Here is an 87285-nt window from a genome sequence, read left to right on the forward strand (position 1 = left end):
GTGCAACCACGGACCCGGACGGGTGCCATGTCTGCACGCTAGTCCTTGCGGGGCCGAATGTCAGCCAGGAGATCCGCCAAACGATCACCGTCTGTGATGTTGTAACGGTCCCCCACTCCGCCGAAGATGATCACCCGACGATGGAATCCCCGCGCGCGGCGCGCTCCTTCCTCCTGGTGAGCTGGCTGGATCTCGAAAGAAGGTCACACAGGTGTGGCCAGGTGGTCAGCATGAGAATTGGCCAACCTTTACTCTCCGTTACAAAGAGAGACTTGACGATCCCGGCGTGTCGCCGTTCGACCCCGCCGTCGGCTCGTCGCCGGATGCGGTGCAAGCGCGGCCGCCCGACGGGGCGCGTCAACGCCGCGGCGCCGCCGTACGAGCGGCTCCCGGCGGGGCGGACCAACCCGGTCGCGCCGCCGTACGAGCGGTTCCCGGCGGGAGCCCGCCGGCCTGTGGGTAGATCGCCGACCGGCGGGGCGTCGCGGCGACCGTGATCGCCAGAGCGGAGGGAACCCCGGCGGCCCCGAGCGCCCGCGCGGCCTCTGCCAGTGTGGCGCCCGTCGTGACGACGTCGTCGACCAGCACGACGCGAGCGTGCCCGATCAGGCCGGAGCCCCCGTCCGCGACGCCGTAGGCTCCCGACAGATTCCGGGCACGCTGGGCGGAGCCGAGCCCCGCCTGATCGGCCACCCGCCTCTCCTGCCGCAGCACCGGCGCGGAGGTCGCCTGGATCCCCTGTTCGCGGAGCCGGACCGCGGCCGCCGAGGCGAGCGCCCTCACCGGGTCGTGCCCGCGCCTGCGTGAGGCCGCACGCGCGCTCGGGACCGGCACCAGCACCAACGGGCCCCTCCGGCCGCCGAGGGCCTCCAGGGCCGCTACGGCCACGGCGGCGAGGCTCGCCCCGAGCACGTGGGCGAGAGCCGTACGGCCGCGCTCCTTGTAGGCGAGCACCATGCGCCGGGCCGCGCCGTCGTAGCCCGTCGCCGACCAGCACTCCGGCAGCCCGGGCGGCGCCGGCGAGGGAGGGCGGGACGCGGGCGCCCTGACCAGCTCAGCGGCGCACGAACGGCACGCCATGGATCCCGGCTCGCCGCAGCCGGCGCAGCGAGCAGGAAGGATCAGGTCGAGGAGCGCCGCGAGCACGGGGCAACCCTGCCAGCCGCCACCGACAACCAGCGGGCGGCCTCACCCCGGCCGGCCTCACCGGGCCCACTCAGCCGAGAGGGTAGACCGGGTTGGCTGCGCCGTCCTTCGCGATGGCGATCCACGCCTTCTTGTCGACGTTGTAGGTGCGCACCTCGCCGTCGGAGTCGGCGAGCACGTGGTCGGGCGGCGCGCCGACGATAGACCCGATCGCGGCCTGCGCGTCCAGCTTGATCGCGGCGTCGGGGACCTCCATCCCCTCCATGACCGACCATGTGGACAACTCCTGGCCGGCGTTCCCCTTGGAGAGCACGAGGAGGCTGGCCGCGTCCTGCCAGGCGATGTCCACGATGTCCTGGCCGGTGCGCGGGTCGAGCCGCTGGACGTTGGTGATCGCGGCGTCCTCTCCGGTCCTGACGATCGTCCCGATCTCGACCGCCTGACCCGCGCCGTCCTCGGTGATCATCGCCACCCGGGCCCCGTCACGGGACACCCGGAGCGCGAGGACGCGGCTGTCCTCCAGGTCCTTGCCGATGTTCACGCGACGGGCCTGGCCCGCCAGCGCCCGCCAGACCCGCGTCTCGTGGTCGCCGACCCGCTCCGCCGTCCATACGGCGCCGTAACGATCCCACGAAGGCGGAGTCAGGTTCTTGGTCCTGCCCGCGATCCATCGTTGCCACTGGCCGTCGAGCACGGTGGTCGTCACCCAGACCCCCTCGTCGCCGACGAGCGCGGCGACCCGGGGCGAGGGCTCGCCGGAGATCGCGGGGTCGGAGAACTTCGCGTCCGCGGTGCCCGCGGCACCGTACACGAGCTCGCCGCCCTTCTCGCCCTTCGCCCGATACAGCTTCCCGTCCTGCATGTAGTACGACTGCGGCTGGGAGGGCAGCACGTTGGGATCGAACTGCGAGTAGTCCCGGGGGTTGAAGCGCAGACCCGTCCCCCCCCGGAAGGCCTCCCCGTCGACCCGGATCTCGACGGTCCTGCCCGTCACCAGGTCGCCCAGTGTCCAGGAGAGCTGCGCCTTCATCGCGTCGATGCGGTCGGCGGCGACCGACTCCACCGGGGAGGTGAAGTCGACCACGACCGTGTCGCCCTCCACGGTGATCTGGTTGAGATCGGTCCCGTCGGGGAAGGCGGTGCTGACCGAGTTCCTGATCGACGCCGTGGGGCCGGCGAGCAGCCTGCGGACCACCGTCTCCGGCACCCCGGTGCTGGGGTTGATCGGCACCCACACGCGGTCGACGACCAGGCCCTCCGAGTGGGTGGCCGGCGGGTAGTAGAGGTCGACCTGCCGGTAGTCCCGCTTGAGGTCGTCGGTCGACAGCAGGCGGGCGTCGGGCGGGGCGTCGATACGCCACTGCGCGCCGTCCCCCCGGGCCAGGGTGAACTGCTGAGCCACCGACCCCGAGGCCGGCGTGTAGCGCCCCTCGGAGTCGATGGTCGCGACCGCCGTGCCCTTGAGGGTGACCGTGGTGTCCTTGGCGTCCTGGAGGTTCTGGCCCGAAGGTCCCTCGGGCACGAGCTTGCTCTCGAAGACCGTCGTCTGCCGCCAGGGGTCCCACTTCCGCGCCGCCGTCTCGGTGAGGTACTGCCGCGCGACGGCGAGCGTCGGATCGTCGAAGCTGGCCATCGCGGCCTGGAAGCCCTTGACGATCTCCTCCGGCGAAGCGTCCTTCAGCGGCGGCGTCGCGATCATACGGACATACGGCTGGTTGAGCGTGTCCCTGCTGTTGTCCTCCTCCGCCGCGCGCGGGCTGCCTGTCGTGGGCACGACGGCGCACGCGCCGGCCATGGCCACCAGGGCGAGCGTCATCGCCGCGAAGACCGCGGCGCGGCCGGCCACGAGACGACCGCGCCGTCCTCCCGATCCGGGGCCGTCAGTCCACATCGAAACCGCCCGCGTCGGCGTTCTCCAGCGACCGCGCGCCGACCTCCGCGACGGCCGGGGCCATGACCGGAGTGGCGTGGCCGCGCCAGGCGCGCCGGATCTCGACCTCGGGCGGCACCAGCGGAAGCGGCGAGCCTCGCAGCTCGGTCCCGGCCAGGCGGGGCAGGGACAGCCGGAACTGCGTGCCCTCTCCCGGCGACCCCCAGGCCTGGAGCCAACCGCCGTGCAGCATCGCGTCCTCGCGGGAGATCGCCAGGCCGAGGCCGGTGCCGCCGATCGTGCGCGCGCGTGACGGGTCGCCTCGCCAGAAGCGGTCGAAGACCAGGTTCTCCTCCCCCGGTTTCAGCCCGACGCCGTGGTCGCGGACGGCCACGGCCACCGCGTCGCGGTCGGCGCCGAGGGTGACGACGATGTCCCTGCCCTCACCGTGCTCGATGGCGTTGAACAGGAGGTTGCGCAGGATTCGCTCGACCCTGCGGCTGTCCACCTCGGCCATGCAGTGCTCACTGGGGAGCCTGAGCTCGAACCTGGTGGCCTGGCGCTCGGCGAGCGCCTCGGAGTCCCCGACCGCGCGCAGGACGACGTCGCGCATGTCGACGGACTCGACGTCGAGGGTGGCCGCGCCCGCGTCGTACCTGCTGATCTCGAGCAGGTCGGCGAGCATCGACTCGAACCGCTCGAGCTGGTTCTGCATGAGCTCGGCGGACCTGGCCGCGGCGGGATCGAAGTCCTCCCTGCTCTCGTAGAGCAGGTCGGCGGCCATCCGCACGGTGGTCAGCGGGGTGCGCAGCTCGTGGGACACGTCGGAGACGAACTGCCGCTGGACCTGCGACAACTCCTCGAGCTGATGGATCTTCACGGCCAGGTTGGAGGCCATCTCGTTGAACGAGGTGGCCAGCCGGGCGAGGTCGTCCTCGCCCCGGACCTTGAGCCGCTCCTCCAGCCGTCCGGCCGCCAGCCGTTCCGCGGCCTGGCGCGCGAGCCGTACGGGGGTGACCACCTGGCGGGTGACCAGGTAGGCGATCGCGGCGAGGAGCAGGACCAGCGCGACGCCGACGCCGATCAGCACCCGCTGCACGGCGAGCAGCGTCGTCTCCTCCGAGTTGAGCGGGAACAGATGGTAGATCTCGTAGGAGTCGTTGACCTTGCCACCGATGGCGAGGCCGCTCTCGGGCGCCTTGGTGCCCAGGTAGCGCAGGGTCACCGGCTGGGTGTAGAGGACACCCTCCTCGCTCGCCTTGACCTTGTCCCGCAACCGCGCGGGGATGCTCGCGTAGTCGATCTTTCCTGAGGCCCGCCCGTCGCCGATGCCGTCCTCGTTGAAGACGACCACGTCGTAGCGGCCGCCCGACCGCTCCGTGAGCGCCGAGACGGCGGAGTCGACGGGATTGGCGGCCTGTCCGCCCGACCCGCCCTCCGGTGACGCGTCGGCCACCTCGGCGGTCTGGGGGGCGAGATATCCGCTCGCCGTGGCGATGTTGGCCCGCGACTCCTCTACCGCCGCCAGCTCGCGGCTCTTGAGCACCGACGTCGCGATCGACTGCATGAGGAAGACGCCGAGCACGGCCACCACGGCCATCGAGATCACCAGCGTGCTGGTGACCACCCTCAGCTGGAGCGAGCGCCGCCAGATCCGCCGCACCCTTCCGGCGGCGCGCCGGGCACGCCTGCGGACTCCCCGCGCTATCTGACGCGGGGTCCTGCGGCGAGGCTTCTTCTTCGCCGGGGCGGCAGCGGGCATCGTCGGCGCCCTGGCGTCAGGCCGGCCCGGCCTTGTAGCCCACGCCGCGGACCGTCACCACGATCTCCGGGTGCTCGGGGTCCTTCTCGATCTTGGCGCGGAGCCGCTGGACGTGCACGTTGACCAGCCGGGTGTCGGCGGCGTGCCGGTAACCCCAGACCTGCTCGAGGAGCACCTCACGGGTGAACACCTGGCGCGGCTTGCGGGCCAGGGCGACCAGCAGGTCGAACTCGAGCGGCGTGAGGTTGATCGTCTCGTCGGCGCGCTTCACCGAGTGGCCCGCGACGTCGATGGTGATGTCGCCGATCTGGAGAATCTCGGGCGTCGGCTCGTCCGTACGGCGAAGCCGGGCGCGGACCCGGGCGACGAGTTCCTTGGGCTTGAACGGCTTGACGATGTAGTCGTCGGCGCCGGACTCCAGGCCGAGCACCACGTCGATGGTGTCGCTCTTCGCGGTCAGCATGACGATCGGCACGCCCGACTCCGCGCGGATCCTGCGGCACACGTCGATGCCGTCGGCGCCGGGCAGCATGAGATCGAGGAGCACCAGGTCGGGCCGGGTGTCGCGGAACGCGTCAAGAGCCTTGTCCCCGTCCGCCACGAACGACGGCTCGAACCCCTCCCCGCGCAAGACGATGCCGAGCATCTCGGCGAGAGCGGCGTCGTCGTCGACGACCAGCACACGACCTTTCATGGGCCCTCATTCGTTTTGCACTACCGGGAGATTTGGGCGTTTGTCACGGGTTCATCCGAAGGTTACCGGTGGCTGCCACTTACGTGTTACACGACCATGACAAAGGATGCAGTTTAAGGGGCCGGGGAAGAACGCGCGATGATCTGACCAGATGCGGCCACAACGGTGGGGATCGCTTCAGAGATGACACGTTCCAAGTCTGCGCCCGGAGAGGTCGTTTCTGCCATCCCCGTAACCGGCTGATCACCGCCCGGACACGCCGCCCCGATCGGCCGGGGGCCACTCAGGCGATCACCGTGCCATCAGTCCGTACATCATGCCAGGATTGGGACATGACAGACGGCCCTGGCCCCACCCCCGACGTGCCACCCGGCTGGGCTTCCGAGCAGCCGCCACCGTACGGACAAACCGACGGGGCCTGGACCGCTCCCGGAGCCTCCGGCGGACCCCACGCCCAGGGACAGCCCGGGCAAGCCGCGCCGCCGCCCTCCGACCCGCAGTACGGCGGCCAGCAGTACGGCAGCGGCCAGTACGGCGGGCAGCAATACGGAAGCAAGCAGTACGGCGGGCAGCAGTATGGAGGGCAGCCTTCCGGCCAGCAGTACGGCGGGCAACAGGGATACGGGCCGGCGGGGCCCTACGGCGCCTATCCGCCCGCACCGTACGGCTATCGCCCGCAGGCGCCGCGCCCGGGCATCATCCCGCTGCGCCCGCTCGGCCTCGGGGACATCCTCGACGGCGCCATCAAGCTGATCCGGTCGAACCCCCGGGCCACGCTCGGCCTGTCGGCCATCATCGCGGCGATCGCCATCGTTCCCCGGACGATCGGGCAGGCCGTCTACTTCCAGTCGTTCAACGGTCTGATGTCCGATCCGGACAGCCTGGACACTCAGTCGATGATGACCGGTCTCTTCGCACAACTCGCCGGTGCGGTCCTCTCTCTCGTCATCTCCTACGTCGCCACGACCATCCTCACCGGCATCCTGATGCGGGTGCTCGGCAGGGCCGTCTTCGGCGGGCGCATCACGGTCGGCGAGGCCTGGCGGCTGGCGAGGTCGCGGATTCCGGCCCTGCTCGGGCTGGTGCTGCTGCAGACGCTCATCATCGTGGGGCCGCTGCTCGTGGTGATCGGGGTGTTCGTCATCGTCGGCCAGTCGGGGGGATTCGACGGTCTCGCGGACGGATCCGGCGTGGGGGCCTTCATCGGGCTCATACTGCTGCTCTTCATCGCCTGGATGGTCTACGCCGTTTTCTTCACCACCAAGTTCGCGCTGTCCGCCCCCGCCGTGGTGCTCGAGCAACGCGGGGTCACCGACGGGTTGCGCCGCTCCTGGGGACTGGTGAAGGGCGACTCGTGGCGTGTGCTCGGCATCCTGGCTCTCACCGGATTGCTCGCAGGCATCGCCGGCGCGGTGCTGTCGGTGCCGTTCACGATCGCCAGCTCGATCCTCGGGGTGGTCAGCCTGGGATCCGGCGGCGGTGCAGCAATCGGCGCGGCCGTCATCTCGTCAATCGGCGGCGTGCTCAGCGCGATGATCGTTTATCCGTTCCAGGCGGGCGTGAGCGGGCTGCTTTACGCCGACCGGCGGATGCGGGCCGAGGCGTTCGACCTCGTGCTGCAGACGGCGGCCGGGCGGAACCAGCAGCAGGGCTGGGTGCACGAGAGCGTCGACGACTACTGGCACCCCTCCTACGCGGCGTCGGAGTCCGGCGTCCAGTACGGCACGGGCACGTACGGGACGGGCGCCTACGGCGCGAGCGGGCCGCTTCCGCAGTACGGAGCGCAGCACGGAACGGGCACCACGCACCCCTACGGCACTCCGGGAACCACTCCCTACGCGGCCCCGGGCACACCTGCTCCGCCGACCACGCCCTACGAGTCTCCGGGGACGCCGTCTTCGGGGAGCGCGGCCGGGCCCGCCCCCGGAGATCCCGGGACGCCGCAGCAGGGCTCCACGGAGACCCCTCCACACGAGCCGCGGCCGTGACCCTCTTCCTTTCGTCGTCCCTCGTGCTGCTCGGGGCTCCCGTCGACATCGGGCGTGACCAGGCGCAGCAGGAGGCGGCGAGGGAACTGCTCAAGCCCGGCTACCAGCAAGAGGGCTTCTTCGATCGGATCTACCGGGTCGTCAACCAGTTCATCGGCGACCTCCTGAGCGTCCGCGGGGGCGGGGCCGGCAGCGTGGTCTCTCTCGTCGTCATCGTCGTGATCCTGGCGGTCCTGGTGGCCCTCCTGGTGTGGGCGATGCGCCGCATGTCCCGTGGCCGCCGGGTCGCCGGCACGGTGTTCGGCGCCCAGGAGCGGACGGCCGAGCAACATCGAGCGGAAGCGGAGCGGCTCGCGTCGGAGGGCGACTGGACCGGAGCCGTCCAGGAACGCCTCCGGGCGATCGCCCGAGGGCTCGAAGAGCGCGCCATCGTCAGCCCGCTGCCCGGCCGCACCGCCCTCGAACTGGCCGAGAGCGCGGGACAGGCCCTGCCGTCCCACGCCTCCGACCTGCGAGCGGCCGCCCGGGTGTTCGACGACGTGACCTACGGCGAGGTGGCGGGGACGCCGGAGGCCTACGCCGTTCTCAAGGACCTCGACGAGAGCCTGATGGCCGCCCGCGTCGTGCTGGAGGCCTCCGCATGACGCTCCAGACGGCCGAGCGGTCCTTCTCCGTCTCGCCCACGGCCCGCGGCATCTGGCGGCGGGGACGTGCGATCGTGCTGGTCGGCGTGATCGTCGTGATCGCGGCGGTCGTGCCGGTGCTGCTGCCGTCCGGGTCGTCCGGTGGCGGCGCCCTGCTCGACCCCGGCGACTCCTCCCTCGTCGGCAGCCGGGCTCTGGCCCAGGTGCTCGGCGCGCACGGAGTCGAGGTCCAGCGGGTGGACGACGTCGCGACGGCGCTCGCCGCGGCCGGCCCCGACAGCCAGTTCCTCATCACCGAGTCGGCGCTCCTTACGGAGCAACAGGCCGCCCGCATCGCCGCCGCGCCCGCCGACAGGCTGATCGTCGGGGACGTCCGGCACTTGGACGTGCTGGCCGGCGGCCTCACCGCTGAGATCGGCGGCACCCCCTCCCGCTCGCGATCGCCAGAGTGCGCGCTGCGCGAGGCGACGCTGGCAGGCGACGCCTACATGGGCGGCTCGGCGTTCACCGCACCCGCGGGATCGACCGGCTGCTACCCCTCGGGAGGCAAGCCGACCCTCGTCCGCTACGTGGCCGACGGCCGTACGGTGACCGTGGTGGGCGACGGCCAGTTCATGACGAACCTCCGGCTGGCCGAGGACGGCAACGCCGCTCTGGCCATGAACCTCGCGGGCGCGAAGCACCGGCTCATCTGGCTGGTGCCGCCGGCCCAATCCGACGAGACCTCCGAGCCGGGCGGGTCGGGCGGGTCGGGCGGGTCGGCTTCCGAACCGAAGACCATCGGCGACCTGATCCCCCAGGGAGTGGGCTGGGCGGTCCTCGAACTCGTCATCGCGGTGGGCCTGGTCGCCCTGTGGCGCGGGCGGCGGCTCGGCCCGGTCGTCGCAGAGCGCCTCCCGGTGGTGGTGCGGGCGGCCGAGACCGTGGAGGGCAGAGGACGCCTGTACCGGGCGCGCCGCGCACGGGACCGGGCGGCCCTCGCGCTGCGCGCCGCGACGATCGACCGCATCGCCCCGCGCCTCGGGCTTCCCCGCACGGCCACGCCCGACGAGATCGTCACGGCGGTGGCCGCGCGAACCGGAGAGGATCCGGAGCAGATACGGCCAGCGCTGTTCGGCGGCGCTCCCGCCGACGACTCCGGGCTCGTCGCCCTGGCCGGATACCTCGACACACTCGAAAGGCAGGTACAAGACTCGTGACGACACCTGGATCCGGGGCCTTCGCAGCCGGAGCCCCGCAGCCGTCCACGCCGGGGGCCGACGCGGCGCGGGAGGCGCTCGCCACGTTGCGGGCCGAGGTCGGCAAGGCCGTGGTGGGGCAGGACTCCATCGTCACCGGCCTCGTGATCGCCCTGCTGTGCCGTGGGCACGTGCTGCTCGAAGGCGTCCCCGGCGTCGCCAAGACGCTCATGGTCCGCGCGCTCTCCTCCACCCTGTCGCTCGATTTCAAGCGGGTGCAGTTCACCCCCGACCTGATGCCCGGCGACGTGACCGGCTCGCTGGTCTACGACGCCAAGTCGTCGGAGTTCGAGTTCCGCGAGGGGCCGGTCTTCACGAACCTGCTGCTCGCCGACGAGATCAACCGCACGCCGCCGAAGACCCAAGCCGCTCTGCTCGAGGCCATGGAGGAGCGCCAGATCAGCGTCGAGGGATCGGCCCGCGTGCTCCCCGACCCGTTCATCGTGGCGGCGACCCAGAACCCCATCGAGTACGAGGGCACCTACCAGCTCCCGGAAGCCCAGCTGGACCGGTTCCTGCTCAAGCTGACCGTGCCGCTGCCTCCCCGGGATCAGGAGATCGCGGTGCTCGAACGCCATGCGCTGGGCTTCGACCCCCGTGACCTGACACACCTCAAGCCCGTGGCGACCGCCGCCGACCTGGAAGCCGGGCGGCAGGCCGTCAAGCAGGTACACGTGGCCCCGGAGGTGCTCGGCTACATCGTCGACCTCGCCCGGGCGACGCGGCAGTCTCCGTCGCTGCAGCTCGGCGTCTCGCCTCGAGGCGCGACGGCCCTGCTCGCCGCCGCCCGGGCGTGGGGCTGGCTGTCCGGCCGTACGTACGTCACCCCCGACGATGTGAAGGCCCTGGCCAGGCCGGCGCTGCGGCACCGTGTCCAGCTGCGGCCGGAGGCGGAGCTCGAGGGCGCCACTCCTGACGGCGTCCTGGACGGCATCCTGGCCTCGGTCCCCGTCCCCCGCTGACCTTCTGGCGTGATCATGCACAGGCTCGCGAACAGGCCGCCTGACCTGGCATCACTCCGGGCGTGATCATGCACAAGTTCGCGATCAAGTGGGCTGACCTGGGAAGATGGAGTTCGTGATCATGCACAGTGTGGCGGGAGCCGTACGAGAAGGAAGGGCGGCACCATGGCGCTGACGGGACGCGCGGGACTGCTCGCGGCCCTCGGCGCCCTCGTGGTGCTCTTCGCGCCGCGGCCGGGGCTCGCGGTGCTGGGCGTCGTGCTGCTCCTCGCCTGCCTGATCGTGGTCGACCTGATCTTCGCGGGCGGGATTCGCCCCTTGCGCTTCAGCCGTGAGGGCGAGCGGCTGGTACGGCTCGGCCAGTCGGTCACCGTCGGGCTGATTGTGGAGAACCCCGGCCCGCGCCGGGTCCGCGGCGTGCTGCGTGACGCCTGGCCGCCCTCGGCGGGAGCCGCACCCCGGCGACTCGGCGTCGACGTGCCGCCGGGAGAGCGGCGGCGCCTCACCGTCACCCTCACCCCCACCCGGAGAGGCGACCGGGAGGCGGTCACCGTGACCGTCCGCTCGCTGGGGCCGCTCGGCCTGGCCGGACGTCAGGGGACGCATCGGGTCCCGTGGTCGGTGCGGGTGTTGCCGCCGTTCCTGAGCCGCAAGCATCTGCCCGCCAAGCTGGCCCGCCTCAGGGAGCTGGACGGCCAGCACCCCGCTCTCGTGCGCGGCCAGGGCACCGAGTTCGACTCGCTTCGCGAGTACGTCGTCGGCGACGACGTGCGGTCCATCGACTGGCGCGCCAGCGCGAGGCGGCGCGACGTCGTCGTGCGCACGTGGCGTCCGGAACGTGACCGCCGGGTCCTCATCGTGCTGGACACCGGCCGCACCTCGGCGGGCCGCGTCGGCACGGCTCCGATCCCCCTGGCGTCCGAACCGCCCGAGGGCGACCGCCGGGACCGGGGAGACGCCGCGCGGCGTCCGGCTCCCGGATGGCCCCGCCTGGACTGGTCGATGGACGCCGCGTTGCTGCTGGCCGCCCTCGCCGCACGCGCCGGCGACCGTGTCGACTTCCTCGCCTACGACCGCGCGGTACGCGCCTGGCTCTCGGGGCAGGCGCGGACCGAGTTGTTGTCGTCCCTGGTCAACGTGATGGCGCCGATCGAGGCGGAGCTCGTCGAGGCGGACTCGCCCGGCATGGTGGCGGCCGTCCTCGCCAGGGCGAAGCGCCGCTGCCTGGTGGTGCTGCTGACCGACCTCAACGCGACCGCGATGGAGGAGGGTCTCCTGCCCCTGCTCCCGCAGCTGTCCTCGCGGCATCTGGTGCTGGTGGCCGCGGTCGCCGATCCGCGCGTCGCGGCCATGGCCTCTGGACGGGGTACGGCGGAGCAGGTCTACGACGCGGCGGCGGCCGAGCAACTGCGGGGCGAGCGGCGGCGGATCACGTCTCTGCTGCGCCGTCACGGCGTCGAGGTCGTGGACGCCCTCCCGGAGGACATCGCCTCCGCGCTGGCGGACGCCTATCTCGCGCTGAAGGCGGCGGGCCGTCTCTGACGCGTGCGTCAGCTGGTGGGAGCCAGATCCGGGGCGAACTCGATGTCGCCCGTCTCGTTCCGCCGCACGGCCCTGCGCCCGAAGACGATCACGTAGGTGAGGAAGAGGATCTCGGCCAGTGCGCCGATACCGATTCGCGCCCAGGTGGGCAGCCCGGACGGCGTGACACCGGCTTCGATGAGCCCCGAGACGAACAGCACGGCGACGAGACCCAGCGCGACGCTCATCACGGCCCGCCCCTGCTCGGCGAGGGCCTCACCGCGCCTCCGCGGCCCGGGGTCGATGACCGTCCAGCCGAGGCGCATCCCGGCCCCGGCCGCGAGGAAGACGGCGGTGAGCTCCAGCAGCCCGTGAGGGAGGATCAGTCCCCAGAAGATATCGGCCTTCCCGTTCGCCGCCATCAGGCCGCCGAGGAGGCCGCCGTTCGCCGCGTTCTGGACGAGGATGTACGGAATCGGCAGGCCCAGCAGGACCGCGGACGCGATGACCTGCATGCTCACGTACGCGTTGTTGATCCACACCTGTCCGGCGAACGACGCCGCCGGATTCTCGGAGTAGTAGTCGGCGAAGTCGTGGTCCACCAGCTGCTTGATGTCCTCGGGGGTCCCGATCGCGGCCTGGACGTCGGGGTTCTTGGCAATCCACACGCCGATGACCCACGCGACGACCAGCGAGGCGAGCGTCGCCCCCAGCCACCATCTGCGCGCCCGGTAGGCGACAACGGGGAACGACACCGTGAAGAACCGGACGACCTCGCGCCAGGCCGGGCTGTGCGCCCCCGTGACGGCGGAGCGGGCCCGCGCGACCAGCGAGGAGAGACGGCCGACCAGGATGGCGTCCCGGGAACCGGACCGGACGATGGACAGGTGCGTCGAGGCCCGCTGGTACAGCTCGACCAGCTCGTCGACCTCCGCGCCGTTCAGCGATCGACGCCTCCGCACCAGGTCTTCAAGCCGGTCCCAGCTCGGCTTGCTGGCCGCGACAAAGGCATCGATGTCCACAGATCAAACCCTATCGACCGGCGCACAGTAGGGTGCGAGTGTGTCAGAAGTCGTGACGGGTGATGCCGTCGTCGTCGAGGTACGGATCGCCCAGCTGCCCAGCCGTGCCGGGGCCTTCATCATCGACTGGCTGGTGCAGACGGCAGCCCTGATCGTGATCTCCCTGCTGCTGGCCAACGCCTCCTTCATCACCGACGACGCGTTGTCCGCCGGACTGACGATCCTGTTGACCGCGCTCGTTCTGGTCGGCTACCCGGTGATCTTCGAGACGGTCAGCAGGGGACGCAGCCTGGGCAAGCTCGCGCTCGGGCTCAGGGTCGTGAGCGAGGACGGCGGGCCCGAGCGGTTCCGCCAGGCGCTGTTTCGCGGGCTGGCCGGACTGGTGGAGTTCTGGGCGTTGTTCGGCGCTCCCGCGCTCATCACGTCGCTGATCAACCAGAAGGGCAAGCGGCTCGGCGACATCTTCGCCGGCACGATCGTCATCGGCGAGCGCGCGCCGCGACAGGCGCCGCCGCCCCCGATGCCGCCCCAGCTCGCCGGCTGGGCCTCCACGCTGGAGCTGTCTCAACTCCCCGACGAGCTGGCCAACACCGCCCGGCAGTACCTCTCACGCTGGCACCAGCTGTCCCCGTACGCGCAGCACGACATGGGGATGCGGATCGCGGGCCAGGTGAGCGCCTGTGTCGCGCCCCCGCCCCCGCCGGGCGTCCCGCCGCACGCCTACCTCGCCGCCGTGCTCGCCGAGCGCCGTCATCGTGAGCAGGTGCGGCTCGCGCAGACCCGGCGACCCGCCGCGCCGTACGGCCAGGCTCCCCAGTGGGCCGCGCCGCCATATGACGGCGCGCCGGGGTCACCCGCCTCGCCGTACGGTGGAGCGGCTCCGTACGGCGGGCACTCTCCGTACAGCGGAGCGATGCCGGGAGCCGGTGGGGAGGCGGCGCCTCCCGCCCCGAACCCGCCGTCACCTCCGGCGGAACCCTCCGGCCCGACCTCGGGAGGATTTGTCCCCCCCATGTGAGGTGTAGAGCCCGATTAGGGGGGCATGGGTTCCGAGGCAGGTCATGGGGCCATGCCTGCTAATGGGGTTGAGGTGAGGCACGACCATGTGCGGAGGAGAGGCCGCACGGGTCGTGCCCACCGTCCTTTATGAGCCTTTTCAAGCGCCCTTCCTCGACGCCGAGGAGCTCAGGAGCCGACCCGCCAGGAGTGCAGGTAGTCCTCCTGCTCGGAGGTGAGAGCGTCGATCTCGATGCCCGTCGCCCCCAGTTTCAGCCTCGCCACCTGGACGTCGACCTCCGCCGGAACGTCGTAGACGCCGGGAGTGAGCCCGGCCGCCTCCTGGGCGAGCCACGCGACCGCGAGGGCCTGGGCGGAGAAGGACATGTCCATCACGGCCGCCGGGTGCCCCTCGGCGGCGCTCAGGTTGACCAGGCGGCCCTCGGCGAGCAGGAGCAGCCGCCTGCCGTTGTCCAGGACGTACTCATCCGTGTTCGGGCGTATCCCGAAATGCACGGTCTGGGCCATCTCTTCCAGGGCCCGGACGTCGATCTCGACGTCGAAATGACCGGCGTTGGCGAGGACCGCGCCGTCCTTCATGACGGCCAGGTGCTCGGCCCGGATCACGTCGCGGTTGCCGGTGACCGTCACGAACACGTCGCCGATCTCCGCGGCCCGCCCCATCGGCTGGACGTCGTATCCCTGGAGCGCGGCGTCGAGAGCCTTCACGGGGTCGATCTCGGTGACGACGACGCGTGCGCCCAGGCCCTTGGCCCGCTCCGCGACGCCGCGGCCGCAGAACCCGAAGCCGGCGACGACGACCGTACGTCCGGCCAGCAGGAGGTTCGTGGCCCGCATGATGCCGTCGAGGGTGGACTGGCCCGTGCCGTACCTGTTGTCGAACATCCGCTTCGTACGGGTGTCGTTGACCGCGACCATGGGAAACCTGAGCGCGTTCTCGGCGGCCATCTGGCGGAGCCGGATGATGCCCGTCGTGGTCTCCTCGCAGCCGCCGGCGACCTCGTCGAGCAGTTCGACCCGTTCCGTGTGCAGGATGTTGACCAGGTCGCAGCCGTCGTCGAGCACGAGGTTCGGCGTGATGTCCAGCGCCTGGTGGATGTGCCGGTAGTAGGTGTCCCTGTCCACACCGGCTCTGGCGTGCACGGCGATGCCGTACGTGGACAGCGCCGCGGCGACGTCGTCCTGAGTGGACAACGGGTTGGAGGCGGCCAGGGCGATCTCGGCGCCTCCCGCCTTGAGCGCGCCCATGACCACCGCGGTCTCCGCGGTCACGTGCAGGCAGGCGGCGATGCGCAACCCTTCCAACGGCCGGTCCTGGGCGAACCTCGCCCCGATGGCCTCGAGCACGGGCATGGACCTGGCGGCCCAGCCGATCCGCCGCTCCCCCGCCTCCGCCATCCCGCCGTGATCATGCACAGATTCCTCGATTCCCGCCGCCACCTGCGCCGACAACCCGCGTGATCATGCACGCATTCGGCGGCATCCGCAATGACCTGGCCCTTCACTGAACGTGATCATGCACAGATTCGGCGGCGACCCTCCTGAGCTGCGGCGGGAGAGTTCGTGATCATGCACCGCTGTGGCCGCACCCAGTACGGCCGTACGGCACTGCATGATCACGAACCTCATAACCCCGGCTCACGCACCACTTTCACGAATGTGCGCACGATCACGATCGATGATGTGGCTGCTCAGCGGCCACTCACCCGAGGGGGTGCATGATCACCCGCAAAGGGTCAGTAGCGGTAGTGGTCGGGCTTGTAGGGGCCCTCGACGTGCACGCCGATGTACTCGGCCTGCTTCTTCGTCAGCTTGGTCAGCTTGACCCCGAGCGCGTCGAGGTGCAGGCGGGCGACCTTCTCGTCCAGGTGCTTGGGCAGCACATAGACGCCGACCGGGTACTCCTCGGTCTTGGTGAAGAGCTCGATCTGGGCGATCACCTGGTTGGTGAACGAGTTCGACATCACGAACGAGGGGTGGCCGGTGGCGCAGCCCAGGTTCATCAGACGGCCCTCGGCCAGCACGAGGATGGAGTGCCCGTCAGGGAAGATCCACTCGTCGACCTGCGGCTTGATGTTGTTCTTCACGATGCCGGGGATGCGGCCCAGGCCGGCCATGTCGATCTCGTTGTCGAAGTGGCCGATGTTGGACACGATCGCCTGGTGCTTCATCTGCGACATGTGCTCGGCGGTGATGATGCCGAAGTTGCCGGTCGTCGTGACGAAGATGTCGGCGATGCCGACGACGTCCTCCAGCGTGGTGACCTGGAAGCCGTCCATGGCCGCCTGCAGCGCGCAGATCGGGTCGATCTCGGTCACGATCACGCGGGCGCCCTGGCCGCGCAGCGCGTCGGCGCAGCCCTTGCCGACGTCGCCGTAGCCGCAGATCACCGCGACCTTGCCGCCGATGAGCACGTCGGTGGCCCGGTTGAGACCGTCGATCACCGAGTGGCGGCAGCCGTACTTGTTGTCGAACTTCGACTTCGTCACCGAGTCGTTGACGTTGATCGCCGGGAAGAGCAACTGGCCCGACTTGTGCATCTCGTAGAGCCGGTGCACGCCGGTGGTCGTCTCCTCGGTGACGCCCTTGATCTCCTGGGCGATGGCGCTCCAGCGCTTCTCGTCCGTGACCGTACGGCGGAGCGTGTCGAGGATGATCGCCCACTCCTCCGGGTCGTCCTCACCGGCGACCGGGACGGCTCCCGCCTTCTCGAACTCGGCGCCCTTGTGGACGAGGAGCGTGGCGTCGCCGCCGTCATCGAGGATCATGTTCGGGCCGGAGCCGTCGGGCCACGCGAGCGCCTGCTCGGTGCACCACCAGTACTCCTCCAGCGTCTCGCCCTTCCACGCGAAGACCGGCACGCCGGAGGGGTTGTCGGCGGTGCCCTCGGGGCCGACGACGACCGCGGCCGCGGCGTGGTCCTGCGTGGAGAAGATGTTGCAGCTCACCCAGCGGACATCGGCGCCGAGCGCGACCAGCGTCTCGATGAGCACCGCGGTCTGGATCGTCATGTGCAGCGAGCCCATGATCTTCGCGCCCCTGAGCGGCTGCGAGGCGGCGTACTCCCTACGGGTCGCCATCAGGCCCGGCATCTCGTGCTCGGCGAGGCGGATCTCCTTGCGGCCGAACTCCGCAAGTGCAAGGTCGGCGACCTTGAAGTCCATTTTCGTGTCCCTCCATTGTCCGTCGCAGCGAGTCTAGGCCGCTCGTACGGCACGGCGCACGCCCGGGAGGCCGAACTTGACACGAGAATGTGAGAATTGGCCGCAAGGGGCTGCCAAAGGGCCTCCTGACTGTCTAGCGTGGGCGCAGACGGGGCGTGAAAGGGGCAGGGATGCGGATAACGGAAGCCGCGCGACGACTAGGTGTGTCGCCGCGGATGTTGCGCTATCGCGAGTCCCTCGGCCTCCTCCCGCCTGTGCGCGACCGGGGCTCGCACCGCAGGTTCGGCCCCGACGAGCTCGCCGCCGTCAGCCAGGCCATGGATCTGGAGCGCCGTTTCGACATCTCCCCCGCCGAGCTGGCGTTCGCCCTGCGGGCGCTGTCCGACCCGGCCGTGGCCCAGGCCGTACGCGATCTGGGCGTCAGGATCGGCCGCATCCAGGCGCCGCGCCGGGCGCTCGACTTCGAGAAGGAGAAGGCCCTGCGGCTTCTGCGGCCCCGGTGATCCCAGCAACCCCGGTGATCCCAGCAACCCCGGTGATCCAGCGGTGGACCCCGGTGATCCAACGGTCGCGCGATCCAGACGTCGCTCTCGGGAGTGACGACACCTCACTCACGGTCGGCGGACAATTCTCGGCGTGAACCTGACGACAGGAATCGACCAGGTCGAGCGGAGCCTGGGCTCCTTCGACCTCCGCAGGGCCCTGAGCTCCCGGGTGGACCTCCTGCTGGGCGCGGCGCTCACGGTCCTCGCGCTTCTCGGCACCGCCGGCACGACCTCGGCGCCGCTGGATCTGGTGGGCGTGCTCCTGGCCACCGCGCCGCATGTGATGCGCCGCGCCTACCCGTGGCTGACCGTGACGCTCACCCTCGTCGGCGCCGCCCTCATCATGATGTCCCCGCCACGGCCGGGCGCCTGGGCGATCCCGGTGCTCGCGTCGGCGGCGCTGTCGTTCTACACCGTCCAGCGCCTGCTCGAGCGCAGGGCGGCCTGGATCTTCACGGGCGGCATCGGCGCGTTGCTCGCGGGCGTCGCAGGCCTCGTCTATCTGGCTCCGGGACCGATCAGTTTGTCCCAGATCGCAGTGGCCTGCATGGTCGCGGGTGCCCTCCTGGTGGGGATCACCATGGTGGCCGACGTCCGGCGGAGCCGTACGGAGGTCAGGGAGGTGCGGGCGGACAACCTGGAGACCCTGCGGGAGCAGGCGGCCATGGCCGAGCGCGCCAGGATCGCCAGGGAGATGCACGACGTCGTGGCCCATTCCATCTCCATGGTCGCGGTGCAGGCCGAGACGGCGCCGTACACCATCAAGGATCTGAACGACGCGGCCCGGCAGGAGTTCGCGGAGATCGCCACGGCGGCCCGCGCAACGCTGACCGAGATGCGGCGGCTGCTCGGCGTGCTGCGCGCGGACGTCCCTCCGGAGACGGCGCCGCAGCCGGGGCTGGGGCAACTGCCCGAACTGCTCGAACATCACGGCGGCGACGTGGACCTCGACATCGTCGGGGAGGAGAAGGAGTTGCCGCAGGCCGTGGACGTGTCGGCCTACCGGATCATCCAGGAGTCCCTGACCAACTCCAGGACGCACGCCCCCGGAGCCCGGGTCTCCATCGAGATCACATACCGGCCTACCCTCCTCGCTCTCCGGATCGCCGACGACGGCCCGGGACCCACGGCGCCGGGGGACGCCCCGGGCGGACCCGGCGAGGCTCCCGGGCACGGGCTGATCGGCATGCGCGAGCGGGCGGTCGCCTTGGGCGGCTGGTTCGTCGCCGGTCCCGGTCCGGCCGGAGGGTTCCTCGTCCAGGCAGGGCTTCCACTCGAATGATCAAGGTTCTCGTGGCCGACGACCAGCCGGTGGTGCTCAGGGGCTTCACCGCCGTGCTCGCCGCCCAGCCGGACATCGCCGTCGTGGGAGCCGCCTCCGACGGTGGAGAGGCGGTACGGCTCGCGCACGCCGAGCGGCCCGACGTCGCCCTGCTCGACATCCGCATGCCGGTCATGAACGGCATCGACGTGGCCCGGGCCGTCACCGACCTGGGCGTCAAGGCCCTCATGATCACGACCTTCGACCTGGACGAGTACGTCTACGAAGCGCTCCTCGCGGGGGCGAGCGGCTTCCTTCTGAAGGACATCCGGGCCGAGGAACTGGCGGAATCAGTGCGAATCGTCGCGCGTGGGGACGCGCTGCTCGCACCGAAGGTGACCAGACGGCTGATCGCCGAGTTCACCGGGCGACGGCGTGCCACGGCGGCCACGCTGCTCACACCCCGGGAGTCGGAGGTCCTTCAGCTGATCGCCCGAGGGTTGTCCAACTCCGAGATCGCGGCGGAACTGGTCGTGACCGAGCACACGGTGAAGACCCATGTGGCCCGCCTGTTGTCGAAGCTCGGCCTCCGCGACCGCACGCAGGCGGTGATCCACGCCTACGAGACCGGCCTCGTCCGGGCCGGCGGCCGCGACCCGGCCTGATCACCCGGTGGTCAGGGCGCGACGACCAGCCGCAGGCCCTCCGTCTGGAGGGAGTCGGCCGTGACGTACGGCCGCTCGCTCACGATGTCGGTCATGGTCAGTGGAAGATCGAGCCTCGGCACCAGCTTCAACGCCCTGACCAGGACGTTCGGGTTCTCCGCCGTGAACTCCTGGCGCAGGCCGAGGAGCGTGCCGGTCATCTTGGTCGTGTAGATGTCGACGTTCCCGGTGAAGGTGAAGGTGCTCCCGGTCAGGGTGGCGCGCCCCATCGTCTGCCGCGGTCCGGACAACACCGCCCGGTCCATGGTGAACCACAACATCTTGACCATCCCGGTCGCGCTGGGCAGTTCCACGACGCCGTGGAACTTCATCCCCGTCATGGTCAGCGAGGGAGCGCTCACGGACGCCGCCTCGGCCGCCACCACCGGGGCCTGGGACGCGCCGGCCGCGTGCAGGGCGGCTCCCGACATGAGGATCATCGGCAGCGCGGCGATCGCGAGCGCCCGTCCGCCGGGGCCCGGCTTCTCGTCGGGTCCGGCGCTCGAACCGCCGCCGGAACCCGGTGTCGCAGGTTCGCCGTCACCGTCCGGCCTGTCCTTGACCCGCCCGATCCACACGCCGGACGCGCCGCCCTTGGGCTCGTCCGGCGAGGCGGGCGGGGTGTTCGCGAGTTCGTCGCCGCTGACGACACGCCGCCGCGAGAACGTCAGGCCCGTCGCCGGCGGCGGGCCCTGCGCGTCGTCCGGCCCGTCCGCGCCGGACTCGGGCGTCCAGGCGGCCGCGAGGGCCCCTCCGACGAGGCCCAGCATCATGCCCAGGACGAATCCGCCCAGGTTCGCGTAGACGAACGACGCGAGCGACACGAGCACGGCCACCACGCCCAGGAAGATCCGCTGGCTGGGCTGCCACCACAACAGCAGGCCGACGGCGATCAGCACCAGCGCGATCAGATAGCTCGCGCCGACCGTGCCCGACTGGACGACCAGGGGCAGCGCCTGTGAGGCGAACGGGATGCTCAGCAACTCCACGCCGCCGAGCAGGACCAGCAGGCCGCCCCAGAAGGGCCGGGTCCTGCGCCACGGCGTCGTCTCGCTCACGGACGCCTGCCAGACGTGGCCGGAGCCGCCCAGGAGGCCGGCATCAGAAGCACTCGTGCTTGCCGGGCTCGACGGTCAGCTTGAGACCGGGCAGCTTGAAGGTCGCCGCGTTGACGGCCCAGGAGACCTGCTTGAAGCCGGTGATCGAGACGGCACTGGCCTGCTGGCCGAACATCCCCGAGGAGCCCGCTCCGCCGGAGACCGGGACCGCGTCGAGGGTCGCGGCGTCCCTGCCCACCTGGATGCGCGTGAAGACGGCGTTGCCCTGAAGCTGGGACGCGTCGACGATCATGTTCTCCGCGACCACCGGATTCTTGCCCGTTCCCGCGGTCAGCTTGATGGTCACCGCACCCACCGGCGAGTCGACCAGCACGGTCTGGCACATGTTCGTGAGCGTGGCGTGCCGGATGCCCGACACCGCAACGGGGATCTTCTGCCCCTTCTTGTTCTGGACCAGGCTGCCGTACTGGACGAACCCCTGCCCCGTGAGCTTGTCGGCGGAGACCTTGAACGTGTCGCCCGAGACCACGAACGACGCTCCGATCGCGCCTTCGGCGGTTGCTCCGATGAGCACCGACGCGACCGCGAGCGCGGGCACGAAGACCAGCGCGAAGCGCTTCCACCGCACGCGTCCCTGCTTGACCATGGGCACCTCCCGCGAGGTCAAATGGGTAAAGCCCAAGTTACCCACGAGTACAAGCAGGTAAAGGAAACACGCATCACATTTTCGTCACGCCGTCACCCGCCGCGCCGTGCGGCCATCGCGTACGACCGGCCGTGATCCGCCGAGATCAGGCGAATCCAGGAAGAAGGCCACCGCCCCCGGCGGAGCGCCGAGGACGGCCGGTCACCGCGCCGACGAGGACGCCTGCTCGGCCCGGTCGAGGTCGGGCTCAAGGTAGATCACCCTGGCTATCGGCACCGCGGCCCGGATGCGCTGCTCGGCCTCGTCGATGCCCCGGGCGACCTCGGCCGCCGTGTCGTCGTGCGCGACCGCGATCTTCGCCGCCACGAGGAGCTCCTCCGGGCCCAGGTGCAGCGTGCGGAGGTGGATCACCTTGGTGACCTCGGGGGCGCCTTCGAGCGCCGCGCAGATCTGGTCCTCGACCTCAGGCGCCGCGCTCTCCCCGATCAGGAGCGACTTGGTCTCCAGCGCGAGGACGATCGCGATGACGGCGAGCAGCACCCCGATCATGATCGTCCCGATGCCGTCCCAGACGGCGTCGCCGGTGACCACGGCCATCGTCACGCCGAACAGGGCGAAGATGAGGCCCAGCAGCGCGCCGAGGTCCTCCAGCAGCACGACGGGCAGCTCGGGCGCCTTGGCCCGGCGGATGAACCTCACCCACGACGCGTTGCCCTTGTGGGGCAGCGACTCCTTGATGGCGGTCCTGAACGAGAAGCCCTCGGCGATGATCGCGAAGATCAGCACGCTGAAGGCCCAGATCGGCGACTCGACGGGGTGCGGGTCAGCGATCTTGTGCCAGCCCTCGTAGATCGAGAACAGCGCGCCGATGCTGAACAGCACCAGGGCGACGACGAAGGCGTAGAAGTACCGCTCACGGCCGTACCCGAACGGGTGGGTGCGGGTCCGTGCCCGCTCCGCCCGCTTGCCGCCGAGGAGCAGCAGGGCCTGGTTCCCGGAGTCGGCCACCGAGTGGACGGACTCCGCGAGCATCGACGACGATCCCGTGAAGACGAACGCCACGAATTTCGCCGCCGCGATCGCCAGGTTGGCGCTCAGCGCTGCGATGATCGCCTTGGATCCGCCACTCGCACTCACAAGAACTCCTCAGGATTCGGCCAAAAAGATCCTAGAGCGAAATTCAGGCCCTGAGTTCCGTGACGTCCGAAAACGACTCCGGGTCAATGCCATAGCCCAGCGCGGCGTAGACGGCCGCGTAGTCGCTCAGACCGGTGAGCGTCGCGACCCGCTCCAGCGGATGGACGCCCTCGGCCACGACCTCGGAGATGGGGACGCCCCTGTCCTCCGCCAGTGCGACGGCCGCCGTACGGTGCCTGACGACCTGCTCGGGCTCCTCCGTGTCGCGCAGCAGCACGAGACGCAGCCTGGCGCCCTCGCCTCCCGGCTCGTCGGCGAAGGGGTCGGCGAAGATGTCCCGCCCGGCGAGAGGGCCGGTGAACGCCGCGAGCTGGTGGCGGCTCTCCGGGATCTCTCCCCAGATGGCCGGGTATCTGGCGATCTCGTTGAGCCGGAACGCCAGCCATCGGGCCGCGGCCGCGGCCAGGGGCGAGGTGCCCCAGATCATCGGGATGCTGCCTGCGAGCTCGGCCGCGAGGGTCTTCCCGGGGTTGATGAACGACTCGCTGGACGGCCGGCAGCGGTGGGCGATGTCCTCCAGTCGCACGGCGGCGGCCTCGAACGCGTCCTCGCGGGCCTCCACCAGGCCGAGCGCCGAGGCGGCGACGACCAGCGGGACGGCGATCTCCCACAACGTCCCGCCCGCTTGCCCGGGCTCGGTTCCGAACGGCACGTACGGCCCGCCCGCCCGCGTCACCACGGGCTCGAGCGGAGAGCGGGCGGGTCCGACGCCCATGATCGAGGAGCCGCGCCGCGCGGCCTCGGCGGCCGGGGCGAACGTCTCCTCCGCGTCACCGGGACGCGAGACCGCCATGACGATGTCGGCGGCGCCGACCCAGCCCGGCAGCCGGTTGCCGCGGACGGTGACGATCGGCAACGGCGCGCCGTACCCGATGACGGCGTCGAGCACGTCGCCCGCCACGGCGCAGCCGCCCGAGCCCACCACCACGATCGCCCGGGGACGGCCGAACCGCGCCAGCGAGCCGACCTCCGCCTCGACGGAGGCCCGATACGCGGTGCGCACCCGAGCGGCGGAGGACGCCACGGTGCGCAACACCCCCGAGGGGTCGCCCCCCACCAGATGTGCCTGGTCGTCGAGGCGATCCGGATCGAACACCGTGCCGGGAGCCCCTCCGGCATCGGTCATGCCTTGCGGGCCTCGTCGACCAGGAGGACCGGGATGTCGTCGCGGACCGGGTAGACCAGCCCGCACTCCGAGGACGTGCAGGCGAGCTCGTCGGTCTCGCTCTCCACGCGCAGGGGGGACTTGCACGCCGGACAGGCCAGAATGTCCAGCAGCCAGTCGTCGATCTTCAACTCGGGTCAGCTCCTTACCACAGCGAGCACTTCGTCGCGCACGGTGGCCATCGTGTTCTCGTCGGTCGCCTCGGCGTTGAGCCGCAACAGCGGCTCGGTGTTGGACGGGCGCAGGTTGAACCACCAGCCGGGGCCGGTCACGGTGAGACCGTCCAGCTCGTCGAACCTAACACCCTCTCGCCCTGAGAACGTCGCCCGAACCCTGTCGACCGCCGCACCCTGGTCGGAGACCGTGCTGTTCAGCTCGCCGGACGCCGAATACCGCGCGTAGCGCGACAACGTCTTCGACAGCGGCCTGTCCTGTTCGCCGAGGGCGGCCAGCACGTGCAGCGCGGCCAGCATGCCGGAGTCGGCGAACCAGAAGTCGCGGAAGTAGTAGTGGGCCGAGTGCTCGCCCCCGAAGACGGCGCCGGTGCGGGCCATCTCGGCCTTGATGAACGAGTGCCCCACCCTCGTGCGCACGGGGACGCCGCCGTGCTCGGCGACGATCTCCGGGACGCCCAGGGAAGTGATCAGATTGTGGATGACCGTGGCGCCGGGGTGCCGGGCCAGCTCCCGCACCGCGACCAGCGCCGTGATCGTGGACGGGGAGACCGACTCGCCGTTCTCGTCGATCACCCAGCACCGGTCGGCGTCGCCGTCGAAGGCGAGCCCGATGTCGGCCCCCCGGTCGACGACCGCCTTCTGCAGGTCGCGCAGGTTCGCCGGCTCGAGCGGGTTCGCCTCGTGGTTGGGGAAGGTCCCGTCGAGCTCGAAGTAGAGCGCGGTCAGCTCGATCGGCAGCCCCTGGAAGACCGAGGGGACCGTGTGCCCGCCCATGCCGTTGCCGGCGTCGACCACCACCTTGAGCGGCCGGATGCCCGACAGGTCGACCAGCGACCTGAGGTGCCCGGCGTAGTCCGCCAGCAGGTCCCGCCGCGTCACCTCGCCCTTGCCCGGGACGCCGCCCAGGCCGGAGGCCAGCAACTCGGCCGCGCGGTCGCGGATCTCGACGAGCCCCGTGTCCGCGCCCACCGGCACCGCGCCGGCCCGGCACATCTTCATGCCGTTGTACCGCGCGGGGTTGTGGCTGGCGGTGAACATGACCCCGGGGAGCCCGAGGGCGCCGCTGGCGTAGTAGAGGAGGTCCGTCGAGCCGAGACCGGCGTTCACGACGTCCGCGCCGCGTGAGGTCGCCCCACGCGCGAAGGCCGCGGCCAGCGGGACCGACGAGGGCCGCATGTCGTACGCGATCACCAGTGACGAGGCGTCCGTCACCTCGGCGAACGCCGCTCCGACGGCCTCGGCGGCCTCCTCGTCGAGCTCGTCCGGCACGACGCCTCGCACGTCGTACGCCTTGAAAATCCTGCTGAGATCGGCCACGACTGTTCCCGGACTCCTTGATGTCTTGCAAATGAGCCTATAGCGCCTGATCGTTGCGTACGGCGGGGCGAGATCGCGGTGCCGTACGAGGAGGTCACCGCTCCCGGTTGGGCTGGGCCGACTTCAGGACCCGCAGATGCCCCCGCCGGCCCACCTCGACCGCCTGGCCGATGGGCTCCCCCGCAGCGGGCGCGGGGCGGGCGGCCTCGCGGACCGCGTTGGCGAGCGCCTCGAGATCGTCTCCACTGGGCGATCCGGCCTCCGACGGAAGGCGGACGACCTCCCATCCCCGCGGCGCGGTGAGCCGTTCCGCATGCTCGGCGCACAGGTCGTAACAGTGCGGCTCGACGTACGTCGCCAGGGGCCCGAGGACGGCGGTCGAGTCGGCGTAGACATACGTGAGTGTGAAGACGGCAGGCTGCCTGCAGGCGGTACGGGAACAGCTGCGGACGGGGCTCACGGAGGGACCGTATCCGGTCCGCGTGCACATTGCCACCACCCCGAAGCTCTTATCGAGCGTGTCGCCACAATTCGGACAGCAGCGATACGGCCCGTCGCGCGTCACGGGCGGCGCTTTAAGCTGACTCCGTGACAGAGCCGAGCGAACGCGGCGACATGCCGCAGCCGAAGCGACGCGTGCGCCGACGTGATCGGCACGGCCGCGGGATGCGCGGCCCACTGGCCCCGTCGCACGTCCCCCTAGCCAAGTCCCGCGGGGAGCGCTTCGACGATCTCGTGCTCGAGGCGGTCGAGCGGCTCAAACCGCGCTGGGGCGCCCAGCTGGCCACCGTGGAGTTCGCCGTCGAGGAGGTTCCTCCGGCACACGAGCTGATCGACGGGCCCGCGAGGCTGTCCTCCGACCCCATCCCCTTCGGCAGGGCCGATTCCGCTGGCGGCGGGGACCCGGCCGCGGTGGTCATCTACCGCCGCCCCCTCGAAGCGCGTGCCCGCGACCGGGATCAGCTGGGCACGCTCGTCTTCGACGTCGTGGTGGAGCAGGTCGCCAGCCTCCTGGGCCAGACCCCCGAGACGATCGACCCCGGATACGACGACCGTCACTAAGGGAGTCTCACGCCCCTCGCGTCACGGCAGGACGGCGCTCGGCGAGTCGGCTGTGGGCGGGACCAGCGCCCAGATGGTCGCCGGCGCGAGAGGCTGGACCGTGACCAGCTGCCCGCCGGGAGTGTCCTCGACGAGCGCCCGCCCGCCGTACACGGGACCGGACCCGGGCTGCGGCTGAAGAACGACGCTGAACCCCGACTCGCCTCCGGGCGGCGCGGCCAGCTTGATCTCCTTGGTCCGGGCCGCGGGGACCTTGACCTCGACCGGCTCCGGCGCGGCGCCTCTCTTGGGCACCAGCTGGAGCTTGAGCGTGGCCGCCGCGAAGGGGGCCGAAAGGACCAGGCGGGACTCCTGCTTGCGCGCGACCCGGTTGTCCGCCACGACGCTGCCCAGATCGATCGGCGACGCCCCCGCGGCGAAGGCGACGTCCTGGCTCAGGCCCGTCCCGGTGATCTTCATCCCCGCGATGATCGGGACGTCGGAGGTCAGAACGAGGGCGGCGGGCTGGCCGCCGATTCCCGTGGACAGGTCGAAGGTGCTCGTCGAACCCGCCAGGACGTCCACGGTCTCCTTGTTCTTGAGAGCGTACGAACCGTCCTTGAGCACGGCCTTCACCTGGACGACGGTGTCCTGCTCGCCCGGCGCCGTCACGTAGAGCTCTCTGAGCCCGGCCATGCCCGGGATGCCGGGGACCACGACCTGGGTGGCCGGGGGCGCGGCGGCGGGCAGCCAGTCGACGCCCTTGTCCTTGCCGAGCACCGCCTTGATCGCCGCGGCCACGCGGCCGCCGCTGGTGCTGACCTCCACGGCCATCACCAGCGGGGAGGGGGCGAGGTCGCTCAGCTTGACCGTACGGTGCTCACCCGGCTGGAGGACCATGCCGCTGCCCCGGTCACTGAGCACCGGCCCCTCACCGGCATAGATCATGACCTCCACGTTGGCGGGCGCGGAGTCGGCGTTGGTGAGGTAGAGCGTCATCGCGGCAGCGGCGGGGCCGGGCCCCACGAACCAGGCGTCGGACCCCGGCTCGGCGCAGCGCACGGACGCTAGGCCCCGCTGGGTCCCCGCGTCCAACCGCGCCGTCTGCGCGGCCTCCAGTCCGGCCGCCATCGAGCCCGCGCCCGCGACGACCAGTGGAGCGGTGCCCGCCTTCACGTCCTGCTGCCACAGGACGCCGGGCTGCTCGAGCCGCGTGGGCTCGTCCGCCGCGCCCTTCTTCGGTGCGCCCTTCTTCTGGGCGTCCTTGTTCGCCGCGTCCCCGCCCGAGGCGTCCCCGCCCGAGGCGTCCGCGCCCGAGGCGTCCTCGTCGGCGGCCGGGGCCCGCGTGACCTCGCCCACGGTGGCGCTCCCCTTGCCCTGGGCGCCAGGCGGCGTCACCACGCTCACCCTGCTGCCGCCAGGAGACGGGCAGACGGTCGTCAGCGACTCCATGAGGGCCCGGACGGGCTTGGACGGCGTGTGCGCCACCGGCGCGGGTCGGCTCGCGTAGGCGACGCCGTACAGGGCGCCCAGCGCCACCAGCACCAGCACGAGCAGGCCGAAGCGGTTCTCGATCAGACTTTTCACACCGGCACCCGATCCTCACCAGCCCGGCGGCGTCCCCGGGGTTCCTCCAGGGGGGCGTCGGCGTACCGCTCCTCAGCCTCGGCCGCGCGGGCGCCCGGCGAGGCCAGGATCACCACGACGATCAGGAGGGTCGCCTGCGCCCACAACCAGATCCTGTGCGCTGAATCGCCGCCCGGAGGAGGCGGAGGCGCCGGGGCGGGCTGGGCCAGCTTCCACAACCCTCCGCCCGCCGACAGGCTCATCCGCACCAGGGCGGGCTCGGAGTCCAGCGTGCGGTGCAGCGAGGCGTCGACGGGGCCGGGCACGCTGATGAACTGCACGCCGTACTGGGCGAGCGTCTGGGCGTAGGTGCCGCCGCGGCCGGAGGCGAGGCCGGCCACGGCCGTGCCGAACCGCTTGGTCGCGTCCGCCGGCGGCTCTAGATCGGACTCCCCGATCAGTGGGGCCCTGCCGCGAAGGACGCTGTAGGTGACGACGCCGTCTCTCGGGCGCAGCACCAGGGTGCCCTGCCCCTTCGCCGATCCGACTGCGGCGAGCACCGGCATGGGGTCGCGCACGCCCCGGCGAAGCGGGTCCTCGGCGCCGGACTTGATCCACATCGCCGCCGCCGCGAGAGGCGTGGCGAAGGCGACGACGAGGATCAGCCCCGCCGCGGCGCGGCGGAGAATCCCGGTGGCGGCGAACTCCCCGATCCAGCGGGCCGGGCGGGCGGCCGCGACGAGCAGTCCGGTGGCGGCGAAGGCCAGGGGGACCCCCGGCCAGGCGGGGACGCCGTGGACCGTCAGGCGGCCGACGACGATCGCCACCAGGACGCCGAAGACCATGACTCCCCAGCCGATCGCCACGACCATCTGGTGACGGCGTACGAGCAGGGCCGCCAGCGCGACGGCGACCAGGCCCGCGGTCACCCAGACCGGCGGCGTGCCTGGCCCGCCGGGGCTCAGCATCAGCAGGTTCTCCGCCCCCAGCCGGGCGTCGGAGAGCGCGATGTCGTGCAGGCCCGACTCGAGCAGGATCCGCCCGGGATCCCCGACGAGTCCGGCGAGCCACGGGAACAGCAGCACGAGCGGGGTGCCGAGGCCGATCGCGAGCGCCACGCCCACTCCCCTGCGCACACCGGCGAACGACACCGCCGCCAGCCCGCCCAGGATGGCCACCAGCACGTACAGGAGCGGGACGAAGGCCGTGCCGACCGCGAGGAGCAGGCCGAACCCCCACGCCGCGCGGCGCGAGCCCGCGACGATCCTGGTCGCGAGCGCCGCGTAGACGGGGAGCAGCACGAACACGATCGCGGTGCCCAGCCGCCCGCTCGCGATCGCCCCCGTCGCGACCGGCAGCAGGGCGTAGGTGGCGGCGAGCCACACCCTCGCGGGCGTGTAGGAGATCATCTTCTTGGTCGCCGCGAACGCGGAGAAGCCGGCCAGCGGAACGCAGCCGAGGAGCAGGACGGAGACCGCCAGCCACGTCTTGCCCAGGAAGATCGTGGAGACCAGGGCCAGCAGCGCGACGTACGGCGGGGCCCAGGTGTCCGAGCCGAGGCCCGTCACGTGGTGGCTCTCGGTGTAGAGCCGCCACAGGTCGGAGGCGCCGCCGGTGATCGGCACCAGCGAGCCGCCGCCGAGGAGGCCGCCGTACACCAGGGATCGCTCGGCCGCCACGGTGACGGCCAGGAGAGCGAGGCAGAGCAGGACGCCGGGGCTCGTGAACAGCCGCTGCATCAGCCCGGAGTCGCTGAGCAACTCCTCGCCGTCCTCCTCGCCCGGTTCGGCGGCCGCGTGGTGCCGGCCGGCCGAGTCGACCGGCCCGGCGCCCGCGATGAAGCTCTGCACCATGTCGGCAAGCCGCCGGAACGCCGCTCCCGAGGGGGTGAGCAGGCGCGCGACGGCGGGATATCCCTGCTTGCGCCCCTGTCTGCGCCGCCTGCGCGCTCGTCTCAGCCGTCCGGGACGGCCGATGAGGGAGCCCAGCGCGACGACCTCGTCGAGGGCGTTCGCGGGTTGCTTGGCGACGAGGAACAGGACGGTCCGGAGCAGCGATCCCAGGATGTTGCGGAAGACCGACCGGATCAGCGCCGCGAACGGCAGGTTCGCCATGATGACCAGCAGCGCGTTGCGCCGGTCGAGCCTGCGGGGGTGCTCGTCGGTCACCGCGAGGCGCCTGCGGCGGCGGCTCGCGGCCTCGGCGTGCCAGGCCACGGCCTCCGGCACGTTGAGCACCCGGTGGCCCGCGGCCCGTGCGCGCCAGCACAGGTCGAGATCGTCGCGGAACAGCGGGAGTTCCGGGTCGAGGCCGGACAACTGCTCCCAGACGTCCCGCCGGATCAGCATGCCCGCCGTGGAGACCGACAGCACGTCGAGGAGGCCCTCGCCGTCGTGCTGGCCCTGGTCGTACTCCCTCGGCTCGAGGCCGGTGTCCCGCATCCCCGAACGGCTGACGGTGACGCCCATCTCCAGCAGCACGCGCCTGTCGAGCCAGTCGAGGAGCTTGGGCCCGAGGATCGCGGCGCCCGGATCGTGCTCCGCGGCCCACAACAGCGTCTGCAGCGCCCGGGCGTCCGGGGCGCAGTCGTCATGGAGCAGCCACACCCACTCGTCGGCGCGCGGATCGTGGGGAAGCCTGCCCAGCACCTCGTGGACGGCCTCGCCGAAGCCGGTGGATCTCGGCATGGTCAGCACGTTGGCGCCGCCGAAGGCCTCGGCGAGCAGTTGTCCGCTGCCGTCGCGGCTGCCGTTGTCGACGCCGACGACGCGGTCAAGCGGCCGGGTCTGGCGGCGGACCGCAGCCAGCGTCTCCTTGAGCCAGCGTGCGCCGTCGTGAGCGACGACGATCGCGGTGACCGATTGCACGTCAGGTCCTTGGGGGTCGTTCGGCTGAGCGCCGACCACGATACGGCAACCCCAGGACGGCCGATCACACGTGCGCCGAACCGTTAGATCGGCGCAACCCCGTCCAGAACCGGCTGATCACTCGGGTGAAGCACTGGGCGGGGGTCACGCGTTCCGGTTCGGAACGTGTGGCCCCCGCCCAGTGTTCACATCGTGGTTCTCAAGATGGTTCAAACAGCCTGACGCTTGATCCTGCGCCTTTCCCGCTCGGAGAGCCCACCCCAGATGCCGAAGCGCTCATCGTGCTCGAGCGCGTATTCCAGGCACTCCGCTCGCACCTCGCACGAACGGCACACCTTCTTGGCTTCTCTGGTGGAGCCACCCTTCTCGGGAAAGAACGCCTCGGGGTCGGTCTGAGCGCACAAGGCGCGCTCCTGCCACCCAAGATCCTCACCATCGAGCGCCTGTGCCATGACCGGATCGGCCATTGCACACCTCCCTGTCGCTCGCCCGCCCACTATGGAGCCCCCCAAAACGCCTCCCCCGTACCCACCCTCGGGGAGGCGTAACAACACGTCTGTAATTACACGCGCGTGCCGCGTGTGGCGTCAAGCGGCATAACGATACCCGGGGAAAGACGCGCTTGCCCCGGTTCGTACGCCCAGTTGTTCGGTCCTATCAGCGTTCGGAACCATACCAATGGGGGCTGGTGTCGCCGCTGTGCCCTGCCTGATCAGTGCCGGAACCTTCCTCATACTTTGCCTGGGCCCGTTCGGGGGCGTAGATGGCCGTCGGGTCGAGGGGTTCCTCCCTCCTGCCGGGGCCGCTGAGCGCGTCTCCCTGGTAGGCGGGCGGGTCGAGGCGGGTGGTCTGCTGGTCGGAGGGCGCGGCGGCGGGGGCCGTGTAGGACTCCTGCTGAGGGTGGCCCAGCGGGTTGCCGAAGTAGTCCGCCGCCGGGGGCGCGGCGGGTGTGGGGGGGTAGTCGGTCGGCGTCCCGAGCTGCTGGTAGCTCTGCGCCTGCTGGTAGGCCTGGGCGAGCTGCTGCTCCCGGGGGTCGGCGGCCTGCTCGTAGGGGGGCTGGGACTGCGTGTCGGCGCCGGCCGCGAACTGCGGGCCCGAGTAGCCCGAGAACGGCGACCCGCCCTGCTGGCCGTACTGCTGGGCGGGGTCGCCCTGGGCGGGAGCGGCGGCGTGCGATCCGGACTGGCCGAAGCCGGAGTCCTGGTAGGCGCCCTGGGCGAACCCGTGGCCCTCGGTTCCCTGCGCCTGGGGGAAGCCGCCACTGCCCTGCTGGCCTCCGACCGGCTGCTGCGAGTAGCCGCCGGCCTGCGGCTGCGGCTGGGTGCCGTAGCCGTACTGGTCGTAACCCTGGGGCTGGGAGTAGCCCTCGTACGACTGGCCGGAGGCCGTGGAGTCGGGCTGCTGCCCGTAGGGGTCGGCGCCGGGCGCGTTCGTGCCGAACCCCTGGCCGGAGGCGGACGCCTGTCCACCGGACTGGTCCTGCTGCTGGTAGCCCGCACCGTACGGGTCCACGAAGTGCGCGCCCGTCTGGAAGTCCTGCTGCTGCGGTTGCGCGGGCGTTCCCTGCGGGGTGGCCGACTGCGAATACGCCGCCTGCGCGCCGTACCCGTCCGCCTGTCCGGCAGGCGTGCCGTAGCCCTCCTGCGCGGGGGCGTACAGCGACCCGTAGGGGTCCTGGGCGGCGTACTGCGGGTCGACCGGAGCGGACAACTGGCCGTACTGCGCCGCGCCGTCGGAGGCCGCCGGCTGCCCCTGGGGCGCCTGTGCGTATCCGTGACCGCCGGCGGCGTACGGGTCCTGGGGATAGCCGCCGCCCTGAGCGCCGTAGAAGCCCTCCCCGCCGCTCATGCCCGGGCGGGCGGCCGCAGGGACCCCCGCGGTCGAATTGGTCACGAAGACCAGGGCGAGGAACACCAGGCCGGCCGACGGGAGGCCGATGATCAGGTTCTCGAACTTGTCCCTGAACGTCAGGACGTCACCGAACAGCACGCCCAGCACGGTGACGAAGCTGAACAGGAGGCACAGACCCAAGGTTCCGGCGGCGATGCGACCGACCAGTTGAGCCCGCGGCGTCCGGTCACCGAACCTGGTCACGAGCAGGACCGCGATCACGATGAGGGCAATGAAAGTGGGCGAAGCGAAGATCTTCAGTGCGGTGGCGGAGCGAAGCCCGAAGGAGTTCGCCGACGCCCCGGACCCGACGGGGATCAGCAGCCGCGCGAGGTTGTTGAGGATGTTCGTGATCGCGACCACAAGCATGAGCAAGGCGGCCGGCTCACGCAGCCGCCCGGTTTCGACCTTGAGCACAACTACCCCCATCGGTCCAAAAGGCAACCAGGGCAGTTTCCCACATGCCAGACATTGGTGTCGGCTGACCCAAGAACCTCATTCTGCCCGGAAGACGATATAACCACATTTGCCACACAAATCCGGGGGTGGGTGTTCGCGATCCGCTGAACCGCCGGTGGAAGACTGTCGGCATGCGCATCGTGTCCCTGGCAGGAGGAATCGGCGGCGCCCGCTTCCTCCGCGGCCTCAAGGCTGCGGCCCCCGGCTCCGACATCACCGTCATCGGGAACACCGGTGACGACATCACCCTCTTCGGCCTCCGGGTCTGCCCTGACCTGGACACCGTCATGTACACCCTCGGCGGCGGGATCGACGAGGGGCAGGGCTGGGGCAGAGCGGGTGAGAGCCACGTCGTCAAGGAGGAACTGGCGGCCTACGGCATGGAGCCGCAGTGGTTCGGCCTCGGCGACCGCGACTTCGCCACCCACATCGTGCGGAGCCAGATGCTCGCGGCGGGCTATCCGCTCTCGCAGGTGACCGAGGCGTTGTGCGACCGCTGGCAGCCGGGTGTGCGGCTCCTCCCGATGTCCGACGACCGGACCGAGACCCATGTGGTCGTCTCCGACGAGAACGGCCGGCGGGCCGTCCACTTCCAGGAGTGGTGGGTCAGGCTGCGGGCGTCGGTCCCGGCCGAGCAGATCAGCCTGGTGGGCGCGGACGAGGCCACCCCGGCCCCCGGCGTCCTCGAGGCGATCGAGGAAGCCGACCTGGTGATCCTGCCCCCGTCGAATCCTGTGGTCAGCATCGGCACCATCCTCCAGATCCCGGGCATCCGGCCGGCGCTGGAGGACAAGACGGTCGTCGGCGTCTCCCCGATCATCGGCGGCGCGCCGGTGCGCGGCATGGCCGACGCCTGCCTGACCGCGATCGGCGTCGAGACCAGCGCGCAGGCGGTGCTCGAGTTGTACGGCTCCCGCCTCATCGACGGGTGGCTGGTGGCCGAGGAGGACAAGGGCGTCGCCCTGGACGGCGTGACCGTCGAGGCCAGGCCCCTTCTCATGGACTCCCCCGAGGCCACCAAGGAGATCGCCGCCGCGGCCCTCTCCCTCGCCCACACCCTCCGCACGTGATCATGAACAGGTTCGGAGATCAGCCTCCCCACCTGCGAAAACCCCGATCATGATCATGCACGTTTTCGGTGGCGGGCCCACCCGCCAGCGAAAACGCATTTCGTGATCATGCAGAGAAGACCCTCTGCCGAGAACATGCTCTGAGAGGAACCCGTGGCCATCACCATCACCGGCATTTCCGGACTGCCCGAGGTCCAGGCCGGGGACGACATCGCCCGTCTCGTTGCGCGAGCCGTCCCCGCTCTCGAGGACGGCGACATCCTCGTCGTCACCTCGAAGATCGTGAGCAAGGCCGAGGGCCGCGTCCGCGAGGGCGACAGCCGTACGGCGGCGATCGAGGAGGAGACCGTCCGCGTCGTGGCGCGACGCGGCGAGACGGTCATCGCGCAGACCAGGCATGGTTTCGTCATGGCCGCGGCCGGCGTCGACGCCTCGAACACCTCGCCGGGCACGGTCCTGCTGCTGCCCGAGGACCCCGACGGCTCCGCCCGGCGGATCAGGGACGGGCTGCGCGAGACGCTGGGCGTCGAGGTCGGCGTGATCGTCTCGGACACCTTCGGACGGCCGTGGCGGCACGGCCTGACCGACGTGGCGATCGGCGCCGCGGGAGTGCGCCCTCTCGACGACCTCCGCGGCCGGACCGACTCCTACGGCAACCCGCTCAACGCGACCGTCACCGCGCTGGCGGACGAGATCGCCGCGGCCGGCGAACTGGTGAAGGGCAAGCTCGGCGGTGTCCCCGTCGCGATCGTGCGTGGCCTCGCCGAACTGGTCACCGCCGACGACGGTCCCGGCGCCCGCGTCCTCATCAGGCCCGCCGACGAGGACATGTTCCGGTACGGCTCGGCCGACGTCGTCTTCGCCCGCCGCACGATTCGGGAGTTCTCCCAGCAGGAGGTCGATCCGGCGGCCGTACGGCGGGCGGTCGCCGCCGCCGTGGCCGCGCCCGCCCCGCATCACACGACGCCGTGGCGTTTCGTGCTGCTGGAGACCTCGGGGGCCCGTACGGAGTTGCTCGACGCGATGCGGGCGGCCTGGATCGACGACCTGCGCTCCGACGGCTTCAGCGAGGAGTCGATCGCCCGGCGGGTCAAGCGGGGTGACGTGCTGAGGAACGCGCCCTACCTCGTGGTCCCCTGCCTGGTCATGGAGGGTTCGCACACCTACCGCGACGAGCGCAGGAACGCGTCCGAGCGGGAGATGTTCGTGGTGGCCACGGGCGCGGGCGTGCAGAACCTGCTCGTTCAGCTCGCGGTGGAAGGCCTCGGCTCCGCATGGGTGTCGTCCACGATGTTCTGCCGCGATGTCGTACGCAAGGTGCTCGATCTGCCGCAGAACTGGGATCCCATGGGAGCCGTCGCCGTCGGCCATCCGGCCGGGCCGCCCCGGGAGCGCCCCAGCAGAGAGGCGGGCGACTTCATCGCCACCCGCTGACGTGACCTCCCCGAAGTGCACCGGCAAGACCCGCGAGTCTTCGCATCTGCGAGATTCGGGACCGCGGACACGGTCCCGCTCGTACGTTTCTATGCCCGGCGGGCCAAGCGACTGCTGCCCGCCGCCGGCGTCGTCCTGGTGGTCACCGGTTAGGCGACGGATGACCACCACTCTGCGGCCCCCTCACTTGGGGCGGCGTGTCAGGCCCCAAGCGGTGACGCGCCAGAGCGCCTCGATGACGATCGCCCGGCTCATCTTGCTGACCCCGTGCTCGCGTTCGACGAACGTGATCGGCACCTCCATCACGCGGAACCCGCCGCCGACCGCGCGCCGTGCCAGGTCCACCTGGAAGCAGTAGCCCTGCGACTGCACCTCGTCCAGGCGCAGGCCGGTCAGTGTTGCGGCCCGGAAGGCCCGGTAGCCGCCCGTAACATCGCGGATCGGCAACCGGAGGATGAAGCGCGAGTACGCGCTGCCGGCGCGTGAGAGCCACTCCCGGGACTTCGGCCAGTTGACCACCCGGCCGCCCGCCACCCAACGCGACCCCAGAACGAGGTCGGCCCCCTCCAGCGCGGTCAGCAGCCGCGGCAGCTCCTCCGGACGGTGCGAGCCGTCCGCGTCCATCTCCACCAGCACGTCATAGCCGTGCTCGATACCCCAGCGGAAACCCGCCAGGTAGGCCGCGCCCAGCCCCTGCTTGCCCGGGCGGTGCATGACATGGATGTGCTCGTCCTCCCCAGCCATCTCGTCGGCGATCTTCCCGGTGCCGTCCGGGCTGTTGTCATCGGCTATCAGCAGATGCGCCTCCGGAACCGAGGCGCGCAGCCGGGAGGCCACGACTGTGATGTTGTCCGCTTCGTTGTACGTAGGGACGATCACCAGGATGCGACCCAGGGGGCTGTCGCTACTCATATGGGCATGGCCTTTTCTTCCGTTCTACGGAACTTCGCGGCCCCTTATTACTACAAAGTTGTAGGGGCCTCCAAGCCCGGGGTGCCCCGAGCCGTGACCTGTATCCGACGTGCCCAGGCGGACGGGTGCGGTGCCGCGGGAGGCCGCAACGCGATGCGTACCTCTGACAGCACCGCACAGGACGGTTGGGGAAAGTCGCCACTCACCAGGCTCAGGTTACGGACAGTAGCCATATCACCGAAATTCGGCACATTGCGAGGTGCCTCAATAAGCCGCGATAATCCCGTAAACCACTCAAGTCGCCCATGCGTCACTTGTCGGTGTGTTAGCCCAGCGGCGTAGAGCACCCTTGATGGAGATAGAGCACCCTTGATGGAGCCTGAGATCACAACCCCAGCCTTCGGCACCGGACACACCCCCTTGCAGCGGGTCGGGCTCGAACCCCAGGTGAGCCGCTCGTCGGTCCAGGAGGCCCCGCGCGTGCCGGAGAGCCTGGGGGCCGCGCTCGACGACACACCTGCCTCCGTCGTCCCTGAGGTCGACCGGGCCGGTCACCGACGCGCCTGGGTGTACCGAGCTGTCCTCGCCCTCATCATGGTGGTGCAGGCACTGCTGTCGGTGCGACTGAACAACACCGCCTTCATGGACGAGGCGTTGTACATCTACGCCGGCCACGAGGAGTTCGCCCACATCTTCCACGGGGCTTGGATAACCACCACGTACAGCAGCAACTTCTCGGGTTCACCCGCGCTGTATCCCGTACTCGCCGGGGCCATGGACTCTCTCCACGGCCTGACCGGGGCACGCGCCCTGAGCCTGTTCTTCATGCTCGCCTGCACAGGCTTCCTCTATTTGCTGACCCGGCGCCTCTTCAACGAGCGCGCGGGCCTGTTCGCAGCCGTCCTCTTCGCAGCCTCCCAGTCGACGATCATCCTGGGCTGGTTCGCGACCTTCGACTCCGCGGCCCTGTTCCTGTTGGCCTTCGCCGCGTGGGTCGTGGTGCGCACCGACCGCGCCAATCCGTTCGCGGTCCTGTTCGCCGCACCGATCCTGGTCCTCGCCTTCTTCACCAAGTACGCCGCCGGACTCTTCATCCCCACGGTCGTCGTCCTGGCCGTCATCGTCGCCTGGCCGCATCGGGGCGCCCGCGCGCTCTGGCGCGGGGTGCTGCTGTCAGCCGGCGTGGGAGCCATCGGCGGCACGGTGCTGTACGGCAGTTCCATCATGGAGGGCCTCCAGCACACCACCACCTCCCGGGCTCACGGCACCAACTCCATGAGCGAGCTGATCGGCTTGTCCGCCGACTGGATAGGGTTGGCCCTCGCCGTGGCGTGCCTGGGGGCACTGTCGTACGTGTGGCTCGGCCGGCTCAGCGATGTCACCTCCGCGGCCCAGACGACCACTGGCAAAGAGCCCGGCAGGATCTGGCGCACGATGTTGTGCCTCCTGCTCTGCGGGACGGGTCTGCTGGCCTCGGCCTACCAGATTCACTTGTCAACCGGCGTGTCCCTCTACAAGCACGTCGGGTTCGGCCTCTTCTTCTTCGCACCGCTGGCCGGGCTGGGTCTGTCCAGGATCGTCGGCCCGCATTTCCGCCGCACCGCGATCGCCCAGCGTTTCCGCGTCGCCGCGATCGGTCTGATGATCGTCCGCGCCGCGATCGGCCTGCTGATCATCGTGTTCGCGTTCTCCTCGGGCATAACGGAGTCCGATTACCGCTACGCGACCTGGCCGAACTCGACGCAGCTCGTCAACGTGCTCCGTCCACACGTGAACAGCAAGGGCTCGTACCTCTCGGACGTCGCACAGGTCCCCACTTACTATTTCCACAACGTCACCAATTCGAAGCAGTGGCAAGGCACCTACCACCTCGCCTACACCGACCCCAAGGGCGTCAAGCACAGCGGTACGGATGCCTTCACCGCGGCCATCGATGACGCCCGCTACAACCTTGTAGTGCTGCAGAAGCCCGGAGGCTCGGCGATTCAGCAGGCCATCGCGAAGGCCCTGCCGAGTAGCGGCAAGTACCGCCTTTACGCGGACCTGCCATTCACCAGCACCTTCGGGGATGGCTCCTACCAGGTCTGGATGAGGACATCGGCGTCGCGTTGAGCGTCAGGTGATCAGCGTGGAGGGGCACGTCATGCTGGAATCAAAGTGATCGCGCTCAATCCATACTGACAGCGATGAACCACACCAACGATCACGGCGACGGCCGACAGGTCGGGTGGCACAGGCGCCGGGCCAGGGCGGAGACGAACACGTCGATGATCTGGCCCGGCTCCCGCGCGACGTAGAGCTGGCCGTTGGTCACCGAGACGATCTCGTTCAGCGCCCCCTGGTCGGCGCCCTCGCCGAACGCGACCACGATGACCTGGACGGGCCGGTCCGGATTCCACTCCTCTCGCAGCGTCTCGACGAGCCGCTCGCGGGAGACTCCCTTCCCGTCGTCGTGGCCGGCGGTCAGCAGGAGCAGCGAGTTGTTCATCAGCGGGTCGTAACCCTCGGACACCGAGCGGAAGCCCTGGAGGATCGCGTCGTAGAGCGAGCTCGACCTGTGGGCCGAGGCCGTGGTCGCCTGGACCCTTCGCAGCAGCTCGGTCCGCCGGATCTCCTGGCCGCTCGCCGGCTCCGTGATCGGGCCGAGGCTGACGAGTTCACGCTCGTCCCTGTCACCGTCGAGGTCCCTGGCGAACTCCCACAGCCCGAGATCGGTCCCGTCGGGGAACAACTGCAACCCGACCGTGGCGGCCTCCACCGCGACGTCGTGCCGTGTGCTGCCGCCCTCCCGGATGGGTTCCGCGGTCTCCTTGGACGCGTCGGTGAGGACGAGGATCCGGCTCGGCGGGGCCAGGCGGCTCCAGGCGTCCAGCGCCTCGTCGATGACCTCGGGCGTGATCGACGGCCGGGGCTTGGGCTGCTCCACCGGGATGTCGGTGCCCGGCCAGTACGGAGGCTCCTGCCCGTCCGCGGTCCGGAAGCCGTCGTGCCGCATCTCCTCCTGGACGGCGGGCGTGCGCAACCACTGTGCGAAGAGCCGGGAACCCTCGGCCCTGTCGCCGTCCGCCGCCGTCACCACGTACGGGTAGTCGAGGTCGATCGTGCCCTCGGTGGGCTGGAGGGCGGCCACGGGTTCGATCGTGACGTCACGGTTGTGCGCCCAGACCGTCTGCTCGGGGACGATCGCGACGGGTCGGCTCCACAGGCCCGAGTCGCCCACCGCGGCCAGCGTGCTCCTGTAGTCCGGAGCCGACCCGGCCTGGGCCATCCGGACGAAGGCGGTGAGGTCCTTGTCCGCCTGCTCCCCCGTCCCCACGAGGTCGCGGGCGGCGGCGACGGTCGCGATGCCGGCCCCGGACGTCGACGGATCGGGGATCCGCACGATGTCCGGCTCGTCCTCGGTCGGCTGCAACCGCCCGTGGACGGTGGCCGGGAAGACCATGTTCCAGCTCATCGCCGTACGGCCCGCCGCGAACTTCCTGGCGAGCGCCCGCGTGGTCGCGAACACCAGCGGCGAGGTGGCGACGACGGTCTCCCCGTCCGCGAGGTCCCTGGCCCCCTGCTTGCGGGCGAGCCGCACCCAGGCGGACGAGTCGGCGACCCAGCCGTCCGGCCGACTGGAGAGCACGCCGGCGCGCTCGCCGATGAGCGTCCGCAGGACCGGCGCGGGGGGCTGCTCGGCCACCTGGACCCGCACGCAACGGCCGTCCACTCCCGCGTTCGACGCGTTGAACCCGTCAGCGGCCTCCATCACGGGGGGTGCGACGTCGACCGCCGACGCCACGCTGACGATGATCGGATCCCGTGCGGAGCACGCTCCCCCCGACTTGTCCACGACGGCGTAGACCGCTCCCGCCAGGACGGCCACGACCGCGACACTCGACACGGAGCCCCGCCACATGGCCTGCCGGCGGCGCCGTTCGGCGGTGAAGCCGGTGCGGTGACGACCGGATCGCACGGTGACCATCCCTCACAACGTCGGTCAAGTTTCCTTACTCGAAGGCATGATTGTGTCAAGCACCACCACATCGGGCGCAAGGGCCATCGACCGGAAACGTAGAACTTGTTATAACCCAGCCGGCCGCGACGCCGTGCCCGGACCGAAAAAGCGATGGGCGCGGCGTCGTCCTGGACTGAGGAGTGAGGGGGCGGGGAACGAGCCTCCGAACGACGAGGGAAGACGACGCCTCAAAGGCGCCCCGAGCCCGCCTCGCGCAGCGAGACCAGGGGGATCGTGCGCCGGACGCTCCCGCACACGCCGTCGCTCCGCCGGGCCGCCTCGACCCGCTCGGCGCCGGGCATGCCGTACGAGGTGGTGCGCTGCCGCAGCGGCCGCCCGGTCGGGGCCACCATCTCGGCGATCTGGCTGATCGTGCGGTAGGACCCGTTCTCCGATCCCGCCATTCGGCTGATCGTCTCCTCCATCAGCGTCCCGCCGAGGTCGTTGACGCCGCCGTCCAGCACCGACCGGCACAGGTCGTCCCTGAGCTTGACCCACGAGCACTGGATGTTCCCGATCGCGCCGTGCAGCATGATCCTCGCCAGCGCGTGGACGGCCCGGTTCTCGCGGGAGGTCGGCCCCGGCCGCGCGATCCCGGCGAGGTAGATCGGGGCGCTGGTGTGGACGAACGGCAACAGGACGAACTCGCTGAAGCCCCCGGTCTCCTCCTGGATCGACCGGATCAGCCTGATGTGCCGCACCCAGTGCTCGTGGGTGTCCACATGGCCGTACATCATGGTCGACGTCGTCGGGATGCCCACCTTGTGGGCGGTCGTGATGACGTCCACCCACTCCCGCGTCGGGAGCTTGCCCTTGGTGAGCACCCATCGCACGTCGTCGTCGAGGATCTCGGCGGCGGTGCCGGGCAGGGAGTCGACTCCGGCCTCCTTCGCCGCGTGCAGCCACTCGGCGATCGACAGGTTCGTACGGCTCGCGCCGTTGATGACCTCCATCGGCGAGAACGCGTGGACGTGCATCTCCGGCGTGCGCTCCTTGACCGCGCGGGCGATGTCGAAGTACGCGGTGCCCGGCAGGTCGGGGTGGATGCCGCCCTGCATGCAGACCTCGGTCGCGCCGGCCTCCCACGCCTCCTGCGCCCGGTCGGCCACCTCGCTCAGCGACAGCGTGTAGGCGTCCGCGTCGGTGCGGCGCTGCGCGAACGCGCAGAACCGGCAGCCGGTGTAACAGACGTTCGTGAAGTTGATGTTGCGGTTGACGACGTAGGTCACGTCGTCCCCCGCCGCCTCCCGCCGCAGGCCGTCCGCGATCCGGGACAACTCGTCCAGGCCCGCGTCGTCGGCCCCGGCCCCCGACGGGTCGCCGGCCAGGTCGAGCAGCGCGAGCGCCTGCTCGTCGGTCAGGCCGGCGGGGTCGCTCTCCGCCTGCCGGAGGGCCTCCCGCACGGTCCCGTCCACCCGTCCCGTACGGCTCTCGCGCGGCAGGCGCTCGCGCAGCGCGTCCCAGTCGCCGTAGACGTTGTCGAAGTCGTCACGGCGGTCGTTCGTCCGTCCTTCGGAGTCGATGGCCGTGTGCAGGTCCGACCGGCCCGATGTGCGCAGACCGCCCTCGAAGCCGCCGTCGGGCTCCTGCCACGGGCGCCCCTCGAGCACGGCGTCCGGCCTCGCGAGGCCCGTCTCGGGATCGGCCAGGGCCGCGACGTGCGCGAACAGGCGCGGATCGAGCCAGGGCTCACCCGCGAGCACGTACTCCGGATAGATCGTCAGGCGTTCGCGCAACTCGAACCCGGCGTCGGCGGTCCTGGCGGCGAGGTCGTCGATCTGGGGCCACGGGCGTTCGGGGTTCACGTGGTCGGGCGTCAGCGGGGAGACCCCGCCCCAGTCGTCGATGCCCGCGCGCAGCATCAGCGCGAACTCCTCGCCGATCAGGTTGGGCGGAGCCTGGATGCGCACCTTGGGACCGAGCACGAGACGGGCCACGGCGATCGTGGCGGCCAGCTCGTGGAGGTCGGCGTCCGGCATGCCGCGCATCGCCGTGTCGGGCTTGGCGCGGAAGTTCTGGACAATGACCTCCTGGATCCCCCCGTACTCCCGCGCGACCCGGCGGATCGCGAAGATCGACTCGGCCCTGTCCTCGATGGTCTCCCCGATGCCGATGAGAATGCCCGTGGTGAACGGCACGTTCGACCGTCCGGCGTCCTCGAGCACGCGGAGCCGCACGGCCGGGTCCTTGTCCGGGGAGCCGTAGTGCGCCTGGCCCTTCTCCGTGAACAGCCGTTCCGACGTGGTCTCGAGCATCATCCCCATCGAGGGGGCCACCGGCTTCAGCCGCTGGAGGTCGAGCCAGGTCATCACGCCGGGATTGAGATGCGGGAGCAGCCCCGTCTCCTCGAGCACGCGGATCGCCATCGCGCGGACGTAGGACAGGGTGTCGTCGTAGCCGTGCGCGTCGAGCCACTCGCGCGCCTGGTGCCACCGGTCCTCCGGGCGGTCGCCCAGCGTGAAGAGGGCCTCCTTGCAGCCCATGGCCGCACCCTGACGGGCGATCTCCAGGACCTCGTCCGGCGAGAGGAAGGGGCTGTCGAGCTTGTGCGGCGCGGTGGCGAACGTGCAGTAGCCGCATCGGTCCCGGCACAGCCGCGTCAGCGGGATGAACACCTTCCGGCTGTAGGTGACGATCCCCGGCCGTCCCACCGCCGACAGCCCCGCGTCCCTGATCCGCGAGGCGTGGTCGAGCAGTACCTCGAGGTCCTCGCCACGAGCCTGAAGCAGGATGGCCGCCTCGGCGACGTCGAGCGTCTTGCCGTCCCGGGCACGCGCGAGCGCGCGCCGAGTCCCGCTGTCACCGTGCATGGCCTTGTGTCCCGTCATACGCGCACCCTACGACCCCCTGAGTACGCCGCCTTTACTCAGCCCCCGCCCCAGCGATGATCCCGCCGTGATCATGCACGACTTCGTGGCATACGGCCTCGCGTCAGAACGAGCGGTAGTCGCGGGCGGGCATGCGGGGGCCGCGGGCCGGAGGGCGCAGGCCACTGAGCTCGATCAGCCTCACGACCCGATGGCGGTGGCCGCGGAAGGGCTCGAGGAGTTCGAGCATGCCCGCGTCATCGGTCTTCTCGCCGGTGAACGCCCAGCCGACCATGCCCGGTATATGGAAGTCCCCCACGCTCGGCGCGTCGGGATCACCATGGCTCCGCTGGCGCACCTCAGCCGACGTCCACACCCCGATGCCGGGAAGCGCCCGCAGCAGCCGGTCCGCCTCCGCGGAATCGGGACCGTCGAGAGCGGTCGACTCCAGCTTCTCCGCATGATGGGCGGCGTTGATGATCGTCCTGGCCCGCACGGCCTCGGCCCCCGCCCGATGCCAGTCCCAGGACGGGATCGTGCGCCAGACCTGGGGCGGCGGCATCACCGCCATCCCCTCGGGCGCGGGCCCGGGGGCCGGCTCGCCGTACTTGCGCATGAGCCAGCGCCACGCGCGCCAGGCCTCCCTGCCGACGACCTTCTGCTCCAGCACGGCAGGCACGAGCGCCTCGAACACCCGGAGCGTCCGCCCGATCCGCAGCCCGGGATGCCGAGCGGCCAGGCCGGCGACGAAAGCCGCGGCGTCGGCCTGCGGCGTGGAGGCGAGCGCCCGAGCGAATCCGGAAACATCGTCGTCCACGCCTAAAGCCTGCGGAAGCGTATCCAGCAACCATTCCGCCCCGGGGCCCCATGCCTGGCCGTACACCTCTCCGAGGCGTTCAGCGACACGCAGTGTGCCGGGCCCCTCAGGCGTACGGGACGTCCGCCAGATCGCTCCGTCAGGCGTACGTCGCCACGCGGGGTCGCCTCCCCCTCGCCGATGCGGCGACAGCGTGAGCCCCACGTCGACCGGGGTCGACGGGGTCCACCTGCGTTCCCTGACCCCGGTCACGGCGCCGGCTGACGTCATCGACCTCGCCTCCCTCATCCCAGCATGCCGCCGGCCAGGAGCCGGGGGAACCGGGGCGGCGCCGTCACCGATCGGCATGCTCAGGCGTCGCTCGAGAACCGCACCGAGCACTCGGGCAGGGACACGCCCGGCCAGATGCGCAGGCCCGACGTGAGCTCGTTGCGCTCGCCGATCCGCGCGCCGTCGCCCACGACCACTCCACGCAGAACGGCCCCGGGCGCGACATGCGCCCCGGCGCCGACCACCGAGTCGACCACGACGGCTCCGGCGGCCACGAGGGAGTCGTCGGCGAGCACGCTGCCGCGCACGCTGGCGCCGGCCTCGACCGTCGCGCGGGCGCCGACGACCGTGCCACCCGTCACCTTGGCCTCGGGCGACACCACGGCCCCGTCCAGCAGGAGGCACTCGCCGGCCGCACCGGGAAGGGCCGGAGACGCGAGCCTGCCCTGGACGAGGTCGGCGGAGCCCTGCACGAAGGCGGCCGGCGTGCCGACGTCGAGCCAGTAGGACGCGTCGGCGTAACCGAGCACCAGCTGGCCCGCCTCGATGAGACCGGGGAAGGTCTCCCGCTCCACCGACACGACCTCACCCTGGGGAATCATGTCGATGACCGACCGCTGGAACACGTAACACCCCGCGTTGATCCGGTTGGTCACCGGATTGGGCGTCTTCTCCAGGAACGCGGTCACCACACCGTCCGGGGTGGTCGGCACACAGCCGAACCTGGAGGGGTCCTCAACCTCGGTGAGGTGCAGCGTCACCGCCGCGCCCCGGGAGCGGTGGAAGTCCACCTGGGCCGAGATGTCGTGTCCCGACAGGATGTCGCCGTTCAGGACCAGCACGGGAGCGTCCTGCGGGCAGGTGAGCGCCTCGGCGGCGTTGCGGATGGCGCCCCCGGTGCCCAGCGGCGTCTCCTCCGTCATGTACTCGATCTCGAGCCCGAACGGCGCACCGTCCCCGAACGCCTCGGTGAACATCGAGGCGCGGTAGGACGTGGCGAACACGACCCGGCGCACCCCGTGCGCCCGCGCCTTGGCGAGCTGGTGCGCGAGAAAGGGAACACCTGCGGTGGGAAGCAGTGGTTTGGGCGTGTGCAACGTCAATGGTCGCAGGCGGGTCCCCTGACCCCCCACGAGCAGGATCGCCTCAAGTGGCTCCGGCGACCGCAAAGAACTCTCTCTCACAGCCGCGAGGTTAGCCTAGCTCTCGATCGCCCGCTGGTATGACACGAGATGGGCATCCGCCGATAGCCGCCAGGTGAATTCTTGGGATCTGGCGAAGCCCGCCGACGACAGCGTCTCCCTTCGTTCGGGCTGCTCCAGAAGTGCCCGCAGCGCGTCGCCGATGGCGTCCGCCTCAGGCTCGGTGTAGGCCACGGCGTCGCCTCCGACCTCCGGCAACGAGGTCCTGTGGGTGGTGAGCACCGGCGCCCCGCAGGCCATCGCCTCCAGCACCGGCAGCCCGAAACCCTCGCCCCGGGACGGGAACGCGACGACGAGCGCGCCGCCGAGGAAGCCCGGCAGGTCCGCGAAGGGCAGATAGCCGGGCCGGACGACCCGGATCTTCGCCGGCAGCTCCGCGACGACTGCGTCCACCTCGTCGTCCCAGCTCGGGCCGCCCGCCAGCACCAGCGCGGGCGGCTCGTCCAGATGTCGTACGGCCCTGGCGAAGCCCCTGATCAGGTTGGGGACGTTCTTGCGGGGTTCGATGGCGCCGAGATAGGCGACGTACGGATGTCCGTGGATGCCGAACCGGTCGGCCACCCGCTTGGTCTCGAGCTCGGTCGGCCGGTGGAACAGCGCCGGGTCCACGCCGTGGTAGGCGACGTCGATCCTCGTGGGGTCGGCGGCGAGCACCCTGACCAGCTCGTCTCTCGTGGCCTTGGACGGCACGATCATCCGGGTGGCGTGGCGCACCGCCGTACGGGTGGCAGAGCGGAAGAACGAGGCGTTGACGGTGCCGTGCTGCTCGGCGTCGGTGAAGCAGGTGGCGTCGTGGACGGTCGCCACGGTCGGCAGACCGGACCTGAGCGGTATCGAGTAGAAGGGGGCGTGGATCACGTCGGCGCCCACCTGGCGGGCCAGGACGGGCACGCTGGTCTGCTCCCAGACGAGACGGGCGCCGCGATTGGTGATGGCGGGCGGGCCCGGGAGGATCCGGGCGGATGGGGCGAGCTTGCCGTACCTCTCGGCGTCGGACCGCTGACAGACGACCGCGAGGTCGGCTCCGGCCTGATGGAGGGCGGCGACAAGCCCGTCGACGTACCGGATCAGAGCGCCACGATCGGTGGGAACGGCCGCCGCGTCGACGACCACACGGGGTTTCAAGAAGATCGCTCCCCTCAGCGCGGCTCGCGATCAGGAGTCTCCTGATCGACCTGCCTCTCTGCCAGGTGTCACCCCGGAGAGAAAGGCCTGAGGGCGGGAACTCCCGTCAGCCAACGGGTGCCTCCTTCCCCCGGGCCACCCTTCAGCGTTCACTCTATGGCTGGCTTCCCCGCAACCGTGAGGGATATCACGCGCCTATCCGGGTCACTCTGGGGAAATCAACGGTGAATTCGTACCTGCTACACGAATTGCCAGTGTTGATCAGTGCTTTTCGGCAGGTTGGCCGGTTTGGGGGACCGAACCTCGCGCCGCGGCGCCGGCGAGTGCCGCACACACCAGATCGCCCACCGAGACGATCAGCCGCGAGCACAGCGCCGCCGCGATGGCGGAGCCGCGGTCGAGCACCGGAGCGAGCGCGGCCACCATGGCGACCTCGCGAACGCCCGCCCCGGCCGGGAAGACGATCGCCAGGGTGCCCAGGCACCAGGCCAGCGAGAAGGCTCCGAAGCTGAGGACCACCGCGTCGACCCCCGCGGCGCCGAGGCCGTGGACGATCAGCGCGAGGTGCACGCCGTACGCCGCCCATCCGGTGAGCGCCCAGCCGACGGCGACGAGGATGCCGCGGCGGGTCAGCGGCCGTTCGAGGGGCGGCCTGCGCAGCTTCCTGAGGCCGAAGGCGATCACCGGGTTCACGATCGCCGGGTGGAGGGCGACGACGAGTACGGGGACGAGGAGCAGGAGCCAGGCGTAGCGCGCGACCGAGTCGCCGCCGAGCACGGGGAGCGTGACGACCCCCACGAGCAGGCCGCTCGCCAGATAAATCGGATATGTCAGGAAGAAGGCGGCCGCGCTGCGGGATCGCGGGATGCCGTGGTCACGGCCCATCTCCATCTGGGCGAGCATCACGTGCACCGCCGAGCCGGGGATGTACTTGCCGAGCTGCCCGAGGAAGAAGATCTTGGCCGCGGCGGTGAGCGACAGCGGTGAGCCGAACTCGGAGAGCAGCGAGCGCCACATCATCATCCCCGCGGCCAGTGCCCCGAGGACGGCGACCAGCGCCCCGGCGAGCTCCGGCCACGACAGTCGCGCGAAGCCTTCGGAGACCGCCCCCCACTGCCCCGCGATGCTCCACGCGCCGAAGCCGAGGGCGAGGAGCAGGAACAGCAGCCGTACGGCCTTGCGGCGGTTCATCCCACGCCTGAGGTGCGGACGGGCTCGGGCGGCTGCGGGAGCGCGGCGCCGAGCGGCCGGCCCGGCGTCTTGGTCGCGATCCAGAGGTAGGTGGGGACCACCGGCCGCAGCGCGGCCAGCGCGGGTCGCGGCGTCCGCTCGAGCACGCCCTTGGCCGCGCGGCCCACGGCGCCGGGGAACAGCTCCCCGCCGGCGAACCGGTCCGGCGAGGCGAGCACCGGGAAGGTGTAGTCCCACACATGGAACCCGGAGAGCATCCGGCGCAGCCCGCCCCGCGTGCGGAAACGCTCGTAGTAGTGGTCGGCCCGGCCGAACGCCCGCACGTACCGGTCGGCGGCGGCGGGCGGCAGATACGAGAGGAAGGGCAGCTTGTAGTGCGGCTCCATGACGCCGAGCCGGTTGCCGAGCCCGAGGTAGAGCACGCCGTCGTCGGACAGCACGCGGCGCATGTCCGCGATCACCGAGTCGGGGTCGACCACGTGCTCGTAGATGTGGTTGAAGACGAGCACGTCCACCGATCCGTCGGGGAACGGCAGGGCCTCGCCGTTCGCGCAGACGAACTCGACCCGCTCGCCGAACCTCTCCGACGCCTTCTTGAGGCCGGGGACGTCGATGTCGACGCCGAAGGTCCGGCTCGCTCCCGCGCCCGCGAGCTCGTCGGCGATGAACCCGGCCGAGCAGCCGATGTCGGCCACGGTCAGCCCCGACAGCACACTGCCGGGCTCGGCCGCGTCCCTGCCCAGGTAGTGCGCGAGCACGGCGAGGATCTTCGCGGCCTTGCGGCGCCTCTTGTCCTCGTCGAGCATCGCGCCCTGGAACTCGGAGTACTCCAGCTGGGCGGCACGCTCTCCGCTCACCGGTCGATCACCGCCATCTCCGTCCGTGCCACGGTGCCCAACAGTACCGCCGACGGGCCGCGGGGCCGGTCCCCGTGACCGATGTGGGCCTACCAGCGGGTAGCTTCCACGCCCTACCATCGGCGGATGCCGAGCCACCCCCCGGTAGCCGAGACCGGCTCACCCCCCGCCACCCGGCTGGAGCGGCTGCGGGCCGCGCGCACGCCGAGATTCCTGCTGGTCCTGGTCGCGCTGGGCTTCCTCGTGCGCGGCGTGGCCGGGAACTGGTCCGAGACCTCCGCCGCCCTGTCCCGCCTGTCCTGGTGGACGCCGGCGCTGAGCTTCGCCGCCGTCATGGCCGGCCTGGGGTTCATGCTCCTCGCCTGGCGCGAGATCCTCTCGGGCCTCGGATCCCCGTTGCCGCCGGGGGTGGCGGCCCGGGTGATGTTCGTCGGCCAGCTCGGCAAGTACGTCCCCGGAGGAGTCTGGGCGTTCGCCGCGATGATCGAGCTGGCCCGCGACCACGGCGCCCCACCCCGGCGCACGTTCAGCGCGACCGCGCTCGGCCTGGTGACCTCGCTCGGCTGCGCGCTCGCCCTCGCCGCGGCCACGCTCTCCGGCCAGATCCTCGAGGACGGCTGGTACCTGGTGGCCCTCATCCCGATCATCGTGGTCGGGCTCCACCCGCGAGTGATGACCTGGGGGCTGAACCTGGCGCTGCGGATCGCCAGGAAGGAGCCGCTCGACCAGACGCTGGGCGGGGCGCACATGGCCAGGGCCGCCGGTTGGACCGTGATCGGCTGGCTGGTGTACGGCGTGCACCTGTGGGTCCTGGTGGCCGGCATGCGGCCGGGCGGCGCGTCCCTCTACGCGGTCGCCGCCGGGGCGTACGCGCTCGCCTGGGCGACGGGCATCCTGACGGTCGTCGTGCCCGCGGGGATCGGCGTGCGTGAGGGCGCGATGGTCATCGCGCTGGCGCCGGTCCTGGACGCTCCGAGGGCCCTGGTCGTGGCCGTGGTGTCCCGGGTGGCGTTCACGCTCGCCGACGTCGCCTGGGCGGCCCTCGGCATGATCCTGCACAGGCTCGCCCGTACCTCGTCCGACGTCACCGCCGGTCAGGCTCCCGTCAGATGACGGCGGCGAGGAGGGTGCCGAGATAGACGGCCCAGAACGGGTCGGGGTCGACCGCCTTGACGCCGCCCCGCAGCCGCGCGGGCGTGCCCGGCTCGTAGAAGCGCTTGAGCGCCTCGGCCAGCGCGCCCACCGAGCCCGGCTCGACGAGCAGCCCGTCCACGCCGTCGTTCACGTTGTCCGCCAGCGCCCCCACCCGGGTGGCGATCACCGGGACCCCGTGCTCGTGGCCCAGCCACACGTTCTGGCTGGCGGTCGCGGAGCGATAGGGCAGCACGAGGGCGTCCGCCTCGGCGAACAGCCCCGTGACGTCCTCCGCCGCGACGTACCCCGGGCGCAGGTCGACGCGGTCCGTCAGCCCCAGCTCGGCGATCAGCGCCCTGGTCTCCTCCAGCCCGCCCCAGAACTCGCCCGCGACCGTCAGGGCGACGCCCGGAGTCTGCGCCAGGGCCCGGAGCAGCAGGTCGAGCCCCTTGTACGGCCGGACGATGCCGAAGAACAGCAGCCTGCCGTACGGCTCGGGCCCCGCGGAGGCCCCGGCCGCGCGGGCGGGCAGGTGCGGAGCGAGGCCGGCCACCCGCACCGGGGCCGAGGTCAGCCCGCGGGCCATGCCGGCCTGCTCCTCGGAGTGGACGAGGACTTCGTCCACCCTGCCGAGCAGGGCCTTCATCAGCGGCCGGTCGTACGGCTTGCGCTCGTGCGGCAGCACGTTGTGGCACAGTGCGACGACCCTGGCCCTGCGGCGCAGGCCGTACAGGATGCCGAGGTAGGCGGGCACCTGCACAGGGCTGAGGACGGCGAGGACGACGAGGTCGAAGCCCCGCAGCCGTCTGCCGCAGCCGATCCATCCGTCGGGCCTGCGCCAGTCGAGCCTGCGCAGGGTGTCCGGGTACGGCTCGCCCTCCGGCGCGTCGATCGTCTGCTGCCCCGGGTAGAGGAAGCCCGGATACTGCGCCCGCCACGACTCGATCACGACCTCGTGGCCCTCGGCGCGCAGCCTGCGGGCCAGCTCGGTCGTGTGGTGGGCGCCGCCGCCCTTGTACGGATACGTCGGGCCGACGATGGCGATCCTCATCGACGCGGGCCGCCTACTCGCCCCGGGACCGGACGATGAGGTCGGCCAGGAGCGCGAGCGACCCGATCAGCAGGCCGGACAGGAAGATCACAATGGTGTTGCTGGTCAGGTAGAAGCCGTAGCGCACGACGTCGTACACGCCCTTGACCAGCCCGATGCCGACCAGCCAGAGCGCCGGGGGCATGAGCACCTTGAGGGGATTGAAGTACATGACCATCCGCAGAACCTGCAGGATGTAGCGGTAGGCGTCGGAGACGAAGCTGAACTTCGACTTGCCGGCCCGCTTGGCGTACTCGATCGGCAGGTAGTGGACGTCGTGCTGGTTCGACAGGAACGCCAGCGTGATCGTGGTGACGCAGGAGAACCCGGGCGGCAGCAGCCGCAGGTACGGCTTGGCGACCGACTTGCGGAACGCCCGCAGACCCGAGTTGAGGTCGGGGATCCGCTGCCCGGCGAGCCGCTCGGCGACCTTGCGGATGAACCACTTGGCGGGCACCCGCAGTAACTTGTGCGAGCCCTCCTCGGTGGTCCTGGCACCGACCACCTGGTCGACGGTGTGGTCCTTCTCGAGGATCTGGACCAGCTCGGGGATCCGCTCGTTGGGATAGGTCATGTCCGCGTCGGTCCACACGACGATCTCGCCGCGGGCCTCCTGGGAGCCGATCCTGCGGACCGTGCCCGAACCGCCGTTGCGGTGGAACGCCTTGATCCGCATGTTCGGATAGTTCGGCGCCGCCTCCTGCAGACGGGCGAGGGTCTGGTCGCTCGAACAGTCGTCCACGGCCACGAGCTCGTAGGTGTAACCGCTCGCGTCCATGGCCGCGCAGATGCGCTCGACCTCGTCGACCACGTGATCCTGCTCGTTGTAGCACGGCAGGACGATCGTCACGTAAGGGTTCTCCGCGGTAGTCACAGCGCTTCCAAAGTCTCGGGCGTGGTCACGTCCGGTTAGGGTACTCTGCCCAGCCGAATCGCGACCCAACATCTCCGACTCCTACGGCCCGCGGAGGAGCCCTCCGGATCAGGCCGGCATGGTCATCCAGACGTCGATCGTGAGCGACCAGGTGCCGTTGGGCGGGTCCACGAGGGAGCGCTCGTCCTGGCGGCTGCGCAGTTTGAGCACCTGCGTCGGCGGGCCGTACGGCCAGAGCTGGCCGGGCTCGGCGGCGAGCAGCACGGGGAGGCGCCCCGTCCCCCTGACCTTGTCCACCAGGCGCTCGATGTCGGAGTGCAGGGGCACGTCGCTGTGCTGGGGATAGGCCACCCGGGCGGTCGGCACGCCGCACACGCCCCGGACGAGCTGGGTGATGCGATCACCCGTCGCCCGTTCGACGATCAGCACGGACGCGTTCGGCGGGATCGCGGCGCACAGTCCCTTCACGGCGGCGGCCTCGCCCCTGTCCACGGGGGTGAAGGCGGTCCCGATGGAGGTGATCGCCGCCGGCACGACCAGCAGCACCGCTCCCGCGGCCACCAGCAGGCGTGAGCCGTACCCCCAGCGATGCGCCCGGCGCCGGACCCAGCGCAGCCCCCACACCGCGAGCAGGATCATCCCCGGGATCACGATCGGCACCAGCCGCCTCGACGCCCACGGGTGGTCGGGCGTGATCGCGGGCCGCCAGAGCGTCGTCACCGTCGTCCAGCCGATGATCGCCAGAGGCAGGAGCCAGCCGAACTCCCTCCCCTTGGCCATCCGCCGTGCGAGCACGGCCGTGGCGAGCGTGGCGAGCACGACGACGGGAACGCCGACGTACCAGACCACCCACCACAGCGAGTCCTCGTAGTAGAGCCGGGTCTGGTCGATCGGCAGGTGGTTGACCTGCTGTGTCTTCCCGATGAAGTTCGCTGTCAGCTGGTCCTCCGGCGTCACCGCGACGCGGCGCACGGTCTGCACCCACGGCCGTACGGCCAGGCCCGCGACGACGAGCACGACGAGACCCGCGGCGACGTCCGGCAACCGGCGGGCGAGCCGTCCGCCGGAGAGCGCGCCCACCCGTCCCGCGATCCACGGCGCCAGCGCCGCCGCCACGACGGTGAGCACGAGCACCGCCGCGCAGATGGCGATCAGGGGCTTGAGCGAGCCGGACAGATAGCCGAGATAGGGACGGGCGATCGTGAGGCAGGCGGCGAACCCCAGCCCGGCGCCGGCCGCGAGCCCCAGGAGCAGAGGCGGTCCGAGCTTCCCTTCGGGGGCGCGCTCCTTCATGGCGTCACGGGCGCGTGACAGCCGGGCCAGGGCTATGAGCAGGCCGGCGTAGGCCAGCACCGGCAGCACGTCTCTGAGCCCGTCGACGCGGACGAGCACCGTCAGCCCGAACGCCAGGCCCGCGAACGCCGCCATCAGGCGGGCGCCGCCGGGCTGCGCCCTGCGCGCCGTCTCCACGGGCGTCGCCGACGCGAGGAAACCGAGGCCGAGGAGGCCCGCGCGCAGGCGGAAGCGGGCGTCGAGCAGCAGGCTCATGGCCCCGAGAATCAGGATCAGCGACGGGATCTCGCTGAACGTGGTCCGGGACGTGTACAGCACCGGCATGCTCACGGCGAAGGCCAGTGCGGCCAGGGGCGCCCAGCGGGCGCCGACGAGACGGGCCGCGGTCCCCCCGACGGTCAGCACGGCGAGGGCCCCGAGGATCGGCGGCACGAGCACGAGCCCGGAGACGCCGCCGAGCCAGTAGCCGATCGCGTGGATCATCGGCGGCCCGGCCATGAACTGCGGGACGATCCCGCCGTCCCACGCGTAGAAGCCCATGCTCACGAACCGCAGGGCGGGATCGGAACCGCCGAAGTCACCCAGGGGGATCGGCAGCGAGCCGTGCCGGGCCAGCCAGACTGCGTACTGCGCGTAGGTGGCGGGGTCACGCCGGACGATCAGCTGCTCGCCGTGGAGGAGCCCGTTGAAGATCCCCGAAGCGGCCGCGATGCCGAGGACGGCCACCGTGGGCCACGCCCCCGACTCCACCACCTCAGGCAGACGGCGCAGGCCGTACCAGCAGAAGACGAGGGCGAGCCCGCCGCCGGCGAGCACCATGGGCAGCGGCCTGAACCAGCCGAGCAGCAGCAGCGGCAGCCCCGCCACCAGCCATCCGCTCAGCGCGAGCGCGGGCATGGCGGAGGCGACGGCGAGCGTCCGGCCCGCCGATGGCCATGTCGTCCGCCAACGGGCGAGATCGAGAGCGTTCTTCGGAATGAGGCGAGCGTAGCCGTCCCGCCCGGCGATCGCCCTCCGCGGCGGCAATCTGATCATGCGACGCCGCGCGGGCGCAGGTCACGACCGGCCCCCGGGAGCCGGTAACGTACGCGGGAGACCTCCGGCAGCGGGAGTGGGCGTGGCGCAGATGGGGCGCATCGCGGCGTGGACCCGGCGACACGGGTGGTTTCTCCCGGTGTTCGCGCTGGGGTCGGCGCTCCGGATCGTGACGATGGCCGGCTACCGGCCGGCGCTCTGGTTCCCCGACTCCTACACCTATGTCGTGACGGCCATGCGCCCGCGGCCCGACCTGGTCCGCCCGGCCGGCTACTCGATGTTCCTCCGCCTGCTCGAGCCGTTCCACAGCTTCGCCGTCGTCACCCTGGTGCAGCACCTGACCGGGCTGCTCGCCGGCGTCCTGATCTACGTGACCGTGTGGCGGATGGGCGGGAGGGCCTGGGTGGCGGCCCTGGCCTCGGTCCCGGTTCTTCTCGACGCCTACCAGATCCAGCTGGAACACCTGCTGGTCTCCGACTCCCTGTTCACCCTGCTCGTCGTCGCGGCCGGCTGCCTCGTCGCGCGCGGTCCGGCCGTCTCCCCGCGTACGGCTCTCGCCCTGGGCCTCCTCCTGGCCGCCGCGACGCTGACCAGGACCGTCGGCCTGCCGCTGATCGCGGTGTTCGGGCTCTACGTGCTCTGGCGCGGGCTCCGCGAGGGCGGCTGGAGACGGCTGCCGCGTACGCTCGGCGCCTTCCTCCTGGCCGCCGTCGTGCCCATCGGCGCGTACGGCGGCTGGTTCTACGCCACCTACCACCGGGTGGGCCTGGTGGGGTCCAACGGGGTGTTCCTCTACTCCCGGACCATGATGTTCGCGGACTGCGCCGTGATGAAGCCTCCCCCGGACCTGGCGGTCCTGTGCGACCCGCGCCCGCCGTCGGCTCGCCCTTCGCCTCCGGACTACATCTGGAACCCGGAGTCGCCTCTGGCCAGGCAGCCCGGCATCACGTTCTCGCGGGCGAACGACGCCCTCGCCAACCGGTTCGGCATGCTCGCCATCAGGAGCCAGCCGCTGGACTTCGCCGGGTCGGCGCTGACCGAGTTCGCCCGGTCCTTCACCCTCGGCAGGCCCGTCTACCCGGACAGGGCGACCTACGAGTCCTACGAGTTCCCCGTCACGCCCCCGCCGCCTCCCGACAGGGATCCGGCGATCACGGGGGCCGCGTTCGCCGAGCAGTACGAACAGGGGCCGCTCACCGTGACGATCGCCGAGCCGTACGCGGGATGGATGCGGGCCTACCAGGATGTGGCCTACCTTCCCGGGGCGTTCCTGCTCATCCTGCTGCTCGTGCCGCCTGCCGCCGCCCTGTCGCGGCTGCGCCCCCGCGGACGGCGTGGACCCACGGGCGACGGCGGGTCCCTGGCCGCCTGGGCCGTCTGGCTGACCGCGGTGGCCCTGCTGGCGGCGCCCGCCGCCACGGCGGCGTTCGACTACCGGTACGTCCTGCCCGCGACTCCGCTCGCGTGCCTGGCCGCCGCCCTGGCCGTCAATCGGGCGCTCAGCGGCCCCCGCGAGACGCCTCCTGAGCCCGTCGAGATGCGCAACGATCAGGCCGTTTTGTGAAATCCCAGTAAACCCGGAGTTTGCTGCATACCCTGAAATGTCCTGGTTTTAGTATGCTCGGCCCTCACACCATTCCGGTGCGGAGCACCGCGATCAGGGCTAACGACTCACCCGATCGGGGCGCCTTGTGTGCTTCCGTGACCTAATCTCGGAGCGCGACAAAGTGATCGCCTTACAAGGAGGACACGTGTGTAGGCGAAGCAGTAGTCCCTCCCGCTGTTCGCCCGCCGGTCCGATGGTCGACCCGGCGAAGGAGGCCCTGTGAGCGATCGTCGTCGCGTCTCCCCCGGCGACCCGACGCCCCCCTCCGGTGACCAGAGGGTCTGGGGCGATCCTCGTGGCGGCCAGGATCACTTCGGCCAGGAGTCGTACGGCTTCGGCGCCGGCTCGTTCGAGGCCGACGGCCGCGGTTCGGGCTTCTTCGGATCCGATTCCTACGGCGACGACTCGTTCGGCGCCGACTCCTTTGAGAAGGCTCCGCGCGGCCGGCGCTCCGACGACGTGCCCGCCGCCAGGGACGCGTACGACGACCTCTACGAGGACGAGGCCCCCAAGCGGGGCCGTCGGCGCGGACGTGTGGAAGAGGACGAGTTCGCGTCCGCCGGCGTCGGCGCCCGGTCCGGCCGCGCACGCGGCAGAGGACGCGGCGGCGATTCGGCCGAACCCGCGCTCGCGACGGGATACGGGGGCGGCTCGGACGGCTTCGAACCGCCGGACGGCAAGTCCGGCGACGACGCGAAGCGCCGCCTCGGCGTGGTCGGGTGGGTCAGCATCGTGCTCACGAGCCTCCTGGTCCTCGGCACGCTGACCGCGTACAAGGTCTACCGGGACACGTTCGGCCTCATCAAGCGCGGGGCCTCCACCGACGACCTCGACAAGAACCGCCCCGTCAACCAGACCGGCGCGATCAACGTGCTTCTGGTGGGGTCGGACTCCCGGGCCGGGGACAACAAGAAGTACGGCCAGAAGCTCGTCAACGACGGCGAGCGCACCGACACGATCATGCTCCTGCACGTGGCTCCCAACCGCGACGGCGCGACGCTGGTCAGCTTCCCCCGCGACTCCATGGTGACGATCCCCGAGTGCCACAACGTCAATACGAAGGCCGTCAACCCGGCGCACGAGGGGATGATCAACTCGGCGTTCAACGACGGCGGAATGATCTGTACGCGACGGACCATCGAGACCCTCACCGGGATCCACGTCGACCACTACGTGAAGGTCGACTTCACCGGCTTCAAGAACATCGTCAACGCCCTCGACGGCATCCAGATCTGCCTGCCCCAGGCCGTCAACGACAAGGACTCGAAGCTGAACCTGCCCGCCGGCAAGCAGATCGTGAAGGGTGAGGCGGCTCTCGCCTACGTCCGGCTCCGCCACATCGGCAACGGCAGCGACATCGAACGGATCAGGCGCCAGCAGGTCTTCATCTCGCAGGTCGTCAAGAAGGCGACCAGCAGCGCGATGCTCACCGACGTCGGCAAGCTGAACGACTTCATCAAGGCCACCGCCGAGTCCGTGACGATGGACGACGCGCTCAACGCGGGAGAGATCCTGCAGATCGCGCAGAGCGCGCAGAAGCTGAAGGCGAGCGGTTTCAAGGCCACCACGGTGCCGTGGGAGCCGTACACCGCCGACCCCAACCGGGTGCAGTGGAAGCAGCCCGACGCGAACAACCTGTTCAACGCGATCAAGGGTGACACCGTGGTCGCCAGCGCCACGCCGAGCCCCGCCAAGGCCCCCGCGACCACCGGCGGCACGAGCACCGGCGGCACGGGCACCGGCGCGACCGGCGGCACCACCGGCACGCCGGCGGACGCCCCCGTCACCAAGCCCCAGCAGGTGAGGGTGGCCGTGTACAACGGCACCGACACCGGGGGCAAGGGCAAGGAGGTCGCGGACGAGCTCACCGCACAGGGCTTCAAGGTCGTGAGCATCGGCAACGCCACGAAGGCGGGCGGCGGCGACCAGCCGAAGACCCTGGTCCGCTACGAGGGCGCGGGCGCGGCCTCCACCAAGATCCTCACCGAGAAACTGCTCAACGAGGTGACCCCGGAGATCGGCAACGTCACGGCGAACGGCCCGTCGACCAAGTACACCCCGTCCACGCCTCCCCCGGGCCCGAAGGCCAAGGCGAGCGGCCCGACGATCTCATTGGTCGTCGGCGCCGACTGGAAGGGCATCCGCATCCCGCTCAAGGTGGGCACCGACGCGGTCACGTCCAAGACCAACATCTGCGCCGGCTGACGAGGGCTCGCCGGGCGGGACACCACCCGCCCGGCGAGTTTCCTTGACCACTCCAGTCAACCGGTGTCAGATGGGTCACGTTTCAGCTCGTGCGCGACATCCGATCCGGGGGACGTTAAGGTAAAGAACCGGTGAACGCGCCCTGTTCACCCATTCGGCTGATCCGCTAGGGCGCCTTCGCTAATGTCCGACACGGGCCGCGCGCCGCGGATCTCCAGGATCCGCCCCGCATGAGCAACCGCCGATCCCCCGACAGATAGCAGAGCGTTTCTCTCGTGAGTGACTCCCGCCACCAATCTCCGGTTCAGCCTTCGGGATCAGGCGTCACCCCCGATGCCGAAGACGGGCCCACCGGCGTGATCAGCCGCATCACGGGCGATCGGCCGCCGTCGCCCGCTCGCGACGCCTCCGCTCCGATCGACAAGCCACCGCTGCCCGTACGGCAGCCGCGCAAGCGGGGAACCTCCGCGGCGGCCGGCCCGGGGGATCAGCAGACGCCCGCTCAGGGGTTCGACTACTTCGCCGCCTCCAACCGGAACGGCGGGGCGGACACGCGCTCCGCGGAGACGTCGGGACCGTGGGCCCTCCAGGGCACCGGACCGCACGCCGTCCCCGCCCCGTCCCGCCCCCAGGCTCGGGATCCGCGCGGCATGCGGTTGCCGGAGACCCAGGAGGAGGGTGCGCCCGCCGGCCAGTGGGACCCGTGGAGCAGGACGGCTCAGGACGGGAACGGCGGCGCCCGGTCGGCCTTCGACGCCGGAACCGCGGCCCCGGAAAGGCCCGCCCGCGAAAGGCCGATGCGGGACAGGCCCATGCGCGACCTGCCCGCCGAGGATCCCTCCCTGTCTCCGTGGGCGCCGGTGCCGGCCCAGTCGGCCACGGGGACGGGACCGCTCCCCCAGGAGTTCTCCCATCAGCGGCCCCGCCCGGCCGCGGCGGCCGGATGGGACGGGCAGGAGACCGAGCAGGACTCCGCGCCCGCGGCCGCGCCTCAGGGCAAGCGGCCGCGTGAGCCCTTCCTCGACAACGTCAAGTTCGTCCTGATCGTGCTCGTCGCAACCGGCCACTCGCTCGTCCCGACCCTGGCGGCCGACTCCTCCCGCGCGGCCTACCTGTTCGTCTACGTCTTCCACATGCCGCTGTTCGTCATCATCAGCGGCTACCTGTCCAGGAACTTCTGGAACTCCAGCACGAAGACCACCAAGCTCATCGACAACTTCCTGATCCCGTACGTCGTCGTCGAGATCGGCTACGCCGGGCTCCGGACGGCCTTCGGCCACAAGTTCAGCATCTCGATCACCGATCCCGCCTGGCTGAACTGGTACCTGCTCGCCCTGCTGCTGTGGCGGCTGTCGACGCCCGTCTGGCAGCGCGTGCGCTTCCCCCTGTTCATCGCTGTGATCATCTATGTGGTCGCCGGCATGACCGATCTGTCGGGCGACTTCAGCATCGACAGGTTCTTCGGGCTCCTGCCCTTCTTCGTGCTGGGACTGGTGATCAAGCCGGGCCTGTTCGAGTTCCTCGCCCGCACCTGGGTCCGCGTCCTGTCGGTCCTCGTGATCGCGGGTGCGGCCGCCGTGGCCGTCTACCTGGTCAAGAACTACTCGATCAAGCTCGGCCCGATCTACTACAGCCACAGCTACGAGGACCTCCACCTCGTCTGGTGGAAGGGCATGGCGCTGCGGATGGCGCTCCTCGGCGCCGCGCTCACGATGTCCGCCGCCGTGCTCTCGCTGATCCCCCGATCCGAGACGTGGTTCTCCGACCTCGGCACGCGCACGCTGTACTGCTACCTCCTGCACGGCATCCCCGTGATGATCGCGAAGGAGATGGGCTGGCTGAGCGCCCCGTGGCTGTTCGGCCCGCTCGGAGTGGCGGCGATCGCGAGCGCCTGCTTCGCCCTGGCGATCGTGTTGTGCATGCCCATCACGCGCACGTTCTTCAAGTGGCTGCTGGAGCCCCGCGTCAGCTGGCTCTATCGGAGGTCCGAGCAGTCGGCGTGATCCTCTGGGGACGCCCACGGGCGGCAGCCGGAAATTAAGCAGCAGTTCGGCGGCCATTCACCCGGCGCATTCAGACACTTCGGACCGAACGGTAAGCCTCCCTCTATGAGGGTATGTGTCGGCACGATTGTCCATCATCCGGAGGACGCACGGATCACCCATCGGCAGATCCGTGCACTGCTCGACGCAGGCCACCAGGTCACTTTCATCGCGCCCTTCACCCACTGCAACGTGACACCGCCCCCGGAGATCCGGCCCATCGACGTCCCTCGCGCGGTGGGGCTGCACCGGAGGAAGGCGATCAGAGCCGCCCGCGCGGCGCTGAAAAGAGGGGTGAAGGACGCCGACATCCTCCTCATCCACGACATCGAGCTGCTGCTGGCGCTGCCCCGCAAGAGGCCGCCGACCGTCTGGGACGTCCACGAGGACACCGCGGCGGCGATGGAGGCCAAGACCTACCTCCCCGACCCCATACGGAACGTCCTGCCTCCGCTGGTCAGGAGCATGGAGGGCCGCGCGGAGCGCCGGATGCACCTGTTCCTCGCCGAGGAGTCCTATCGGGAACGCTTCGCGGGCGACCATCCGGTGATCCCGAACCTCACGTACGTGCCGGACTCCCCTCCCCCGGCACCGGGCGACAACCGGATCGTCTACATCGGCCACCTCGCCGAGGCGCGCGGCGCGATCGAGATGATCGAGATCGCACGGCGGCTGCGCCCCCACGGGGTCCGGCTGGACCTGATCGGCCCCGCCGACGCCGACGTCCGGCCCCTGCTGCGGGACGCGCAGAGGGAGGGCGTCCTCGACTGGTTCGGCCACGTGCCCAACCAGCACGCGCTCAGGATGGCCGAGGGCGCGCTCGCGGGCCTGTCCCTGCTGCACGACCTGCCGAACTACCGGGGGTCCACGCCCACGAAGGTCATCGAATACATGGCGCGCGGCATCCCAGTGATCACGACCCCGCTGCCCAGGGCCGCCTCGCTCGTCGGACGCGTCGACTGCGGCACCATCGTCCCGTTCGGCGACGTGGAGTCCGTGGTGGGCGCGGTGACGCAGGCCGTGCTCCGCCTGCGCGACAACCCCGAGCGTCGCAACGCGATGGGCGCGCGAGGGTACTTCGAGGCGTTGCACCACTACCACTGGCCTCTGGTGTCCGGCGAGTTCGTCGGTCACCTCGAGCGCTGGGCCGAGGCGCCGGACGCGTCGCAGGCCCGCCAGCCGGGCCGCGTCCTCCCGGTCTGACCTCGCCCCCGGACTGACAGCATGGCCTGACAGCATGACCTGGCAGCACGGCGGCTACCCTCAGGTCACCCGCGCTTGCTGTACTGGAAGCATGGCAAGCCATCTCATCCTGGGCCGCCGGGTCGACATCCCGCTGGAGATCCGCGATGCCACGGTGTGCAGCGCGACCTATCTTGTACGGGCCGACGCCGCCCGTGCCGTCCTCGCGTACTCGGGGATGGACGTCACCGAGCTCCTGCCCGGCAAGGCGGCCTGCTCACTGGTCTTCGCGGCGTACCGGGACTCGGCCCTGGAGTCCTACCACGAGTTCGGCGTGCTCTTCCTGGTACGGCCGCCGGAGGCGCAGGCTCCGCCGCCGCGCGGCCCCCTGGCGGGCGTCAGGGACATGCGGGGATCGGGCTTCGGCACCTTCGTCCACTGGCTGCCCGTCGACCGGAGGCTGACGCTGGAGGCCGGGCGGTCAATCTGGGGTTTCCCCAAGGAGCTCGCCGAGATAGACGTCCGGCTCGACACGCCGTACAAGCGGTGCATCCTCCGCAAGGACGGACGGCTGGTCCTCGATCTGCTGATCCGGCCGGGCATCCCGCTTCCGGGGACGGGCCCGATCCCGATGGAGGCCTACGCGCATCTCGACGGGGTCACCCGCCGGGTGCCGTGGTCGATGCGGCCCCGGGGGATCCGCGCCAGGCTCGGCGGTGCGCTGATCCGGCTGGGAAACCATCCCGTCGCCAAGGAGCTGAGCGAACTCGGGCTGCCCAAGCGGGCGTTGATGACGAGTTCGATCAGCCATCTGTCGATGTCGGTGGGCGAGGCCCGTCCGCTGCCGTCTCCGCGGTCGCCGGGCGCCTGACCCGCGGTCCGCCGCAGCGGATCTAGACGATCGGCGGGCGGCCGAGGCGCAACATGCGCCAGGCGGTGCGCCAGGCCATCGGGCGGCGCTCGCCCGCCGGCTGGCGCAGCCCTTCCGCGAACCCGCGGAACCATGCCTTGAGCGCGCTCGTCGCCCGCACCCGGGCGACGGTCAGCGCGATCCAGTTGAACAGGTAGAGGACGGCCAGCGGCCACGGCAGGTTCCGCCTGGCCAGCCAGACCCGGTTGCGGGCGTTCATCCGGTAGAACTCGGCGTGCCGGCTCGGCGCGACCAGAGGGTGGTACATGACCGGCTCGGCGTCGTATTCGATGCGGTAACCCTCGCCGAGCAGCCGCCAGGCCAGGTCGGTCTCCTCGTGGGCGTAGAAGAACTTCTCCGGCAAGCCGCCGACCTGCAGGTAGGCGGACTTCCGGATCGCGCACGCGCCGCCGAGGAACGTCGTGACGGGCGAGGACCGTTCCGGATCTCCCGCGCGCAGCCGGGGGACGTGCCGCCGCTGCACCGAGCCTCCCTCCGGCTCCATGACCCGGAAGGAGATGACGGCGAGGTCGTGCTCGTGGGTGAATCTCTCACGCACGTGCGCGGCGACCTTCTCGTTGGCGTACCAGCCGTCGTCGTCGAGGAAGAGGACGACGTCTCCCGAGCACTCCTGGACGCCTCGGTTGCGCCCTTCGGGGATGCCGACGTTGTAGGGGAGCCGTACCGTCTTGACCACGGCGGCCGATCCCGACAGGGGCGCGGCGGCCAGTTCCGGCACGTCGGCGCCGTTGCCGACGATCACAACTTCGACGTCGCCGTCGGTCTGGGTCAGGGCGGACTCGACCGCCCGGTCGAGTTCGGCGACCCTGTTGCCCATGGTGAGGATGACGCACGAAAGCTTCACCGGGGTCATCGCCTCAGCATCGGGACGGCTACATACGATTTCATGATCACCGAGTCTGTATGGCCGGGCAATCCGGAATCCGCCTTATTTACTGCAAAATAAGAGTATCGGAACTCCCGGGAAACCCCTACCAAACCGCACATGTACGGACGACCGGTTTTCTCCTGGCCGTCGGTCCGATTTGTGCAGGCGGGTCCGATCACGCGAGCCGCCTCGAGGCGAGGATGCTCACCAGATGCAGGATCAGCTGGACGACGGCGATGATCGCACACGCGACGACCAGAATCCGCGTCGCGGGGAACCAGAAGTCCAGCACGGCGGCCACCACGACGATGATCGACAGCTCGATGGCCTGGATGACCCGGTGGAACCGGAGCGCCCCGACCACCTTTCTGGCCAGGCCCAGGCGGCTCGACGTGAACTCCCCCGCCGACGTCTCGGTCGCCGCGACGAGGCCCGAGCGGGCCCTGGCGACGTCCACGAGGTCGGTCTCCGACTTGATCAGGATCGCGCCCAGCGCGGCGGCGAAGCCGAGGATGGTGTACCAGTCGGGCACGGTCTCCGAGGCCCGGAAACCCAGGCCGATGAGCAGCGCGGCCTCGGCGAAGTAGTGGCCCACCCGGTCGAGGTAGATCCCGGTGATCGACGTGCGGCGCGTCCATCGGGCGAGCTCGCCGTCCGAGCAGTCGAGGAGGAGGTAGAGCTGGATCAGCACGGCCGCCGCCAGCGCCGCCCACAGGCCCGGCAGGGCGAGGACGGCTCCCGCCGCCACTCCGGCCACGATCATCAGGCCGGTGACCTGGTTGGGCGTGATGGGCGTCTTGGCCAGCAGCCAGGTGGCGTAGATGGACAGATGCCTCATGTAGAGCAGGCCCGCCCAGTGTTCGCCACTGCGGCGGTACATCGTGGTCTGCGGTTGCGCGACCGCGCGAAGTTCAGCGACCGACGGCGTGGACATATCCCTCAACTTTCGCGCGGACCTCGGTCTCCGAAAGCCGAAGGTGCTCGAGGATGGTGTAGCGGCCAGGCCGCGTGCTCGGAGCCAGCATCACCGCGTCGGTGAACTGCTCGAGGGTCAGGCCGACATCCCCCGGGACGACGGGCAGGTCGTGGCTCCTGAGGCAACCGGCGACGTCGTCGAGCCGGCGGGAGTCCTCGCGGAGGTAGAAGCAGAACGCCGCGCCGATCCCGGCCAGCTCGCCGTGGTTGGACGTTCCGGGGTAAAGCTGATCCACAGCATGAAGGATCTCATGATCACCGCCACTGCTCGGGCGGCTTGACCCTGCGATGACCATAGACATGCCGGACAGAATCAAAGACTCGGCGAGGACGGTCAGAAAGGCGTCGGATTCGATCGAGTCCGTCCGCCCGAGCACCGCCTCCGCCGCGGTGCGCGCCATGGAGATGGCCAGCCCGTCGATGGGCTCGCCGCGCTCGGTGGCGCCCAGGTGCCAGTCCTCGATGGCCGACAGGTTGCTCACCACGTCGCCGACGCCGCTTCTGACCAGGGCGGCCGGGGCGTCGTGCACGAAGTCGAGATCGACCATGATCGCCAGCGGCATGGGCACGCCGAACGAGCCCTTCCCGCCCTCGTGGACCAGGGACGCGACCGGCGAGCAGATGCCGTCGTGCGAGAGATTGGTCGCCACCGCGACCATCGGGATGCCGGCCAGCGAGGCGGCGTACTTGGTCGCGTCGATGGTCTTGCCGCCGCCGACTCCGACGACGGCCTCGTAGGCGCCCTTGCGCAGGTCCGCGCCCAGCGAGACGGCCGCGTCAACGGTGCCGTCGGGCACCCGGAAGACCCGCGCCTCCCCCAGCGAGGGGGCGATGACCTCCGCGATCCTGTCACCCTGGCTCGTGCCCACGGCGACCGCGACCCGGCCGGAGGTGGCGACCCGGCTGTCGGCGAGCAACGCGCCCAGTTGCGCTATCGCGCCCCGCCGGACCTCCATCGTGAGGGGGGCGGGGAGCATCCTTGCCAGAATCGGCATGAGAACTCCTCAGGCGGCGAGAATGTCGTGCGCGCGGGGTCGGGGAGCCGGACGGCCCTGTGGTCCTAGTAGCGGCATGCGATCTCACGGGCCTTCGCCAGGTCGTCGTGGTTGTCCACCTCGACCCAGTCGACCTGGCCGATCGGCGCCACCGCGATCTTCTCCCCGCGGGCGACCATCTCCTGGTAGCCGTCCTCGTAGTAGAGCTGCGGGTCGCGCTCGAACGTCGTCTTGAGGGCGTCGGCCAGCCGCTCCGCCGCAGCGGGCCTGATGAGCGTCGCGCCGATGTACTCGCCGTACGCCTCGGCCGGCTCCATCAGCTTGGTGATCCTCTTGAGGCTGCCGTCCTCGAGGGTGACCTTCATCTCCTCGTCGCCGAGGGACTTCACGTCGTCGACCGCGAGCAGGATGTCCCCGCCGTCGTCGGCGGACAACAGCGTCTGCTCGACGGACACCGGATGGACGGTGTCCCCGTTGACCAGCAACGCGCCCTGCCCGAAGTAGTCGCGCGCGCACCACAGGGAGTACGCGTTGTTCCACTCCTCGGCCTTGTCGTTGTGGACGAGCGTCAGCGTGACCCCGTGACGGCGCTCGAGATCGGCCTTGCGCTCGTGCACGGCCTGCGCCTGGTAGCCCACGATGACCACCACCTCGCGGAGGTCGACCTGGGCGAGGTTGCGCAGGGCGATGTCGAGGATCGTGGTCTCACCGTCGACCGGCACCAATGCCTTGGGCAGTGTGTCGGTGTACGGCCGCAGTCGGCGTCCCGCCCCCGCTGCCAGCACCATTCCGAGCAATTTGTCGCACTCCTCGAGGTCGACCGTCAGACAGTAACCTCAAAGGTTAGTTGGCTTTTGGTCCTGATTGTGTAAGCCGGAGTTGGCTTGTAGTTAACCACGCGCGCCGCACCGGTGCGTGCGGGGAACCCGGCTCAGCCGGGCTCCATGGCACCCGCGACCTCCGCCCGCCGGGGTGCGGCGAGCCAGGATGTGAGGCTCTCCCAGAGGAACAGGCCCCACAGATAGACCGCGAGGATCCAGAAGTCCACGGTCACGGCGCCGAGCAGGCCGCCCGCGGCGACGACCAGCATGCGGCCGTCCCAGCCCAGCCCGGCAAGGGCGAGCCAGTGCGGCGGATAGATGTGCTGCCGCACCCGGTAGACGGTGTCGTAGTGATGGAAGGCCATGGCGCCGAGCACCGCCATGATGAGCAGCGGCGGCACCGACCGGGCGAACCCGATCGAGGCGACGAAGCCGTATTCGGTGAGGCGCAGGATCGGCGGCACGAGCCAGTCGAGCCGCCCGTCGTGCCGGTGGGAACTGCCCGCGCCGGCCAGCAGCAGGGCCGCCGCCGGTGCGAACACCGCGACGTCTTCGACGCTCGCCACCCCCATGACCAGGAGGACCCCGGTCACGAAGGCTCCGACGAGCGCCGGGAAGAGCGGGGGCAGCTGGCCGACGACCAGCAGTCCCATGCTCCTGGAGAGCAGCCCGTCGTCGCGGTAGGCCACCACGGCGCTGCGCGGCACGGGTGTCATCTGAACTGAGATCATGAATTGCCTCGCATCATGCGAAGGACCTCGCGATCCGGCCCGCGAGCGTGTAGAGGAGCGCGCCGCCGCCCCAGATGAGCAGGGCGAGGAACGTCACCCGGGCGTCGAACAGCGCCGCCGTGACGGCTATCAGCGCCACCCGCTCCCCGATGGGCAGCACGACGATCTTCTTGAGCCAGTAGGCCACACCCGAGTCGAGCCGCCGCGACAGCGCGACGACGGACGCGGCCCCGGTGGACGGGGGACGCGTTCCCGGCGCCCCGTCCCAGGGGACGCCGAGCGAACGTTCCTGTTTCAGGTCGTCGGCCGCCTTGGCGGCGTCCGCCACCGACCCCGAGTAGGAGAAGTCGACGAGGTGCCGGATCGTCTGGAGGATCATCACCGCGACTGCCGTCGCCCAGATGCCGCGCGGCCCTTCGGGAGCGGCGGCGTAGCCGACGGCGAGTCCGGCGTACACGACGTACTCCTTCACGCGGTCGGAGATCGCGTCGAGCCAGTTCCCCAGCGGTGAGAACGTCCGGGTGTAGCGGGCGAGCTGACCGTCGACGCAGTCGAGCACGAAGGACAGATAGAGGGCCAGGGCGCCGACGAGCAGGGCGAGCCGGTGGCCCTCGGAGAACCAGACGGTGGCGATGGCCGCCAGGCCCAGGGACATGCCCGTGACCGCGTTGGGCGTGAGGCTCAGCCGGGCGGCCGGCCGCACGAGGTGCCGCGACCACGAGCTGACGCAGTAGGTCGCGAAGAAACCGTCACCGGTCTTGACCGCCGCGTCCAGCCGGGCCGCCTGCTCGTCCACCTCTGCGAGCCGCTGGACGGCCGCGTCCGCCGCGATCTGGCCGGCGACCCTCTCGCAGTGCAGCGGGCCGACGGCGGCGGCGCGTACGGGCACTCCCGCGCGCACGAGACCGGTCAGCAGCAGCTCGGCCACCTCGGTGTCCCCCGCGCGGCCGAGCCGCCGGGTCTGCGCGAGCTCCGCGAGTTCGTCGGCCACGTCGGCGAGGCTCGCGAGATGCGCCTCCCCCACCTGGAGGACTCCCCGGAAGGTGCCGTTGGGCCACTCGACCTGGTGGAAGGAGTTGCCCGCGGAGACCACCGTGCTCCACTCGGTCCTGACGGGCGGGCGGAGCGGTCCCGCCTCCCCGTTGCCGACGATGGCCCCGGTGCCCCTCGACGGATGTTCGAGGAGGGCGGCCAGCGCCTCGGTGTGCGCGACCACGTCTCCGGAGAGGACGGCCACGGCGCTCGTCGACGACCTGGCCACCCTCGCCACGATCCGCAGGTCCTCGGCGAGCCCGTCGCTGGCGGTGACGGTGTGCCGGAACTCGGCCGCGCCGTCCAGGCCCGCCATGCCGTCCAGCCCGACGAAGCTGTCGTCGTCCCGCGTCACCACATGGACGTCCCGGACCGGCAGCAGGATCAGCTGGCGGGTGAGGCGGCTGAGGAGGCTTCCCCCCGCGCAGGCCAGGCCGGCGAGAGGAGTGGTGGCCAGGACCACCGCCACACTCCGGGCGGCCTCCGCGCGAGACACCAGATTGTTCGAATTGTCCGAGACACCGTGCCTGGTCAGATCTGCGCCCATCACGTTCCCGCTTCCCAGCTCGACCACCCCCCCGAGAGTCACATCGCAACGTAACCGAGTGATCACGAGGTGGCAATCACCTTGCCCTTCTCCTGACGCGGGTATGGTCAGGTGGGGAGGAGATCATGATCGCGGAGTCACGCCGTCGGACGGTCGGAGTGGTGCTCGCCGGAGGCATCGGGCAGCGGATGGGCCTGAACACGCCGAAGCAGCTACTGAAGATCGCCGGCAGGACGATCATCGAGCACACGCTCGACACCTTCGACGGCCATCCGGAGATCGACGAGGTCGTGGTGCTGATGGCACCCGGCTTCGTCGACGAGGCCGCGGAGCTGGTGCGCAGGAACGGTTACGCCAAGGTGACCAGGATCCTCGAAGGCGGCGCGAGCCGTACCGAGTCGACGTGGCGCGCCCTGCAGGCGCTGGGCGACGAGGAGTGCGACGTGCTGCTGCACGACGCCGTCCGGCCGTTCGTCGAGCCGCGGGTGATCAGCGAGTGCGTCGCCGCGCTCGCCGGCCACGAGGCCGTGGACGTGGTGATCCCGTCGTCCGACACCGTCCTGGTCGCCGCTCCGGGACCGCACGGCGAGATCGTCCGGGAGATCCCCGACCGCTCCCTGCTCCGCCGGGGTCAGACGCCCCAGTGCTTCCGGTTGTCGGTCATCCGGGAGGCCTATCGGCGGGCCTTCGCCGACCCGGGCTTCGCCGACAGGCCCGCGACCGACGACTGCGGCGTCATGCTGCGCTACATGCCGGACGTGCCGATCCATCTGGTCGCGGGCAGCGAGCAGAACATGAAGGTCACCCACCCGGTCGACGCGTACATCGCGGACGGGCTCTTCCGGCTGCGCGGGCGGTCGGCCCCCGCGCTCACCGACGACGAGTGCCGCCGCGGCCTCGACGGCCGGACACTGGTGGTCTTCGGCGGCGGGCACGGCCTCGGAGCCGAGTTCGCCGACCTCGCCAAGGGCTACGGCGCGACGGTCCGCTCGTTCTCACGGAGCCGCGGCGGCGTGCGCGTGGAGGACGCCGGCGCCGTACAGGAGACGCTCGCGCGCGTGCACGCCGAGACCGGCCGCATCGACCACGTCGTGAACGCCGCGTCGGCCGTGCACGTCGGCAGGCTGGCCGACACCGGCGAGTCCGCCCTCGCCGAGATCGTGGCGGTCAACTACCTCGGCCCGGTCACCATCGCCAGGGCCGCGCTCCCCTATCTGGCCGAGTCCCGCGGACACCTCCTGCTCTGCGCTCCGTCCGCGCACTCCCTCGGGCGGGCCGGCCACAGCCTCCAGGCGTCCACGACGGCCGCGGTCGTGAACCTCGCCGAGGCGCTCGCCGACGAATGGGCCGCCCAGGGCGTCCAGGTGAACTGCCTGAACCCCGACCGGGCGGTCACGGCCGCCCCTGTCACGCACTCGGCGGAACCCGTCGAACCGATCGCGCCGGAGGCCGTCGCCCGCACCGGCCTCGACGTCCTGCTGTCCGACCTCACGGGACAGGTGGTGGACGTCCGCCTCACGCGATGACCGCATGCGGCTCGTTGGAGCATGTCGGCCGCAGAGCTCGTTCTGCGAAAAGAACAGTGCGAAAAGAACAGCCTGCCCGCCGCGAACTGCGCGCTCGCGTGCCGGGCAGGCCGTCGGTGTCGGCTGAGGGTCAGTCCTCGAACAGGTCCTGCAGGCGTGCCCGCTCGGCCTCGGGCCGGGTCTTGCTGAGCCGGGACGGGCTGGTCAGGAAGCCGGTGCCCCAGGACAGGTGCATCGTGGCGTAGACGAGGGGCAGCCGAAGGAGCGCGGCCGGGGACAGGCTCCGCCCGGTGAGCACCGACCCCGCCAGGATCGCCACGATGTAGGCGGCGGGAATCAGCAGTCCAGGCCAGAAGAACGGCGAGACGACCAGCCCGAGGACGATGCCCAGCACCGCGGCGGGCGGAGCGAGGTAGCGCAGGTTGATCGTGCCCTTGTGGGTGCGCGAGACGACCCGCCGCCATCGGCCGTAGTGGAAGTACTGCTTGGCCAGGGCCCGGGCGTTCGGACGGGGTCGGTAGGAGACCCGCATGCGCGGCTGGAACCACACCAGGCCGCCGGTCTCCCGGATGCGGTGGTTCATCTCCCAGTCCTGGGCGCGCTGGAAGTGCTCGTCGTAGCCGCCGACGCGGTCCAGCGCCGCACGCCGGAAGACGCCGAGGTAGACGGTGTCCGCCGGGCCCGCCTCACCACCGGTGTGGAACCGCGCGTTGCCGACGCCGATCTTGGAGGTCATCGCGCACGCGACGGCCTGCTCGAACGGGCTGATCCCCTCGGCGGCCATGATGCCGCCGACGTTGTCGGCGCCGGTCTCCTCCAGGGTCTCCACTGCCGCGCTCAGATAGTCGGACGGGAGCATCGCGTGCCCGTCGACCCTGGCGATGATCGGATTGCTCGACGCGGCGATCGCCGCGTTCAAGCCGTTGGGGGTTCGGCCGGTCGGGTTGGCCACGACGGTGACGCGGGGGTCCTCGGCGGCGATCGCGTCGGCCACCTCCTGCGTGCGGTCGCGGGACGGGCCGACGCTGATGACGACCTCGATGGGACCGTCGTACTTCTGGTCGAGGACCTGCATGACGGCATCGCGCAGGTGCCGTTCCTCGTTGAGCACCGGCATGATCACCGATATGGGGGGCCAGTCGCGCGTGGGGGCCTGGCCGGTTTGGCGCGAGTCGGGAAAGGGCTTCATGGCTGCGCTCACGCTACTGTACGGGGGGGTGGAGTCGGCAACCGAAAGGGTGACCGCGAATGCCTGGCGACGACGATGAGATCGGCGACTCCGGCGTCCACGTAGGGGGAGACGCCTACGGCGGGATCAGGATCGCGACCCGTCGCGCCCGTCGAAGCCGGACGAACCTCCGCTCTCTTCTCATCTCGGGCTCGTTGTCCAGCGTCGTCCTGCTCGGGTCCGGCGTGATGTGGCTGGTGCCCAATTACGCGGCGAGCCAGATCCAGTCCGTCGACGCGGGCACGACCGACGTCCCGGCCAAGGGTGCGATGAACATCCTCCTCGTCGGCGTCGACAAGCGCGACGACCTCAGCCGGCGCCAGCAGATCCAGCTCCATCTCGGGCGCGAGGCGGGCGAGCGCAGCGACACGATGATGGTCGTCCACCTTTCCGAGGACCACAAGAAGGTCACCGTCGTCAGCCTGCCCAGGGACAGCTGGACCGACATTCCCGGCAACGGCACCCACAAGATCAACGCGGCGTACCAGTTCGGCGGGGCCAAGCTGGCGGTCAAGACGGTCGAGCAGGCCACCGGGCTGCGCATCAACCACTACGTCGAGGTCAACGTGCTCGGCTTCATCGACGTCGTGGAATCGCTGGGCGGCGTCACCGTCTGCACGCCCATCGCCATCGACGACCCGAAGACCCGGCTCGCGCTGCAGCCGGGCACCTACAACCTCAACGGGGTCGACGCGCTCGCGTACGCGCGGACGCGGGCCACCGCCCGGGCCGACCTCGACCGCATCGACCGGCAGCAGCAGGTCATCTCCGCACTTCTCGGCAAGGCGCTCAGCGGCGACACGCTCACCAATCCGGTCAAGCTCACCGGGCTGGTCAGCTCGACGCTCAAGACGCTGACCGTGGACAAGGCCCTGTCCGAGGACCTGCTCGGGCTGGCCAACCAGCTCAAGGACGTCTCCACCGACGACGTCTCGTTCGCCACCGTGCCGCTGTCCGACGTGAACTACAAGGCGCCGACGGGCGAGTCCGCCGTGTTGTGGGACAAGCCCGCGGCCCGGGAACTGTTCCGGCGGATCGCCACGGACGAGTTGCAGGCCGGGCCGGTCAAGCGCCGCTCCCCCGCGCCGTCCGCGTCGGCCTCCGCACCCGCCTCCGCGGGCGCGACGCCGTCCGCTTCGCCGACCGCGCTGACCATCCCCCCGGGGCGCATCGCGGTCCGCGTCCTCAACGGCACCCTGATCACGGGACTGGGCGCCAAGACCAGGTCGAGCCTGCTGGCGGCGGGCTTCATGGTCCCGTCGAGCCCCGGCGACGTGCCCGAGCGGAACTTCACCAACACCGTGATCCGCTATCCGGCCGGCCGGGAGGACTCCGCCCGGACCGTGGCCGCCGCGTTCCCCGGAGCCGAGCTTCGGGAGAGGGACGACCTCAAGAGCATCGAGGTCGTCCTCGGTCAGAAGAACAACACGGTCAAGCGGGTGAAGGTCGCGACCGGCGGGACGGATCCCAAGCCGGCGGCGACCCCCTCGGCCCGTACGGCCACGCAGAACATCTGCAAGAACCAGGCGGCCAACTGACGATCGTCCACTGACGAACGTCGCTGCCGCATGCCCGAAAACTACTCACTTCCGTCATAGATCTTGTCGAGAATGTAGTAGAAGTACTACATTCTCTCGCATGGATACTGTGATCAGCGTCCGCGGGCTGCGGATGTCGTACGGCGAACGCCAGGTCCTGCGCGGGCTGGACCTGGACCTGCGACGCGGCGAGACCGTCGCCCTGCTCGGCCCGAACGGCGCCGGCAAGACGACCACGATCGAGATCCTTCAGGGACTGCGGACCCGGGCCGCGGGCGACGTCGAGGTGCTCGGCGAGGACCCGGCGCGCGGCGCCGACGCCTGGCGGGCGAGGCTGGGCACGGTGCTGCAGGACTGGCACGACCACCCGCGCTGGCAGGTGCGGACCCTGCTCGACCATGTCGCCGCCCACTACCCCGCTCCGTGGGACACCGACGAGTTGCTGCGGACGCTGGGGCTCGAGGGCCACGCGACCGCCAGGGTCCGGGAGTTGTCCGGCGGCCAGCGCAGACGGCTCGACGTGGGGCTGGGCATCGTCGGCCGGCCCGAACTGCTCTTCCTCGACGAGCCGACCACGGGCTTCGACCCCGAGGCCCGCAGGGAGTTCCACGAGCTCATCGAGAGTCTGGACATCACGATCCTGCTCACCACACACGACCTGGCCGAAGCCGAGCGGCTCGCCGACCGTGTCGCCGTGCTGCTCGACGGCCGCATCGCGATCTTCGGCACTCCGAAGGAGGTGGCGGCGGCCGTACAGGCGCCCTCCCTGGTGCGGTGGCGGGACGGATGCGAGCGGACGGACGACCCGTCCGGACTGGCCTGGCGGCTGCACCAGCGATACGGCGGACCGGTCCCCGAACTGGAGATCCGGCGGCCGACCCTCGAAGAGAGCTACCTCAACCTGGTGGAAAGGAGCGCGGCGTGAACACGATGGCACTCGGGATCAGGCGCGGCCTGATCGAGCAGAACTCCATCCTGCGTGACCGCAAGGAACTCGGCACCAACATCGCCGGCCTGGTCATGTACCTGATGCTCATCCTCTGGATCGGCCGCAACCCCGCCGGCGGAGGCGTTGACATGACCGGGTTCATGACGGTCGGATTCGTCGCGTTCACGGTGTTCTCGGCCGGGGTCATGACGTTGCCGATGCTGATCGCGGCCGACCGGGAGGAGGGCGCGCTGCTCCGGCTCCGCATGCTCCCTCGCGGCGTGCCCGTCTACATCACGGGCAGGACGGTGTCGCTGACGCTGCACATCGCCGTGCACTCGGCGCTGATGCTGGCGATCGGCGGCGCCATCGGCGGGGTCGCGCTGCCCTCCTCCCTGTACGGCTGGGCGACGCTGATCTGGGTCCTGGGCCTGGGCGCGCTGTCGGTCATCCCGCTCGGCGCGATGATCGGGGTGATGCTGCCCACGGCGAAGGCGGCCGCCGCGGCCGTCGGCCTGCCCACCATGCTGCTGATGATCGCTTCGGGGGTGATGATCCCGATGACGATGATGCCCGCGCCCGTGCAGTGGATCGCGCAGATCTTCCCGCTCTACTGGCAGGGGCACGGACTGCGGGCGGCCTTCTTCGACTCCCCCGGCGGCGAACTCCACAAGACGTGGGAGCTCGGAACGGCCGCGATGGTGATGGGCGCCTGGGCGGCCGCCGGTATGGTGCTGGCACCGTGGCTGCTGCGCAGGGTCACACGCAAGTGAGGATTCCCGGTGTCCAACGAGATCGTCTACAACAGGATCCCGATGCTGAGGGCGGAGCGGGGGATCTCCCGCAAGGATCTGGCCGCGGCTCTGGGCGTGCACTACCAGACGGTGGGCTATCTGGAGCGGGGCGAGTACAGCCCCTCGCTGTTCCTCGCCCTGAAGATCGCCGAATACTTCGAGGTACCGGTGGAGGTCATCTTCTCTCTCCATCCGTTCGCCAGACTGGGGTCGTCATGAGCAGCACGTGGGAGAAGCGGCGGGACCGCCTGGAGAGCCTCCCGGCGAACCGGCTCTGGGCCACCCGGCCCGCCCGGCGGCGTCTGGTGGCGGCGGGCGCGGCCGCGCTGGTCGTCCTCTGGGCCGGACTGGTGGTGATCGCCCAGTACGCGCCGAGCGATCTGGCCCGCAACGTCTACCTGTCGATGTTCGGCGTCGGCCTGGTCGTGGGACTGCCGGTGATCAGCTGGCTGCACGCGGCCACGCGCGGCGCCATGTACCTTCCCGAGCAGTACCTCGACGAGCGGCAGCGAACCGAACGGCACCGGGCCTACACGTCGGCGCACGGTGCGACCACCGCCGTCCTCGCCCTGCTGTTCGTCCTGGCGAACTTCGTGAGCTGGCAGCAGGACGGGCCTCTCTCGATCACCATCCCGCTCGCGCTCATCGGGCCGACCGCCCTGACGCTGGCGGCGACCCACTACACGATGCCGCTGCTCATCGCGGGCTGGCGGCTGCCCGACCTGCCGCCCGACGACGAAGACGAGTACGAAGACGCGTAGAAGCGACAGCGTCACGAGGCCGCGCCGGCGGCAGGATCGCCGGACACGGCCTCGCGCCATATCGGCGCCGGGCGACTACGGCGTCACTGGGGAAGGTCGGGGAGGATGTCGGTGTTGGTCCGCGCTCCCATCGTCATCATGCGCTCGATCTGCTCCTCGGTCGGCGGCCCGGGCAGCTCGCCGGGCACGGCCTTGGGGAAGAGGTCGATGAACCCCTCGTCCGGTCCGCCGGGGGTGAACAGGAAGATCATCTTTACGGCGTGCAGCCCGTTGTTCTTGAAACGATGGCGGGTCCCCCGGGGCACGTGGATGAAGTCCCCGGCGCGCGCGGTGAACGTGTCGCCGCCGTCGAGGAACTCGAGTTCCCCGGACATCAGGAAGAACGTCTCGTCGTGGTCGTTGTGGACATGCGCCTCCGGCCCGCCGCCCGGGGGCACCGACGCGTCGATGAAGCCGAAACGCCCGCCGGTCTGCGAGGCCGTGGCCTTGATCGTGTAAACGTCGCCGGCGGCCCAGATGGTGGGGCCCTCACCGGCGGGCACGTAGAGCGCGCCGCGCTTGGTGTATCTCGGGTCCTCGCCGGGCGTCTGGAGGGGAAGGCTCATCATGCACTCCTGGTCTTCATCACGTCACCTGATGTAGTCGCCTCGGACCGCGGTTGTCCGGCATGCGGTGATGCGTCGACGTGAGGGAAATACGCGCAAGTCCGGACGGACTGCGCGCGTCGACGACTTTGATGACGACTTGATACGGTCCGAGAACCAGGAATCAGGTTGTCGGCACGTCCACCCACCGGCAAGAAGGCAGTTGGATGTGCCCTGGTACCCCGGAGGGAACCGGCATGGCCGATGCGTTAGAGGGCGCGGCGCAGCCGACGGCGGAGGAGCTGGAGGAGCTGGACCCCTGCGACCTCGTCCGGAGCATCCTGGGCCGTGTGGGAGACAAATGGACGGGCGTCGTGATGGACGAGCTCGCGGCGGAACCGCGGCGCTTCAACGAGTTGCGGCGCCTGCTCAGCCCCATCACCCAGCGGATGCTGACCGCGACCCTGCGCGCCCTGGAGGGGGACGGGCTGGTGACGCGAACGGTGCACCCCACCGTCCCGCCTCAGGTCGAATACGCGCTCACGGACGCCGGCCGGGCGTTGCACGCCATCATCAGGAACGTCGCGACCTGGGTTGACACCTATCTCGGCACCGTCCACGCGGCCAGGTCGGCGCGCAAGGACTCCGCGAGCTGAGCGACGCCCGCGCCGATCACGACCCCACCTCCCGCTACTCGCGGTGGAAGCGGGCGTGTATCGTGGCTCGCCGTCAGCCATGAAGGGGGGTGAGTCCGGTGAACACCCATGTCACGTCTGGGCGCTCCACCCGACCACCTACCAGCTGACCTCGCGTCGGGGAGCGCCCTCCTAACCGGAGGAACAATGACCTTCTCCCCCTTCCGCATCGACGTATCCGACGAGGTACTCGACGACCTGCGGGCCCGGCTGGCCCGTACCCGCTTCACCGCCCGCAGTGGCGATCAGCCCTGGCAGGCCGGCACCGACCCCGGCTACCTGCGGGATCTGGTGTCCTACTGGATCGACGGGTTCGACTGGCGCGCCCGGGAAGCCGAGCTCAACGCGCTGCCGCATCACCAGGCCCGGATCGACGGCCGGATCGTGCATTTCCTTCGCGTGCCCGGGGTGCGCCCGGCGGACGCGCCCGCATCACTGCCGCTGATCCTGAGCCACGGCTGGCCGAGCAGTTTCGTGGAGATGCTGCCGCTGGTCGATCGCCTGACCGACCCCGCACGGTACGGAGGCGATCCGGCCGACGCGTTCGACGTGGTGGTGCCCTCACTGCCGGGCTTTCTGTATTCGGAACTGCCCGAGGGTCCGCTGACGCGCGCCGCGATGGCGAAGACGCTGCATCTGCTGATGACCGACGTCCTCGGCCACCGGCGCTACGGCGCCTTCGGCGGCGACATCGGCGGCGTGGTCACCGGCTGGCTGGGCGCCCTGTACCCCGAGCAGGTGGCAGGCATCCACATGATCCACCCGCCGTTCCCCGCCACCTTCGACTCCCGCCCGCTCTCGCCCGCGGAGCAGGCGTATCTCGACGTCGAGGCGGCGTATGACGAGACCGATGGCGGCTACAGCGCCATCATGGGCACCCGGCCGGACACCGTCGCCGCGGCGCTCAACGACTCCCCGGCCGGACTGGCCGCCTGGCTCATCGACAAGTACCGGGACTGGAGCGACAACCACGGGGATCTGGAGAGCCGTTTCGACCGCGACACCCTGCTCACGATGATCACCCTGTACTGGGCGAGCGGCACGATCGGCTCATCGTTCCGGCAGTACTTCGACTTCGACCGCAACAGCCCGCGGCCGGACATCACCGTGCCCGCCGCGTTCACTCTGAGCACCGAGCCCTCGCATGCCGGCTTCCCCCGCGAGATCGCCGAACGTGCCTGCACCGACATCCGGCACTGGAGTGAGCCGGGCAGGGGCGGACACTTCATGCCGCTGGAGGAACCGGACCTGCTCGCCGACGAAATGCGGCAGTTCTTCACGTCGCTTCGCCCGTACTGATCGGGAGGGGAGGCCGGTCCACGCCCGGGCCGGCCTCCCTGCCCGTCATCATGGGCAGGGCCTGTCCTGGGATGACAGGGACGATCACTCTGAAGAGTGAGGACGGCGGGGCCGACGAATCCGAATAATGGACGGATGTTCGCGGCGGGCCGGCTCGGCAGGGCGGTAGACGGGGCGCTTGCGGTGTGCGTGGTCGTCGCCACGGTCGGCCCGCTCGTCCTGCCCGATCCCAAACCGTGGTGGATCATCGGTCTGGGGCTGCTGGCATCGGTGCCGGTGTGGTGGCGCAGGCGGGCGCCGATGGTGGTGGCGGTGGTGGTCGGCGCGGCCATGTCCGTGATGGTGATGTGGGAGAAGCCGTTCCTGCCCTTCGGGCCGCTGCTGGCCGTCTACACGATCGCCGACCTGAGCCCCACGTGGAAGAGGCTCGCGTCGATTCCGGCGATCGTGGTGGCCGTGGGAATCTCGCTGGTGTTGCCGGGAGAGAACGACGAGACGTTCCGGCTGATGGGGACCGCGTTCGCGGCCGCCTACGCGCTGGGCACCAGTGCCAGGGCGAGCCGCTCGCGAGCCGCCGAACTGGCCGAGCGGGCGCGGCGGCGAGAGCAGGAGCACATCGCGGCGGCGGCCGAGGAGCGCACCCGGATCGCGCGCGACGTGCATGACATCGTCACCCATTCCGTCGGGCTGATGGTGGTCCAGGCCGAGGCCGGGCCGGTCGTGGTGCGCAGCGACCCGGACAAGGCCGAGGAGGTCTTCGACGCCATCGCCGGCACGGGAAGGAGCGCGCTGACCGAGCTTCGGGGGGTGCTGGCCGCACTGCGGACCCCGGGCGAAGGTGGTGACCGCGCGTGGGGCCATGCCGGCGAGTCGCTGTTTCAGCCCCGCCTGGCCAACCTCCCCGCACTGCTCGAACGCAGCGGACTCGATGTGGTGAGCACGACCGTCGGCACTCCGCGTCCGGTCGCGGAAAGCGTCGAGGCCGCCGTCTACCGCATCGTTCAGGAGGCGCTCACCAACGTGCGCAGGCACGCCGGCACGCGTGCCGTACGCCTCACCGTGACCTGGCGGGAGAGCCTGGCGGTGGAGGTCGCCGACGACGGACGGGGGCCGGGCGGCGAGGGCGGCGGGTATGGGCTGGCCGGGATGCGGGAACGGGCGGCGGCATGCGGCGGCACGTTCACGGCCGGCGTGGGACGGGACGGCGGATTCAGGGTGCACGCCGAATTTCCGCTTGAATAGCCGCGTGTTGCGAGTGCTCATCGCCGACGACCAGGACCTCTTCCGCGCGGGATTCGGGCTGATCCTGAGCGCGCAGCCGGACATGGAGGTGGTCGGCGAGGCGGCCGACGGTGAGGAGGCGATCGCCGAGGCCAGGCGGCTCCGGCCGGACGTCGTCCTCATGGACGTGCGCATGCCGGGCACGAACGGCATCGAGGCGACCCGGGAGATCTGCGCGACCACGGCCGCCAAGGTGCTCGTGCTCACCATGTTCGACCTCGACGAGTACGTCTACGACGCGGTCCGGGCGGGAGCGAGCGGCTTCCTGCTGAAGGACATCCGGCGCGACGAGCTCGCCCACGCCGTGCGCACCGTCGCCTCGGGTGAGGCCCTGCTCGCCCCGGCGGCGACCAGGCGACTGCTCGAGGACCTGGTGCGCAGGCCCGCCCACGGCGTCGCCCCTCGGTTGGCGGCCAGGCTGGACGCACTGACCGACCGCGAGCGCGAGACGCTGAACCTGGTCGCGCGCGGCCTGTCGAACGCGGAGATCGCCGCCACGCTGGTGGTCACCGAGCACACGGTCAAGACCCACGTCAGCCGCATGCTCACCAAGCTGGACCTGCGGGACCGGGTCCAGGCCGTGGTGCTGGCCTACGAGTCCGGGCTGGTGGTCGCCGGTGAGAGTGACAATGGAGATCGCACCCGAGACTGACGCGCCGGCGAGGCGGGGAAAAGCACGATCCTCGGCATGGAACGCATCCTCCTCACCCTCGCCTCCGCCGTACTGATGCACTTCGGCACCGGTCTCCACCCCGTCTGGTGGCTCACCTGGCTCGCACCGCTGCCCGTCCTGGTCCTGGCCCGCCGGGCGGGCAGGGGTACGGCCTTCGCCGCCGGGACACTTGTCTGGCTCGGCAGCCAGACGCAGATGTGGCCGTACTTCACCCGGACCCTCGAGATGCCGCCCGCGCTCGCCGCCGCTCTCATCGTCGGCCCCGCGTTCTGCTACGGCCTGGGCGTGCTGCTCTTCCGCACCCTGCTCGTGCGAGGCAGGCCGCTCCTGGCGGCGGCAGCCGTACCGGCCGTATGGGTCACCACCGAGTACGTCATGAACCTCGCCGGACCGCACGGGGCCTGGTGGAGTCTGGCGTACACCCAGGCCGACTTCCTGCCCGTGCTGCAGACCGCCTCGGTCACCGGGGTCTGGGGCATCACCTTCCTCCTGCTGTTCGTGCCCGCCTCGATCGCGGTTCTGCGGCCACGCGCGGCGGTGGTCTCGGGCGTGCTGGTCGCGCTCACGCTCGGCCATGGGTTCGTACGGCTCGCGACGCCCGCCGACACCGGAGGACGGAAGGTCGCGCTGGTCGCGACGGACAACTCCGAGGATCTCGTCCGCCGGTACGGCGAGGCCGTCGACGCCGCGGTGGCCCGAGGTGCGGAGATCGTGGTGCTGCCCGAGAAGGTTTTCAAGACCGCCGACCTGCCGTTCGCCCGCCCGGGCGTGGAAGTGGTCGCGGGAGTCGCCATGGAGACCAACAGCGCGGTGAGCTACCCCTCCGGCGTGCGCTACGACAAGCACCACATGATCCCCGGGGTGGAGCGCAAGTTCCGGCCCGGCACCGGCTTGGCCTTCCTCGACGGCAATCGGCTCGGCCTCATCATCTGCAAGGACCTCGACTTCCCCGGCCTGGTCAGGGAGTACGGCAAGGCCGGCGTCGCCGCGCTGCTCGCGCCCGCCTGGGACTTCGACGAGGACGCGTGGCTGCACAGCCGCATGGCGGTGGTCCGCGGCGTGGAGAACGGCCTGTCGGTGGCCCGCGCCGCACGCCAGGGGTGGCTGACGGTCAGCGACGACCGCGGCCGAATCGTGGCCGAGCGCTACAGCGACAAGAGGGGCATGACCACGGTCACGGCCACCCTGCCGCGGGAGGGCTCGGCCACGCTCTACACCGCCCTGGGCGACTGGGCCGCGTGGGCCTCGGCCGGGTTGCTGCTGCTCGCACTCGGTGCGCTGGTCCGTCCGGCGACCGGGAAGACGCCGATGAGCAGGCCGGCCAGAGCGGCGACCACTCCGGTGCCCACCACCGCCGGCCATGCGCCGCCCGCCCAGGCCAGTGAGCCGAGCAGCGACCCGAGCGCGATGCCCAGGAAGCGCAGAGTGAAGTAGAGGGTGTTCAGGCGGTTGTGCGCGGCGGGATCGAGCGTGAACAGGACCGTCTGGCAGACGGCCTGACTGCCCCAGACGCCCACATCGAGGACGAGCACGCCCGCGGTCAGCCACCAGAGGCCGGTGGCACCCGGCAGCAGGATCAGCCACCCCACGATGACCAGGCCGATGAGCGCCGCCAGGGCCGTCCGCCGCCCGAGGCGGTCGGCCATCCTCCCGGCGTAGGGCGAGGCGAGGGCGCTGGCCGCGGCCACCAACCCGAACAGCCCGATCCTCGTCGAGCCGAAGTGGTACTGCCGCTCCAGCAGGAACGTCAACGTCGTCCAGAACGCGCCGAACGCGATCCCGACCAGCGCCCCCGAGATGGTGATCCGCCGGATCAGCGGCTGGGAGACGAACAGCTTCGGGAGCGACGCCAGCGCGGCGCGGTAAGAAATGGCCACGGCGGTCGGAACGTACGGCAGAGCTCGCCGCAGAACGACCACGAGCACAAGGGTGAGCGCGCAGGAACAGCCGTACACCGCACGCCACCCGGCCAACTCGGCGAACGCCCCGGAGTATGCCCGGGAGGTGAGCACGCCGACCAACAGGCCGCCTTGTACAACGCCGACGATCCGCCCTCGGGTCCGTCCCCTGTCCTCTCTTCGAACCAGTGCGACGGCGAAGGGCGCGACCAACTGCGGGACCGGAGACAGCAGGCCGAGGGCGAAGCTTGACACGATCAGCCACCACACCGAAGGAGACAGGGCGCAGGCGGCGAGCGCGAATGCGGACGCTGTGCAGAGGCCGAGGATCAGCCTGCGCCGGTCGTGTCCGTCGCCTGCCGGAACGAGCAGGAGGATCCCTGCCGCATAGCCCAACTGCGTCGCGGTGGGAACGGCCCCGAGGGTGTCGGGGCCGGCTCCCAGCGAGGTGGCCACGGCTCCCAGCAGGGGCTGGTTGAGGTAGACATTGGCCGCCGTGACGGCGCTGGTGGCGGCAAGCAGCACGGTCAGCCGCCCATCAGCGGCCGGAGCGGGGTGGGGTTCGATCACATGGGTCGACGCTAGGCCGACCTCCTACTGGCATACTTTCGTGGCCACGCCATCATCCATCGAGATTGCGCCATGTACGGCAAGAGCGAGAACCGCGACGACTATCAGCACGTTCCGAGGCCGCTTGCGGCGATGGCACGTGATCTTCCCGACGGCCATCACATCCCCGCTCACCACCATCGGCGCGCTCAGCTGATCTACGGCACGACGGGGGCCATCACCGTCGTGACCGACCACGGCGTCTGGGTCGTTCCCGCCACCCGGGGAGTCTGGGTCCCCGCCGGACTCACCCACGCGATGACCTGCGCGGGGCCGGTCGCCATGCGCACCCTCTACATCGAGCCTCAGTCAGCCTGGCGCTTGCCCGAGATCCCCACCGTCGTCTCGGTCTCCCCGCTGCTGCGCGAGCTCATCGACGAAGCGACCCGGCTCCCCGCGGAGTACGAGCGTGAAGGCCGCGAGGGCAAGGTCGTCGAACTGCTGCTCCTCGAGCTCGCGCCGCTCCCTGTCCCGGCGCTGCACCTCCCGGCTCCCGCCGACGCCCAGCTCGACGAGCTCTGCGCGGCGATCCAGCAGGAGCCCGGCGACCGGTGGGCGACCGCGGACGCAGCGGCCTACGCGCACATGAGTCCGCGCAGCCTGCAGCGCAGATTCACCGCCGCGACCGGTATGAGCCTCGCCCGCTGGGTGCAGCAGGCCAGGCTCATACGTGCGGTCACTCTGCTCGCCAAGGGCACACCGGTCACCGTCATCGCCACCGGTCTCGGCTACGCCACTCCCAGCGCCTTCACCGCGATGTTCAACCGCACACTCGGCACGACCCCCTCGGCCTACTTCGCCGACCGAGAACCCGGCCCGAGTGCCGGAAGGTTCACGGCCGCCTGATCGACCGGTGGTGCAGCCGTCCCTCCCGACTTGGTCTGAACGATCTGAACTAATCGTTGCCGTGCGCGTGACGCCACCGCAGGATAGGGATCTCCACCTGACGACGGATAGGACATCGAATGCGTTTGCTGATCTACACCGCCTTCGTCTCGCTGGACGGGGTCGTCGACTCTCCCGGCGGCGGACTCCCCTCCGAGACCCACCGCAGCGGCGGCTGGACCTACAAGGACATCGAGTTCCTGCCTGAGGCGTACGAGATCAAGGGTCGGGAGATCGAGGAGTCCACCGCACTGATGTTCGGCCGGACCAGCTACGAGGCCTTCGCGCCGCTATGGCCGGACATGGAGGACTTCGCCGCCCTCAAGGAACTGCCGAAGTACGTCGTCTCGACCACCCTCGGCGAGGACGCCCTCGTCGACAACTGGGGGGACATCACGATTCTTCGTTCCCTCGAGGACGTCGCGAAGGTCAAGGAGACCGACGGCGGCCCCATCGTCATCCACGGCAGCGCCACCCTCGCTCGCAACCTCTCCGACGCCGGTCTGATCGACCGCTACCACCTGCTGGTGTTCCCGGTGCTGCTCGGAGCCGGCAAGCGGATGTTCAGCGACACCGACAAGGAGAAGCAGATGCTGAAGGTGGTCGAGTCCGAGACGTACGCCAACGGCATCACCAAGCTGGTCTATGACGTCGCCCGCTGAGATGGCCACCATGTCTCGCCCATCGATGAGGGAAGGGCTGCTCGCAGCGCACGAATGACCGCCGTGCAGCGTGAAAAAGGGCGCCCGCCCGGTCCGCGGGCCGGGCGGGCGCCCAGACATGACGAACCCCGCCACCCGCACGAGGAGAAGCGGGGTTTTCGCATATCAGCGGCCTACTTGAGCTACTTGAGGAGCTGGCGGGCCATGACCATGCGCTGGATCTGGTTGGTGCCCTCGTAGATCTGGGTGATCTTCGCGTCGCGCATCATGCGCTCAACGGGGAAATCGCGCGTGTAACCGTACCCGCCGAGCAGCTGGACGGCGTCGGTGGTGATCTCCATGGCGGCGTCGGACGCGGCGGTCTTGGCCGCGCTCGAGAAGAATGTCAGATCCTTGACGGGCGTGCCGTGGATGGCGAGCTCCGACTTCGCGGCCGCGGCGTAAGTGAGCTGACGGGCGGCCTCGAGCTTCACCGCCATGTCCGCGATCATGAACTGCAGACCCTGGAACTCGGCGATCGCCTTGCCGAACTGCTTGCGCTCCTTCACATAGCCGATGGCGAAGTCGAGCGCGCCCTGCGCGATGCCGAGGGCCTGCGCGGCGATCGTGATCCGCGTGTGGTCGAGCGTGGCCAACGCGGTCTTGAAGCCGGTGCCGGGCTCACCGACCATCCGCGACTCGGGGATGCGGACGTTCTCGAGGATCACCTGGCGGGTCGGCGACCCCTTGATGCCGAGCTTCTTCTCCTTGGGACCGAAACCGACCCCCTCGTCGCTCTTCTCGACGACGAAGGCGGAGATCCCGCGGGCGCCCGCCGACGGGTCGGTCACCGCCATGACCGTGTAGTACTCCGAGACACCCGCGTTGGTGATCCACATCTTCGTGCCGTTGAGCACGTAGTGGTCGCCGTCCTTGACCGCGCGGGTCTTCATGGAGGCCGCGTCCGACCCGGCCTCGGCCTCGCTCAACGCGTAGGAGAACATCGCGTCGCCGCTCGCGACGGGCGTCAGATAGCGCCGCTTGACCTCTTCGGACGCCGACAGCAGCAGCGGGACCGTCCCCAGCTTGTTGACCGCCGGGATGAGCGAGGACGACGCGCACGCGCGGGCGACCTCCTCGATCACGATGACCGTGGCGAGCGCGTCGGCGCCGGCTCCGCCGTACTCCTCGGGGATGTGCACGGCGTGCAGGTCCGCCGCGACGAGGTCCTTGTAGACCTCCCACGGGAACTCCTCGTTCTCGTCCGCCGCGGCGGCACGGGGAGCGATCTTTTCATCGGCGATGGCCCGGACCGTCTCGCGGAGCATCTCGTGCTCCTCAGCGGGCGCGTACAGAGGGAAGCTCATAGCGCGATACTAGGTCGGCCGATCAGATAGTTACCAACCAGTACGGCTCTGCGCGGCATGCCGCCCCCGACGCGCGCCGGGCCGGCGCACCCTCGGCGGGGGGTGGCAGCGCCTTGATCCTCGGCACCCCCTACGGTTGGGGCCAGAAACAGTTTGCCTGCCCGATACCTGGGGCAGTTGACGGCCCCAGTACTATGCCAGATCACAAAGAGTGGGTAAGAGGGGAGCATGCCGTGCCTTACCGCCTCACCGTGCTCGGCACCGGATATTTGGGTGCCACACATGCGGCATGCATGGCCGAACTCGGCTTTGAGGTTCTCGGCCTGGACGTCGACCAGAGCAAGATCGACATGCTCGAGCGCGGCGAACTCCCGATCCATGAGCCCGGCCTAGAGGATCTCCTGCGGCGCAACCTGGAGGCGGGACGCCTTCGGTTCACGACCTCCTACGAGGAGGCGGCCGCCTTCGGCGACGTCCATTTCATCTGTGTGGGCACCCCGCAGAAGAAGGGCGAGTACGCCGCGGACGTCTCCTACCTCGACGCCGTCGTGGAATCCCTCGCCCCCTACCTCGACCGCGAGTGCCTCGTCGTCGGCAAGTCGACCGTCCCCGTCGGCACCGCCGAGCGCCTCGCCGAGAAGCTCGTACGGCTGGCACCCGCCGGCGCCCAGGCCGAGATGGCCTGGAATCCGGAGTTCCTCCGCGAGGGCTTCGCCGTGAAGGACACCCTGCACCCGGATCGGATCGTGCTGGGGGTCGCCTCCGAGCGGGCCGAGAAGGTGCTGCGGGACGTTTACGCCCCGCTGGGCGAGGTTCCGATCGTGGTGACGGACTTCCCCACCGCCGAGCTGGTCAAGTCGGCCGCCAACGCCTTCCTCGCCACCAAGATCTCCTTCATCAACGCCATGGCCGAGGTGTGCGAGGTCGCCCACGCGGACGTCAAGCAGTTGTCGCTCGCGCTGTCGTTCGACGACCGCATCGGCGGCAGGTTCCTCAACCCCGGGCTCGGCTTCGGCGGCGGCTGCCTACCCAAGGACATCCGGGCGTTCATGGCCCGCGCGGGCGAACTCGGGGCCGACCAGGCGCTGACGTTCCTGCGCGAGGTCGACGCCATCAACATGCGGCGTCGCGCCAGGATGGTGGACCTCGCGCGCGGGCTGGTCGGAGGCTCGTTCACCGGCTGCACGGTCGGCGTGCTCGGTGCGGCCTTCAAGCCCAACTCCGACGACATCCGTGACTCGCCCGCACTGGACGTCGCCGTCACCATCGGCCAGGAAGGCGGCGCGGTCACCATCTACGACCCGGTCGCCCTGGACAACGCGCGGCGCGCTCATCCGCACCTCGGATACGCCGACTCGGCTCTCGAGGCGGCCCGTGGAGCCGACGTCATGCTGCTGCTCACCGAATGGCAGGAGTTCGTCGACCTCGACCCCGACAAGCTCGGGGCCGTCGTCTCCGCGCGGAACATCGTCGACGGCCGCAACGCCCTCGACGCCGAGACCTGGCGCTCCGCCGGTTGGCACTACCGCGCCCTCGGCCGCCCCTGACCGTCTCCCTGCTTGGGGCCTCGTGACGTCGGCGGCTTGCTCGACGTCACGGTGTCCTGATGTGTCCGGTTTTGTGCGACCGTTTTTCGCGTGACCGGTTCCAGTACGGCCTGTTCCAGTACGGCCTGTTCCAGTACGACCTGTTCTGGTACGGCCCGTCCAGGTGCGCCATTTCTTACACGACCGTTTGAGGCGCGGCCGTTCTTGTGCGGCCATTTGGGGTGCGGCCGTTTCTGCGGCAGTTTCGGGCGCGCCGGACGGCGCAGACTTCGGGCGGCCCGGCACAGTCGGCCGGGGACAGTTGATGCCCCGCCGCCGCCCCGATGACTTCGGCTTGGATTGACGACCTTCCCGCCGTTTTGCCACGCGCTTCGGATCGAAGAAGGACTACGGCCAGCCCGGGCCCCGCGAGCACCGAATCGCAACTCCAACCTGCGGCGACCCCTCACCCGAGATGCGGCGTTCGTCTTCCTCGAGCTCTGACACACCCTGCCGATCAGGCCTCGATACAGGCTCCCGACCAGGCCCGGAGGTGACCTCCCGGCCAGGCCCGGGTGGACTCCTGGCCAGACCTCGTGCGGCTCCCTGGCCCCTGACATTGCCCGCCCACTGCAGGCCTGACGCGTTCCGTGCGTCGCACGTCTCATTCACTCGCAGGACGCACACCCACTATCGCAATTCCGACATTTATTGCTGATACGAAAAACGCCCATAGGGCTCGTATTAAATATCGAATTTCTCCGAATCAGGCGTTGCTCACTCTCTGTAGTTGTGAGATTATTCAAACAGATTTTCTAATCTACTTATGGAGGTGAACCCGTGAGCGAGCTATTCGAGATCGTTGATCCGGTGGGGCGGGCGCCGGGTGCGGGTGGCGATTGGGTGTCTGGGGTGGGGCGTTCGTCGGGGTGGTGGTCGGATGGTTCGGCTGCTCGTGATTTCGATCCCGCCGATGCACCGCCTGGCGATCACGGCAATGACGGGCGTGCCGGTCGTCCGTCGTGGGTGTTGGTGGCGGGGGTGGTCGACGCAGTCGGTGAGCTGGCTGTGGGTGAGGTGCCGGAG

General features: G+C 70.4%; 73 protein-coding genes and 1 pseudogene. 35 read left to right on the forward strand and 39 right to left on the reverse strand.

Features of this window, described 5'->3' with window-relative positions:
* Nucleotides 1–357 precede the first annotated feature (357 nt).
* The 4 genes from Pph01_RS28540 to mtrA all read right to left on the reverse strand — a co-directional run bounded on the left by Pph01_RS28540 (nucleotide 358) and on the right by mtrA (nucleotide 5472).
* A complete protein-coding gene (locus tag Pph01_RS28540) occupies nucleotides 358–1146 on the reverse strand; it encodes a ComF family protein (protein WP_239117081.1) in 789 nt (262 codons plus the stop codon).
* 70 nt (nucleotides 1147–1216) lie between these two features.
* On the reverse strand, nucleotides 1217–2992 hold the full coding sequence (locus Pph01_RS28545; protein WP_204076248.1) for an LpqB family beta-propeller domain-containing protein: 1776 nt from the start codon (nucleotides 2990–2992) through the stop codon (nucleotides 1217–1219).
* 34 nt (nucleotides 2993–3026) lie between these two features.
* Nucleotides 3027–4778, reverse strand: a complete 1752-nt coding sequence (gene mtrB, locus Pph01_RS28550; protein ID WP_204076249.1) for an MtrAB system histidine kinase MtrB — start codon at nucleotides 4776–4778, stop codon at nucleotides 3027–3029.
* Between the two features lie 16 nt (nucleotides 4779–4794).
* Nucleotides 4795–5472 (reverse strand): MtrAB system response regulator MtrA, encoded by a 678-nt coding sequence (mtrA, locus tag Pph01_RS28555; RefSeq protein WP_203885046.1) that lies wholly within the window; start codon nucleotides 5470–5472, stop codon nucleotides 4795–4797.
* A 332-nt stretch (nucleotides 5473–5804) separates the two neighbouring features.
* On the opposite strand from mtrA, the gene Pph01_RS28560 reads away from it, so the two are divergent.
* From Pph01_RS28560 to Pph01_RS28580, 5 genes are all read left to right on the forward strand, one after another.
* A complete protein-coding gene (locus Pph01_RS28560) occupies nucleotides 5805–7460 on the forward strand; it encodes a DUF7847 domain-containing protein (RefSeq protein WP_204076250.1) in 1656 nt (551 codons plus the stop codon).
* Nucleotides 7457–8104, forward strand: a complete 648-nt coding sequence (locus Pph01_RS28565) for a DUF4129 domain-containing protein (RefSeq protein ID WP_239117082.1) — start codon at nucleotides 7457–7459, stop codon at nucleotides 8102–8104. The genes Pph01_RS28560 and Pph01_RS28565 overlap by 4 nt, the downstream gene beginning before the upstream one ends.
* Complete coding sequence (locus Pph01_RS28570; RefSeq protein ID WP_204076251.1) at nucleotides 8101–9303, forward strand: DUF4350 domain-containing protein; 1203 nt, start codon at nucleotides 8101–8103, stop codon at nucleotides 9301–9303. Before Pph01_RS28565 ends, Pph01_RS28570 begins: the two co-directional genes overlap by 4 nt.
* Entirely contained in the window at nucleotides 9300–10304 is a 1005-nt protein-coding gene (locus Pph01_RS28575; RefSeq protein ID WP_204076252.1) for an AAA family ATPase, read from the forward strand. The genes Pph01_RS28570 and Pph01_RS28575 overlap by 4 nt, the downstream gene beginning before the upstream one ends.
* Nucleotides 10305–10469: 165 nt before the next feature.
* A complete protein-coding gene (locus tag Pph01_RS28580) occupies nucleotides 10470–11846 on the forward strand; it encodes a DUF58 domain-containing protein (protein ID WP_204076253.1) in 1377 nt (458 codons plus the stop codon).
* 8 nt (nucleotides 11847–11854) lie between these two features.
* Here Pph01_RS28580 and Pph01_RS28585 read toward each other — a convergent pair whose 3' ends face one another.
* Nucleotides 11855–12847 (reverse strand): stage II sporulation protein M, encoded by a 993-nt coding sequence (locus Pph01_RS28585; protein WP_204076254.1) that lies wholly within the window; start codon nucleotides 12845–12847, stop codon nucleotides 11855–11857.
* Between the two features lie 40 nt (nucleotides 12848–12887).
* On the opposite strand from Pph01_RS28585, the gene Pph01_RS28590 reads away from it, so the two are divergent.
* Nucleotides 12888–13865, forward strand: coding sequence for an RDD family protein (locus Pph01_RS28590; protein ID WP_204076255.1), 978 nt, complete (start codon nucleotides 12888–12890; stop codon nucleotides 13863–13865).
* Between the two features lie 167 nt (nucleotides 13866–14032).
* On the opposite strand, the gene Pph01_RS28595 is transcribed toward Pph01_RS28590, so the two are convergent.
* On the reverse strand, nucleotides 14033–15262 hold the full coding sequence (locus Pph01_RS28595) for an adenosylhomocysteinase (protein WP_204076316.1): 1230 nt from the start codon (nucleotides 15260–15262) through the stop codon (nucleotides 14033–14035).
* A gap of 338 nt (nucleotides 15263–15600) precedes the next feature.
* Nucleotides 15601–17028, reverse strand: a complete 1428-nt coding sequence (ahcY, locus tag Pph01_RS28600) for an adenosylhomocysteinase (RefSeq protein ID WP_204076256.1) — start codon at nucleotides 17026–17028, stop codon at nucleotides 15601–15603.
* Nucleotides 17029–17198: 170 nt separating this feature from the next.
* Between ahcY and Pph01_RS28605 the strand changes: the two genes are divergently transcribed.
* From Pph01_RS28605 to Pph01_RS28615, 3 genes are all read left to right on the forward strand, one after another.
* Entirely contained in the window at nucleotides 17199–17531 is a 333-nt protein-coding gene (locus tag Pph01_RS28605; RefSeq protein WP_204076257.1) for a MerR family transcriptional regulator, read from the forward strand.
* Between the two features lie 133 nt (nucleotides 17532–17664).
* Nucleotides 17665–18855, forward strand: coding sequence for a histidine kinase (locus Pph01_RS28610; protein WP_204076258.1), 1191 nt, complete (start codon nucleotides 17665–17667; stop codon nucleotides 18853–18855).
* On the forward strand, nucleotides 18852–19499 hold the full coding sequence (locus Pph01_RS28615; RefSeq protein WP_204076259.1) for a response regulator: 648 nt from the start codon (nucleotides 18852–18854) through the stop codon (nucleotides 19497–19499). Before Pph01_RS28610 ends, Pph01_RS28615 begins: the two co-directional genes overlap by 4 nt.
* A gap of 11 nt (nucleotides 19500–19510) precedes the next feature.
* Here Pph01_RS28615 and Pph01_RS28620 read toward each other — a convergent pair whose 3' ends face one another.
* From Pph01_RS28620 to Pph01_RS28650, 7 genes are all read right to left on the reverse strand, one after another.
* Entirely contained in the window at nucleotides 19511–20596 is a 1086-nt protein-coding gene (locus Pph01_RS28620) for a DUF6114 domain-containing protein (protein ID WP_204076260.1), read from the reverse strand.
* A 43-nt stretch (nucleotides 20597–20639) separates the two neighbouring features.
* The gene (locus Pph01_RS28625) at nucleotides 20640–21242 is read right to left on the reverse strand and encodes a DUF6230 family protein (protein WP_204076261.1); all 603 of its coding nucleotides are present in this window, start codon (nucleotides 21240–21242) and stop codon (nucleotides 20640–20642) included.
* 201 nt (nucleotides 21243–21443) lie between these two features.
* The gene (locus Pph01_RS28630; protein ID WP_204076262.1) at nucleotides 21444–22379 is read right to left on the reverse strand and encodes a cation diffusion facilitator family transporter; all 936 of its coding nucleotides are present in this window, start codon (nucleotides 22377–22379) and stop codon (nucleotides 21444–21446) included.
* Between the two features lie 43 nt (nucleotides 22380–22422).
* A complete protein-coding gene (locus Pph01_RS28635) occupies nucleotides 22423–23565 on the reverse strand; it encodes an SIS domain-containing protein (RefSeq protein ID WP_204076263.1) in 1143 nt (380 codons plus the stop codon).
* Complete coding sequence (locus tag Pph01_RS28640; RefSeq protein ID WP_204076264.1) at nucleotides 23562–23735, reverse strand: Trm112 family protein; 174 nt, start codon at nucleotides 23733–23735, stop codon at nucleotides 23562–23564. The genes Pph01_RS28635 and Pph01_RS28640 overlap by 4 nt, the downstream gene beginning before the upstream one ends.
* A gap of 6 nt (nucleotides 23736–23741) precedes the next feature.
* Nucleotides 23742–25097 carry a phosphomannomutase/phosphoglucomutase gene (locus Pph01_RS28645; RefSeq protein WP_204076265.1) on the reverse strand — a complete coding sequence of 452 codons (1356 nt, stop codon included), beginning with the start codon at nucleotides 25095–25097 and terminating at the stop codon, nucleotides 23742–23744.
* Between the two features lie 94 nt (nucleotides 25098–25191).
* Entirely contained in the window at nucleotides 25192–25557 is a 366-nt protein-coding gene (locus Pph01_RS28650; RefSeq protein ID WP_203885029.1) for a DUF3499 domain-containing protein, read from the reverse strand.
* A 155-nt stretch (nucleotides 25558–25712) separates the two neighbouring features.
* On the opposite strand from Pph01_RS28650, the gene Pph01_RS28655 reads away from it, so the two are divergent.
* Nucleotides 25713–26159 (forward strand): metallopeptidase family protein, encoded by a 447-nt coding sequence (locus tag Pph01_RS28655; protein ID WP_204076317.1) that lies wholly within the window; start codon nucleotides 25713–25715, stop codon nucleotides 26157–26159.
* A 21-nt stretch (nucleotides 26160–26180) separates the two neighbouring features.
* On the opposite strand, the gene Pph01_RS28660 is transcribed toward Pph01_RS28655, so the two are convergent.
* From Pph01_RS28660 to Pph01_RS28675, 4 genes are all read right to left on the reverse strand, one after another.
* Nucleotides 26181–27725, reverse strand: coding sequence for a DUF5719 family protein (locus Pph01_RS28660; protein ID WP_204076266.1), 1545 nt, complete (start codon nucleotides 27723–27725; stop codon nucleotides 26181–26183).
* Nucleotides 27722–30571, reverse strand: a complete 2850-nt coding sequence (locus Pph01_RS28665; RefSeq protein ID WP_204076267.1) for a glycosyltransferase family 2 protein — start codon at nucleotides 30569–30571, stop codon at nucleotides 27722–27724. The genes Pph01_RS28660 and Pph01_RS28665 overlap by 4 nt, the downstream gene beginning before the upstream one ends.
* A gap of 209 nt (nucleotides 30572–30780) precedes the next feature.
* Nucleotides 30781–31038 carry a WhiB family transcriptional regulator gene (locus tag Pph01_RS28670; protein ID WP_203885026.1) on the reverse strand — a complete coding sequence of 86 codons (258 nt, stop codon included), beginning with the start codon at nucleotides 31036–31038 and terminating at the stop codon, nucleotides 30781–30783.
* Between the two features lie 190 nt (nucleotides 31039–31228).
* A complete protein-coding gene (locus Pph01_RS28675; protein WP_204076268.1) occupies nucleotides 31229–32878 on the reverse strand; it encodes a hypothetical protein in 1650 nt (549 codons plus the stop codon).
* A gap of 173 nt (nucleotides 32879–33051) precedes the next feature.
* Between Pph01_RS28675 and cofD the strand changes: the two genes are divergently transcribed.
* Together cofD and Pph01_RS28685 are read left to right on the forward strand one after the other, a co-directional pair.
* Nucleotides 33052–33990 carry a 2-phospho-L-lactate transferase gene (gene cofD / locus Pph01_RS28680; protein WP_204076269.1) on the forward strand — a complete coding sequence of 313 codons (939 nt, stop codon included), beginning with the start codon at nucleotides 33052–33054 and terminating at the stop codon, nucleotides 33988–33990.
* Between the two features lie 153 nt (nucleotides 33991–34143).
* Nucleotides 34144–35424 carry a coenzyme F420-0:L-glutamate ligase gene (locus Pph01_RS28685; RefSeq protein WP_204076270.1) on the forward strand — a complete coding sequence of 427 codons (1281 nt, stop codon included), beginning with the start codon at nucleotides 34144–34146 and terminating at the stop codon, nucleotides 35422–35424.
* Nucleotides 35425–35607: 183 nt separating this feature from the next.
* Here Pph01_RS28685 and Pph01_RS28690 read toward each other — a convergent pair whose 3' ends face one another.
* Nucleotides 35608–36336 (reverse strand): polyprenol monophosphomannose synthase, encoded by a 729-nt coding sequence (locus Pph01_RS28690; protein WP_204076271.1) that lies wholly within the window; start codon nucleotides 36334–36336, stop codon nucleotides 35608–35610.
* A 372-nt stretch (nucleotides 36337–36708) separates the two neighbouring features.
* Between Pph01_RS28690 and Pph01_RS28695 the strand changes: the two genes are divergently transcribed.
* The gene (locus Pph01_RS28695) at nucleotides 36709–38448 is read left to right on the forward strand and encodes an ArnT family glycosyltransferase (protein ID WP_204076272.1); all 1740 of its coding nucleotides are present in this window, start codon (nucleotides 36709–36711) and stop codon (nucleotides 38446–38448) included.
* Between the two features lie 91 nt (nucleotides 38449–38539).
* Here the strand turns inward: Pph01_RS28695 and Pph01_RS28700 are convergent, their stop codons facing one another.
* The 7 genes from Pph01_RS28700 to Pph01_RS28730 form a co-directional block, all read right to left on the reverse strand.
* Nucleotides 38540–40303, reverse strand: a complete 1764-nt coding sequence (locus Pph01_RS28700) for a substrate-binding and VWA domain-containing protein (protein ID WP_204076273.1) — start codon at nucleotides 40301–40303, stop codon at nucleotides 38540–38542.
* Nucleotides 40304–40524: 221 nt separating this feature from the next.
* Nucleotides 40525–43164, reverse strand: a complete 2640-nt coding sequence (locus Pph01_RS28705; RefSeq protein WP_239117083.1) for a bifunctional FO biosynthesis protein CofGH — start codon at nucleotides 43162–43164, stop codon at nucleotides 40525–40527.
* A gap of 103 nt (nucleotides 43165–43267) precedes the next feature.
* Nucleotides 43268–43960 (reverse strand): DNA-3-methyladenine glycosylase family protein, encoded by a 693-nt coding sequence (locus tag Pph01_RS28710; protein WP_239117084.1) that lies wholly within the window; start codon nucleotides 43958–43960, stop codon nucleotides 43268–43270.
* Between the two features lie 350 nt (nucleotides 43961–44310).
* The gene (manB, locus tag Pph01_RS28715) at nucleotides 44311–45414 is read right to left on the reverse strand and encodes a mannose-1-phosphate guanylyltransferase (protein ID WP_239117085.1); all 1104 of its coding nucleotides are present in this window, start codon (nucleotides 45412–45414) and stop codon (nucleotides 44311–44313) included.
* Between the two features lie 15 nt (nucleotides 45415–45429).
* Nucleotides 45430–46557, reverse strand: a complete 1128-nt coding sequence (locus tag Pph01_RS28720; RefSeq protein WP_239117086.1) for a glycosyltransferase family 4 protein — start codon at nucleotides 46555–46557, stop codon at nucleotides 45430–45432.
* Between the two features lie 261 nt (nucleotides 46558–46818).
* The gene (locus Pph01_RS28725; protein ID WP_204076275.1) at nucleotides 46819–47748 is read right to left on the reverse strand and encodes a lysylphosphatidylglycerol synthase transmembrane domain-containing protein; all 930 of its coding nucleotides are present in this window, start codon (nucleotides 47746–47748) and stop codon (nucleotides 46819–46821) included.
* Nucleotides 47745–48605: a class I SAM-dependent methyltransferase gene (locus Pph01_RS28730; protein WP_204076276.1), complete on the reverse strand. Its 861-nt coding sequence runs from the start codon at nucleotides 48603–48605 to the stop codon at nucleotides 47745–47747. The genes Pph01_RS28725 and Pph01_RS28730 overlap by 4 nt, the downstream gene beginning before the upstream one ends.
* Before the next feature lie 126 nt (nucleotides 48606–48731).
* Between Pph01_RS28730 and Pph01_RS28735 the strand changes: the two genes are divergently transcribed.
* A complete protein-coding gene (locus Pph01_RS28735; RefSeq protein ID WP_204076277.1) occupies nucleotides 48732–49718 on the forward strand; it encodes a lysylphosphatidylglycerol synthase transmembrane domain-containing protein in 987 nt (328 codons plus the stop codon).
* On the opposite strand, the gene Pph01_RS28740 is transcribed toward Pph01_RS28735, so the two are convergent.
* The 3 genes from Pph01_RS28740 to Pph01_RS28750 all read right to left on the reverse strand — a co-directional run bounded on the left by Pph01_RS28740 (nucleotide 49711) and on the right by Pph01_RS28750 (nucleotide 54031).
* Nucleotides 49711–50790 (reverse strand): glycosyltransferase family 4 protein, encoded by a 1080-nt coding sequence (locus tag Pph01_RS28740; protein ID WP_204076278.1) that lies wholly within the window; start codon nucleotides 50788–50790, stop codon nucleotides 49711–49713. The genes Pph01_RS28735 and Pph01_RS28740 overlap by 8 nt on opposite strands.
* A 13-nt stretch (nucleotides 50791–50803) precedes the next feature.
* Complete coding sequence (locus Pph01_RS28745) at nucleotides 50804–51703, reverse strand: glycosyltransferase family 2 protein (protein ID WP_204076279.1); 900 nt, start codon at nucleotides 51701–51703, stop codon at nucleotides 50804–50806.
* Nucleotides 51704–51811: 108 nt separating this feature from the next.
* A complete protein-coding gene (locus tag Pph01_RS28750; protein ID WP_239117088.1) occupies nucleotides 51812–54031 on the reverse strand; it encodes a hypothetical protein in 2220 nt (739 codons plus the stop codon).
* 91 nt (nucleotides 54032–54122) lie between these two features.
* Between Pph01_RS28750 and Pph01_RS28755 the strand changes: the two genes are divergently transcribed.
* The 5 genes from Pph01_RS28755 to Pph01_RS28775 all read left to right on the forward strand — a co-directional run bounded on the left by Pph01_RS28755 (nucleotide 54123) and on the right by Pph01_RS28775 (nucleotide 61937).
* Entirely contained in the window at nucleotides 54123–55595 is a 1473-nt protein-coding gene (locus Pph01_RS28755; RefSeq protein WP_204076322.1) for a phospholipid carrier-dependent glycosyltransferase, read from the forward strand.
* A 261-nt stretch (nucleotides 55596–55856) separates the two neighbouring features.
* Nucleotides 55857–57842, forward strand: a complete 1986-nt coding sequence (locus Pph01_RS28760) for an LCP family protein (RefSeq protein ID WP_239117089.1) — start codon at nucleotides 55857–55859, stop codon at nucleotides 57840–57842.
* Nucleotides 57843–58117: 275 nt separating this feature from the next.
* Complete coding sequence (locus Pph01_RS28765; RefSeq protein ID WP_204076280.1) at nucleotides 58118–59845, forward strand: acyltransferase family protein; 1728 nt, start codon at nucleotides 58118–58120, stop codon at nucleotides 59843–59845.
* A 105-nt stretch (nucleotides 59846–59950) separates the two neighbouring features.
* A complete protein-coding gene (locus tag Pph01_RS28770; protein ID WP_204076281.1) occupies nucleotides 59951–61087 on the forward strand; it encodes a glycosyltransferase family 4 protein in 1137 nt (378 codons plus the stop codon).
* Nucleotides 61088–61178: 91 nt separating this feature from the next.
* Nucleotides 61179–61937 (forward strand): acetoacetate decarboxylase family protein, encoded by a 759-nt coding sequence (locus tag Pph01_RS28775; protein WP_204076282.1) that lies wholly within the window; start codon nucleotides 61179–61181, stop codon nucleotides 61935–61937.
* 22 nt (nucleotides 61938–61959) lie between these two features.
* Here the strand turns inward: Pph01_RS28775 and Pph01_RS28780 are convergent, their stop codons facing one another.
* The 6 genes from Pph01_RS28780 to Pph01_RS43430 all read right to left on the reverse strand — a co-directional run bounded on the left by Pph01_RS28780 (nucleotide 61960) and on the right by Pph01_RS43430 (nucleotide 67993).
* Entirely contained in the window at nucleotides 61960–62850 is an 891-nt protein-coding gene (locus tag Pph01_RS28780) for a glycosyltransferase family 2 protein (protein ID WP_204076283.1), read from the reverse strand.
* Nucleotides 62851–63040: 190 nt separating this feature from the next.
* On the reverse strand, nucleotides 63041–63799 hold the full coding sequence (locus tag Pph01_RS28785) for a CDP-alcohol phosphatidyltransferase family protein (protein ID WP_204076284.1): 759 nt from the start codon (nucleotides 63797–63799) through the stop codon (nucleotides 63041–63043).
* On the reverse strand, nucleotides 63777–64817 hold the full coding sequence (locus Pph01_RS28790; RefSeq protein ID WP_204076324.1) for an iron-containing alcohol dehydrogenase family protein: 1041 nt from the start codon (nucleotides 64815–64817) through the stop codon (nucleotides 63777–63779). The genes Pph01_RS28785 and Pph01_RS28790 overlap by 23 nt, the downstream gene beginning before the upstream one ends.
* 83 nt (nucleotides 64818–64900) lie before the next feature.
* The gene (locus Pph01_RS28795; RefSeq protein WP_204076285.1) at nucleotides 64901–65632 is read right to left on the reverse strand and encodes a phosphocholine cytidylyltransferase family protein; all 732 of its coding nucleotides are present in this window, start codon (nucleotides 65630–65632) and stop codon (nucleotides 64901–64903) included.
* Nucleotides 65633–65766: 134 nt separating this feature from the next.
* The gene (locus tag Pph01_RS43425) at nucleotides 65767–66372 is read right to left on the reverse strand and encodes a DUF5941 domain-containing protein (RefSeq protein WP_275412877.1); all 606 of its coding nucleotides are present in this window, start codon (nucleotides 66370–66372) and stop codon (nucleotides 65767–65769) included.
* 28 nt (nucleotides 66373–66400) lie between these two features.
* A complete protein-coding gene (locus Pph01_RS43430; protein ID WP_275412878.1) occupies nucleotides 66401–67993 on the reverse strand; it encodes a CDP-alcohol phosphatidyltransferase family protein in 1593 nt (530 codons plus the stop codon).
* A 98-nt stretch (nucleotides 67994–68091) separates the two neighbouring features.
* Here Pph01_RS43430 and Pph01_RS28810 point away from each other — a divergent pair, with 98 nt between their 5' ends.
* Nucleotides 68092–69492, forward strand: a complete 1401-nt coding sequence (locus tag Pph01_RS28810) for a bifunctional cytidylyltransferase/SDR family oxidoreductase (protein ID WP_204076287.1) — start codon at nucleotides 68092–68094, stop codon at nucleotides 69490–69492.
* Nucleotides 69493–69622: 130 nt separating this feature from the next.
* Here Pph01_RS28810 and Pph01_RS28815 read toward each other — a convergent pair whose 3' ends face one another.
* The gene (locus Pph01_RS28815) at nucleotides 69623–70681 is read right to left on the reverse strand and encodes a glycosyltransferase family 2 protein (RefSeq protein ID WP_204076288.1); all 1059 of its coding nucleotides are present in this window, start codon (nucleotides 70679–70681) and stop codon (nucleotides 69623–69625) included.
* 59 nt (nucleotides 70682–70740) lie between these two features.
* On the opposite strand from Pph01_RS28815, the gene Pph01_RS28820 reads away from it, so the two are divergent.
* The 5 genes from Pph01_RS28820 (at nucleotide 70741) to Pph01_RS28840 (ending at nucleotide 74741) form a co-directional block, all read left to right on the forward strand.
* Nucleotides 70741–72258 carry an LCP family protein gene (locus Pph01_RS28820; RefSeq protein WP_204076289.1) on the forward strand — a complete coding sequence of 506 codons (1518 nt, stop codon included), beginning with the start codon at nucleotides 70741–70743 and terminating at the stop codon, nucleotides 72256–72258.
* A gap of 100 nt (nucleotides 72259–72358) precedes the next feature.
* Entirely contained in the window at nucleotides 72359–73183 is an 825-nt protein-coding gene (locus tag Pph01_RS28825) for an ABC transporter ATP-binding protein (RefSeq protein ID WP_204076290.1), read from the forward strand.
* A 5-nt stretch (nucleotides 73184–73188) separates the two neighbouring features.
* Entirely contained in the window at nucleotides 73189–73959 is a 771-nt protein-coding gene (locus Pph01_RS28830) for an ABC transporter permease (protein ID WP_239117092.1), read from the forward strand.
* Between the two features lie 42 nt (nucleotides 73960–74001).
* On the forward strand, nucleotides 74002–74199 hold the full coding sequence (locus tag Pph01_RS28835) for a helix-turn-helix transcriptional regulator (protein ID WP_204076326.1): 198 nt from the start codon (nucleotides 74002–74004) through the stop codon (nucleotides 74197–74199).
* Nucleotides 74196–74741: a hypothetical protein gene (locus Pph01_RS28840; RefSeq protein WP_204076292.1), complete on the forward strand. Its 546-nt coding sequence runs from the start codon at nucleotides 74196–74198 to the stop codon at nucleotides 74739–74741. The genes Pph01_RS28835 and Pph01_RS28840 overlap by 4 nt, the downstream gene beginning before the upstream one ends.
* Before the next feature lie 83 nt (nucleotides 74742–74824).
* Here the strand turns inward: Pph01_RS28840 and Pph01_RS28845 are convergent, their stop codons facing one another.
* Nucleotides 74825–75346: a cupin domain-containing protein gene (locus Pph01_RS28845; protein WP_204076293.1), complete on the reverse strand. Its 522-nt coding sequence runs from the start codon at nucleotides 75344–75346 to the stop codon at nucleotides 74825–74827.
* 236 nt (nucleotides 75347–75582) lie between these two features.
* Here Pph01_RS28845 and Pph01_RS28850 point away from each other — a divergent pair, with 236 nt between their 5' ends.
* The 5 genes and pseudogenes from Pph01_RS28850 to Pph01_RS43740 form a co-directional block, all read left to right on the forward strand.
* Nucleotides 75583–75981, forward strand: coding sequence for a winged helix-turn-helix transcriptional regulator (locus tag Pph01_RS28850; protein WP_204076294.1), 399 nt, complete (start codon nucleotides 75583–75585; stop codon nucleotides 75979–75981).
* A 186-nt stretch (nucleotides 75982–76167) separates the two neighbouring features.
* A complete protein-coding gene (locus Pph01_RS28855) occupies nucleotides 76168–77319 on the forward strand; it encodes an epoxide hydrolase family protein (protein ID WP_204076295.1) in 1152 nt (383 codons plus the stop codon).
* Between the two features lie 135 nt (nucleotides 77320–77454).
* Nucleotides 77455–78561 carry a sensor histidine kinase gene (locus tag Pph01_RS28860; RefSeq protein ID WP_204076296.1) on the forward strand — a complete coding sequence of 369 codons (1107 nt, stop codon included), beginning with the start codon at nucleotides 77455–77457 and terminating at the stop codon, nucleotides 78559–78561.
* Nucleotides 78562–78565: 4 nt separating this feature from the next.
* Complete coding sequence (locus Pph01_RS28865) at nucleotides 78566–79252, forward strand: response regulator (protein ID WP_239117090.1); 687 nt, start codon at nucleotides 78566–78568, stop codon at nucleotides 79250–79252.
* A 75-nt stretch (nucleotides 79253–79327) separates the two neighbouring features.
* Nucleotides 79328–80455, forward strand: a pseudogene (locus tag Pph01_RS43740) (hypothetical protein); the annotation flags it as partial.
* Nucleotides 80456–80484: 29 nt separating this feature from the next.
* Here the strand turns inward: Pph01_RS43740 and Pph01_RS28870 are convergent.
* On the reverse strand, nucleotides 80485–81741 hold the full coding sequence (locus Pph01_RS28870; RefSeq protein ID WP_204076298.1) for an MFS transporter: 1257 nt from the start codon (nucleotides 81739–81741) through the stop codon (nucleotides 80485–80487).
* A gap of 72 nt (nucleotides 81742–81813) precedes the next feature.
* On the opposite strand from Pph01_RS28870, the gene Pph01_RS28875 reads away from it, so the two are divergent.
* Together Pph01_RS28875 and Pph01_RS28880 are read left to right on the forward strand one after the other, a co-directional pair.
* Complete coding sequence (locus Pph01_RS28875) at nucleotides 81814–82626, forward strand: AraC family transcriptional regulator (protein ID WP_204076299.1); 813 nt, start codon at nucleotides 81814–81816, stop codon at nucleotides 82624–82626.
* Between the two features lie 119 nt (nucleotides 82627–82745).
* Nucleotides 82746–83327 (forward strand): dihydrofolate reductase family protein, encoded by a 582-nt coding sequence (locus Pph01_RS28880; protein ID WP_204076300.1) that lies wholly within the window; start codon nucleotides 82746–82748, stop codon nucleotides 83325–83327.
* Between the two features lie 182 nt (nucleotides 83328–83509).
* On the opposite strand, the gene Pph01_RS28885 is transcribed toward Pph01_RS28880, so the two are convergent.
* Nucleotides 83510–84673 (reverse strand): acyl-CoA dehydrogenase family protein, encoded by a 1164-nt coding sequence (locus Pph01_RS28885; protein ID WP_204076301.1) that lies wholly within the window; start codon nucleotides 84671–84673, stop codon nucleotides 83510–83512.
* Nucleotides 84674–84867: 194 nt separating this feature from the next.
* Between Pph01_RS28885 and Pph01_RS28890 the strand changes: the two genes are divergently transcribed.
* From Pph01_RS28890 to Pph01_RS28895, 3 genes are all read left to right on the forward strand, one after another.
* On the forward strand, nucleotides 84868–86220 hold the full coding sequence (locus Pph01_RS28890) for a UDP-glucose dehydrogenase family protein (RefSeq protein WP_239117091.1): 1353 nt from the start codon (nucleotides 84868–84870) through the stop codon (nucleotides 86218–86220).
* A 59-nt stretch (nucleotides 86221–86279) separates the two neighbouring features.
* On the forward strand, nucleotides 86280–86411 hold the full coding sequence (locus Pph01_RS43435; RefSeq protein ID WP_275412879.1) for a hypothetical protein: 132 nt from the start codon (nucleotides 86280–86282) through the stop codon (nucleotides 86409–86411).
* Between the two features lie 628 nt (nucleotides 86412–87039).
* Nucleotides 87040–87285: hypothetical protein (locus tag Pph01_RS28895; protein ID WP_204076303.1), on the forward strand; the 246-nt coding region annotated here is incomplete at its 3' end.

Source organism: Planotetraspora phitsanulokensis (assembly GCF_016863295.1).
In the GTDB taxonomy this organism is placed as follows: Bacteria; Actinomycetota; Actinomycetes; order Streptosporangiales; family Streptosporangiaceae; genus Planotetraspora; species Planotetraspora phitsanulokensis.

Coding starts and splice junctions, on each gene's coding strand:
- Pph01_RS28740 (WP_204076278.1), bottom strand. CDS start 50,790: ATGAGGATCGCCATCGTCGGCCCGACGTATCCGTACAAGGGCGGCGGC.
- Pph01_RS28880 (WP_204076300.1), top strand. CDS start 82,746: ATGCGTTTGCTGATCTACACCGCCTTCGTCTCGCTGGACGGGGTCGTC.
- Pph01_RS28615 (WP_204076259.1), top strand. CDS start 18,852: ATGATCAAGGTTCTCGTGGCCGACGACCAGCCGGTGGTGCTCAGGGGC.
- Pph01_RS28700 (WP_204076273.1), bottom strand. CDS start 40,303: ATGGTCACCGTGCGATCCGGTCGTCACCGCACCGGCTTCACCGCCGAA.
- Pph01_RS28635 (WP_204076263.1), bottom strand. CDS start 23,565: ATGACCGATGCCGGAGGGGCTCCCGGCACGGTGTTCGATCCGGATCGC.
- Pph01_RS28690 (WP_204076271.1), bottom strand. CDS start 36,336: ATGAGTAGCGACAGCCCCCTGGGTCGCATCCTGGTGATCGTCCCTACG.
- mtrB (WP_204076249.1), bottom strand. CDS start 4,778: ATGCCCGCTGCCGCCCCGGCGAAGAAGAAGCCTCGCCGCAGGACCCCG.
- Pph01_RS28810 (WP_204076287.1), top strand. CDS start 68,092: ATGATCGCGGAGTCACGCCGTCGGACGGTCGGAGTGGTGCTCGCCGGA.
- Pph01_RS28820 (WP_204076289.1), top strand. CDS start 70,741: ATGCCTGGCGACGACGATGAGATCGGCGACTCCGGCGTCCACGTAGGG.
- Pph01_RS28580 (WP_204076253.1), top strand. CDS start 10,470: ATGGCGCTGACGGGACGCGCGGGACTGCTCGCGGCCCTCGGCGCCCTC.
- Pph01_RS28695 (WP_204076272.1), top strand. CDS start 36,709: ATGGAGCCTGAGATCACAACCCCAGCCTTCGGCACCGGACACACCCCC.
- Pph01_RS28835 (WP_204076326.1), top strand. CDS start 74,002: ATGCTGAGGGCGGAGCGGGGGATCTCCCGCAAGGATCTGGCCGCGGCT.
- Pph01_RS28885 (WP_204076301.1), bottom strand. CDS start 84,673: ATGAGCTTCCCTCTGTACGCGCCCGCTGAGGAGCACGAGATGCTCCGC.
- Pph01_RS43425 (WP_275412877.1), bottom strand. CDS start 66,372: ATGACACCCGTGCCGCGCAGCGCCGTGGTGGCCTACCGCGACGACGGG.
- mtrA (WP_203885046.1), bottom strand. CDS start 5,472: ATGAAAGGTCGTGTGCTGGTCGTCGACGACGACGCCGCTCTCGCCGAG.
- Pph01_RS28790 (WP_204076324.1), bottom strand. CDS start 64,817: ATGCTCCCCGCCCCCCTCACGATGGAGGTCCGGCGGGGCGCGATAGCG.
- Pph01_RS28625 (WP_204076261.1), bottom strand. CDS start 21,242: ATGGTCAAGCAGGGACGCGTGCGGTGGAAGCGCTTCGCGCTGGTCTTC.
- Pph01_RS28845 (WP_204076293.1), bottom strand. CDS start 75,346: ATGAGCCTTCCCCTCCAGACGCCCGGCGAGGACCCGAGATACACCAAG.
- Pph01_RS28875 (WP_204076299.1), top strand. CDS start 81,814: ATGTACGGCAAGAGCGAGAACCGCGACGACTATCAGCACGTTCCGAGG.
- Pph01_RS28855 (WP_204076295.1), top strand. CDS start 76,168: ATGACCTTCTCCCCCTTCCGCATCGACGTATCCGACGAGGTACTCGAC.
- Pph01_RS28735 (WP_204076277.1), top strand. CDS start 48,732: ATGCCGAGCCACCCCCCGGTAGCCGAGACCGGCTCACCCCCCGCCACC.
- Pph01_RS28775 (WP_204076282.1), top strand. CDS start 61,179: ATGGCAAGCCATCTCATCCTGGGCCGCCGGGTCGACATCCCGCTGGAG.
- Pph01_RS28605 (WP_204076257.1), top strand. CDS start 17,199: ATGCGGATAACGGAAGCCGCGCGACGACTAGGTGTGTCGCCGCGGATG.
- Pph01_RS28890 (WP_239117091.1), top strand. CDS start 84,868: ATGCCAGATCACAAAGAGTGGGTAAGAGGGGAGCATGCCGTGCCTTAC.
- Pph01_RS28655 (WP_204076317.1), top strand. CDS start 25,713: ATGCCGCAGCCGAAGCGACGCGTGCGCCGACGTGATCGGCACGGCCGC.
- Pph01_RS28750 (WP_239117088.1), bottom strand. CDS start 54,031: ATGATCAGATTGCCGCCGCGGAGGGCGATCGCCGGGCGGGACGGCTAC.
- Pph01_RS43435 (WP_275412879.1), top strand. CDS start 86,280: ATGTGTCCGGTTTTGTGCGACCGTTTTTCGCGTGACCGGTTCCAGTAC.
- Pph01_RS28595 (WP_204076316.1), bottom strand. CDS start 15,262: ATGGCGGAGGCGGGGGAGCGGCGGATCGGCTGGGCCGCCAGGTCCATG.
- Pph01_RS28840 (WP_204076292.1), top strand. CDS start 74,196: ATGAGCAGCACGTGGGAGAAGCGGCGGGACCGCCTGGAGAGCCTCCCG.
- ahcY (WP_204076256.1), bottom strand. CDS start 17,028: ATGGACTTCAAGGTCGCCGACCTTGCACTTGCGGAGTTCGGCCGCAAG.
- Pph01_RS28705 (WP_239117083.1), bottom strand. CDS start 43,164: ATGACGGGACACAAGGCCATGCACGGTGACAGCGGGACTCGGCGCGCG.
- cofD (WP_204076269.1), top strand. CDS start 33,052: ATGCGCATCGTGTCCCTGGCAGGAGGAATCGGCGGCGCCCGCTTCCTC.
- Pph01_RS28725 (WP_204076275.1), bottom strand. CDS start 47,748: ATGAACCGCCGCAAGGCCGTACGGCTGCTGTTCCTGCTCCTCGCCCTC.
- Pph01_RS28825 (WP_204076290.1), top strand. CDS start 72,359: ATGGATACTGTGATCAGCGTCCGCGGGCTGCGGATGTCGTACGGCGAA.
- Pph01_RS28780 (WP_204076283.1), bottom strand. CDS start 62,850: ATGACCCCGGTGAAGCTTTCGTGCGTCATCCTCACCATGGGCAACAGG.
- Pph01_RS28570 (WP_204076251.1), top strand. CDS start 8,101: ATGACGCTCCAGACGGCCGAGCGGTCCTTCTCCGTCTCGCCCACGGCC.
- Pph01_RS28670 (WP_203885026.1), bottom strand. CDS start 31,038: ATGGCCGATCCGGTCATGGCACAGGCGCTCGATGGTGAGGATCTTGGG.
- Pph01_RS28785 (WP_204076284.1), bottom strand. CDS start 63,799: ATGTCCACGCCGTCGGTCGCTGAACTTCGCGCGGTCGCGCAACCGCAG.
- Pph01_RS28755 (WP_204076322.1), top strand. CDS start 54,123: ATGGGGCGCATCGCGGCGTGGACCCGGCGACACGGGTGGTTTCTCCCG.
- Pph01_RS28770 (WP_204076281.1), top strand. CDS start 59,951: ATGAGGGTATGTGTCGGCACGATTGTCCATCATCCGGAGGACGCACGG.
- Pph01_RS28830 (WP_239117092.1), top strand. CDS start 73,189: ATGGCACTCGGGATCAGGCGCGGCCTGATCGAGCAGAACTCCATCCTG.
- Pph01_RS28560 (WP_204076250.1), top strand. CDS start 5,805: ATGACAGACGGCCCTGGCCCCACCCCCGACGTGCCACCCGGCTGGGCT.
- Pph01_RS28860 (WP_204076296.1), top strand. CDS start 77,455: ATGTTCGCGGCGGGCCGGCTCGGCAGGGCGGTAGACGGGGCGCTTGCG.
- Pph01_RS28850 (WP_204076294.1), top strand. CDS start 75,583: ATGGCCGATGCGTTAGAGGGCGCGGCGCAGCCGACGGCGGAGGAGCTG.
- Pph01_RS28815 (WP_204076288.1), bottom strand. CDS start 70,681: ATGAAGCCCTTTCCCGACTCGCGCCAAACCGGCCAGGCCCCCACGCGC.